At 65.2% G+C, this 88,943-nt stretch carries 79 protein-coding genes (1 of these 79 only partly in view); 47 read left to right on the plus strand and 32 right to left on the minus strand.

Translation table 11 applies throughout. The features are described from left to right. From V8U06_RS18130 to hpaI, 9 genes are all read left to right on the plus strand, one after another. Positions 1-1,214, plus strand: partial view of a 4-hydroxyphenylacetate 3-hydroxylase N-terminal domain-containing protein gene (locus V8U06_RS18130; RefSeq protein WP_427141855.1) — the 3' portion only. The gene continues 346 nt to the left of window position 1, outside the view; 1,214 of the gene's 1,560 nt are visible here — the last part of the coding sequence; the start codon falls outside the window, past its left edge; it ends in the stop codon at positions 1,212-1,214. Between the two features lie 10 nt (positions 1,215-1,224). Then, the gene (locus tag V8U06_RS18135) at positions 1,225-1,737 is read left to right on the plus strand and encodes a flavin reductase (protein WP_427141856.1); all 513 of its coding nucleotides are present in this window, start codon (positions 1,225-1,227) and stop codon (positions 1,735-1,737) included. 74 nt (positions 1,738-1,811) lie between these two features. After that, entirely contained in the window at positions 1,812-2,198 is a 387-nt protein-coding gene (locus V8U06_RS18140; protein ID WP_427141857.1) for a 5-carboxymethyl-2-hydroxymuconate Delta-isomerase, read from the plus strand. Between the two features lie 24 nt (positions 2,199-2,222). Beyond that, positions 2,223-3,740 (plus strand): 5-carboxymethyl-2-hydroxymuconate semialdehyde dehydrogenase, encoded by a 1,518-nt coding sequence (gene hpaE / locus V8U06_RS18145; protein ID WP_427141858.1) that lies wholly within the window; start codon positions 2,223-2,225, stop codon positions 3,738-3,740. 62 nt (positions 3,741-3,802) lie between these two features. Continuing rightward, a complete protein-coding gene (gene hpaD / locus V8U06_RS18150; protein WP_427141859.1) occupies positions 3,803-4,783 on the plus strand; it encodes a 3,4-dihydroxyphenylacetate 2,3-dioxygenase in 981 nt (326 codons plus the stop codon). Positions 4,784-4,843: 60 nt separating this feature from the next. After that, positions 4,844-6,256 (plus strand): pyridoxal phosphate-dependent decarboxylase family protein, encoded by a 1,413-nt coding sequence (locus V8U06_RS18155; RefSeq protein WP_427141860.1) that lies wholly within the window; start codon positions 4,844-4,846, stop codon positions 6,254-6,256. Between the two features lie 5 nt (positions 6,257-6,261). Then, positions 6,262-7,137, plus strand: a complete 876-nt coding sequence (locus V8U06_RS18160; protein ID WP_427141861.1) for a fumarylacetoacetate hydrolase family protein — start codon at positions 6,262-6,264, stop codon at positions 7,135-7,137. A gap of 2 nt (positions 7,138-7,139) precedes the next feature. Next, the gene (hpaH, locus tag V8U06_RS18165; protein ID WP_226917736.1) at positions 7,140-7,943 is read left to right on the plus strand and encodes a 2-oxo-hept-4-ene-1,7-dioate hydratase; all 804 of its coding nucleotides are present in this window, start codon (positions 7,140-7,142) and stop codon (positions 7,941-7,943) included. Positions 7,944-7,951: 8 nt separating this feature from the next. Continuing rightward, positions 7,952-8,758, plus strand: a complete 807-nt coding sequence (hpaI, locus tag V8U06_RS18170; protein ID WP_427141862.1) for a 4-hydroxy-2-oxoheptanedioate aldolase — start codon at positions 7,952-7,954, stop codon at positions 8,756-8,758. Positions 8,759-8,770: 12 nt separating this feature from the next. On the opposite strand, the gene hpaR is transcribed toward hpaI, so the two are convergent. Then, a complete protein-coding gene (gene hpaR, locus V8U06_RS18175; RefSeq protein ID WP_427141863.1) occupies positions 8,771-9,274 on the minus strand; it encodes a homoprotocatechuate degradation operon regulator HpaR in 504 nt (167 codons plus the stop codon). A gap of 133 nt (positions 9,275-9,407) precedes the next feature. Between hpaR and V8U06_RS18180 the strand changes: the two genes are divergently transcribed. The 8 genes from V8U06_RS18180 (at position 9,408) to V8U06_RS18215 (ending at position 18,299) form a co-directional block, all read left to right on the plus strand. After that, positions 9,408-10,121, plus strand: a complete 714-nt coding sequence (locus tag V8U06_RS18180; protein WP_427141864.1) for a fumarylacetoacetate hydrolase family protein — start codon at positions 9,408-9,410, stop codon at positions 10,119-10,121. 135 nt (positions 10,122-10,256) lie between these two features. Then, positions 10,257-11,924, plus strand: coding sequence for an amidohydrolase (locus tag V8U06_RS18185; RefSeq protein ID WP_427141865.1), 1,668 nt, complete (start codon positions 10,257-10,259; stop codon positions 11,922-11,924). A 363-nt stretch (positions 11,925-12,287) separates the two neighbouring features. Beyond that, positions 12,288-13,388 (plus strand): ABC transporter ATP-binding protein, encoded by a 1,101-nt coding sequence (locus V8U06_RS18190; protein WP_427141866.1) that lies wholly within the window; start codon positions 12,288-12,290, stop codon positions 13,386-13,388. Positions 13,389-13,392: 4 nt separating this feature from the next. Next, a complete protein-coding gene (locus tag V8U06_RS18195; RefSeq protein ID WP_427141867.1) occupies positions 13,393-14,340 on the plus strand; it encodes an ABC transporter permease in 948 nt (315 codons plus the stop codon). Further along, positions 14,333-15,142, plus strand: coding sequence for an ABC transporter permease (locus V8U06_RS18200; protein ID WP_427141868.1), 810 nt, complete (start codon positions 14,333-14,335; stop codon positions 15,140-15,142). The genes V8U06_RS18195 and V8U06_RS18200 overlap by 8 nt, the downstream gene beginning before the upstream one ends. A gap of 18 nt (positions 15,143-15,160) precedes the next feature. Continuing rightward, positions 15,161-16,198, plus strand: a complete 1,038-nt coding sequence (locus tag V8U06_RS18205) for an extracellular solute-binding protein (RefSeq protein ID WP_427141869.1) — start codon at positions 15,161-15,163, stop codon at positions 16,196-16,198. A gap of 104 nt (positions 16,199-16,302) precedes the next feature. Beyond that, on the plus strand, positions 16,303-17,733 hold the full coding sequence (locus V8U06_RS18210) for an amidase (protein ID WP_427141870.1): 1,431 nt from the start codon (positions 16,303-16,305) through the stop codon (positions 17,731-17,733). 128 nt (positions 17,734-17,861) lie between these two features. Next, complete coding sequence (locus V8U06_RS18215) at positions 17,862-18,299, plus strand: pseudoazurin (protein ID WP_427141926.1); 438 nt, start codon at positions 17,862-17,864, stop codon at positions 18,297-18,299. Between the two features lie 94 nt (positions 18,300-18,393). Here V8U06_RS18215 and V8U06_RS18220 read toward each other — a convergent pair whose 3' ends face one another. Continuing rightward, on the minus strand, positions 18,394-19,317 hold the full coding sequence (locus tag V8U06_RS18220; protein ID WP_427141871.1) for a cation diffusion facilitator family transporter: 924 nt from the start codon (positions 19,315-19,317) through the stop codon (positions 18,394-18,396). Positions 19,318-19,546: 229 nt separating this feature from the next. Between V8U06_RS18220 and V8U06_RS18225 the strand changes: the two genes are divergently transcribed. Both V8U06_RS18225 and V8U06_RS18230 read left to right on the plus strand, forming a co-directional pair. Continuing rightward, entirely contained in the window at positions 19,547-20,137 is a 591-nt protein-coding gene (locus tag V8U06_RS18225; protein WP_427141927.1) for an ankyrin repeat domain-containing protein, read from the plus strand. Between the two features lie 44 nt (positions 20,138-20,181). After that, complete coding sequence (locus V8U06_RS18230; RefSeq protein WP_427141872.1) at positions 20,182-21,018, plus strand: bifunctional allantoicase/(S)-ureidoglycine aminohydrolase; 837 nt, start codon at positions 20,182-20,184, stop codon at positions 21,016-21,018. A gap of 173 nt (positions 21,019-21,191) precedes the next feature. Here the strand turns inward: V8U06_RS18230 and V8U06_RS18235 are convergent, their stop codons facing one another. Further along, the gene (locus tag V8U06_RS18235) at positions 21,192-22,379 is read right to left on the minus strand and encodes a cyanate transporter (RefSeq protein ID WP_427141873.1); all 1,188 of its coding nucleotides are present in this window, start codon (positions 22,377-22,379) and stop codon (positions 21,192-21,194) included. Positions 22,380-22,516: 137 nt separating this feature from the next. On the opposite strand from V8U06_RS18235, the gene V8U06_RS18240 reads away from it, so the two are divergent. Continuing rightward, the gene (locus V8U06_RS18240) at positions 22,517-23,365 is read left to right on the plus strand and encodes a LysR family transcriptional regulator (protein WP_427141874.1); all 849 of its coding nucleotides are present in this window, start codon (positions 22,517-22,519) and stop codon (positions 23,363-23,365) included. Here V8U06_RS18240 and V8U06_RS18245 read toward each other — a convergent pair. Further along, positions 23,362-24,873, minus strand: a complete 1,512-nt coding sequence (locus V8U06_RS18245; protein WP_427141875.1) for a malonate--CoA ligase — start codon at positions 24,871-24,873, stop codon at positions 23,362-23,364. The two genes, V8U06_RS18240 and V8U06_RS18245, sit on opposite strands and share 4 nt — an antisense overlap. Positions 24,874-24,939: 66 nt before the next feature. Continuing rightward, positions 24,940-25,722: an SDR family oxidoreductase gene (locus tag V8U06_RS18250; protein WP_427141876.1), complete on the minus strand. Its 783-nt coding sequence runs from the start codon at positions 25,720-25,722 to the stop codon at positions 24,940-24,942. A 101-nt stretch (positions 25,723-25,823) separates the two neighbouring features. On the opposite strand from V8U06_RS18250, the gene V8U06_RS18255 reads away from it, so the two are divergent. From V8U06_RS18255 to V8U06_RS18270, 4 genes are read left to right on the plus strand one after another with little or no spacing between them, the layout of a single operon-like run. After that, positions 25,824-26,051, plus strand: coding sequence for a hypothetical protein (locus V8U06_RS18255; RefSeq protein WP_427141877.1), 228 nt, complete (start codon positions 25,824-25,826; stop codon positions 26,049-26,051). Positions 26,052-26,064: 13 nt separating this feature from the next. Further along, complete coding sequence (locus V8U06_RS18260) at positions 26,065-26,457, plus strand: CBS domain-containing protein (protein ID WP_427141878.1); 393 nt, start codon at positions 26,065-26,067, stop codon at positions 26,455-26,457. Between the two features lie 2 nt (positions 26,458-26,459). Then, positions 26,460-26,747, plus strand: coding sequence for a DUF982 domain-containing protein (locus tag V8U06_RS18265; RefSeq protein ID WP_427141928.1), 288 nt, complete (start codon positions 26,460-26,462; stop codon positions 26,745-26,747). Between the two features lie 13 nt (positions 26,748-26,760). Next, positions 26,761-27,021 carry a DUF2934 domain-containing protein gene (locus V8U06_RS18270; protein WP_427141879.1) on the plus strand — a complete coding sequence of 87 codons (261 nt, stop codon included), beginning with the start codon at positions 26,761-26,763 and terminating at the stop codon, positions 27,019-27,021. Here the strand turns inward: V8U06_RS18270 and V8U06_RS18275 are convergent, their stop codons facing one another. Then, complete coding sequence (locus tag V8U06_RS18275) at positions 27,022-28,080, minus strand: DNA topoisomerase IB (RefSeq protein ID WP_427141880.1); 1,059 nt, start codon at positions 28,078-28,080, stop codon at positions 27,022-27,024. A 9-nt stretch (positions 28,081-28,089) separates the two neighbouring features. Further along, positions 28,090-30,174: a glycogen debranching protein GlgX gene (glgX, locus tag V8U06_RS18280; RefSeq protein ID WP_427141881.1), complete on the minus strand. Its 2,085-nt coding sequence runs from the start codon at positions 30,172-30,174 to the stop codon at positions 28,090-28,092. Between the two features lie 182 nt (positions 30,175-30,356). Between glgX and treZ the strand changes: the two genes are divergently transcribed. The 3 genes from treZ to treY all read left to right on the plus strand — a co-directional run bounded on the left by treZ (position 30,357) and on the right by treY (position 35,240). After that, positions 30,357-32,135 (plus strand): malto-oligosyltrehalose trehalohydrolase, encoded by a 1,779-nt coding sequence (gene treZ, locus V8U06_RS18285; protein WP_427141882.1) that lies wholly within the window; start codon positions 30,357-30,359, stop codon positions 32,133-32,135. 58 nt (positions 32,136-32,193) lie between these two features. Next, positions 32,194-32,565, plus strand: a complete 372-nt coding sequence (locus V8U06_RS18290) for a CBS domain-containing protein (protein WP_427141883.1) — start codon at positions 32,194-32,196, stop codon at positions 32,563-32,565. 68 nt (positions 32,566-32,633) lie between these two features. Beyond that, entirely contained in the window at positions 32,634-35,240 is a 2,607-nt protein-coding gene (gene treY, locus V8U06_RS18295) for a malto-oligosyltrehalose synthase (protein ID WP_427141884.1), read from the plus strand. Between the two features lie 70 nt (positions 35,241-35,310). On the opposite strand, the gene V8U06_RS18300 is transcribed toward treY, so the two are convergent. Then, positions 35,311-36,018, minus strand: a complete 708-nt coding sequence (locus V8U06_RS18300) for a GntR family transcriptional regulator (protein WP_427141885.1) — start codon at positions 36,016-36,018, stop codon at positions 35,311-35,313. Between the two features lie 225 nt (positions 36,019-36,243). On the opposite strand from V8U06_RS18300, the gene V8U06_RS18305 reads away from it, so the two are divergent. The 7 genes from V8U06_RS18305 to V8U06_RS18335 all read left to right on the plus strand — a co-directional run bounded on the left by V8U06_RS18305 (position 36,244) and on the right by V8U06_RS18335 (position 42,491). After that, positions 36,244-37,431 carry an ABC transporter substrate-binding protein gene (locus V8U06_RS18305; protein WP_427141886.1) on the plus strand — a complete coding sequence of 396 codons (1,188 nt, stop codon included), beginning with the start codon at positions 36,244-36,246 and terminating at the stop codon, positions 37,429-37,431. 100 nt (positions 37,432-37,531) lie between these two features. After that, on the plus strand, positions 37,532-38,401 hold the full coding sequence (locus tag V8U06_RS18310; protein ID WP_427141887.1) for a branched-chain amino acid ABC transporter permease: 870 nt from the start codon (positions 37,532-37,534) through the stop codon (positions 38,399-38,401). Between the two features lie 4 nt (positions 38,402-38,405). Continuing rightward, the gene (locus tag V8U06_RS18315; protein ID WP_427141888.1) at positions 38,406-39,377 is read left to right on the plus strand and encodes a branched-chain amino acid ABC transporter permease; all 972 of its coding nucleotides are present in this window, start codon (positions 38,406-38,408) and stop codon (positions 39,375-39,377) included. Next, positions 39,374-40,156, plus strand: coding sequence for an ABC transporter ATP-binding protein (locus V8U06_RS18320; protein WP_226917707.1), 783 nt, complete (start codon positions 39,374-39,376; stop codon positions 40,154-40,156). Before V8U06_RS18315 ends, V8U06_RS18320 begins: the two co-directional genes overlap by 4 nt. Before the next feature lie 3 nt (positions 40,157-40,159). Continuing rightward, complete coding sequence (locus tag V8U06_RS18325) at positions 40,160-40,882, plus strand: ABC transporter ATP-binding protein (protein ID WP_427141889.1); 723 nt, start codon at positions 40,160-40,162, stop codon at positions 40,880-40,882. 1 nt (position 40,883) lies between these two features. Next, on the plus strand, positions 40,884-41,609 hold the full coding sequence (locus V8U06_RS18330; protein ID WP_427141890.1) for an aspartate/glutamate racemase family protein: 726 nt from the start codon (positions 40,884-40,886) through the stop codon (positions 41,607-41,609). 177 nt (positions 41,610-41,786) lie between these two features. Next, positions 41,787-42,491 (plus strand): GntR family transcriptional regulator, encoded by a 705-nt coding sequence (locus tag V8U06_RS18335; RefSeq protein ID WP_226917704.1) that lies wholly within the window; start codon positions 41,787-41,789, stop codon positions 42,489-42,491. 56 nt (positions 42,492-42,547) lie between these two features. Here V8U06_RS18335 and V8U06_RS18340 read toward each other — a convergent pair whose 3' ends face one another. From V8U06_RS18340 to V8U06_RS18370, 7 genes are all read right to left on the minus strand, one after another. Beyond that, on the minus strand, positions 42,548-43,591 hold the full coding sequence (locus V8U06_RS18340) for a sulfate/molybdate ABC transporter ATP-binding protein (protein ID WP_427141891.1): 1,044 nt from the start codon (positions 43,589-43,591) through the stop codon (positions 42,548-42,550). A 14-nt stretch (positions 43,592-43,605) separates the two neighbouring features. Continuing rightward, on the minus strand, positions 43,606-44,463 hold the full coding sequence (gene cysW, locus V8U06_RS18345; RefSeq protein WP_427141892.1) for a sulfate ABC transporter permease subunit CysW: 858 nt from the start codon (positions 44,461-44,463) through the stop codon (positions 43,606-43,608). After that, a complete protein-coding gene (gene cysT / locus V8U06_RS18350) occupies positions 44,453-45,316 on the minus strand; it encodes a sulfate ABC transporter permease subunit CysT (RefSeq protein WP_427141893.1) in 864 nt (287 codons plus the stop codon). The genes cysW and cysT overlap by 11 nt, the downstream gene beginning before the upstream one ends. Positions 45,317-45,321: 5 nt before the next feature. Then, on the minus strand, positions 45,322-46,347 hold the full coding sequence (locus V8U06_RS18355; protein WP_427141894.1) for a sulfate ABC transporter substrate-binding protein: 1,026 nt from the start codon (positions 46,345-46,347) through the stop codon (positions 45,322-45,324). Positions 46,348-46,572: 225 nt separating this feature from the next. Further along, positions 46,573-47,919 (minus strand): FAD/NAD(P)-binding protein, encoded by a 1,347-nt coding sequence (locus V8U06_RS18360; RefSeq protein ID WP_427141895.1) that lies wholly within the window; start codon positions 47,917-47,919, stop codon positions 46,573-46,575. 66 nt (positions 47,920-47,985) lie between these two features. Continuing rightward, positions 47,986-48,444 carry an RrF2 family transcriptional regulator gene (locus V8U06_RS18365; protein WP_427141896.1) on the minus strand — a complete coding sequence of 153 codons (459 nt, stop codon included), beginning with the start codon at positions 48,442-48,444 and terminating at the stop codon, positions 47,986-47,988. Continuing rightward, a complete protein-coding gene (locus V8U06_RS18370; RefSeq protein WP_427141897.1) occupies positions 48,441-49,790 on the minus strand; it encodes an FAD/NAD(P)-binding protein in 1,350 nt (449 codons plus the stop codon). Before V8U06_RS18370 ends, V8U06_RS18365 begins: the two co-directional genes overlap by 4 nt. 306 nt (positions 49,791-50,096) lie before the next feature. Here V8U06_RS18370 and V8U06_RS18375 point away from each other — a divergent pair, with 306 nt between their 5' ends. Further along, positions 50,097-51,134, plus strand: coding sequence for a hypothetical protein (locus tag V8U06_RS18375; protein ID WP_427141898.1), 1,038 nt, complete (start codon positions 50,097-50,099; stop codon positions 51,132-51,134). Positions 51,135-51,666: 532 nt separating this feature from the next. Here V8U06_RS18375 and V8U06_RS18380 read toward each other — a convergent pair. From V8U06_RS18380 to V8U06_RS18405, 6 genes are all read right to left on the minus strand, one after another. Continuing rightward, complete coding sequence (locus V8U06_RS18380; RefSeq protein ID WP_427141899.1) at positions 51,667-52,314, minus strand: dihydroxyacetone kinase family protein; 648 nt, start codon at positions 52,312-52,314, stop codon at positions 51,667-51,669. 4 nt (positions 52,315-52,318) lie between these two features. Then, the gene (locus V8U06_RS18385; protein ID WP_427141900.1) at positions 52,319-53,320 is read right to left on the minus strand and encodes a dihydroxyacetone kinase subunit DhaK; all 1,002 of its coding nucleotides are present in this window, start codon (positions 53,318-53,320) and stop codon (positions 52,319-52,321) included. A gap of 24 nt (positions 53,321-53,344) precedes the next feature. Next, the gene (locus V8U06_RS18390) at positions 53,345-54,379 is read right to left on the minus strand and encodes an ABC transporter permease (protein ID WP_226917693.1); all 1,035 of its coding nucleotides are present in this window, start codon (positions 54,377-54,379) and stop codon (positions 53,345-53,347) included. Continuing rightward, on the minus strand, positions 54,376-55,944 hold the full coding sequence (locus tag V8U06_RS18395; protein ID WP_427141901.1) for a sugar ABC transporter ATP-binding protein: 1,569 nt from the start codon (positions 55,942-55,944) through the stop codon (positions 54,376-54,378). Before V8U06_RS18395 ends, V8U06_RS18390 begins: the two co-directional genes overlap by 4 nt. A gap of 75 nt (positions 55,945-56,019) precedes the next feature. Further along, on the minus strand, positions 56,020-57,030 hold the full coding sequence (locus tag V8U06_RS18400; protein ID WP_226917691.1) for a substrate-binding domain-containing protein: 1,011 nt from the start codon (positions 57,028-57,030) through the stop codon (positions 56,020-56,022). Between the two features lie 29 nt (positions 57,031-57,059). Then, entirely contained in the window at positions 57,060-58,079 is a 1,020-nt protein-coding gene (locus V8U06_RS18405) for an ABC transporter permease (protein WP_427141902.1), read from the minus strand. Positions 58,080-58,277: 198 nt separating this feature from the next. Here V8U06_RS18405 and V8U06_RS18410 point away from each other — a divergent pair, with 198 nt between their 5' ends. Both V8U06_RS18410 and V8U06_RS18415 read left to right on the plus strand, forming a co-directional pair. Further along, a complete protein-coding gene (locus V8U06_RS18410) occupies positions 58,278-59,360 on the plus strand; it encodes a LacI family DNA-binding transcriptional regulator (RefSeq protein WP_427141903.1) in 1,083 nt (360 codons plus the stop codon). A gap of 17 nt (positions 59,361-59,377) precedes the next feature. After that, positions 59,378-60,439: an aldo/keto reductase gene (locus tag V8U06_RS18415; protein WP_427141904.1), complete on the plus strand. Its 1,062-nt coding sequence runs from the start codon at positions 59,378-59,380 to the stop codon at positions 60,437-60,439. A 43-nt stretch (positions 60,440-60,482) separates the two neighbouring features. Here V8U06_RS18415 and V8U06_RS18420 read toward each other — a convergent pair whose 3' ends face one another. Continuing rightward, on the minus strand, positions 60,483-61,160 hold the full coding sequence (locus V8U06_RS18420; RefSeq protein WP_427141905.1) for an aspartate/glutamate racemase family protein: 678 nt from the start codon (positions 61,158-61,160) through the stop codon (positions 60,483-60,485). Positions 61,161-61,167: 7 nt separating this feature from the next. Further along, the gene (locus V8U06_RS18425) at positions 61,168-62,625 is read right to left on the minus strand and encodes an MFS transporter (RefSeq protein WP_427141906.1); all 1,458 of its coding nucleotides are present in this window, start codon (positions 62,623-62,625) and stop codon (positions 61,168-61,170) included. 161 nt (positions 62,626-62,786) lie between these two features. On the opposite strand from V8U06_RS18425, the gene V8U06_RS18430 reads away from it, so the two are divergent. Both V8U06_RS18430 and V8U06_RS18435 read left to right on the plus strand, forming a co-directional pair. Beyond that, positions 62,787-63,629, plus strand: a complete 843-nt coding sequence (locus V8U06_RS18430) for a MurR/RpiR family transcriptional regulator (protein ID WP_427141907.1) — start codon at positions 62,787-62,789, stop codon at positions 63,627-63,629. A 259-nt stretch (positions 63,630-63,888) separates the two neighbouring features. Beyond that, entirely contained in the window at positions 63,889-65,178 is a 1,290-nt protein-coding gene (locus tag V8U06_RS18435; protein WP_427141908.1) for a glycosyltransferase, read from the plus strand. Positions 65,179-65,196: 18 nt separating this feature from the next. On the opposite strand, the gene V8U06_RS18440 is transcribed toward V8U06_RS18435, so the two are convergent. The 6 genes from V8U06_RS18440 to V8U06_RS18465 form a co-directional block, all read right to left on the minus strand. Next, a complete protein-coding gene (locus tag V8U06_RS18440; protein WP_427141909.1) occupies positions 65,197-66,675 on the minus strand; it encodes an amidohydrolase family protein in 1,479 nt (492 codons plus the stop codon). A gap of 33 nt (positions 66,676-66,708) precedes the next feature. After that, the gene (locus V8U06_RS18445) at positions 66,709-68,151 is read right to left on the minus strand and encodes an amidohydrolase family protein (protein WP_427141910.1); all 1,443 of its coding nucleotides are present in this window, start codon (positions 68,149-68,151) and stop codon (positions 66,709-66,711) included. A 14-nt stretch (positions 68,152-68,165) separates the two neighbouring features. Continuing rightward, complete coding sequence (locus tag V8U06_RS18450; protein WP_427141911.1) at positions 68,166-69,884, minus strand: dipeptide ABC transporter ATP-binding protein; 1,719 nt, start codon at positions 69,882-69,884, stop codon at positions 68,166-68,168. A 1-nt stretch (position 69,885) separates the two neighbouring features. Continuing rightward, on the minus strand, positions 69,886-70,782 hold the full coding sequence (locus V8U06_RS18455) for an ABC transporter permease (protein ID WP_226917680.1): 897 nt from the start codon (positions 70,780-70,782) through the stop codon (positions 69,886-69,888). Then, positions 70,782-71,747, minus strand: a complete 966-nt coding sequence (locus tag V8U06_RS18460; protein WP_427141912.1) for an ABC transporter permease — start codon at positions 71,745-71,747, stop codon at positions 70,782-70,784. Before V8U06_RS18460 ends, V8U06_RS18455 begins: the two co-directional genes overlap by 1 nt. Positions 71,748-71,901: 154 nt before the next feature. Continuing rightward, entirely contained in the window at positions 71,902-73,476 is a 1,575-nt protein-coding gene (locus V8U06_RS18465; RefSeq protein WP_427141913.1) for an ABC transporter substrate-binding protein, read from the minus strand. Between the two features lie 158 nt (positions 73,477-73,634). Between V8U06_RS18465 and V8U06_RS18470 the strand changes: the two genes are divergently transcribed. The 3 genes from V8U06_RS18470 (at position 73,635) to V8U06_RS18480 (ending at position 76,985) form a co-directional block, all read left to right on the plus strand. Next, a complete protein-coding gene (locus V8U06_RS18470; protein ID WP_427141914.1) occupies positions 73,635-75,002 on the plus strand; it encodes an amidohydrolase family protein in 1,368 nt (455 codons plus the stop codon). Positions 75,003-75,012: 10 nt separating this feature from the next. Then, complete coding sequence (locus V8U06_RS18475) at positions 75,013-76,209, plus strand: amidohydrolase (protein WP_427141915.1); 1,197 nt, start codon at positions 75,013-75,015, stop codon at positions 76,207-76,209. 131 nt (positions 76,210-76,340) lie between these two features. After that, positions 76,341-76,985 (plus strand): flavin reductase family protein, encoded by a 645-nt coding sequence (locus V8U06_RS18480; protein ID WP_427141916.1) that lies wholly within the window; start codon positions 76,341-76,343, stop codon positions 76,983-76,985. 4 nt (positions 76,986-76,989) lie between these two features. On the opposite strand, the gene V8U06_RS18485 is transcribed toward V8U06_RS18480, so the two are convergent. Continuing rightward, the gene (locus V8U06_RS18485; protein ID WP_427141917.1) at positions 76,990-78,417 is read right to left on the minus strand and encodes a helix-turn-helix domain-containing protein; all 1,428 of its coding nucleotides are present in this window, start codon (positions 78,415-78,417) and stop codon (positions 76,990-76,992) included. Between the two features lie 147 nt (positions 78,418-78,564). On the opposite strand from V8U06_RS18485, the gene V8U06_RS18490 reads away from it, so the two are divergent. From V8U06_RS18490 to scpA, 4 genes are read left to right on the plus strand one after another with little or no spacing between them, the layout of a single operon-like run. Further along, positions 78,565-80,097 (plus strand): acyl-CoA carboxylase subunit beta, encoded by a 1,533-nt coding sequence (locus tag V8U06_RS18490; protein WP_427141918.1) that lies wholly within the window; start codon positions 78,565-78,567, stop codon positions 80,095-80,097. Between the two features lie 10 nt (positions 80,098-80,107). Further along, the gene (locus tag V8U06_RS18495; RefSeq protein ID WP_427141919.1) at positions 80,108-80,398 is read left to right on the plus strand and encodes a hypothetical protein; all 291 of its coding nucleotides are present in this window, start codon (positions 80,108-80,110) and stop codon (positions 80,396-80,398) included. A 25-nt stretch (positions 80,399-80,423) separates the two neighbouring features. Then, on the plus strand, positions 80,424-82,427 hold the full coding sequence (locus V8U06_RS18500; protein WP_427141920.1) for an acetyl-CoA carboxylase biotin carboxylase subunit: 2,004 nt from the start codon (positions 80,424-80,426) through the stop codon (positions 82,425-82,427). Next, positions 82,427-84,553 (plus strand): methylmalonyl-CoA mutase, encoded by a 2,127-nt coding sequence (gene scpA, locus V8U06_RS18505; protein ID WP_427141929.1) that lies wholly within the window; start codon positions 82,427-82,429, stop codon positions 84,551-84,553. The genes V8U06_RS18500 and scpA overlap by 1 nt, the downstream gene beginning before the upstream one ends. Positions 84,554-84,589: 36 nt before the next feature. Here the strand turns inward: scpA and V8U06_RS18510 are convergent, their stop codons facing one another. Then, the gene (locus V8U06_RS18510; RefSeq protein ID WP_427141921.1) at positions 84,590-85,678 is read right to left on the minus strand and encodes a GNAT family N-acetyltransferase; all 1,089 of its coding nucleotides are present in this window, start codon (positions 85,676-85,678) and stop codon (positions 84,590-84,592) included. Between the two features lie 96 nt (positions 85,679-85,774). Continuing rightward, a complete protein-coding gene (locus V8U06_RS18515) occupies positions 85,775-87,343 on the minus strand; it encodes a GumC family protein (protein ID WP_427141922.1) in 1,569 nt (522 codons plus the stop codon). A gap of 161 nt (positions 87,344-87,504) precedes the next feature. Here V8U06_RS18515 and V8U06_RS18520 point away from each other — a divergent pair, with 161 nt between their 5' ends. Further along, a complete protein-coding gene (locus V8U06_RS18520; protein WP_427141923.1) occupies positions 87,505-88,797 on the plus strand; it encodes an O-antigen ligase family protein in 1,293 nt (430 codons plus the stop codon). Positions 88,798-88,943 lie beyond the last annotated feature (146 nt).

Genomic DNA, 88,943 nt, shown 5'->3' on the forward strand with positions numbered 1-88,943 from the left:
ATTACAAGGCCGCGCTGATGAACACGCTCGGCGCCAATGCCGACTGGTACGGCCCCTTCAAGGACAATGCCCTTTCCTGGCACAAGCGCGCGCAGGAAAGCGTGCTCTTCATGAACCATGCCATCGTCAATCCGCCGATCGACCGCCACAAGCCGGCCGATGCGGTCAAGGACGTCTTCGTGCACATCACGAAGGAAACGGACGCCGGCATCTACGTTTCCGGCGCCAAGGTCGTCGCTACCTCTTCGGCGCTGACCCATTACAACTTCCTCGCCCAGAGCTCGGCGACCGTCACCGAGGATCCCTCGCTTTCCGTCATGTTCATCGTGCCGATGAACGCCCCGGGCATAAAGATGTTCTGCCGTGTCTCCTACGAGCAGACAGCCAATACCGCGGGCCACCCCTTCGACTATCCGCTCTCCTCGCGCTTCGACGAGAACGACGCCATCCTGGTGCTCGACAACGTCTTCGTGCCCTGGGAAGACGTGCTCGTGCTGCGCGATGCGGCCAAGATCCTCTCCTTCCACCCGGCCTCCGGCTTCATGCACGGCTATTGCTTCCAGGGCTGCACGCGCCTCGCCGTGAAGATGGATTTCCTGGCCGGCCTTTTGGCCAAGGCGCTGCGCGCCACCGGCGGCGACGCCTTCCGCGGCAATCAGGCGATGCTCGGCGAGGTGATCGCCATCCGCCACCAGTTCTGGTCCTTCTCCAACGCCATGGCCTACAACCCCATTCCCTGGGCGGGCGGCGCGGTGTTGCCGAACCTGGAGGCCGCGCTCTGCTACCGCACCTTCATGTCGGAAGCCTATCCGAAGGTCATCGACATCGTGCGCCGCACGGTGGCCTCGGGCCTCATCTACCTGCCGTCCTCGGCGAAGGATTTCGCCAATCCCGAGATCGATCGCTATCTCGCGCAATATGTCCGCGGTTCGGACAATATGGGCCATGTCGAGCGCATCAAGATCATGAAGCTGCTGTGGGATGCGACCGGCACGGAATTCGGCGGCCGCCATGCGCTCTACGAGCTGAACTATGCCGGCGCGCCGGAAGAAGTCCGTCTGCAGGTGCTGAAGGGCGCCGAGCGCGGCGGGCGGCTGAAGGAAATGGAAGCCCTCGTCGACCAGTGCATGGCCGACTACGACGAGACCGGCTGGACCGGCGACACCTGGCTGCCGCCGCTCGGCGGTGCCGCCGTGCGCGACGCCGCCGAGTGAGGACCGGACCATGCACAGCACCATCTCCCGGACGGAATTCCGCAACGCGATGGCGCGGGTCTGCGCGCCCGTCAACGTCATCACCACGAATGGCGCGGCCGGGCGCGGCGGCTTCACCGCCACCGCCATGTGCTCCGTGACGGACGAGCCGCCGACCCTGCTCGTCTGCATGAACAGCCGCTCGGCCCAGACCGCCCTCTTCATCGAGAACGGCCGCTTCTGCGTCAACGTGCTGACGCAGGAGCACAAGACGCTCGCCGCCTCCTTCGCGGGCGGCGAGGCGGACATGGCGGCGCGCTATGCCGCCGCGGAATGGACGAACCTTGCCTCCGGCAACCAGGCGCTGGCCGATGCCATCGTCTCCTTCGACTGCACGCTGACGGAAGCAAGGCTCGTCGGCTCGCACAACATCCTCATCGGTGAGGTCGTCGACATCAGGAGCCGGCGCGACGGGCATGCGCTGCTCTATTTCGACCGCAACTACGTGCATGTGCCGACCCAGGCCGGCAGTTTCGGCGGCTGAAGGCGGTAGAAGCCCCTTGACAAGCGGCCTCATATTTAACATGTTAAATAAAAAGTCGCATGCCGGGAGGAAGAATGCCGCATCTGACAGTGGAATATTCGGCCAATCTGGAAGGCCGCACGGATTTCGATGCCCTTTGCACCGGGCTTCTGGAGACGCTGCTTGAAACCGGCCTCTTCGAGCTCGGCGCCCCGAGGGTCCGGGCGCTCCGCGCCGATCACTATGCCATCGCCGACCGCCTGCCGGAAAACGCTTTCATCGACCTCAATCTGCGCATCGGCAAGGGCCGCAGCGCGGAGGAGAAGAAGCGCACCGGCGACGCGCTCTTCGCGACGGCCGGCCGGCTGCTCGCCCCCCTCTTCGAGACGCCGCATTTCGCGCTGTCGCTCGAAATCCGCGAGATCGACGCGGATCTGAGCTGGAAGAAGAACGCCATCCATCCCCGCCTGCGCGGCAAGTAACCGGACATCCCCCAGGAAAACATCATGTCGAAACTTCAGGAAAACATCGCCAAGGCGGAGGCCTATCTTGCCCGCTTCAAGGAGAAGGGCGTCCTCAACCGCATCGCCGGCGAGGACGTGGCGGCCGCGGACGGCGCAACCTTCGAAACCATCTCCCCCGTCGATCTGAAGCCGCTGGCGACCGTCGCCAAGGGCGCAGCCGCCGATATCGACCGTGCCGCCAAGGCCGCCAAGGCGGCCTTCGCCGACTGGGCCGCCATGCCGGGCGACGCTCGCAGGAAGCTCCTGCACAAGATCGCCGACGCCATCGTCGCCCGCGCCGAAGAGATCGCCTTCGTCGAATGCATGGATACGGGGCAATCGCTGCGCTTCATGGCCAAGGCCGCCCTGCGCGGGGCGGAGAACTTCCGCTTCTTCGCCGACCGCGCGCCGGAGGCCCGCGACGGCAAGACGCTGCGCGCCGAGGGCCAGGTCAACATGACGACCCGCGTGCCAATCGGCCCGGTCGGCATCATCACGCCCTGGAACACGCCCTTCATGCTGTCGACGTGGAAGATCGCCCCGGCGCTGGCCGCCGGTTGCACCATCGTCCACAAGCCGGCCGAATTCTCGCCGCTGACGGCGCGCCTGCTGGTCGAGATCGCGGAAGAAGCCGGTCTGCCGAAGGGCGTCTGGAACCTCGTCAACGGTTTCGGCGAGGACGCCGGCAAGGCGCTGACCGAACACCCGCTGATCAAGGCCATCGGCTTCGTCGGCGAAAGCCGCACCGGCTCGATGATCATGAAGCAGGGCGCCGACACGCTGAAGCGCGTGCATTTCGAACTCGGCGGCAAGAACCCCGTCGTCGTCTTCGCGGATGCGGATCTCGAACGCGCCGCCGATGCCGCCGTCTTCATGATCTATTCGCTCAACGGCGAACGCTGCACCTCCTCCTCGCGCCTGCTGGTGGAAGACGGCATCTATGACCGCTTCACCGCTCTCGTGGCGGAAAAGGCGAAGCGCATCAAGGTCGGCCATCCGCTCGACCCGGAAACTGTCGTCGGTCCGCTGATCCATCCGGTGCATGAGAAGAAGGTGCTGGAATATATCGAGATCGGCCGCAAGGAAGGCGCGACGGTCGCCGCCGGCGGCGAGAAGTTCGCCGGCCCCGGGGGCGGCTGCTACGTTTCGCCGACGCTCTTCACCGGCGCCAGCAACACCATGCGCGTCGCACAGGAAGAGATCTTCGGCCCGGTCCTGACCGCCATCCCCTTCAAGGACGAGGCCGAAGCGCTGACGCTCGCCAACGACGTCCAGTATGGCCTGACCGGCTATCTGTGGACGGCGGACATCACGCGCGCCTTCCGCTTCACCGATCATCTCGACGCGGGCATGATCTGGGTGAACTCGGAGAACGTGCGCCACCTGCCGACGCCCTTCGGCGGCGTCAAGAATTCCGGCATCGGCCGCGATGGCGGCGACTGGTCCTTCGACTTCTACATGGAGACGAAGAACATCGCCTTCGCCACCCGCGCTCACGCCATTCCGAAACTCGGCGGCTGATCCCGCCAAACGTACAGACTGCGCCCGTCCTCGCCTCGCGAGGCGGGCTTGAGGAGGACAACATGCCCGTACCCCAGCCCAATCTCTACCCGGCCTTCAACATCGTGCGCCTCAGCCATGTCGAGTTCGGCGTCACCGACCTTGCCAGATCCCGCGCCTTCTACGTCGATACGCTCGGCCTGCAGGTGACGGACGAGACGGCCGACACGATCTATCTGCGCGCCATGGAAGAGCGCGGCCATCACTGCATCGTGCTGAAGAAATCCGACAAGGCGGAAGCCCGCGACCTCGGCTTCAAGGTCTTCGATGAAGAGCATCTCGACAAGGCCGTGCATTTCTTCAAGGGCAAGGGCCTGCCGGTGGAATGGGTCGAGCGCCCCTATCAGGGCCGCACCTTCCGCACGCGCGATCCGATGGGCATTCCGCTGGAATTCTACACCAGGATGGACCGCCTGCCGCCGATCCACCAGAAATACGCGCTCTATCGCGGCGTGAAGCCGCTGCGCATCGACCACTTCAACTGCTTCTCGCCCGATGTCGACGCTTCCGTCGCCTTCTACAACGAACTCGGCTTCCGCGTGACCGAGTACACGGAGGACGAGGAGACCGGCAAGCTGTGGGCCGCCTGGACGCACCGCAAGGGCGGCGTGCACGACATCGCCTTCACCAACGGCCGCGGTCCGCGCCTGCACCACACGGCCTTCTGGGTGCCGACGCCGCTCAACATCATCGACCTGCTCGACCTGATGGCGACCACCGGCTGGGTCTCCAACATCGAGCGCGGTCCCGGCCGCCACGGCATTTCGAATGCCTTCTTCCTCTATATCCTCGATCCGGACGGCCATCGCATCGAGATCTACTGCTCCGACTACCAGACGGTGGACCCGGACCTCGAACCCATCAAATGGGATCTCAAGGACCCGCAGCGCCAGACCCTGTGGGGCGCGCCGGCACCGAAGTCCTGGTTCGAGCATGGCAGCCTCTTCAGCGGCACCGAGGTCTCGGATTCGCAATTGAAGGCGCAGCCGATCATCGCCCCCTGAGAGGCATTGCAAATCAGCGGCCAAACGCCGAAAACCGCAATGCCATCATGGGAGTGAGACATGGATAGCGAAGAATTCCGCCAGTGGTCGCGCACCGTCGCCGACTGGGGCGCCGACTATCGGGCGGGGCTGCGCGAGCGGCCGGTGCGCGCGCAGACGAAGCCGGGCGACATCATAAGGCAGATCGCCGATGCCGCCCCTGAGGCAGGCGAGACCATGGAGACGATCTTTTCGGATTTCGAACGGATCATCCCCGACGGCCTTACCCATTGGCAGCATCCGCGCTTCTTCGCCTATTTCCCGGCCAATGCCGCGCCCGTCTCCGTCATTGCGGATTATCTCGTCACATCCGTCGCCGCCCAGTGCATGCTCTGGCAGACTTCGCCGGCGGCGACGGAGCTTGAAACGCGGGTTGTCGACTGGCTGCGTCAGGCCATGGGCCTGCCGGACGGCTTTGCCGGCGTCATCCAGGATTCCGCCTCTACCGCGACGCTCGCCGCCGTCCTGGTTATGCGCGAAAAGGCGCTCGGATGGAAAGGCAACAGCGAAGGCCTGGCAGCCCACAAGCCCGTGCGCGTGTACGCCTCGAAGCAGGTGCACACGTCCATCGACCGGGCGATCTGGATCGCCGGCATCGGCGAGGCGAACCTGGTGCGCATCCCCACCAAGGGGCCGCTCAACGGCATGGACCCGGAAGCGCTCGACGCCGCGATCAAGGCGGATCGTGCGGCCGGTCACGTCCCGGCCGGCATCATCGCCTGCACCGGGGGAACGTCCATCGGCGCCTGCGATCCGATCCGCGCTGTCGCGACGGTGGCCAAGGCCCATGGCCTCTATCTCCATGTCGATGCGGCCTGGGCCGGATCAGCGATGATCTGCCCGGAATTCCGCACCCTCTGGGAGGGCGTCGAGGACGCCGATTCCATCGTCTTCAATCCACACAAATGGCTCGGCGCGAATTTCGACTGCTCGGTGCAATTCATCCGCAGCCCCGAAGACCAGGTTCGCACCCTCGCCATCCAGCCGGAATATCTGAAGACCCACGGCCATGACGGCATCATCAACTATTCCGAATGGTCCGTGCCGCTCGGCCGCCGTTTCCGCGCGCTGAAACTGTGGTTCCTGATGCGCTACCACGGCCTCGAAGGCCTGCGCACGATGATCCGCAACCATGTCGCATGGTCGGAGGACCTGGCCGAACGGCTGGCGGGGGAACCGGACTTCGAGATCGTCAGCGCGCCGGTGCTGTCGCTCTTCTCCTTCCGCCACAAGGGCGGCGAGGATGCCGACCGGCACAACATCGCTCTCGTCAATGCCATCAACGACGACGGCCGCATCTATCTCACGCAGACCCGCGTCGAGGGCCGCATCGCCATCCGCTTCCAGGCGGGCCAGTTCGAGATGACCCGCGACGACGCCGACACCGCCTTCAAGGTGATCACCGAGATCGCCCGCGCAATGAAACAGGAGTGACCATCGTGACCGAACGGCCCCGCCTCGCCGGCTTTTCCCATCAGGGCATCCTGAAATACGGTCTCGTCAAGGAAGACGGCATCGTCGACCTCTCGGCCCGCTACGGCGAGCGCTGGCCAAGCCTGCGCGAAGTCATCGAGGCGGGCGCTCTCGCGAGGCTGGCGGACGAAGCGGCGGTGCTTCCCGCCGATTACGCGCTTTCCGACATCGCCTACGAAATCCCGATCCCGGCGCCGGAAAAGCTGATCTGCGTCGGCGTCAACTTCCCGGACCGAAACGAGGAATACAAGGACGGCCAGGCGGCCCCGCCGAACCCCTCGCTGTTCATCCGCTTCCCGCGCTCCTTCACCGGCCACGACCGGCCGCTGATCCGCCCGCCGGAAAGCCCGCAGCTCGACTACGAGGGCGAGATCACCATCGTGATCGGCAAGGGTGGTCGCCGCATCCCGGAGGCCGACGCGCTCGACCACATCGCCGCCCTTACGCTGTGCAACGAGGGCACGATCCGCGACTGGGTACGGCACGCCAAGTTCAACGTCACGCAGGGCAAGAACTTCGACGCGACCGGCTCGATCGGCCCATGGCTGGTGCCCTTCACGGACGAAAGCCAGCTCGCCGACGTGAAGCTGGAGACCCGCGTCAACGGCGAGGTGCGCCAGAGCGACCGCACCAGCCGCATGATCTTCTCCTTCCGCAAGATCATCAACTACATCTCCACCTTCACGACCCTTGTACCGGGCGACATCATCGTCTGCGGCACGCCGACCGGGGCCGGCGCGCGCTTCGACCCGCCGATCTGGCTGAAGCCGGGCGACGTGGTGGAAATCGAGGCCGAAGGCATCGGCCTGCTGCGCAACACCATCGCCGACGAGGTTTTCTGACCATGCTGACGCAAGACGATATCCGCGCCGCCGCCCAAAGCCTCGACGAGGCCGAGCGCAGCCGCGTCCAGACCGGCCTTCTCTCGCTGAAGCATCCCGGCATGACCATGGACGACGCCTATGCGGTCCAGGGCGCCTGGGTGAAGAAGAAGATCGGCGACGGCCGCCGCGTGATCGGCTGGAAGATCGGCCTCACCTCCAAGGCGATGCAATATGCGCTGAACATCGACATCCCCGATTCCGGCGTGCTCTTCGACGACATGCTCTTCGAGGACGGCGCGACCGTGCCGGCCGACCGTTTCATCCAGCCGCGCGTCGAGGCGGAAATCGCCTTCGTCATGAAGGCGCCGCTGAAAGGCCCGGGCATCACCGTCTTCGACGTGCTGAACGCCACCGACTACGTGACGCCCGCCCTTGAAATCCTCGACACGCGCATCCTGCGCGTCGATCCCGAGACGAAGAAGGCCCGCACCATCGTCGACACCATCTCCGACAATGCCGCCAATGCGGGCATCGTCACCGGCGGGCGCGCCGTGCGGCCCGACCAGATCGACATGCGCTGGATGGGCGCCATCGTCAGCCGCAATGCGGAGGTGGAGGAAACCGGCCTCGGCGCCGGCGTGCTCAACCAGCCGGCCCGCGGCGTCGCCTGGCTCGCCAACCGCCTCGCGCAATATGGCGACGGCATCGAGGCAGGCCAGATCGTGCTTGCCGGGTCCTTCATCCGGCCGGTGGAAGCCCGCCATGGCGATACCATCGTCGGCGATTTCGGCCCCTACGGCACCGTCAGCCTGTTCTTCGCATAGGAGTCGCCATGCCCGCCCCGAAAAACCGCTTCAAGCAGGCTCTGAAGGAAGGCCGTGCGCAGATCGGCCTCTGGCAGGCGCTCGCCAATCCCTACACGGTCGAGATCTGCGCCGAGGCGGGCTACGACTGGCTGCTGCTCGATGCCGAGCATGCACCGAACGACGTGCCGCTGCTCGTCTCCCAGCTCCAGGCGATGAAGGGTTCGGCCAGCAACGCCATCATCCGCCCCCCTATCGGCGAGACCTGGATCGTCAAGCAATTGCTCGATATCGGCGCGCAGACGCTGCTCATCCCCATGGTCGACAGCAAGGCGATGGCGGAAGCGATGGTCAAGGCCGTGCGCTATCCGCCCCACGGCGTGCGCGGCGTCGGCGCGGCGCTGGCGCGCGCCTCGGCCTTCAACCGCACGACGGACTATCTCCAGACGGCCAATGACGAAGTCTGCCTTCTGCTGCAGGTGGAAAGCCGCGCCGGCCTTGCGGCGCTGGACGATATCGCCGGAACGGAAGGCGTCGACGGCGTCTTCATCGGCCCGGCCGACCTTGCCGCCGACATGGGCTTTCTCGGCAAGCCGGGCGCACCGGAAGTACAGGCGGAAGTGGAAAAGGCGCTGGCGAGGATCCAGTCGCATGGCAAGGCCGCCGGCATTCTCATCGGCGATCTCGGCCTTGCCAAGCGTTACCTCGAGCTTGGCGCCACCTTCGTCGCCATCGGCAACGACGTGACGCTGCTCGCCAATGCCACGAGCAGGCTGCTGGCGGACTTCAAGGCCGCCGAGCCGGCGAAGGCGCCTGCCTCCGCCAAGGTCTACTGAGGCTCTTGCCGCCTATTCCTCGCCGCCCGGCTTGCCTTCGAGCTTGAGGGTGGCGAGGTCTTCCAGCATGTCGAGAAGCTCTTCCACGCGCCCCGCGCCGAAACGGGCGTCGATCTCCGCATAGACGCGGCGCGAATCCGGCATCACCTCCTCGATGACCGCCTGCCCCGCCGGCGCCAGCCGCAGCAGCACGCGCCGCCCGTCGGCCTTGTCCTTGTGCCGGGAGATGAGACCGCGTTCCTCCAGCGAGCGCAGCATGCGCGTCAGGCTCGGCGCGAGAATGAAGGCCTTTTCCGCGACTTCCGACGCATCCAGCATGCCGGCCTCGGCCAGCACGCGCAACACGCGCCATTGCTGCTCCGTCACGTCGTGATCGGCAAGGATCGGCCGGAAATGGCTCATCACCGCTTCACGCGCCTTGAGCAGGCCGATGGCCAGCGAGCGCCGGCGTTCACGCTGCGGCTTGTCCTTCGTTTCGTCGGAGATCGTCATGTCGGGAGAGGCACCGTTCGTCATCCTGCCTCTATCCGCGATTTTCGGGCCTTGCGCAATCGAAAGACAGTATAGCGCAAGACGAACGGATCGATTGTGGCCCTTCGGCATGCTAGCCTCCACCGGCAAATCACGCCCGTCGAAAGTGCATCCCGCCATGACATCCGAAAACGCCGCTTCCGGCCGAGACTATATCTTCGCCCCCGCCCCGGTTCCCACCCTGCCGATCACGGGGACGACCGCGCTCTTTCCGGTACATCGCATCTATTGCGTCGGTCGCAACTTCGCCGACCATGCCATCGAGATGGGCCATGACCCGGACAAGGAACCGCCCTTCTTCTTCCAGAAGAATCCGGACACACTGGTCCCGCCGGAAGACGGCTTTCCCTATCCCTCGGCCAGCAGCGACGTGCACCACGAGGTCGAACTGGTGGTGGCGCTGAAGAGCGGCGGCAGCGATATTCCCCTCGAAAACGCGCTCGACTGCGTCTACGGCTATGCCATCGGCCTCGACATGACCCGCCGCGACCTGCAGGCGGAAGCCAAGAAACACGGCCGCCCCTGGGAAATCGCCAAGGCGTTCGAACACTCCGCGCCCTGCGGGCCGATCCACCCGGCATCGCAGATCGGCCATCCCCGCGAGGGCGCGATCCGCCTCGCCGTCAACGGAGCGGCCCGCCAGGATGGCGACCTCAACCAGATGATCTGGAAGGTGCCGGAAATGATTTCCTATCTTTCCCGCTTCTTCACGCTGGCCCCGGGCGACGTGATCTTCGCCGGTACGCCCGCCGGCGTCGGCGCGGTGGAAAGGGGCGACGTGATGCGCGCCCGTATCGACGGGCTCGGCGAGATCGCCGTCACGGTCCTCTGACCCTCCGCCGGCCAATCCTTCCGGCCGGCACCTATCCCTTTGGCGTATTCCGTCCCCTCCCGGCCTACGCCAAAGGTCGTGAACGATCGTTCGATGATCGATGGACGTCCGGGGGAGCAAGAGGAGGAGACCTGCATGCCCTTACCCGCTGACCTTATTGTCATCAATGCGCGCATCCTGACCATGGATGATGCCAATCCGCGGGCCGAGGCCATTGCGCTCTCGGGCGGACGGATCGCCGCCGTCGGCGCGCGAGACGATATTCTCGCCCTCAAGGGGGCCGAAACCCGTATCGTCGATGCCGGCGGCGCCTCCGTGCTGCCCGGCTTCATCGAAAGCCATATCCACATGTTCGGCGGCGCCGAAGAGCTGGGCCACCTCCAGCTTGCCGGCATCGAAGGCTTCGAGGCGCTGAAGGCGAGCCTTTCGGCCCATGCCGCCGCCCATCCGGACGAGCCGCTTTTGGTCGGCAACGGCGCCGGCTACACGATCATCTCCGAAGACGAGCCGCTGACGCGTCACCATATCGACCGCATCGTGGCCGACCGCCCGGTCGCGCTTGTCGGTGCAGACCATCATACCTGCTGGGCCAACACCAGGGCGCTGGAAATGGCCGGAATCCTCCACGGCAAGACCGTGAATCCCGGCAACGAGGTGGTGATGGGGACGGACGGTCTGGCGACCGGCGAGCTCCGGGAAACCGAGGCCATGTCGCCGGTGCTTCACCTCGGTGGGCCGAACCGCTCCCATCTTGGCATCGAGACCGGCGGCGAGCCGGACCCCGCGCCGACCGCGGCGGAATGGGAAGCCGACAAGACGATCATGCGCCGCGGCCTCGCCCATGCCGCCAAACACGGCATCACTTCGTTCCACAACATGGACGGCAACCTTTACCAGCTCCAACTGATGAAGGCGCTGGAGGAGGACGGCACGATCACCGTGCGCGGCCAGGTGCCCTATCACTTCAAGAAGCCAATGACGCTCGCCGACCTCGAAAAGGCGAGCGAGATGAACCGCCGCTACAACAGCGAATGGGTCTCCTCCGGCATGGTCAAGGTCTTCATGGACGGCGTGCTGGAATCCGGCACCGCCTTCCTCGTCGAACCCTATGCGGACCGGCCGGACTGGCTCGGCGAACCCTATTTCAGCAATGAGGAATTCGCCGAACTCGCCACCGAGATCGATCGTCGCGGCCTGCAGATCGCCGTGCACGCCATCGGTGACGGCGCCGTTCGGCGCGTGCTGAACGGCTACGAGGCCGCGCAGAAGGCGAACGGCGTGCGCGACAGCCGCCACCGCGTCGAACATGTCGAGCTCATCACCGAAGAGGACATGCCGCGTTTCGCCGAACTCGGCGTCATCGCCTCCATGCAGCCGCCGCATCCGCCGGGCGGCATGTGCTTCCCGCTCGAGCCGACGATCTCGCGAATCGGCGAAAAGCGCCGCTACCTCGCCTATGCCTGGCGGCGGATCAAGGAAACGGGCGCCGCCCTCGCCTTCTCGTCCGACTGGCCGGTCTCGCCGATCGATCCGATCGCCGGCATCCATGCCGCCGTGACGCGCAAGCCCTGGGAAGACGGCGACCCGGATCATTCGGTCAGCCTGCTTGACGCCATCGCCGCCTACACGATCGGCAGCGCCTATGCGGAGTTCGCCGAAGACCGCAAGGGCATGCTGAAACCCGGCTATTTCGGCGACCTCGTCATCCTCGATGACGATATCGAGGCCGTGGAGCCCGAGCGCATCCGTGACATGCGCCCGAGGATGACGGTCTGCGGCGGCCGGGTGACCTACGAGGCCTGAGCCTTTCCAGAGGAAATCAGGGCCTGCCGCGACCGCGGCGGGCACCGAAAGCAACAGACGGCAGGGCCATCGCGACAAAGGCGCGCCGGCTGGGGAAGCCTCCAATTGACAGATTTGCATTGCAGTGATATTTCACTGTGATATCAAATTCCGGTTTGTGATACCTTCCCAAGGAAATGGCCGACGGTGACACGGCGCAGGGAAGCGGCAGCGCCGGAGAGATCCTTCGCGGGGAGCGAAGGAATCCGAGGGCTCATCGGGAAAACAGAAGGAATCGATGCCGGCACCGGCTGCCGTGGGCTCGAACCGAACGCATTTGACAGGAATTGCCGCCAGTGCGGCTCAACGGGAGGATGATCGATCGTGACGGATCGAACGCATAAGAGTGCCATTGAAGTCCGTGATGTGAGCAAGGTGTTCGGAGCGGGAGACAACCCGTTCAGGGCGCTCGACCATGTGAGCGTCGATATCAGGGAGAACGAGTTCTTCACGCTGCTCGGTCCGTCGGGCTGTGGCAAGACGACGTTGCTGCGCATGATCGCCGGCTTCACCTATCCGACGGACGGCCAGATCCGGCTCTACGGCGAGGACATCGCGGCGCTGCCGCCGTATCGGCGTCCCGTCAACACGGTCTTCCAGAGCTATGCCCTCTTTCCGCACATGACGGTCGGCGAGAACATCGCCTTCGGCCTGGAAATGCTCGATCGCCCCAAGACCGAGATCGCCAGGCGCGTCGAGGAGATGCTGGCGCTCGTCAAGATGGGCCACCTGAAGGACCGCAAGACGGCGCAGATCTCCGGCGGCCAGCAGCAGCGCGTGGCGCTTGCCCGCGCGCTTGCCCCGCAGCCGAAGGTGTTGCTGCTCGACGAACCGCTGTCGGCCCTCGACTACAAGCTGCGCAAGGACATGCAGATCGAGCTGAAGCGCCTGCAGACCGAGACCGGCATCACCTTCATCTTCGTTACCCACGACCAGGAAGAAGCCCTCACCATGTCGGACCGCATCGCGGTCATGTCGGCGGGCAAGATCCTTCAGGTCGGTGGCCCGCGCGACATCTACGACCGCCCGGCCGAACGCTTCGTCGCCGAGTTCATCGGCGAGACCAATTTCCTGACGGCCGACGTCACCTCCGTTTCCGCCGACAAGGCGGAGGTCGTGCTGCCCGGCGGCGCCCGCGTCTCGGCCCGCCTGCCCGAGGGCTTTGCACCCGCCGGCAAGGTCACGGTCGTCACGCGGCCGGAACATGCCGCCATCGTCGCCAGTCCCGAGGGCGCACATCTGCGCGGCACACTGGCGAGCATCGTCTATGTCGGCACGGACACCCATTTCCATGTCGCGCTCGATGGCGGCGAGCGCTTCTGCGTGCGCCGTCAGAACAGCCTGGAACAGGGCGCGGCCTTCGCCGAGGGCGATACGGTCGGCGTCGTGCTCGAGACGGGCGCAGCGCAGGTGCTGAGGGACTGAGCCCATGAGCACCGTGACAAGCCCCATCCCAAGCACCGCAAGCGAAGCCGCGCGCCGGGTCGAGGCGCAGGATATCCGCAACCGCTGGCTCCTCTCGGCGCCCGCCCTTCTCATCATCGCGCTGGCGGCCATCGGGCCGCTCGCCATCGTGCTCGTCTATTCCTTCCTGATGCCCGGCAACTATGGCGACGTCGTCTGGACCTTCTCGCCAGACGCCTGGATCTCGGTGCTCTTCGAGAAGGACATCTTCGACGGCACCTGGTCGATCGCCGATGCGCATCTGTCGATCTTCTGGCGCTCCGTCTGGCTGTCGATCCTCACCACCGTCACGACGCTGCTGCTCGGCTTCCCGACCGCCTATTTCATCGCCACGCGTCCCGAGCGCACCCGCGAGATCTGGCTGTTCCTCATCACCATTCCCTTCTGGACGAACCTGCTCATCCGCACCTTCGCCATCCAGGAGCTGATCCGCAACGAGGGCATGGTCAACACGCTGCTGATGAAGCTCGGCCTCATTTCCGCGCCGATCCAGATGATGTACACCGACTTCGCCATTCTCCTGGGCATGACCTATGTCTTCTTCCCGCTGATGGTGCTGCCGCTCTATGCGAGCCTGGAAAAGCTCGACTTCCGTCTCGTCGAGGCCGGCTACGATCTCTATGCCAGCCGCTGGCGCGTGCTGAAGCGCATCATTCTGCCGCTGGTGAAGCCCGGCCTCATCGCCGGCTCCATCCTCGTCTTCATCCCCTCGCTCGGCTCCTACGTCACCCCGCGCATGCTGGGCGGCGGCAGCAAGATGATGCTCGGCAACCTGATCGAGCTGCAGTTCGGCCAGGGCCGCAACTGGCCGCTCGGCGCCTCGCTCTCCATGGCGCTGCTTGCCATCGTCATGGTCGCGCTCATGGTCCAGGTCCGCTTCGCCGGCCGTCAGGGAGGACAAACCCATGGCTAATCCCACCGAAGCCTTCGACGTGCGCCGCCAGGCGGGTTTTCCCACCGTCGCGGTGCTCTGCTTCTTCCTGCTTTACCTGCCGATCGCCGCGCTCGTCGTCTTCGCCTTCAACGCGGGCATGTCGATCGCCACCTGGGAAGGCACGTCGCTGCGCTGGTTCGCGGCGGCCTGGAACAACGACAAGGTGGTGGAAGCCTCGCTTCGCTCCATCCAGATCGCCGCGGCGGCCGCCGTCATCGCGACGGTCGTCGCCACCATGGCCGCCATCGCCACGACCCGCACCCGGCAGTATCGCGGCCTCAATGCGAAATACGCCTTCATCAACATGCCGCTGATGGTGCCGGAAATCGTCGTCGCCGTGGCGCTGCTGATCTTCTTCTCGCGCATCAAGATGGCGACGGGTTATTCCGGCCTCGGTTATCTCATCGCCGCGCACACCGCCTTCTGCATTCCCTTCGCCTATCTGCCGATCCGGGCGCGGCTGGAGACCATGGACCTGTCGCTGGAAACGGCTGCCGCCGACCTCTATGCGACGCCCTTCAAGGCCTTCCGCCGGGTGACGCTGCCGCTGCTGTGGCCCGGCATCCTCGCCGGCCTGATGCTCGGCTTCGTCATCTCGCTGGACGACGTCGTCATCACGGAATTCGTCAAGTCGGGCGGGCAGGACACGCTGCCGACCTATATGCTGGGCCAGCTTCGCCGCACCGTGACGCCGGAAATGAACGCGATCTCGACGGTCTTTCTCGTCCTCTCCGTCGCCATCGTCACCCTCTTCTTCTTCATCAGCCGAAAGAAGGACTAACCCATGGGAGGAAACAACATGAAACGCCTGCTCGCAACAGCCACGGCCACCTTCGGCCTCGCGCTCCTGAGCTCCACCGCCGCCTTCGCCGCCGGCGAGCTCAACATCTTCAACTGGGGCAACTACACCAATCCGGACCTCATCAAGAAGTTCGAGACGGAGTATGACGTCAAGGTCACCGTCACCGACTACGACTCGAACGACACGGCGCTGGCAAAGGTCCGCCAGGGCGGCCACGGCTTCGACATGGTCGTGCCCTCCGCCAACGTGCTGAAGGTCTGGATCGACGAGGGCCTGCTTCTGGAAGCCCGTCCCGACCAGATGGAGAACTTCAAGAACGTCGACGAACGCTGGGTGGACGTGGCCTTCGATCCGGGCCGCCACTACACGGTTCCGTGGCAGTGGGGCACGACGGGCGTCGCCGTCAACACCACCGTCTACAAGGGCGACCCGAACAGCTCGGCCATCTTCCTCGATCCGCCGCCGGAGCTGGTGAACAAGATCAACGTCGTGCCTGAAATGTCCGACGTCATGTTCCTCGCCATCCGCTATGTCGGCGGCGAACCCTGCACGAACGATCTCGCCGTGCTGAAGAAGGCGCGCGACGCTCTCGTGGCCGCCAAGCCGAAGTGGCTGTCGGTCGACTACGGCACGATCGAGGCGCTGGCGAAGGGCGACTTTGCCGCCGGCATCGAATGGAACGGTGCCGCCTTCCGCGCCCGACTGCAGAACCCGAACATCGTCTATGGCTATCCGAAGGAAGGCTATCCGGTCTGGATGGACAACCTCGCCATCATCAAGGACGCAAAGAACGTCGACAATGCGAAGCTCTTCATGAACTTCGTCATGGCCCCGGAAAACGCCGCCCTGATCTCCGCCTTCGCCCGCTACGGCAACGGCATCAAGGGCTCGGAAGCCTTCATGCCCGAAGACATGAAGAACGCGCCGGAGGTCAACATTCCCGAAGCGTCCAAGGCAGCCGGCTCGTTCAACCTCGCCTGCTCGCCGGAAGTCCAGCAGCTCTATACCAAGATCTGGACCGACCTGATGAAGTAAGCGGGCGGAACCGGTCTCGGGGCGCGCCTTTCGACCGGCGCGCCCTTGCCGCCCGCGCTCAAAACCCTTTCAATGCCCTCTCCTTTCTCAAGCAGGTCCGTCCCATGAACCTCGCCGAATATGCCCGTCACGACGCCACCAGCCTTGCCGGGCTCGTCCGGCGCGGCGAGGTGACGCCCGCCGAACTTGCCGCCCTGGCGCGCCAGGCCTTCGAGAAGGTCGATCCGGCGATCAACGCCGTGGTCGAATTCTATGCGGATGCCGAAAGCCTGCCCGGCCCCATGGACGGCGCCTTTGCCGGCGTGCCCTTCCTGCGCAAGGATATCGGCGCGACGGAGGAAGGCCGCCTGCAGGAATGCGGCAGCCGCCTGCTCAAGGGCAATATGGGCACCTGCGACGCCTACTATACGACACGCGCCAAGGCCGCGGGCCTGCGTTTCGTCGGCCGAAGCGCGGTGCCGGAACTGGCCTTCGCCGGCTTCACCGAAACCATCCTCGAAGGCATTACCCGCAATCCCTGGAACCTCGAGGCGTCGGCCGGCGGTTCCTCGGGCGGCGCGGCGGCGGCGGTCGCCGCCGGCATCGTGCCCATCGCACATGCCTCGGACGGCGGCGGTTCGATCCGCATCCCGGCCGGCTGGTGCGGCCTCGTCGGCCTCAATCCTTCGCGCGGCCGCGTGTCCGGCGGTCCGAGCGGACAGGATTCCCTCTTCGGCCTCGCTCGCGAATTCGTCGTCTGCCGCACGGTGCGCGACATGGCCGCCGCGCTCGACGTTTTCTCCGGTCCGGAACCGGGCGATCCCTTCATCATTCGTCAGCCCGAACGCCCCTATCTCGAGGAATTGCAGCGCCCGACCGGCACGCTGCGCGTCGGCCTTGCCCGCGCCGCCTGGGGCAGCGTGCCGATTGCCGCGGACGTGCTGGCCGCGCTCGACGAGACGGCCGCCCTGCTGACGGCCATGGGCCACACGGTCGAGGAAATGACCGCCCCCGCCGATCCGCAGGACATCATGACCGGCGTGATGGGCGGCTTCAATCTCGGCCTTGCCGAACTGCCGGCGCTGGCCGCCGCGCTCGGCCGCCCGCTCGACGAGACGACGCTGGAGCCGGTCATCCTGAAGCTGATGCACCAGACGCTCGCCATGACGCCGGCCGCGATCGTCAATATCTTCGAAACCCTGCGCAAGATCCGCCACGACGTGGCGCTGGCGACCGCCGGCTACGACATCCTGCTGACCCCGACGACGCCGGTGACCGCGCCGGAGCATGGCCGCTTCGCCACGACCCGGCCGGACCTCACCGCCGCGGGCTTCTCGGAGGGCGACACGACGCTCTTCACCTTCCTCGGCACGTTCAACGCCACCGGCCAGCCCTCCATCAGCCTGCCGCTCGGCCTCGATCGCAACCGCATGCCGATCGGCCTGCAGATCGTCGGCCGCTTCGCCGACGAAGCGACGCTGGTGCGCGTGGCGCGCGATCTGGAAGAGGCGCGGCCGTGGAGCGACATGATCCCGCCGGTGCATGTCACGACATAACCTGCGACAGGACGCCACGCGCCATCGCGGTGTTGTTTGATCAATGTCAAAGAAGGACACCCTGTGCGGGCCTACTCCTTGCGCATGAACGATTGACGTTCGTCAGAAGGAGAATTCCAGTGCGTACCATGGCAAAGAGCATCGTCGGCGCGGCAGCGGTCATTCTGGCCCTCGCGCTTCCGGCGGCGGCGGCGGATTTCGAAGTGCACATGCTGAACAAGGGGGCTGAAGGCGCCATGGTGTTCGAGCCGGCCTTCGTGAAGGTCGCCCCCGGCGACACTGTTACCTTCATCCCCACGGACAAGGGCCACAATGTCGAGACGATCAAGGGCATGATCCCGGAAGGCGCCGAAGCCTTCAAGAGCAAGATGAACGAGACCTACAAGGTCACTTTCGACAAGCCGGGCGCCTATGGCGTCAAGTGCACGCCGCATGTCGGCATGGGCATGGTCGGCTTCGTGAGCGTCGGCGACGCGCCGACCAATCTCGATGCGGTCAAGACCGGCAAGCTGCCGAAGAAGGCACGCGAGCGCATGGACGCCGCCATCGCGGCAGCCGGCCTCTGATCGTCCTTACAGGGGCGGGGCAGGAACCCGGAGTGGCTGACGCCGCTCCGGGTTTTCTTTTGCGCCTGTCAGTTGCTCCTGTCAGCTACGCTTGTCAGTCCGCCCAGTCCGGATCGGTGGTGAAGGCGATGGTGAGCCAGCGATCCGGTCCCTCGTCGCCGATGGCGTTGCCGACCTCGTCGCGGATGTCGTCCCATTCCTGCAGCTTCTTCGCCGGGAAATCTTCCGGCACGATGAAGAAGAGCTCGATCTGCCGGCCGCGGCCGACGCGGGCGACATAGGCGCGATAGGACAGGAAACCGTGCCGCTCGACGATGGTTTTCGCGACCGTATCGACGTGGTGCTTCAGGTCCCCCGGCGTGACGAGCAGGATATCGGCCAGCGCCTGGCGGATCGTGCCGGCCGGAATGGGGATGATGACAAGGCAGACCAGCGCCAGCGCGACCGGGTCGATATAGGGCGACAGCCATGCATGGGCGGTGCCCTGGATGAGCGAACCGACGACGAAGGCGACGAGCAGGGCGCTCGTCAGGCCAGCGGACATCATCCATGCCTTGGCGTCGAGCGCCACGAAATCTGACTGGATCGTGCGGTTCGCCCGGGTGCCGATGATCGCCATGGTGACCGTCACCGCGAGCGTCACCACGGCATAGATGATCGCTTGGCCGAAATCGAGCGGCCGGCCGCCCTCCATGATGCTGCCGACAGCGTTGATCAGGGCATAGATCGCGGCGCCCGTCAGGAGGATGCCGTTGAGGCCGAGCACCATCGGCTCCAGATGCCAGAAGCCCATGGTGAAATGCTTGACGAGCCGCCCCTTGCCGCCACCGCTGGCGGAGGAGGCAATGAGGTTCGACACCAGCAGCGCGACCACCGTCATCGCCGCATCCGTCATGGCATAGACGCCATCGAAGACGATGGCGAAGGAGCCCGAGAGAATGCCGAACAGGATGCCGACGCCGGCCAGCAGGATGGTGACGGCGATGGAGACGCGCAGCAGTCCCTGTTCCGTTTTCATGGGCCGGTCCTTTCACCGATCGAGGGTGTCCCAGCTTATAGCCGGGGCGCCGTACGAATTCCATCTTCTGAATGATACGGATTTACACATTTAATTTTCTAATGGCGCGGCCACCTGTTAATTTCACGCCCACAGACCCACAGGATAGCACATGCTGAAATTTGCCCTGCTTTCGACTTGGCTCTTTCTGACAGCCCTCTGCTCTCCCCTTCTTGCCGCCGGTAACGCCATGGACCTTCAACTGCACAAGGCGGCTGCCGCCGGCGACGCCGCGACCGTCAAGACATTGCTTGCCAGGGGCGCCGATATCGACGCGCGCGACGGCAGCGGCGCGACCGCGCTGCTGGTGGCCACGCATGCCAACAAGGTGGAGGCCGCCCGGGTGCTGATCGAGGCCGGGGCGGACGTCAATGCCAAGGACAATATCGAGGACAGCCCCTATCTCTATGCCGGCGCCCGCGGGCATCTGGACATCCTCAGGCTGACGCTCGCCCACGGCGCCGACCTCAAGAGCATCAACCGCTACGGCGGCACGTCCCTCATCCCGGCCTCCGAACGCGGCCATGTCGAGACGGTGGACACGCTGATCAAGGCGGGCGTCGCGGTCGACCACGTCAACCGGCTCGGCTGGACCGCCCTGCTGGAGGCGATCATCCTCGGCAATGGCGGCGCGCGCCACCAGCAGATCGTCGGCCTCCTGATCAAGGCCGGCGCGGACGTGAACCTCGCCGACAATGACGGCGTGACGCCGCTGCAGCATGCCCGCGGCCGCGGCTATGACGAAATCGCAACCCTGCTGGAAAAAGCAGGGGCGAAGTGACGCAAGACAATACCGGAAACACTCAACGCAAAGGGTCTCAGACGATGCAACGCAGCTACTATTCCTCCCTCGGCGGCCATCCGCCGCAGAGCGACCTCCTGACGGGCCGCGCCGTCTTCACCGAGGCCTATGCGGTGATCCCCAAGGGCGTGATGCAGGACATCGTCACCAGCTTCCTGCCCTTCTGGGACAATACGCGCGTCTGGGTCATCGCCCGCCCGCTCTCGGGCTTCTCCGAGACCTTCTCGCAATACATCATGGAAATCGCGCCGGGCGGCGGCAGCGACCGGCCGGAACTGGACCCGGAAGCCGAAGGCGTTCTCTTCGTCGTCGACGGCGAAGTGGAACTGACGCTGCCGACCGGCAAGCACACGCTCACCTCGGGCGGCTACGCCTTCCTGCCGCCGGGCCTGAAGTGGTCGCTGCGCAACCGCTCGGGCGCCCATGCCCGCTTCCACTGGATCCGCAAGGCCTATGAGGCCGTCGACGGCCTGCCGCATCCCGAGCCCCTGATCCTCAACGAGAAGGACATCACCCCGGCCGCCATGCCCGACACGAACGGCGGCTGGGCGACGACCCGCTTCGTCGATCCGAACGACCTGCGCCACGACATGCACGTCACCATCGTCACGCTGATGCCCGGCGCCGTCATCCCCTTCGCCGAAACCCACGTCATGGAACACGGCCTCTACGTGCTGCAGGGCAAGGCCGTCTATCGCCTCAACCAGGACTGGGTCGAAGTGGAAGCCGGCGACTTCATGTGGCTGCGCGCCTTCTGCCCGCAGGCCTGCTATGCCGGCGGCCCCGGCCCGTTCCGCTACCTGCTCTACAAGGACGTCAACCGTCATATGAACCTGAAGCCCTTCGGCGGCCGTCGCTAGGCGATTTCAGTCGTTCCAAAGGAAACCCGCGCTCAAGGCGCGGGTTTTTCGTTTCGGCCGAGGATCCGTGTCCTGGAGCACGTCAGGTTCGGATTGAACCAGACATGCTCTAAATTCTTTTGTTTTCGTTTGTCTTCTCGGGAAAACCGGTTCGCACTTTTCCCCGACGAACTCTAACTAAAGGACGGCATTGCCGCCGGATAGGTGCGCGGATCGAAGCGAAGATAGAGCAGCGCGGTCACGAGAACGCAGACGAAGTGCAGCATCCAGCCGGCGGAGAAACCGCCCGTCCAGTCATGCAGCAGCGCCGTCGCATAGGGGCCAATGGCCGCGATGAGGAAGCCGCCGCCCTGCATCAGCGCGGCAAGCGCGCCAGCCTGCTCCGGCCGCGGCAGGTGGTCGAGCGCGGTGACGATGGCAAGCGCGAAGCTGCCGCCGAGGCCGGCGCCACACAGCCCCGCCCAGACGGCCGGGGCAAGATCGGGAAAACGGGCAAGGCCGAAGAAGCCGATGGCCTGGAAGACGATCGTCAGCCAGAGCCAGCGACGGCGGTCGACATTGCCGCGCGCCAGAAAAGGCAGACCGAGCGCGGCGGAGGCCTGACAGGCGGCCATCACGGCGACGAGGCCGCTGCTGTCGGCGCTCGTCCAGCCATGCGCCTGATAGTAGGGCGCAAGCCAGGCGATCATCGAGCTGTAGCCGGCATTGACCAGGCCGAAGGCCGCCATCAGCACCCAGGTGCGCGGGCGCCGCAGCAACTGGCGGGTCAGCGTGCCGTCCGGCTTGTTCGACTGCACGTCGGAAAGGATGCGCCAGGCGGCGGCAAGTGCCAGCGCCACCGGCAAGGCGAGCCACGCAAGCGCCGCCCGCCAGTTGTAGCCGGCATGCAGAAGCACCGGCATCAACCGCGCCCCGAAAGCCCCGCCGGCCATGATGACGGCCGAGTAGAGGCCCGTGACGACGGGCACGCTGGTCGGGAACCTGGCCTTGATGATGCCGGGAAAGGCGGCCTGGATGAAGGCGACCCCGAGGCCGCAGAGCGCCGCCGTCGCGATCAGCGTCATGCCGTCATAGGCAAAGAGGCGAAGCGCCGAACCGGCAAGCAAGATTGCAAGCGCAATCAGCAGGCCGCGCCGCGCGCCGATCTTCACCTGCAGGCCGGGCGCCACGAAGGCGCCGACCCCCATCAGGAACATCGGCAGGAGCGTGAGCATGGCGATGCCGCCATAGCCGAGGCCGGTATCCGCGCCGATCTCGGCGAGGATGGGCGCTGGGGCGGCGATAAAGGGCCGAAGGTTGAGGCCGACCAGGACGACCAGTGCAAGCATGGCCCAATCGCGGCCGGGACGCGTATCCGTCATCGTCTGTCTTTCGTGCTGAAATGCGCATTCGGGCGGGCAAACCCGCCCGCGATCATGTCCTATCGCTACCACCGGGTTGAATCATGCGCAAATTAGATGTTTAGATAGCCACTATTCCTGATTTCGATGGAGATGCCATGCTCGATCCGCGCCTGCTCCGGGCCTTCGTGGCGATCGCCGACGCCGGCAGCTTCACCGCCGCCGCCGACCGCCTGCACATGACCCAGTCGACCATGAGCCAGCAGATCGCGCGGCTCGAGGAAACCATCGGCCGGGAGCTGGTCGACCGCGCCGCCCGGCCGGTGCGCCTGACGGTGACGGGCGAGCGCCTGCTCGGCCACGCCCGGCGCATCCTCGCCTTGCAGAGCGAGGCGCTGACGCTGGTGGCGGAGACCTCGGGCACCACGTCGGTGCGGATCGGCATGCCGGACGATATCGCGACGCCCGAAATGGCCCGCGCCTTCGCCGCCTTCACCCGGCGCCACAAGGAAGCCCGCCTCGATGTCACGACGGGCCTGCGCTCGGACCTCACGCGACGCTACCGGTCCGGCGAACTCGATATCGTGGTGATGAAGGAGGATGCCCCGAGCGAGGATAGCTGGGCGAGCTTCGAGGAGCCGATCGCCTGGTTCGCCGCGCCGGATACGGCAAAGGACCTGCCCGACCCGGTGCCGCTCGTCACCTTCCCGCCCGGCGGGCTTTACCGGGACGCGATGTTCGAACGGCTGGAGCGCGAGCGGCGGCGCTGGTACATCGCCTTCACCTCGGCGAGCCTGCGCAACGTGCTGATGGCCGTCGAAGCCGGCCTCGGGCTGTCGCTGCTGCCGGTCGACGCCGCCAAGGGCTGGCGGATCGAACCGCTCTCCGATTTCGCCGTCGAGCCGCCCGTCTTCGCCTCGCTCTATTCCTGGGAGCGAGGCGGCATCGTCGGCGAACTCGCCAACGAAGTGCTCGACATCCTCAAGCGGCATTTCGCCCGCATCTAGTCCTTGTAGAGATCCGCATAGGTTTCGCGCAGCACGTTCTTCTGCACCTTGCCCATGGTGTTGCGCGGCAGGTCGTCGACGAAGAGCACGCGCTTGGGCTGCTTGTAACGTGCCAGCCGGTCCTTCAGCGCCGCCAGGACACCGGCCTCATCGAGCGCCGCCCCACTCCTGATGACGACGACCGCGGTCACGCCCTCGCCGAAATCCGGATGAGGCACGCCGATGACGGCACTCTCGACGACACCGGGCATGGCGTCGATCTCGGTTTCGACTTCCTTGGGATAGATGTTGTAGCCGCCCGATATCACGAGGTCCTTGCCACGCCCGACGATATGCACGTAGCCGCGCGCGTCGATCTTTCCGAGATCGCCCGTAATGAAGAAGCCGTCGAGCCGGAACTCCGCGGCGGTCTTGGCCGGCATCTTCCAATAGCCCTTGAAGACGTTCGGGCCCTTCACCTCGATCATGCCCGTCTCGCCGTCCGGAAGCGTCTTGCCGGTCTCCGGATCGGTGACGCGCAGCGAAACGCCGGGCAGCGGGAAGCCTACCGTGCCGGCCACGCGGTCGCCGTCATAGGGATTGGAGGTGTTCATGTTGGTCTCGGTCATGCCGTAGCGCTCGAGAATGGCGTGGCCGGTCTTTTCCGAAAAGGCGCGGTGCGTTTCGGCAAGCAGCGGCGCCGAACCGGACACGAAGAGCCGCATGCCGGCCGTCGCTTCCCGCGTCAGGCCGGCATGCTGCACCAGCCGCACGTAGAAGGTCGGCACGCCCATCATCACGGTGCTGCTCGCCATCAGCCGCAACGCCTCGTCGGCATCGAACTTCGGCAGGAAATACATCGAGGCGCCCGACAGCAGCGTGACGTTCGAGGCGACGAACAGGCCATGCGTGTGGAAGATCGGCAGCGCGTGGATCAGCCGGTCGGCGCTGGTGAAGCGCCAATGGTCGCGCAGCGCCAGTGCGTTGGAGAGGAGGTTGTCATGCGTCAGCATCGCTCCCTTGGAGCGCCCGGTCGTGCCCGACGTATAGAGGATCGCGGCAAGATCGTCCGGTCCGCGCTCGACATCGGCGAAATCGTCCGTTTCCTCGCCGGCCAGCTGGAGAAGACTGCCGCCGCCCGTCGCATCCAGCGTCTCGACCGTGCCGCGGTGATATCTCGTCACGCTCTCGACGCTGTCGCGGGTTTTGGGATCGACGACGACCAAATGGGGCGTGGCGTCGCCGATGAAATATTCCAGTTCGGCCAGCGTATAGGCCGTGTTGAGCGGCAGGTAGACCGCGCCCACCCGAAGGCAGGCCAGATAGAGCATCAGCGCCTCGGGGCTCTTTTCCGCCTGCACGGCCACCCGGTCGCCCGGCGTGACACCAAGCCGCTTGAGCGCGCCCGCCAGCCGGCCGGAAAAGGCGAGCATGTCGCCATAGGTCCAGCGCCGCCCCTCGGCCGTCTCGATGAAGATCGCATCCGGCGACGCTGCGGCGCGGATCGCGTCGAATAGATGGTTGGCCATGGGATCTCCTCTTCCGTCTGACCGCACCTTGTCACACCGCCGGGCCGGGACGCCAGAGGAAAGACATCACCGCAGCAGGCCCTGCCCCCCGTCGATCCACAGGGGAATGCCGGTCACATGCCGGGCCTTGGAAGATGCGAGGAAAAGGATGGCGTCGGCAACGTCGTCGGCCGTCCCCGGCTTGCCGTGCGAGACGGGGATATCGCCCTCGGGCCATGTCACGGGAATGCCGGCCTTTTCCGCGCCGCGCTGTTCGGTGTTGTCGTCGATGTCGGTCGCGATCGCGCCGGGGCAGACGGCGTTGACGCGAATGCCGGCCTTGCCGAGTTCCAGCGCCAGCTGCTGCACCATCGCCACCTGCGCCGCCTTCGTCGCGGCATAGGCCGTTGCTCCGGGCGTGGTGAAGGTGCGCGTCCCGTTGATCGAGGAAACCACGACGACGGCACCACGCTCGACCTTGCGCAGATACGGCACCGTCAGATGGAGGGTGAGATAGGTGCCGCGCAGATTGACGGCAATGGTCTCATCCCATTCGGCGGGCGTCAGATCGTCGATCGGCGCCCAGACGCCGTTGATGCCGGCATTGGCGACGACGACGTCGATACCGCCGAAGGCGTCCGCCAGTGCCTCCACGGCGCCGCGCATCGCCGCCTCGTCCGCGACGTCGGCGATCAGGGCAAGAGCGCTGCCGCCGAGGATGCGGATTTCTGCCGTCACGGCCTCCACCTCCTCACCGGTCCGGCCGAGCACGCCGACGCTCGCGCCGTAACGCGCAAAGGCCAGCGCGGTTGCCCTGCCTATCCCGGATCCCGCACCCGTCACGAGGGCGACCTTCTCTGCAAACAGCATGGGCAACTCCAATCGTTTCGGCTGAAAGGAAATGCTCGGACAGCGTCCGGGTTCCCGGATTTCTTGGGAACCATGCAGAGGGGCTGGCGTTAGACACAAGGATGAAGCCCATTCCCGAGGAGTTCCCCGTGCGCCAGAAGAAGAAGCCGCTTGCCCGCAAACCTGTGTCCACGCCGCAGGGCGATCAGGCCCGCAAGCGCCGCAACGCCTGGGAGCCGCAGGTGATCGTTCCCCATCAGGTCGATCTTCCGCTGATCCAGCCCGAAAAGGACGAAGTCGTCGTGCCGGCCATGCCCAATGGCCGAAGCCTCGTCAACGGGCGTTTTTGAGGAGGCGGCCGCGATGCGCGTGAAGGACGTCATGTCCGCCCAGATCGTCACAGTCTCTCCCAACGACACCGCGCAGTCGGCCGCGCGCTTGATGCTCGAAGCCGAGGTGGGGGCGCTGCCCGTCGAAGTGCCGGGGGTCGGCGCCATCGTCGGCATCATCACGGACCGCGATATCGTGGTGTCAGTCCTGGGGCGCGGACTTTCCACCTCCACGGCCATAGCCGAGTTCATGACCGTGTCACCGGAAGTGTGCCATGAAGAGGACGAGACCACGGATGTCGCGGCCCGCATGCGCAGGCTCGGCGTGCGCCGTCTCGTCGTGGCGGGCAAAAACCGGCGTGTCGTCGGCATCGTCAGCCTCGTCGACCTTCCGGTGGAAAAGCAGGCGGAGGCAGGTCAGCGATGACGATCTTTGCGACCGACCGTCTCTGGGACGAGGCCGTGGTGCTGGAAGGGCCGCGGCAGGTGCTGCGGGTACAGAGCACGCGCGATGCGCTGCTCTGCCTCAAGAACCATTGGCCGCTCACCGACGGCGCCGCGGCGCTGGCGGCAAAGGCCGCCTGCGAACAGGGCCTGACAGGCGACGACGATCCCGGCCTTGCCCGCCGGGCCTTTATCGAAGCGGCGGAGGAAGCCGGCTTCCGGGTGAATTCATGGACGGCGGAAGCAAAAAGAAACGAACCGCCGTCACTCTGAAAGGGACATCATCGTGGACGACGAACGCCAGGAATGGATCAGCAAGCGTGCCTACGGCCTTTGGGAAGCGGCGGGTCGGCCACACGGCCGGGACCACGAACATTGGGAGCAGGCCGCCCGCGAACGCGCGGAACTCGAGCGCGTCGCCCTGCCCGAACACCTGAAGACCAAGCGCAATTCCGGCGAGGCGGACGACGCCACCCGGCGCGCGGTCGCCTCGAACCGCAACACACGATCCGAGAGCAATATCCGGAAATCCTCAGCCGTTCGATGATCACGGCTGAGCTGTGCGTCGCTTCCGGCGTTTTGCGTTTCGCCGGCTTTCGAGGAAGCGCAGCATGCGCTCCTCCTCCGCCCTCATTCCCGCGATGCCCCGCGCAACGTCGAGGGATGGGCGGCGCAAAGCGCGCATCAGGGTTTCGGGCGCTTCGGCAAGCGCGATGATATCAGGATGGATATAGCTCGACCGGGCAATCGAAGGCGTATTGTGCAGGACGTCCGCTGCGGCGGCCGCCATGCCCTTGATCGTCGGTCGCTCTCCCGCCTCGATCGCACGGCGCGCCAGGGAGAAGGCCGCGAGGCTGCCAGCCCAGGTGCGGAAGGTCTTGGCCGAAATGGCGATATCGGAGATGGCCGCGAGATAGGCGTTGAGCCGCCCGGAATCGATCGGCCGCGCGAGGCCGGCTTCGTCCCTCCATACGAAGAGCTGTCGCCCCGGCAGATCGGCGCAGCCTTCGAGCAGGCGCTGCAGGCGGGGATGTTTCAGCGTGCGTCGCACCCGCTTGCCGCCCTTGGCGGTGAAGCGAAGGTCTATACTGCCCTCCTTCAGTGAGACATGGCGCTTGAGCAGCGTTGTTGCACCATAGGTCTTGTTCTCCTCGGCATAGGCACGATTGCCGACGCGCAGATGCGCTTCGTCGAGCAGCACGGTGATCGCCGCCAGCATCGTCTTCATCGTGCCGGGTGCCCCTTCGAGATCGCGCCGCATCGTGCGCCGGATTTTCGGCAGCGCCCGGCCGAAGGCGATCAACTGGTCGAACTTGTCGCCGCTCTTCAGCGCCTGCCAGTCCGGATGGTAGCGGTATTGCTTGCGACCACGCGCGTCAAAGCCGGTCGCCTGCAGATGTCCCCGGCCATCGAGGCAGATCCAGACATTCTCATAGGCCGGTGGCAGGCCGAGGGACGCGATGCGCGCTTTCACCTCAGCATCGCGCACGAGAGCGCCATTCGGCAGGCGGTAGCAGAAGCTGCGTCCGGCTCTCAGGCGCCGGATACCGGGTTCGCTGTCCGAGACATAGACAAGACCGGTTTCTTCAAGATTTTCCGGCGCCATGGACGCGTATTACCCCAAAGGTGCGAAGACCGCGACGCTGCCCGCATAGACCGTGGCAGGCCCCTCCACGGGGTGCTCGGCGAAGGCATCGTCCGCTGCGCCCGTATCGAGCACCCGCTTCCAGGCCAGGACGTCCTTCACGTCGGGCAGTGTCACCTGGCTGTCGGCGCCGGCATTGCAGACGATGAAAAGCCGGTCCTCATCCTCGCCATTCGCCGGCTTCGACAGGAAGAGGCCCAGCACACGCAGGTTCGCGTCCGTCCAGGCGCCGTCGTCCATCGGCGTGCCGTCGGGGCGATACCAGGCGATGTCGATCGTGCCGTCCTCCGCGGGTTCCCCCGTCAGGAATGTTTCCTGCCGGAGTGCCGGATGGGCCTTGCGGAAAGCGATCATGCCCTTGCAGAAGGCAAGGAACGGATCGTCGAGGCCGCTCCAGTCCGTCCAGCCGATCTCGTTGTCCTGACAATAAGCGTTGTTGTTGCCGCCCTGGCTGTTGCCGAGTTCGTCGCCGCCGAGAAGCATCGGCACGCCCTGGCTCAACATCAGCGTCGCGATCATGTTGCGGCGGCGGCGGTCGCGCGCAGCGCGGATGGCCGGATCGTCGCTCCCACCTTCCACCCCCATATTGTGCGAGTGGTTGCCGGAATGGCCATCGCGATTGTCTTCGCCATTCGCTTCGTTGTGCTTGCCGTCATAGGACACCGTGTCCATCAGCGTGAAGCCGTCATGGGCGCTGATGAGATTGACCGAAGAGGTGGCGCCGCGGTCGGAGTGGTTGAACTGCTGCGCGGACCCCGAAAGCCGTGCGGCCAGCCCCGGAACGAGACCGCCGTCCCCCTTCCAGAAGCGGCGTACGTCGTCGCGATACTTGTCGTTCCATTCACGGAAGGGATAGGGAAAGCCGCCGACTTGATAACCGCCGTCGCCGACATCCCAGGGCTCGGCGATCAGCTTGACGCCCGACAGGATCGGATCCTGCCTGATGGCATCGAAGAAGGTGCCCTCGCGGTCGAATTCGATATGCCGCGTGCGCCCGAGCGTGCTGGCAAGGTCGAAGCGGAATCCGTCCACATGCATGGCGGTCACCCAGTAGCGCAGGCTGTCCAGCACCATGCGCAGAACCATGGGATGGGCGATATTGACCGTATTGCCGGTGCCTGTCGTGTCGTAGGTGTGGCGCGGATCGTCGGGCGAAAGGCGATAGTAGCTCAGATTGTCGAGGCCGCGGAAGCTGAGGGTCGGCCCGCGTTCAGACCCTTCGGCGGTGTGGTTGTAGACGACATCCATGATCACCTCGATGCCGGCGGCATGGAAGCGCTTGACCATGGTCTTGAAGGCCGTGATCGCGGCGCCGGCCAGGAAGCGCGGCTGCGGCGCGAAGAAGCCGAGTGTCTGGTAACCCCAATAGTTGCGCAGGCCCTTTTCCAGGAGATAACGATCGTCAGGGAAATACTGGATGGGCAGAAGTTCTATGGCGGAAATGCCGAGATCGACGAGGTGCTCGATGATCGGGTCGCTCGCCATGCCTGCAAAGGTGCCGCGCAGATTTTCCGGCACGCCCGGATGGGACATCGTCATGCCGCGCACATGCGCCTCGCAGATGATGGTGTCCGTCCAGGGACGGCGAATGGCGGCGTCTCCGGCCCAGTCGAATTCCGGATCCTGCACCACGCCCTTGACCATGAAGGGAGCGCTGTCACGCTCGTCGAAGGAAAGATCTTCCGCCGGGTCGCCGATGCGATAGCCATAGAGTGCATCGTCCCAGGCGATCTCGCCGAGCACCTGCTTGGCGTAGGGATCGAGCAGCAGCTTGTTCGGATTGAAGCGGTGGCCGGCGTTCGGCTCGTAGGGGCCGTGCGCCCGGTAGCCGTAGACAGTACCGGGTTTGAGGCCGGCAATGTAGCCGGACCAGACCTCGCCCTCGCGCTTGGGCAGCGGCAGGCGGGCGGTCTCTTCCTTGCCATCCTCGGAAAACAGACAAAGCTCCATCTGTTCGGCATGGGCGGAAAAGACCGCGAAATGCGTGCCCTCGCCGGTGAATTCGGCGCCGAGCTCCGGCTTCATGAAATCGAGTTCGGAAAATGAGTAGCTCATGCAATCTGTCCCCTTCGGTCGGGCAGGCAGCGCCCTGACCAACAGGCGGAGCCGCCGCAAAGGCTTCCACGCCGGACCCGGATGGGGTCGGAGAAGCGATGATGCAACGCAAAAAGAGGGGCATTGTTCCGGAACATTTGCGCCCTCGCCCGGTTCGATCTCCGGCTAACGACGAGGAACCGATGACATTATCGACGCAACGGGCCTGGGGGCCGACCTTCCTGACCGATGGCCGGGTGCGCTTCCGCCTCTGGGCGCCCGCCGAACGCACCGTGAAGCTGCTGCTTGCCGGTGGAGAAGAGATCGAAATGCGGGCTGGTACCGAGGGATGGCACGAGGTCGAAACCGACCGCGCGCAGCCGGGCGAAGCCTATGTTTTCCGGCTCTCCGATGGCGTGGAGATCCCCGATCCCGCCGCGCGCGCCCAGCAGCACGGCGTCGAGGGACCTTCCCTGCTTGTCGATCCGGATGGTTATTCCTGGCAAAATCCCGGCTGGCAGGGCCGCCCCTGGGAAGAGGCGGTGATCTACGAATTGCACATCGGCGCGTTCACGCCGGAAGGCACGTTCCGCGCCGCCATCGACCGCCTGCCCGATCTCGCCCATACCGGTATCACCGCGATCGAGCTCATGCCGGTCGCCCATTTTTCCGGCCGGCGCGGCTGGGGTTACGACGGCGTGCTGCACTTTGCGCCGCACAATGCCTATGGCACGCCGGAGGACCTGAAGGCGCTGATCGATGCAGCCCATGGCCATGGTCTTATGGTGCTGCTCGACGTGGTCTATAACCATTTCGGCCCGGTGGGGAACGTTCTGCCGCGCGTCGCGCCGGAATTCTTCCACCCCGAGCGCCACACACCCTGGGGTGCGGCGCTCGCCTTCGAGCGGCAGCCGGTGCGACGCTACTTCATCGAGAACGCGCTGCAATGGATCCTCGACTATCGCTTCGACGGCCTGCGCCTCGACGCGACGGAAGAGATCGACGACGAAAGCGAGCCACATCTCCTGATCGAACTTGCCGAAACGGTCCGCCAGGCCGCGCCCGACCGGGCGATCCACCTCGTCGTCGAGGATCAGCTGAGCCGCAAGAGCCTTCTGAACCGGGACGGCGGCGCTCCGCGCCATTATACGGCCGGCTGGAACGACGAATTCCACCATGCCTTGCGGGTGCTTGCCGCCGGCGAAACGAAGGGGCACTACGCGCTCTTCACCGAGAACACCGGCGATATCCTGCGCGAGGCCCTCGCCCGCGGCTTCGTCCATACGGATCATGCCCGGGACCGCGTCGGGCCGACCCCGCAGGATCCGCTGCCACCACAGGTCAATGTCAATTTCCTGCAAAATCACGACCAGATCGGCAATCGCGCCTTCGGTGAACGCCTTTCCACCCTTGCCGATCCGACGGTGGTGTCCGTCGCGACCGCCCTCCTGCTGCTGACGCCACCCGTGCCGTTGCTCTTCATGGGCGAGGATTATGGCGAGCGGCGACCCTTCCTGTTCTTCGCCGACTTCGACGGCACCCTTGCGCATGCGACCAAGGCAGGGCGCGCGGACGAAGCGGAAAAATTCGGCGGACTGCCCGACGGCAAGGACGTGAAGGACCTGCCCGATCCGGTGGCCGAAGAAACCTTCCAGCGCTCGAAACTCGACTGGACCCGCGCAGCGTCGCCCGACGGCCGCAAACGGGCGGCGTTCCTGCGGGAGCTGATCGCGCTGCGGCAGAGGCATGTCGTACCGCTGCTAAAAGGCCAGGGACCGGTAGAGCCCCATATCCTTCCAGCTGCGGACGGTATCGTCGCCATCGACTGGCGCTTTCCGGATGCGACGCTGGCCCTGCGCGCCAACCTGACGGGCGAGGCCGCGGAATGGCCCGGGATGACGGGCGAGACGATCTTCCTTCTGGCCGGCGGCGCGGCAGCCGGGCCGGCGATCGCCGTCGCGATAGACCGCGCCCGACCATAGGCGGGAACCAACGTGCCGCTCAACGGTTCTTCCGCAAAACGTTCAGCAAGAGGTCCCCATGCAGATCGGCGACATCATGACACGCAACGTCCACCTCGTCCGGCCGGAGGAAAACCTTCAATATGCCGCTCGCATGATGGCGGAATGGGATATCGCCTTCCTGCCCGTTGCCGATGCCAGCGGTCTCGTCGGTACGCTGACGGACCGTGACATCATCCTGCGCGCCGTGGCGCCGGGACTGGATGGAGAAACGACGAAGGTTGCCGACATCATGACGACCAACATCACCTATTGCTTCGACGATGAAGAGCCCGAAGCTGTGTTGAACAACATGCGTTCCCTGCACCTGCGCCGACTTGCCGTGCTCGATCGTCAGAACCGGCTCTCCGGCGTGGTGTCGCGAACGGATTTCGCTCGCCACGGTGTCTGACGCGGGTCTTTGGAACAAATCGGGAGGATGTGCGTTCTTCGCGCCGACTCTTCACGTTCCAGGATCTCATGACCCGCCCCCGCTCGACCTATCGCCTCCAGTTCCGCAACGGCATGGACTTCGGGAAGGCGCGTCGGCTCGTGCCCTATCTCGAAGCGCTGGGCATCAGCCATCTCTATGCATCGCCCGTGATGACCGCGACCGCTGGCTCGACGCATGGCTACGACGTCACCCATGCCAACGAGATCGACCCGTCCCTCGGAGGGCTTGCGGGCCTTCGCGCCCTTGCCGGCGATCTGCATGCGCGCGGCATGGGCCTTATCCTCGACATCGTGCCGAACCACATGGCGGCGAGCCTTGAAAATCCCTGGTGGCGCAGCGTGGTCGTGTGGGGCGCGCAGAGCCCGTTCGCCGGTCATTTCGATATCCACTGGCGGCAAAGGCTGACGCTGCCCTTCCTCGGCAACGATTTTCGCGAGGAACTTTCGGCGGGCGTTCTCAGCCTTGCGCTGGACCCGGCCTGCGATGCGCTTGCGCTGCGCTACCACGACACCTTCTATCCGCTGCATCCCGGTACCTACCGGCAGATTCTCGAAGAATTGACGGACGTAGCGGCCAGTCCCGAGCGCGATCCGGAAGGCCGAACGGTCCTGTCCGCCGTACTCGCATCGGCGGATGCCCGCGCGGCGCTGGAGCGGACCCTCGAACGGCTTTCCGCCGATCCGGCGCGGATCGCCGCCATTCACGATGCCCAGCCCTGGCAACTGACGGACTGGAAAACGGCGAGCCGGCATCTCAGCTACCGCCGTTTCTTCGAGATCGCCGGCCTTGTCGGGCTTCGCGTCGAAGATCCGCGCATCTTCGACGACAGCCATCGCCTGATCCTCGACCTCGTGCGCGAGGGAACCGTGGATGGCCTTCGCATCGACCACATCGACGGGCTCGCCGATCCCGAGGCCTACTTGCAGCGCCTTCGCGCCGCCGCCGGCCCCGATGTCTATATTGTCGTCGAAAAGATTCTGGAAAAGCAGGAACCGTTTCCAGCCCATTGGCCCGTCGCGGGCACGACGGGCTACGAATTCATCACCGCGCTGGCGGATGCGCTGTCTGACGAGCACGAGGGCGGACGGCTCGCGCAAGCCTACCGGCCGCTCAAGGACGAGGAGCGCCGCGGATCCTACGCGCAGGAGCGGCAGGCCAGCAAAAAACAGATGCTCTCGGACAATTTCGAGGGGGAAGTCCGCCGCCTGACGGCGTTGACCAAGGTCATGGCCGACCGCACCGATGCCGACCTCTCCCGCGGCACAATCGCCGAAGCCCTTTGCGGCATGATCGCCGCCCTGCCCGTCTACCGCACCTATACGACGGTGACATCCGGCGCGGACGAACACGACCGGCAGCTTCTCGCCGCCGCGCGGCAGCAGGCGCAGGACGGCGTGCGCCCGGAGGTCCGCGAGGCCATCGATTTCATCTGGGAACTGCTCGTCGACGACCGGACCTGCAGCACCCTGCCGGAATGCCCCGAATTCCGCACCCGCTTCCAGCAATTGAGCGGCCCTGTCATGGCCAAGGCCCTGGAAGACACGCTGTTCTACCGGGAGAACGCCTTCATCGCGCTCAACGAGGTAGGCGGCGATCCAGGCCAGCCGACAGGCGGTCCGCACGCTTTCCACGCCGCCATGCAGGCGCGGGCGGAAACGCTGCCCCATGCCCTTTCGGCAACCTCGACCCACGACACCAAGCGCGGCGAGGATGCGCGCGCACGGCTTTACACGCTGAGCGAGGCGCCGGACGACTGGATCGCCGCGACCCGGCGCTGGACAGACCTCAATGCCCGCTTCCGCCGCGCGCATGCCGGCCGCGCCGTTCCCGAACCCTATGTGGAATGGCTGATCTATCAGGCGCTCGCCGGCGTCTGGCCGCTCGGCGAGCCGGACGATATGGAAGCGCTGCGCGAACGCCTGCGGTCCTATGTCGAAAAGGCGCTGCGCGAAGCCAAGATCGGCTCGAACTGGCGCCGGCCGGATGCCGACTACGAGCAGAAGGTCATCGGCTTCGTCGAGGATGTGCTTGGACACGAGGCGTTCCTGCGCGACTTTACCGGGACCTTGTCGCCTTTTCTCGATGCGGGGCTCCTCAACAGCCTGTCGCAAACCCTGATCAAGCTGACGGCGCCCGGCGTTCCCGATATCTACCAGGGCAGCGAACGCTGCGACTTCTCGCTGGTCGATCCCGACAACCGCGCGCCGCTGGCTCTGGCCGGCCTCGACGTGCCGCAAAAGCCGGCTGCGCAACGGGCGACCTTTCCGCACTACAAACAATGGCTGGTTGCGACCGTGCTCGCCGCGCGACATCATTGCCCGGCTCCCTTCGCCGGTGCCTATCTTCCCCTTGCTGTAACCGATGACAGTCGGCGGGCGCTGGCATTCCTGCGCGGCACGCCGCAGGCCTTCGTCCTTGTCGCCGTTCCGCGCCTGACATTGGGAAGCAGCGCTTCCGACGGGCTCCCGCTGAAGACGGACGCGAAGGCCGGCATCGCCATCACCATTCCCGAGGCTTTCAGGGGGCGAAAGGCGCGCTCCGCGCTCGACGACCGCGCGCTCGTCCTCGGCCAAACGCTGTCCCTGTCGGAGGCACTGGGAGACGAACCGGTCGGGTTGCTGCTCGGCGTATGACGCCGGCTGGGCGGTTTGTTTCGGCGCATTTCCGAGTGCAAAACCGGTGCCCGCTTTTCCTGGAAAGAGGCTAGTGCCGGCCGAAAAGCTCGATGAGGTCGACGCTGTCGGAGGTCTTGCCACCGAGTTGAAGGTGCTTTTCGATGTGACGAAGGTGGGCCGCCATGGTGCGGGCGGCCTTTTCCGCATCGCGCGTGCGGAAGGCCTCGACGATGGCCTCATGCTCGTCGTCGCGACAATTGCTGAGACCCGGCGCCCCGAAGAGGCCGATGATCAGCGAAGTGCGGGTCACCAGCTCCTTCATGGTGCGCAGGAGGATGGCGTTGCCGGCGATCTGCGCGAGCATGGTGTGGAACTGGCCGGACAGGCGGATCGCCTCGTGGCGGTGCCGCTCGTTATGCGCGGAGTGTTCCATCTCGATATGACGCACGAGCGCGGCCATGTCCTCGTCCGTCGCGCGCTGCACGGCAAGGCGCGCAATGTTCGGCTCCAGAGCCTGGCGGGCCTCGAACACCTCGCGGGCCTGCTCGGCCGTCGGAGAGGCGACGAAGGCGCCGCGATTGGCATGCAGTTCCACCACTTCGCGGCTGGCAAGCAGCAACAGGCTGCGCCGGATGCGCATGCGCCCCACGCCGAATGCCTCGCACAGAGCGGATTCGGAAAGTTTCGTTCCGGGGGGCAATCGCTGCTCGACGACCGCGTCGAAAATGCGCTCGACGATCTCGCTCTCGTCGATTTCGTCCGCCTCCACCGGGTTTGTCCTGTCTACGTCAACCACCGCATTCCTCGTGACATGCGCCTGTTCTGTTTCACCTATTAAATAAAGCCGATTTAGTTGACCAACAAGCACCGATTTCGTCGACATGATTTGCATTGCCTTGTTCACAACCCCTTGACAAGATCGTTAACAATGCGCTCAATACCCAAGCCAAGGCCGATTGTGGCCGCCCGCGCGGCCCACTCGACCATAGAAAATAGATCAATGGCCCAGAGGAAGAACACAATGCAAAAGCGCACATTCCTGAAAATTTCCGCTCTCGCTGCCGCGACCGCTCTCTCGCTGCCGCTCATGGCCTATGCCGAGAACGCCACGCTGAAGGTCGGCTTCGTCGGCGTCACCTCTGGCCCGGCCGCGGCCTGGGGCATTTCGAACCAGCGCTCGATGGAAGCGCGCGCCGCCTGGCTGAACGAACTCGGCGGCGTGAAGATCGGCGACAAGACCTACAATATCGAGATCGTCGCCTTCGACGACCAGAAGGACCCCAAGCGCGCCATCGCCGGCATGGAAAAGATGGCGCAGGACGGCATCCACTATGTCGTCGGCCCGAACGTCGACGACGGCGCGGCGGCGGTGCGCCCGGTCGCCGAGCAGAACGGCATCATGTATTTCCCCTATTCCTTCCCGAAGGCGCTCTTCTCGCCGCCGGCATCCAACGCGATCCTCGGCATGGTGGCCAACTACCAGTCCGGTCCGGCCATCTATAAGTACCTGATGGAAAACAAGGGCGTGAAGAAGGTGGCCTTCGTCGCCGCCAACGAATCCGACCCGCTGAGCCAGCGTGAATCCGGCATCGCGGCTGCCCAGGCCCTCGGCCTGGAAATCGTCTCCGGCAACGTGACCTATCAGGTGGATACGACCGACTTCACGCCGGTTCTGCTGCCGGTCATCCAGGCTTCGCCCGACCTTCTGGTGCTCTCGGGCGTTTCGCCGGCCAACGCTCCGCAGCTCATCCGCTCGGCGCGCGAACTCGGCTTTACCGGCCTCATCTCCACGGAAACGGCGCAGGATGCGGCCGTGCTGCAGGAAGGCGCCGGCGAACTTGCCGAAGGCTTCATCTCGGTCGGCGGCGCGTCCACGCCGGAACTCGCCAGCGACACGATGAAGGAATTCGTCGACCGCTACACCAAGATGTTCGGCGAATACAACGACGAGTCCAACACCAAGGTCTACGCCCTCGAATACATCATCGAGACGCTGAAGGCGAACCCGGCGGCCATCGACAATGTCGATGAATACAAGAAGACCATGGACACGTTCGAGGCGGCGAACCCCTTCATGAAGGGCGACGCCAAGCTGAAATATGTCGGCATGACCTCGTTCGGCCAGAAGCGTCAGGTTTCCGTCCCGCTCGTTGTCAACGAGTACAAGAGCGGCAAGTTCGAGACGCTGTTCGTCGGCCAGGTCGACTGATCAGAGCCCAGGGCACTGACACGATGAGGGGATCCGGGCGGCGCGTGTCGCCCGGCCGGATCTTCCTTTGCCTGAACGCTCTTTCCATTGGAGGCTCACGATGGAACAGATAATTGCCAACGGTCTCTACCTTGGTGCGCAATATGCGTTGATCGCCCTCGGGCTCACGCTGATCTTCTCGCTGATGAACGTGCTGAACTTCGCCCACGGGCAGATGTACGTCTTCGGCGGCTTCGTCACATACACGGTCGTCGTCCAGTTCGGCCTTCCCTTCATCGTCGGCCTCGCCGCATCCGCCGTGATCCTTGCGATCATGGGCGCGGCGATCGAGAAGTTCCTCTTCGCGCCGGTCGTGCGCCGGTCGAAGCGCGATGAATCGACCATGCTGCTCGCCGCCGGCGTCGCCTTCTTTCTCGATGCCGTCATCCTGCTCTTCTTCGGCGAGAAGCAGCGCGGCGTGCCGAAGATCGTCAACGGCGTGTTCAACTGGGACATGCGCATCATCATGCCCTATGACCGCATCCTGATCGGCGTTCTCGCCATTCTGCTGATCGTGGCCTTCATCGGCTTCATGAACTATTCCCGCGCCGGCCGCGCCATGCGGGCGCTCGCGCAGGATCGTATGGCCGCCCAGCTGATGGGCGTCGACGTCTCGCGTTATTCCATGCTGGGCTTTGCGCTCGGCGCCATGCTCGCCGGCCTCGTCGGCGGCCTGCTCGTCACCATCACCGGCGTCAATCTCGGCATGGGCGGCCCGACCTCGGTCAAGGCCTTCCTGATGATCATGATCGGCGGCGCGGGCGTCATTTCGGGCGCGATTGCCGGCGGTTTCATCCTCGGCATGATGGAGAGCGTCGGCCTCACCGTGCTCTCGGCCTATGGCGACATCACCTATCTCGTCATCTTCGCCACGCTGATGGTGTTCCTGGCCGTCCGCCCGCAGGGGCTGATGGGCAAGCCGTGGGGTTGAGATCATGAACGCGAAAAAACTTCTCGGCTTCGCCGCCTTCCTTCTCGCCGTCTTCGTGCTCGTGCCGCTGTTCATCGGCGCCACCGGCCGCGTGGACTTCTTCTACACTCTGACCTCCGTCGCCCTCCTCTCGGTCGGCGCCGCCGGCGTCTGGCTCACCTTCTATATCGGCCGCATCAACATCGGCCAGGGCGCCTATGCGCTGGTCGGCGGCTATGTCTCGGCGATCCTCGTCACGCAGGCCGGCGTCTCCTTCTGGCTGACGCTGCCGCTGGCCGGCCTGTTCTGCGCCCTCATCTCGGCGCTGATCGGCTTCCCGATCCTGCGCCTGCGCGGTGTCTATTTCGCCATGGTCACGCTGGTGCTGACGGAGGTGGCGCGCCTGTCCGCCCTCGCCCTGCCCATCACCAATGGCGCCAAGGGCATCACCTCGATCCCCCTGCCCGGTGAACTTTCGATCTTCGGCCTGACGATCATTCCGGCCTTCGGTTCGCTCGCCAATCCGCGCATCGGCTTCTACATGATGGCCGTCGCGCTGATGGTCGTCACCTACCTGGTTCTCTGGCGCATCGTGAACTCGCGGCTCGGTCATCTGTGCCGCAGCCTGCAGCAGAACGAGGAGCTTTCGGCCTCCATCGGCGTCAACACGGCCTATCTCCGCCTGCTCGCCTATGCGATCTCCTCCTTCTTCGGCGGCATCGCGGGCGCCATGTTCGCCTCCATCGCCCAGTCGATCTATCCGTCGTCCTTCGTCGTCGCCGACAGCGTGAACTTCATGCTGTACTGCTTCCTCGGCGGCCTCGGTTACGTCTTCGGCCCGATGCTCGGCACGTTCCTGCTCTATTTCGGCTGGGACCTGCTCTCCATCGCCAGGGAATACCAGCTCCTCATCTATTCCGGCGTCATGATCCTGCTCATGCTGGTCCTGCCGAACGGTGTCCTCAGCCTTCTCGACAAGAAGGAGGGCGGCAAATGACCCCCATCCTGCAGATCAAGAACATCACCAAGCGTTACGGCGGCCTGACGGCGGTGAACGACGTGTCCTTCGACGTGAAGGCCGGCGAGATCCTCTCGGTGATCGGTCCGAACGGCGCCGGCAAGTCCACGCTGTTCAAGCTGATCTCCTCCTTCGTGCCGGCAACGACGGGTGAAGTGCTCTTCAACGGCACGCGCATCTCCAGCCTCGCCCCGCACAAGGTGGCGCGCATGGGTGTCGTGCGCACCTTCCAGGAAACGACGATCTTCCGCTCCATGACGGTGCGCGAAAACATCATCGTCTCCCATCACCTGCGCTCCCGGGCGAACCTCTTCGGCTTCTTCCTCGGCACCAAGCAGGCGAAGGAAGACGAGGCGGCCTTCGCGGCCTCCGCCGACGACATCGTCGACTTCCTCGGCCTGCAGGCGATCCGCAACGAACTCGCCTCCAACCTGCCGCAGGGTCATCTTCGCGCCCTCGGCATGGCGATCGGCCTTGCCACCGACCCGAAGGTCATCCTGCTGGACGAGCCCTTCGCCGGCATGAACCACGACGAGACCATGAAGATGGTCGGCCTCGTGCGGCGTCTTCGCGACGAGCGCGGCGTCACCGTCCTCCTGGTCGAGCACGACATGCCCGCGGTGATGAAGATCAGCGACCGGATCGTGTGCATCAATTTCGGCGAGAAGATCGCCGAGGGCACGCCCCAGGAAATCCGGGAGAACGAGAAGGTGATCGAAGCCTATCTCGGCTCCGAAGATGCGGCGATCGGGATGTAAGCCATGACCAAGATTTTGAGCGTTGAGAATGTCGAACTCTATTACGACCACATCTATGCGCTGAAGGGCGTCTCGATCGATGTGGACGAAGGCGAAACCGTCGCGCTGATCGGCGCGAACGGTGCGGGCAAATCCTCGATCCTGCGCGCGATCACCGGCCTCCGGCCGATCAAGTCCGGGCAGATCACCTATCAGGGGCAGAAGCTCAACGGCACGCCGGCCGCCGAGATCGTCCGCCGGGGCATCTCGATGGTGCCGGAGGGCCGCCGCGCCTTCCCGCTGATGTCGGTCAAGGACAACCTGCTGATGGGCGCCTTCACCCGCACGGACAAGGCGGAAATCGAGCAGACGCTGGAAAACATCCTGACGCGTTTTCCGCGCCTGCGAGAACGCTACCATCAGCAGGCCAACACCATGTCGGGCGGCGAGCAGCAGATGATGGTGATCGGCCGCGCACTGATGGCGCGTCCCAAACTGCTTCTCCTGGACGAGCCCTCTCTCGGCATCGCGCCGAAGATCGTGCAGGACATCGCCCGCGCCATCGTGGCCATCAGCCGCGACGAGAATGTCTCCATCCTCCTCGTCGAGCAAAACAGCCGTATGGCGCTTTCCATCTCCAACCGCGCTTACGCGCTTTCCACCGGGTCGATCGCCCTGTCAGGCAATTCCAAGGAACTGATGAACGACGACCGCATCAAGGCAGCATATCTCGGAGGCGAACTCTGACATGAAAATACTCGTCATCAACCCCAACACGACTGCGACGATGACGGAGCATATCGGCAAGGCGGCGCGCGCCGCCGCCTCTGCCGGCACGGAAATCACCGCCGTCAACCCGGAGCACGGTCCGGTTTCCATCGAGGGCTATTTCGACGAGGCGATGAGCTTGGCCGGCCTGCTCGACACCATTCGCCGCAACCCGGACTGCGACGCCGTCGTCATCGCCTGTTTCGACGACACCGGCCTCGACGCCGCACGCTGCCTGACCGATCGCCCTGTCATCGGCATCGGCGAGGCCGCCTATCACTTCGCCTCGATGATCTCGAACAAGTTCTCCGTGGTGACCACGCTGGCCCGCTCCGTGCCGGCGCTCGAGCACAACCTTTCCCGCTACGGCCTTGACGCCCGTTGCGCCCGGGTACGCTCCTCCGAAGTGGCGGTGCTGGAACTGGAACAGCCCGGTTCCAATGCCCGCCAGAAGATCAGCGCGGAAATCGGCGTCGCAGTTGCCGAGGATCGTGCCGAGGCCATCGTGCTCGGCTGTGCCGGCATGGCCGGTCTTGCCCATGACCTCGCGGAAGAACACGGTCTGCCCGTGCTCGACGGCGTGTCCTGCGCCGTGAAGCTGGCGGAGGCGATGGCCGGCCTCAACATGCGCACGTCCCGCCTCGGCGGCTATGCGCCGCCGCCGCCGAGCAAGCTGGAATGCATCTTCAAACGGATGGAACGATAACACTCAGTACGCATTCTTCCCGCAAGATCGTATACTTTCTCCCCAAGGCCGGGGCGCCAATGCCGCGAATGGCATGCGCGTTCCGGCCGACGGGGCGTCATTGCCTGCGAAGCAGTGGACAGACTCACCCTTTGCATGCAATTTGCGGGATCATTTTGCGGAACGGGAGAGAACCGGATGACACAGAAAGTAGCCGATTCGGGCCGCGGCCGCTCGCATGCCGTGCATCGCGCACTGAAACGCGCGATCCTTGACCAGGCCCTGTCGCCCGGCGCGAAGCTGCCGGAAGATTCGATCGGCGAACGCCTCGGCGTCAGCCGCACCCTCGTGCGCGAGGCTCTGGTGCGTCTCAGCGAGGAAGGCCTTGTGGACCTGCGCCCCAACAAGGGCGCGACGGTGGCGCGGCCGACGCTCGAGGAGGGGCGCAATCTCTTCCTCACGCGCATGGCGCTGGAACGCCTCGTCGTGGAGACCCTTTCGGGCAAGCTGACGAAGGAACAGATCGACACGCTTTCGGCCCATATCGCCGCCGAAGACGCGGCAAAGCCCGAGCATGCGCTGTCGATCCGCCTCGCCGGCGAGTTCCATACGCTGCTCGCGCAGATGACGAACAATGCCAGCCTTATCCGCTACGTCAACGAGACGGTGGCGCGCAGTTCGCTCATCCTCGCGCTCTACGGCCGTCCGCATTCGTCGGACTGCGCGGTTTCCGAACATCAGGACATTCTCGATCACCTGATCGCCGGCAAGAGCGACGCGGCGACCAAGCTGATGACACATCACCTCGATTCCATCACCACCCGCGCGCTGCTGCCGCGCGAGGACGACCGCAACATCAAGGATGTCCTCTCCGCCTATGCGGTCGCCGAAGGTCTCGCCTGAGGCCCAGTCCCAAGGCTTGATCCTGATGGCTCAGTCCTGAGGCTCAATCATCAGGCTCAGGCGGAAAAGAGTTTCCACCGCGTCGGCCGGAAGCGCAGGCTCGCGCCATTGGCGGCCTGCGCATCGAGCGGGATTTCGATCTCGACATGGTGCGGCTCGCCGGCCTTGCCGATATCGATATCCGCGATGCGCGTGCCGGCGAGGCGCCGGGATGTCGCCACGCGGCCTTCGAGGGCGGGCGCGGCCGGGTCCTCGACCAGCACGACATCCTGCGGGCGGAAGAACAGCGTACCGGCGCTTTCACCCGGACGCGGCGCAATGCCTATCGGCCGGTCCTGGAAGCGGACGGCGTTGTCCGCGACGGTGACGGGCAGGCTGGCGCTGTCGCCGATGAAGGAGAAGACGAAGGGCGAGTTCGGCCGGTCATAGACGTCGTCGGACGAGCCCACCTGTTCGATCTTGCCCTGGCTCATCACCACCACACGGTCGGCAAGCTCGAGCGCCTCTTCCTGGTCATGCGTGACGAAGACGGTGGTGTGCCCCGTGCGGTCGTGGAATTCGCGCAGCCAGCGACGCAGTTCCTTGCGGACCTTCGCGTCGAGCGCGCCGAAGGGTTCGTCGAGCAAGAGCACCTTCGGCTCGATGGCCATGGCGCGGGCGAGCGCCACGCGCTGGCGCTGGCCGCCCGAAAGCTGGTTCGGATAGCGCTTCTCGAGGCCCGAAAGCTGCACCATTTCCAGCAGTTCGCCGACCCGGCGGCGGATTTCCGCCTTCTCCGGCCGCTCGCCGCGCGGACGCACCGTCAGGCCGAAGGCGATGTTGTCGGCGACCGTCATGTGCCGGAAGAGCGCGTAATGCTGGAAGACGAAGCCGACATGACGTTCCTGCACCGTCTTGTGCGACGCATCCTCGGCGCCGAAATAGATGCTGCCGAGCGTCGGCGTTTCGAGGCCGGCGATGAGACGCAGCAGCGTCGTCTTGCCGGAGCCTGACGGGCCGAGCAGGGCGATCAGTTCGCCGGAGCGGATTTCGAGCGAGACATCGTTGAGCGCCGGGTATCGATCGAATTCCTTGCGGATGTTCTGAACACTGACGTCCATGGAGGGCGTGCCTTTCAATGCTTGCGGCCGGCAGCGATTTCCGCGCCGTAGTGAAGTTCGAGGACCGTCTTGACGACGAGCGTGACGAGAGCGAGGGCCGCGAGCAGCGAGGCCACCGCGAAGGCGCCGACGAAATTGTACTCGTTGTAGAGGATCTCGACATGCAGCGGCATGGTGTTGGTGAGGCCGCGAATATGGCCCGAGACCACCGACACCGCGCCGAACTCGCCCATGGCGCGCGCGTTGCAGAGCAGCACGCCGTAGAGCAGGCCCCATTTGATGTTGGGCAGCGTTACATACCAGAAGGTCTGCCAGCCCGACGCGCCGAGCGACAGCGCCGCCTCCTCGTCGCCCGTGCCCTGTTCCTGCATCAGCGGGATCAGTTCGCGCGCGACGAAGGGAAAGGTAACGAAGACCGTGGCGAGCACGATGCCCGGCACGGCGAAGAGGATTTCAACGCCATGGCTCTTCAACCAGGGTCCGAGCGCGCTGCCGGCCCCGAAGAGCAGGACATAGACGAGGCCGGAAATGACCGGCGAGACCGAGAACGGCAGGTCGATCAGCGTCGTCAGGAAGGCCTTGCCCTTGAATTCGAACTTGGCGATGGCCCAGGCCGCCGCCACGCCGAAGACAAGATTGAGCGGCACCGCGATAACCGCGACGAGCAGCGTCAGGCGGATGGCGGCGAGCGTGTCGGGATCGCCGAAGGCGATGAAGAACTCGCCGGCGCCCTTGCGGAAGGCCTCGATGAAGACGGCCGCAAGCGGCAGGAGCAGGAACAGCGCGAGGAAGACGAAGGCGACCGCCATCAGCACAAAGCGCGCCAGCGGTGTTTCCGTCGTCGGCGAGGGGAGACGGCCTTTATGCGCCATGACCGTACCTCCTGCGGCTCCAGGCCTGGATAAGATTGATAACGAGCAGCATGGCGAAGGAAAGCCCCAGCATGATCGTTGCGATGGCCGTCGCCGCGCCGTAGTTGAACTCCTCCAGGCGGATGACGATGAGCAGAGGCGCGATTTCCGAGACGTAGGGAATGTTGCCGGCGATGAAGATGACCGAGCCGTATTCGCCGACGCCGCGGGCGAAGGCGAGCGCAAAGCCCGTCAGGATCGCCGGGGCAAGACCCGGCAGCAGCACGCGGAAGACGGTCTGGAAACGGTTGGCCCCAAGCGTTGCGGCCGCCTCCTCCACCTCCCTGTCGATCTCCTCCATGACAGGCTGCACCGTGCGCACCACGAAGGGCAGTCCGATGAAGACGAGGGCGATGACGATGCCGGTGGGATTGAAGGCCGCCTTGATGCCGACAAGGCCGAGCACCTGGCCGACCCAGCCGTTCGGCGCATAGAGCGCGGCAAGCGCGATGCCCGCGACGGCGGTCGGCAGGGCGAAGGGCAGGTCGACGACCGCATCGACGATGCGGCGGCCGGGAAACTCGTAGCGCACGATGACCCAGGCGACGATGACGCCGAAGACGACATTCACCAGCGCGGCGATGAAGGCCGTGCCGAAGGACACTTTCAGCGCATTCAGCGTGCGCGGATCGGCGAAGATGGCGAAGAATTCCGCGCCCGACAGCGAGGCTGAACGCCAGACGAGGCCGGCGAGCGGAATGAGGATGATGAGCGTGAGGTAGGCGAGCGAAAAGCCGAGCGTCAGTCCGAAACCCGGAATGACGCTCGGCTGTCTCAGTCGCCACCGCACCGAAGCGGCAGCAGAGGTCGTCAAGGTGCTCAGTTCCCCGGCTTGTAGATCTGGTCGAAGACGCCGCCGTCACCGAAATGCTCGGGCTGTGCCTTTGCCCAGCCGCCGAAGATCGGGTCGTCGATCGTCACCAGCTTAATATCGGGAAGCTGTTGCAGCAACTCCGGCTTTACCACCTCGCGCTTGGAGGGACGGTAGAAGTGCTTGGCCGCGATGTTCTGGCCTTCTTCCGAATAGAGGTAGTTAAGATAGGCTTCCGCCTGCTTGCGCGTGCCCTTGGCATCGACATTGCCGTCGACGATCGTGACCGGCGGTTCGGCAAGGATCGAAATCGGCGGAGCCACGATATCGAAGGCGTCGGCACCGAATTCCGCACCGGCGAGATAGGCTTCGTTCTCCCAGGCGAGCAGAACGTCGCCGATCTGGCGCTGGGCGAAGGTGGTCAGCGAGCCGCGTGCGCCCGTATCCAGCACCGGCGCCCGCTTGTAGAGCTCGGCGATGTAGGCCTTGATCTTGCCCTGGTCGCCGCCGAATTCCTGGTTCGCCCAGGCCCAGGCCGCAAGATAGTTCCAGCGCGCACCGCCCGAGGTCTTCGGGTTCGGGGTGACGATCTGCACGTCGCCCTTCACGAGGTCGCCCCAGTTATGGATGCCCTTCGGATTGCCCTTGCGCACCAGGAACACGATGGTCGAGGTATAGGGCGAGGAATTGTTCGGCAGGCGCTGGCGCCAGTCCTTGGCAATCTTGCCGGTCTTGTCGACGATGGCGTTGATGTCGCTTTCCAGCGCCAGCGTCACCACATCGGCTTCCAGGCCGTCGATGACCGCGCGGGCCTGCTTGCCCGAACCGCCGTGCGACTGCTGCACGGTGACGTCCTCGCCGGTCTCCGCCTTCCAGTGCTTGGCGAAGGCCTCGTTGAAATCCTTGTAGAGCTCGCGCGTCGGATCGTAGGAGACGTTGAGCAGCGTCGTCTCCGCCATCGCCCCCGAAATCCCGCTGAACACCAGCCCCAAACCGAGGGCCAAAGCCCCGATGCGTTTTCCTATTGTCGACATCTCCAACCTCCTGGTCACTGCCTCGGTTAAAACCCTAGAGAATTAGTAGACTTAGTCAACAATGGCCAGAAAGTTCGCAAAACCGGTTCCAAACGAGGGATATCGGCGCAATGCGCGCACTGCCCCTCCCGGCAAAAAGCGCACAGTTCATCTCGAAAAGGGACGCGGAAACGCAAAATGCATCCGCGAAAAATCACCTCTTTTCGCCGGCCCGATGAACTTTTTTCAGCCACGCGAGAGCCGCGCCGAACCGGACAGCGGTGCAGAAAGCACGCTGCGATAGGCCTGACGCACCGTCTCGGCGAAGGTGAAGGGGCCGGGCCGGAGGCCCGAGGCGACCGCCCCGACGACGGAAAGGCCATCGACGATCCGGCCATGGCCGAGCAGGCGGCCGCAATCGTCGACGGAAAGCGTGGCGACATCGCAGCCGAGCAGACCGGCAAGCGCACGCGCGGCGGGGGCTTCCCGGCAGTCGATGGTATTTCCATCCGCCATCTTCGGATCGCGGGGCGGCATGAAGCGGGTGCGGCCGGTCTCGAATTCCGCGGCGAGGCGGCGGTGGACGTCGCCGGCGATGCGGATGGAGAAATGGCGGTGCAGGCGCAGGAGATGGCGGCGATACTGGTTGCGCTCGGCCTGGGGCAGATTGCGCCAGACCACGGAAAGCCTTGCGGAGGCGGCATCGACGACGGTTTGCCACTGGCCACCGTCCCGCGCCTCCGCGCTGCTACATTCCTGCCGGACGTAGTGGAAGGCGTCGCGCAGCGACCGGCTCGTCGGCGGTTCGCCGAAGACCATCCCGCCGAAGCCGCGCCCATGCGGTTGCGGCAGTCGGCCAGCCGCCGCCGCAACGTGAATGGCGCCCGCAAAGCCGCGCGCCCTGAGATCGAGCAGGATGGCGGCAAGGCGCGGCCCGTTGCCGACAAGGGTCAGCGGCGGCGGGTTTTCCTGCCGGGACAGCCGGTCCGCCACCGCCGCCGCCTCCTGCCAGGATGCGGCCTCGCGTTGCACGAAGCCGAAGCCGGTGGCGACGAAGACATGGTCGAAATGCGCGCTTTCCCCTGCGCGGAAGGCAAGGCGCACCCCGCCGGCATCGAGGCCTATATGACGGACGGTGGCGCTGACGGTGCGGATGCACACGTCGCGGCGAAGGGCGAGCGCCTCGCCGAAACGGGCCATGCCATAATCGCGAAACAAGGCGCGCGGCGCATGCAGATCCTGCGGGCCGCGCAGGGCCGTCACGGTCCCGCCCGAGAGGAAATTGTCCTTCAGCCAGCGGGTGAAATCGTCGGGCCTGTCGGGCAGGAGGGAAAGGTCGCGGGCGGGTTCGCTTGTCAGCGCCCGGCCGGCAGGACCGTCGCCGAAGGCGCCGGGTGCGTCCTCGGCATCGATCATCCAGGCCTCGAAGGGCCGATGGAACCGCCGCATCAGGGCAATCACGGTGGCAAGGCCGGAAGGACCCGCACCGACGACCGCAATCCTGACAGGCGGGAGCGTGCATCCCGGCGCGGTTGCCGGTCCTCTTGCCGCTTCCCCTTTTGCAGCTTCCCCTTTTGCAGCTTCCAGGTCCATGGCCCATCCTTTCCTGCAAGATGGAGGAAGACACCGGCGGGAGAATAGCGCACCGCCGGATAATTTCTATCTTTTTACTAGAATAATCGACGGACGCGCATCCCCCTGCCCCGACGCTTCCGAAAGCACGTCCGCAAGCGTCGTCCCGTCGAGGATTTTCGCCGACGCGGCGGCAACGCGCGCGAAAACCCGGCTCAATGCATGGGAAGCGGCATTCTCGCCGGCACGGCTGGCGGCTGGCAGCGGTGTCCCGTCCGTCGCGCGCAGCACGTCGCCCAATGAAACCGCCTGCGGGCGCCGCAGCAGCAGATAACCGCCCTTTTGCCCGCGACGGCTGTCCACGATGCCGGCGCGCTTCAGGTCGAGCAGGATCTGTTCGAGGAACTTCTTGGGGATGGCCTCCCCTTCGGCGATGGCCCCGATCCGCAGGGTCTGCCCCGGGCCGGCACGGGCAAGCACCAGAAGGGCCTGCAAGGCATATCTGGATTTCTGCGACAGAATGCCGGCAGACGGCGCGCTTCTCATCCGCAGGCAACCGCGGCGCTGATGGCCCTGGCGACGGAAAGCGCCTGCTGACGGATGTCGGGAACGGCGGTGATCTCGAAATGCCGTCCCGCCGTCAGCGGTCCCAATGCATAGAGCCGGGGCCGATCTGCGCCCGAGGGAACGGCCGATCCCTCGTCCACCAGAATGCCGAGGCCCCGCGGGTCGGCACACAGAACGCCTTGCGCGGCAAGGCTCGACAGCAGCGGCGAGGCCTCCACCGTACATCGGTCGAACCCCGTGCAGTTGACGACCATGGCCGCCGCGACGCTTGTCTTCTCCCGGCCGACGATATCGGCGGCCAGCCCGGCGCCCTCAAGCCTGAGAGCACCGAGACGCCCGCGATGGACGATCAGGCGGCCGCCGTCGCGGAGCGCGGCGATCCGTTTCGCAACCGCGGGCGCCATGCGGTGGCGATGGACATTCCAATAAGCGCTGGCATGGCGGAGGAACCGCGCGCGCCGCTCCGGGCTCCAGGCCTTCCAGAGCACCTGCGTGACGGGCCGGAGCCCGTCCATCACGGCGCGCCAGTCCGGCACGTCCCCGGCGGCGCGGCGCAGCGCGAAAAGCATCTGGCTGACCTCGCCGCCATCCGGCGCCAGCATGGCCGGCACCGGGTCGGCGCGGCGGTCGAGATGCGCCTGCGGCAGGAGGCCGTGGCGCGACACGGCGTGAATCCTTCCCTTGAAGCCCCGCTCCGCCAGAACGAGACACTGGTCGACCATGGTCAGACCGGTGCCGACGAGGAGCACGTCGCCTTCCATCGGCAAACGCTCCCACCAGGCATCCGCCCAGGGGTCATCGACAACGAAGGGGCGGACCGCGTCAGGCACCGTTTCGAGTGGAAGCCGCCGTGTTCCAGCGCCGGTGCACAAGGCCGCGACAGGCGACGACAGGCGCTCGCCATTCGACAGGTGGAAGAGCAAGCCGCCGTCCTGCGCGGCCTCTGCACCGAGGGCGACCGTGTCGACGACGGTCAGCGCCGGGCGGTTGCCCGTTCGCCGGCGCGCAGCCTGAAGGCAATCGGCGATGTAATCGCCATAGACCCGGCGGGGAACGAAGTCATCGGGCCCGGCGCGAAAGTCGTTCTCCTTCAGCCATGCCACGAAATGGTCGGGGCGGTCGGCGAAAAGCCCCATGCGGCCGGCGGGAACGTTGAGGAGCAGCGCCTCGTTTCGGGTCGAATAGGCAATGCCTCTTCCAAGCCCGGCCTCAGGCCCCACAAGGCTCACCTGCGCCGATGCAGGCATGAGGTCGAGGAGGTTAAGCGAAAGCGCGACGGCCGAGAAGCCGGAGCCGATGACGGCCACATCCGCATGCATCGTCATGCCAGTCCCTCCCTGAGAGGATGCGATGGAGCAGCCTAGCCCTAGTTATCCATAAAATCTATAGACTATTTTTAGCCACTCCGCCGCCTCAACGCCGCCAGGCCGACGGCAGTTCCCGCATCCTTCTTTTCACAGGCCGCGCCTTTCTCTAGAATGGCCGACGAGCGCCGGGAATGAACCGGGCTGCACCCACCCGTGCCGCGGCGGGATTTGCCAAGCAATCTATACAATCTCTATAGAATGTGATCTCTCTGGCCCGACAATGCCTATGCGCCCTGGAACCGCATTCCACAAGGAGCAGACGACATGGGTTCTCTTTCTACCGCGCAGAGCCGCGCGACACGAACGGCCGCCCTCATCGCGACCGAGGATGAAGCCGTCACGGTGGCCGGTTCGCTTGCCGGCGTCTTTGCCCTTCCCGCAGCCATGGCGGCAGACGCCATCGAAACACGATTGGACCTTCTCTCCCGCTCCGGCCTTTTCGGCATTTCCGTTCCCACGGAACAGGGCGGGATCGACGTCTCCAACACCGTTCTTGCCGAAGTCTGTGCCATCGCGTCCGGGCAGTCCGAAACGCTCGGGCGCATTCTTGCCGGCCATTTCGTCGGCGTGGAGCATGTCCGCAGCCAGGGCAGCGACAGCCAGCGCAGCACCGTCTTTTCCGCGATCCTTGCCGGCGCCCGACTGGCGCGCGCCTTCGCCGGCGAGACAAACATTCTGGCCTTCCTGCCGAGCGGCCTTGGCTGGCGTCTGTCGGGCACGGCGCTGTCGACGCCCCATGCCCGGCATGCCGACTGGCTGCTCGTGCCCGTTCGGCAGGACATGAAAACGGCCGGCCTGCTGCTGTCCGCCCATGGCGAAGCGTTGCGTTACCCCGGCGAAAACCAGGTGCTGTTCGAGGATGTGCTTGTCGATGGCGATGCCCTGCTGCACCCCATCGGCGAAGCGGGTGCGCATGCCGTGCCGCGCGCGCTGGACCTGTTGCTGCAAGCCGCCTGCCGGCTCGGCGCCGCGCGCCACGCGCTTCACGCCTTTTGGGACGATCCGGCCTGCCATCCCGGTACCGCCGGAGGCCTCTCTGCCCGGCTGGCGGCAGCAGGCGCGATGCTTGCCGAAGCCGGCCGCGCCATCGACGGCGCGCAGATCGGTCTTGCGGACCAGCACCGGACGAACGCCTTCCTCGCGGCCGTCGATGCTCTTGCTGCTGCGGAGGACGCAGAAGTCTCGATCCGGCAGGCCGCCGGCAACGAAAGCCGGTCGGCGCCCCACCTTGCCGGCATTCTCGAGGAAAGCGGCACCTTGCGCCTTGCCGAGCATCGGCGGCAGCCGCACGAGGAAACCTGAAGGCAAAAAAATGGGCCGGCGAAAACCGCGGCCCATAAGGTGTGAAGGTCTAAAACCTCCAGAGGGGAACAGCTGGTGCGGCGGCACTGGGAGGAAAAAACCGCCATGTGCATCAGCTGTGTGCACTATGGTCGTTTTTTGATCAGATGGAAAACATTTATTGTGCAGTGCAGCTATGCAAATGATGCATTGCTTTCAAAGCGAGCAATATCAACAGCTTGGAACGACGCGAAGGTGGATTGCTCAGAACTGTTGTGCGGCGCGCACGCTGGCCTCAGGCTCTTGAAGGCAAGGACGCGTTTTTCCATGCCTTGCGGTCCTGTCACCGCCCGCCGGTTCGTCGATCCTTGAGCATTATCCGACGCCGAAGCGGGATCGCTTCGGCGTCGGATAATGCGGTAGAGCAAAAAGCGAGAGCATTTCCGGTGAACCGGATTTCACCGGAAATGCTCTTGAGATCGCGCTGAGCGCAGCCACCGCGGCCGCGATATCGGCGAAGGCACCGAAGCCGCGCTTCTGGACGGGCGACGGTCTACCGGCTGGCCGCGAAATCCGCCATGCGGCGGATCAGGAAAGCGCCGACCGTCGCGCCGGCATCCTGCAGGCCTATGGTCTTTTCCTGGAAGGCGGCCGCCTTGCCGTGCTGCGCGAGCATGGACTTGGTGGCCTCCAGCGCCGCTTCCGCCGCATCCGCCGTGACGTTCAGTGCATCGGAAAGCGATGCGCCGGCGGAAGCCTCGGCTTCCAGTGTCAGCGCGATGGGATCGAGCACGTCGAGCAGGGTCTTGTCGCCGACCTTCGCCTTGCCGCGCTCGGCGACGCCGTCGCGATAGGCGCGCCAGAAAGCGGCCATGGCGGTGGTGTCGAGCGCGTCCTTGTCTTCGACGGCCTTGCTGGCGCGCAGGAACCCGGTCGCCGTCAACGTGCCCATGGTGGAGGGCGCCGTGCGGGCCATGGTCGCGCCGGCGGTGCGCAGCAGCTTGGCAATGCCCGCCGCCGCGCCTTCGGCCTCCAGCGCCTCTGCGGCAGCGGCGAAGGACTTGCTCATGGTGATGCCGAGGTCGCTGTCACCCACCTTGCCGTCGAGCGCGATGAGAAATTCGCGCTGCTCGGCGAAAAGGTCCTTCCAGCTCTTGAAGAGGTCAATGAGGTCGGCGGCGGTCAGTGTCTGCATGGTCATGGCCTCACCCTGCAATGTGCTGGAAGAAGGGCGTGTTGGCCGGGGCGGCGATCAGGCGGTCCAGTTCCTCGTCGAGATGAAGGATCGAGATGGAGGCGCCGGCCATTTCCATCGATGTCGCGAATTCGCCGACCCAGACATGCCTGGCGGTGACGCCGCGCGCTTCCAGAAGCTGCGAGACGCGGCGGAAGAGGATATAGAGTTCTTCCAGCGGCGTGCCGCCGAGGCCGTTCACCAGCACGGCGACGGTGTCGCCCTGCTTGTAGTCGGTCTCGGCGAAGATGCGCTCCATCATTTCGTCGACGACGGCGTCGGCCGGCGCGAGCTTCTTGCGGCTGATGCCGGGCTCGCCGTGGATGCCCATGCCGATTTCCATCTCGTCCGCGCCGATGGAGAAGGTGGCGTGGCCGATTTCCGGTACGACGCAGCTCGACAGCGCGACGCCCATGGTGCGTGTGCGAAGGCGCGCCTTGTCGGCGAGGCGCGTGACCTCATCGAGCGACAGACCTGCGGCAGCAGCAGCGCCAGCCGCCTTGTAGAGGAAGAAGATGCCGGCGACGCCGCGGCGCTTGTGTTCCTCGCCGACGATGGAGGAGGCGACGTCGTCATTGCCGACGACCTGCTTGACGGCGATGCCGTCGAGATCGGCAAGTTCCGCCGCCATGTCGAAATTGATGATGTCGCCGGTATAGTTGCCGTAGATGTAGAGAACGCCCGCGCCCTGGTCGATGTGCTTGGTCACCTGGTACATCTGCTCGGCGCTGGGCGACTGGAAGACTCCGCCGACCGCCGCACCGTCCAGCATGCCGTCGCCGACGAAGCCGAGGAAGGTCGGCAGATGTCCGGAACCGCCGCCGGTGGCAATACCGACCTTGCCCGGCCTGGTCTTCGCAGTGACTAGGCAGCGCAGGTCATCGGCGGCATAGGTGACGGCCGGATGGGCCTTGTAGATGCCTTCCAGCATCTCGTCGACGAAGTTGACGGGGTCGTTCAGGAACTTCTTCATTTTGGTTTCCTCCGAAAGTGGGGGTTATTTCTTGCGCTGGCGCGTGACGAAGAAGGCGGCGGCGAGCAGGATGAAGCTGCCGACGACGAGCCGCTGCCAGGTGCTGGGAATGCCGACCATGACGAGCACGCTGTTGAGCACGACGATCAGCAGCACGCCGAGGATGGTGCCGAGCACCGTGCCCGTGCCGCCGGTGATGCGCGCGCCGCCGAGCACGACGGCGGCGATGACGTTGATCTCGGTGCCGACGAGGTCGAAGGGATTGGCCTGCCGGTTGGCGCAGACATGGATGATGCCGGCAAGGCCTGCCAGCGCGCCCGCATAGCCGAACAGGAAGACATGCACGGTGCGCAGGCTGTAGCCGAGGCGACTGGCGATATCCGCATTGCCGCCGACGGCGAAGATGGCGCGCCCCATCAGGGTCCGGTTGAGGATCCACCAGGTCACGAAGGCCGCGACCGGCAGGACGAGGAAATAGAACGGCAGCGTGATCAGCGCGCCGTTGGCGGCCTCGAACTGCACGAGCGGCATGCGGCCGAAGGCCCCCATCTGCGGCGGCAGCGACATGATCCACACCGTGCCGATGAAGGAGAGCAGGAAGCCGCGGAAAAGATACTGCGTGCCGATGGTGACGATCAGCGACGGCACCTTCAGGTGATGGACGAGCAGGCCGTTGATGATGCCGAGCGCCGCACCGCCGAACGTCGCCATCAGGATGACGACGACGATGGGCAGGTTCGGCAGGTAGCTCTGCACCAGCACCGTCATCGAATACATGGTGAAGGCCGCGATCGCCGTGAAGGACACGTCGATGCCGCCGGCCGCCAGGATGATGAAGACGCCGAGGGCGAAGAGCCCCATGACCACGCTGGCCCGGCCGATGTCGATCAATGTCGAGGGCTGCAGGAAGGCGGGATTGACGATGGCCACGGCGACGCAGATCGCCACCAGCAGCAGGAAGGTGATGGTCTCCGGGCGGCGGCGAACGAGCGCACCGAAGCTGAAGGAACGCGACGGGCCGGCGGCGCCGTGCAGTTCATCGGTTCGTGAAGCGCTCATTGCACAGTCTCCGTCGTGGTCGCCAGCATCGCCTTGTAGAGCTGGTCTTCGGTTGCCGTTTCCGCATCCATTTCCGCGACCACCCGGCCGCTGTTCATGACGAGGATGCGGTCGGCGTTCTGCAGCAGTTCCGGCAGGTCGTCGCTGACGATGACGAGGCCCATGCCCGCTTCGGCCAGCGCCTGGATGACGCGGTAGATCGTGTCCTTGGAGCCGACGTCGACGCCGACGGTCGGCCCGTGCAGCACGAGAAGCTTCGGCGCGATGCTCAGCCAGCGGCCGATCAGCACGCGCTGCTGGTTGCCGCCCGAAAGCGCGCCGACCGGCAGATCGAGATTCTTCGTGTTGAGGCGCATCTCCTCCGAAAGACGGGCGGCGATCTTGCGCCCCTCCTCCCGGTCGACGACGCCGAGCGAATTGGCGAGCCGCGAGACGATGAGCGCGATCTCGTTCTCGAAGATCGACTTGTCGAGGAAGAGGCCTTCGGCCAGCCGGTCCTCCGGCACGTAGCCAATGCCGCGCTCGATGGCCTCGGCGGGAGACCGCACGGCGACGGCCTTGCCGTCGAGCGTGAGCGTGCCGCCCGAGGCGGGCGAAACGCCCGTCAGGGCCATGGCGAGTTCGTTTCGGCCGGAATCGGCAAGGCCGGTGATGCCGAGAATTTCCCCTTTCCGGAGAGAAAAGCTCATGTCCCGCACGCCATCGGCGACGAGGCGGTCCACCTTGAGGAGCTCGGCGGCGGCCGGCTTGGCCGTGCGGTAGCGCTGCGCGTCGATGGAGCGGCCGGTCATCAGCTCGGCCAGCTCCTTCTTGCTGTAATTCGCGATGGGCCCCTGCGCCACGCATTGGCCGTCGCGGAAGACGACGGCATGGCCGCCGATGCGGTAGCATTCGTCCAGCTTGTGCGTGACGAAGAGCACGGCGACGTTTTCCGAACGCAGGCGCTCGACGACGCGGATGAGATTGTCCACCTCGCGGCGTGTCAGCGAGGTCGTCGGCTCGTCCATGATGACGAGCTTGGCGCGGGTGGCGATGGCGCGCGCGATGGCGACGAGCTGGCGCGAGGCGAGCGGAAGGTCGGAAACGATGGTGTTGAGGAAGGTGCGGTCGGTCGGCAGACCCGCGGCGGCCAGCGCCCGTTCCGCCGTTTCCCGCAGCCGCTTGCGATCGAAGAGGCGCGCAAGCCGGCCGTTGGCTTTGACGAGCTGCTCGTTCAGCGCGACGTTTTCGGCGACCGTGAGATTGGGCAGCAGCGACAGGTCCTGATAGACGGTTTCGATCCCGGCGGCGAGCGACTGGATCGGCGTCAGCGAGGCGAAGGTCTCGCCATCGAGCACGATCTCGCCGGAGGTCGGCGCATGCGCGCCCGACATGATCTTGATGACGGTGCTCTTGCCGCAGCCGTTTTCTCCCAGGAGATGATAGGCCTCACCCGGCTGGAGCGTCAGGTCGATGCCGCGCAGGGCGTGGACGCCGCCGAACCATTTCTGGATGTTCCTGAGTTCAAGGAGCGCTGCCGATTGCTGCGCGGTATGTGCTTGTGCCGCCACGGAAATTGTCCTCATGCTGACCGGCGCGTTTCCACGCCGGACGGTTCCGGCCGGAAGGAAATCCTCCCGGCCGGCTGACGGTTTGCCGGATTAGAACAGGTGTTCCTTGTAGGTCGCCTTGTCGGCCAGCACCATGCCGTTGCCGAGGATCAGCAGGCCCTTGCCGGGACCCTGCTTGACGGAGACCTTGTTGTAGCCCTCGACGCCGAGATCCATGCCGTCGGTGACCTCCTTCTTCTCCAGCAGCAGCTTGGCGACGGCGTTCATCGCCATGCCGGCCTTCTGCGGGTCCCAGAAGCCGATCGCCGTGATGGCGCCGGATTCGAGGAGGTCCGCCGACGGATTCGGCAGGCCGGTGCCGACGAGGCAGATCTTGCCGCTCAGGCCCGCCTCGTCGATGGCGCGGCCGACGCCGAGAACGTCGTTGCCGGCGGACGTCTGGAAGCCCTTGATGTCGGGGTGCTTGCGCAGGATTTCCTTGGCCTTCTCATAGGTGCCGTTGGCGTCGTCGAAGGATTCGTTGTTCGGATCGACGAGTTCCATGCCGGCATATTTCTTGGCGTTCTCCTCGCCCGCGCCGACCCACTGCATGTGCGTGCGGCTGCCGAGCGAACCGACGAAGGTCGTCCACTTGCCTTCCTTGCCCATGCATTCGGCCAGACGCTCGTTCAGCGCCGCGCCGTAATCGGCATTGTCGAAGGCTTCGACGTCGGCATTGGTGTTCATCTGGTTGTCCGCCTCGTGGGTGACGACCACGATGCCGCGCTCCATGGCGCGCTGGAAGGTGCCTTCGAGCACGGCCGGGTCCATCGGCACGACGGCAAGCGCATTGACGCCCTTGGCGACGAGGTCGTTGACGATCTGGAGCTGCTGGGCCGAGTCGGCCGTCGCCGGGCCGCTCTGGCTGGCGACGACGTCGGGATTGGCTTCCTGGTAGGCGACCACGCCGGTGTTCATGCGGTCGAACCACGGAATGCCGCTGATCTTGACCACGGTGGCGATGACAGGCTTTTCCTGGGCGGCGAGCACGCCGATGGAGCCTGCGAGCGCGACGGCTGCAACCGTGGTTCCAGCCAGTACCTTCTTCGAAAACGACTTCATGTTTTCCTCCACGAATTTTCCCTCCTGTTTCACTTCGGCGTTTGAGGGACAGGCACCGAAGGGGTTTGCGAGCGGCGACCCGGCGACAGGAAGCCAGCGATGTCGTAGCGGCCGACGGCCAGGAACGTGAGCAGCAGCAGGCCCCAGGCGAAATCGCGCACGAAATTGGAAAGGCCGCCGAAATTGAGCAGGCTCGACATGAGCTGCAGGGCGATGGCGGAAAGCACGACGCAGACGACGCGCCCGTAGCCGCCCTCCGGCTTCACGCCGGCCATCACGGCGATGAGGATGGCGATCAGCAGGTAGGAGCTGCCGTAGTCGAACTTCACGTTGACATTGCGCGCGGCGATGATGACGCCGACGAGACCCGACAGCGTGCCCGAGATCGCATAGGTGGCGACGATCACGCCATTCTTCGGGAAGCCTGCATAGACGGCCGCCTTGGGATTGGTGCCCATCAGCATCAGCCACAGGCCATAGGGCGTGAACTTCAGCAGCGCGGCGATGAGGCCCGCGACCAGCACGAAGACGAGGAAGCCGATCGGCACGGCGGCGATCATGTCGTTGCCGATGCTGGACAGCAGCGCCGGGCTGCCGACCGTCACGGCCTTGCCGCCCGAGACCACGACCGCGAGCCCCATGAAGGCCATCTGCGTGCCGAGCGTGCAGAGGATCGGCGTGATGTTCAGCCGCGAGATGAGGAGGCCGTTGATGACGCCGCCGGCAAGACCGATGAGGAGCGCGCCCGCGATGAAGGCGAGACTGAAGGCCGTCCCGCTGTCGGCGGCCGACAGGAAGGACGAGACGATGACGGCGGAGAGCACGCCCGAGAGATTGGCGAGCGCGATGCCCGAGAGGTCGATGCCGCCGTTGCCCGCGCACATGGCCAGCATGACCCCGATGGCCAGAAGACCGATTTCCGGCACCTGGCTCGCCATGGACTGGAGATTGAAAACGGAAAGGAACGTGCCGGAGATGAGAGCGCCCGCGACAAGCAAAAGGCCGTTTATGACAAGCAGCATCGCCAGCTGTCCGCCGGTTTTCTGCATGATCTCCTCCCACTTGTTTACTAAACAAATTTCAGCTTCACTAAAACGCTAGCAAAGGAAATTTGCGCTGACAAGCCCCGTTTTGCGCGCCATATCGGTTGCGAAAGGCGTCAAATTGCCCTAGGTCTCACGAAGATTGCCTAAATCGTTTAGTAAACTTGTTCGCAGTTGCAGCATAAAAAGGCCCCTGACCGCCGCATGAAGAAACCGGGAAAACTGACCATCAGGGACATCGCCGAGGCGGCGGGCGTATCGCCCGCCACGGTCTCGCTCGTGCTGAACGGCAAGGGGGAGATTTCCGGCGTGACGCGGGCGCGGGTGCTGGAGGCGGTGGCAAGCCTCAACTACGTGCCGCGGGCGACGCGCAGCACGGAGCCCGGCGAGACGCTGCGCTTCCTGAAGATCGCCAAGCACGGCCATACCGTGAACCGCGACCACAGCGTCTTCATCTCCGACTACATCGACGGCATGTCGGCCGAAGCGACGCGGCGCAACTATACGCTGGAAGTGGTGAGCTTCGAGGGCCAGCCGATCAGCACGGTGGCCGAGTCGCTCGCCGGCGCGCCGATCTCGGGCGTCATCGCGCTCGGCACCGAACTGACTGAGGCCGATATCCGCCTCATCCAGGGCCTCGGCCTGCCCACGGTCTTCATCGACACGTTCTACGACGTGCTCGACGCCAATTTCGTCGACATGAACAACGAGGACGCCGTCTACAAGGTGCTCTCGCGCTTCCGCATGCAGGGCTTCCAGCGCATCGGCTTCGTCGCCTCCCATGTCGACACGACCAATTTCCGCCTGCGCCGCGAAGCCTTCTTCAAGAACATGGCGCGGCTCGGCCTGCCCGTGAACGAGGCCGATATCCTGTCGGTGGAATCGACTTATGACGGCGCCTATCTCGACACGCGCGCGCTGCTTTCGACCGGGCTCGACCTTGCCGAATGCTACTTCTGCACCAACGACATCATCGCCTACGGCTTCATCCGGGCGCTGCGCGAGCATGGCGTGTCCATTCCCGAGGACGTCTCGATCATCGGCTTCGACAACCTGCCGCAGAGCGCGACCATGGAACCGGGCCTGACGACCATCGACGTGTCGAAACGCAAGATCGGATATCTCGCCGTCACCGTGCTCGACGACCTCATCGCCGCCGCCGAACCGCAACCGCCGGTCAAGATCCTCGTCGGCGCGGACCTCGTGCTGCGCGCCAGCCACGAGCACGGCACATCGAAGACCACGCGCGAGCGCCCGTCCCGCACGATGCGGCAACCCGCGCAATAGCTTCAGGGAGAAAGACCATGGAATACAGAACGCTCGGCCGCACGGGCCTGAAAGTTTCGGCCATCGCCATGGGCACCTTCTCCTTCGGCGGCCTCGGCGCCTTTTCGCGCGTCGCGAACCAGGGCGTCGCCGAGGCCCGCCGCCTGATCGACGGATGCATCGACGGCGGCGTCAACCTCTTCGACACGGCCAACATGTATTCGCTCGGCCGCTCGGAGGAGATCCTTGGCGAAGCGCTCGGGGCAAAGCGCGAGAAGGTGCTGATCTCCTCGAAGGCCCGCATGCGTATCGGCGACGGGCCGAACGACGAGGGCGTCTCGCGCCATCACCTCATCCGCGAATGCGAGGCGAGCCTCAAGCGGCTGAAGACCGACCATATCGACATCTACTTCATGCACGAATGGGATGGCGTGACGCCGGTGGAGGAAATGCTCGGCGCGCTCGATACACTGCGCCAGCAGGGCAAGATCCGCTATATCGGCTGCTCGAACTATTCCGGCTGGCACATCATGAAGGCGCTCGGCGTCGCCGAGGCGAAGAACCTGCCGCGTTTCGTGACCCAGCAGATCCATTACACGCTCGAGGCGCGCGAAGCCGAATATGAGCTGCTGCCGATCTCCGTCGACCAGGGGCTTGGCGTCATGGTCTGGAGCCCGCTCGCAGCGGGCCTCCTGTCGGGCGCGTTCGGGCGCGACAGGGCGCCGGCGGAGTCTCGCCAGGCCGCCGGCTGGAGCGAACCGCCGATCCGCGACCAGGAGCGGCTGTGGACCATTGTCGATACGCTTGAGGCCATTGCCCGGGAACGCGGCGTCACGGTGGCGCAGGTCTCGCTGGCCTGGACGCTGTCGCGCCCCGCAATATCGAGCCTCGTGGTCGGCGGTCTCAGCGAAGAGCAGTTTCGCGACAACATCGCGGCGGTCGACCTCAAGCTCACCGGGGACGAACTGGACAGGCTGAACACGGTCAGCCGCCCGCCCTACATCTATCCCTATTGGCACCAGCACAATTTCGCCGGCGACCGTTTCAGCCCCGGCGACCGGGCGCTGCATGACAGCTACGCCGATCTCGGCGCCATATAAAAGCTTGCCGCGCCGAAGCGCGGCAAGCGTTCGGGAAATCACATCACACGGCCTGAGAAACCGTGGTGGCCTGCCCGATAAGCCCGATGATCCGCTCGACCGCGCAGGGAATGGGTCCCAGCACGGGCGTATCGAAGATCAGCCGCAGTTGCTCGGCGGCTTCGCCGAGCGGACCGCCGCCGATGATGACCGCTTCGGCCCCATCCTGCTCGATGCATTGACGCACCGCACCGGCCAGCGCCTCGATGAGAAGCGCCGGATCGGCGGCGAGCGCCACCGGATCGCCTTGCGTACAGCGGATGCCCGCATAGAGATGGGCAAGACCGAGATCGTGCGCCCGCTGGTCGATCGCCTCGACGAGGTCGGGCGTGGACGTCGCGACGGCGAACCGGCGGCCGCCCTGCGAGGCCTCGATCATCGAAGCCTCGCAGATGCCGACGACCGGGATTGCGACCTTGCGCCGGAGTTCGGCAAGGCCGGGATCGCCGAAGGCACTGACGATGATCCCCGCACACGTTCCGCGATGCGCCGCCCCGAGCTCGACCACCTGGGGCGCTGCGGCCACCAGCTGCTCAGGCGTGACGATCATGCCGGGGCTGCGGCTGGCGGTGACGGTTTCCACCGCCAGCCGGCCAGCTGCCGAGCGCACGGCGATGGCGTGCATCATGTCGCTCGTGGCCTGCGAACTGTTGGGATTGATCAACAGGATGTGCGGGGTCATGCCTGGTTCAAGCTCCTGCTTTTGCGGGTTGCAGCACCGGCTCCTCGGAGGTGCCGATGACGTCGGCCGGCTGCGTCAGGTCTTCCATCGACCGGCCATAGGTTTCCGGCCCGAGGCGGATGCAGACGGCGAAGATGGCGTACATGCTGGCCGCGAGGCCGAAGACGCCGGCCATGCCGTAGCTATCGAACAAGGCACCCGAGATGGTCGGAACGAACGAGCCGGCGGCCGAGCCCGTCGCCAGGATGAAGGCGACGCCGAAGGCGCGGATGCGGGTCGGGAAGAGTTCCGGCGCGTAGATCCAGATCGAGGTGTTGAGCAAGAGCACGAAGAACTGGAACAGTGCGCCGAAGAACAGCACCAGATAGATGGTGGTGCCGAACTGCATGATGGAAAGCGCCGCAAGGCATGCGCAGATCGCGCCGACCGTCAGCACCCGCTTGCGGGGGAAGTAGTAACCGAACATCGAGGCCGCGATGGCGCCGAGAACGCTGCCGCTCTGGATGATCATGCTGTAGAGAAGGCTGCCCTGCAGGGTGTGGCCCATGGACACGAAGATGACCGGCATCAGCGTGAGCACGGAGAGCTGGGCGCCGTAGCTCATCAGGATGGCGATCGACACCGGAACGATGCGGCCGAGGAACGGAGCGCGGAAGAGCTCCTTCCAGGCGCCCTTGGCGCGCGGTGCATCCTGCTCCTGATCCTTGGAGAGGTATTCGCGCACCACGAGATTGCGGGGTTTCAGCGAGCCGGATTCCAGCACCGACAGCACCTTGTTCGCCTCGTCGATCCGCCCTTGCGAAGCAAGGAAGCGCGGTGTCTCCGGCACGTAACGGCGATAGAAGACGACGAGAAGGGCGGGAAGCGCGAGGGAGGCAAAGAGCCAGCGCCAGCTATCCTCACCTGGGAACAGGGTGAAGATCATCAGGCCGTAGACGGGGGCAAGGAAGTTGCCGAAGCCGCCCGCGCCCACATTGACGAGACCCGCGGCCGTGCCGCGGAACTTCGGCGAGCAGAACTCCGACAGCATGGTGACGGCCGTCGAGATCTCGCCGCCGACGCCGAAGCCGACGATGGCGCGCGCGATGCACAGGAACATGAAATCCGGTGCAAGCGCGCAGGCTGCCGAACCCAGCGAGAACAGCAAGAGATTGATGGTGAGCATGACGCGGCGGCCATAGCGGTCGCCGAGAATGCCCGACAGCAGACGGCCGATGGCCGCGCTGCCGAAGGTGATCGTGTTCAGGAAGCCGATATCCGTACCGGTCAGGCCCCAGTGCTCCTTCAGGAGCGGGCCGGACACGCCGATCGTGTTCTGCTCGAAACTGTCGAACAGGCAACCGATCAGAACCAGCGCGATGATCTGCTTGTGTGCGCCCGTGACCCCGATGCGGGTCAGCGCGCCCTCCAGTTGGCGAATGACCGGCGATGATTTGCCGGACTGTACCATGCCTTCTGCTGCCATAGTCTCCTCCTCTTTGGCATCAGCGTGAAAATCAATTTTCATATACTACATCTAAGAAATATGTTTTTCAAGAAGCTTGTTGATCGGCCGAAAGCGCGGCGTTCTTGCGAAGTCCGGCAAGTCCGCTACAAGCTGGTTTCGTGATGGGAGAGGTAGCCGAGATGGGTTCCACGGATCGTTCGTTTCTGTTCCGCGTGCGCGATGCGCTCGACGGCCTGCATCCGGCCGAACGGCGGCTCGGCGATTTCGTCTGCGACTTCCCGGGGGAACTTGCCAGCTACTCCGCCTCCGAGCTTGCCAAACTCGCCCAGGTCTCCAACGCCACCGTCACCCGCTTCGTCCGCCGCCTTGGCTATGAAAACTACGAGGAGGCGCGCCGCCATGCGCGCGACGAGCGGCAGACCGGCTCACGCCTCTTTCTCACGACATCGGCGGATGCCGCCGCGGCCCAATCGGTGACGGCGCACATCGCCCAGGGCGTCGCCAATCTCGAAGGGACCTTTTCGACGATTACCGACGCGCAGGTGGACGAGGTGGCCGACGCCATCCTCAACGCGCGCAAGACCTGGGTGATCGGCTTTCGCAGCAGCCACCCCTTTGCCGACTACCTGCAATGGCAGATGACCCAGGTGGTGGAGAACATCGTCGCCATCCCCGGCGCGGGCCAGACGCTCGGCGAACATCTGGTGAGCGTGACGGACAGGGACGTGGCGATCGTCTTCGGCCTGCGCCGGCGCGTCGCGCAGATGGACGCCATTCTCGCCGCCATCGAGAAGAGCGGCGCCAGCCTGCTCTACCTTACGGACGAAGGCGTGACGCACCGGGCCTCTGCAACCTGGCATTTCCGCTGTCACACGCTCGCGCCGGGACCGCTTTTCAATCACGTTTCCGTGATGGCCGTGTGCCACCTGCTGGCGACGCGGGCGATCGAACGGGCCGGCGCGGCCGGCAGGACCCGCCTGCGCGGCATCGAGCGCTTCGGCGATACGCTGGAAGAACTCTAGAGACAAACGGCGCAACGCGCCGTTTGTCCAAAGTTTTTCAGGTGAAAAATAGAGAAATGCAATTCTGTCTCACCGTGATGAGGTGATGTGCGCCGGCGCTTTCATTCCGTAAATGTTCAGTCGCTACGACGAAACGAGCAGGCATGGCACGTGCGACGGACGGACATTATTGACGATATGAAAAAAACCATTGAACAACCAAGGGGCGCTATTGTTGGATATGGCAGGCCATGAACGGCCTTCCCCAGCTGGAGCATTGATGAAAGCCGTGCCGCCGATATCCCGTGTCGTTCTCATCAACGACTTTTCCATCGCACGCGGCGGTGCGACGACCCTTGTCCTGCTGCTGCTGCGGCTGCTGCGCGCCCGCAATATTCCCGTCACGATGATCGTCGGCGACGACAACGACAATTCCATCTTCGATGAACTGGGCGTCGATCTGGTGCGGCTCGGGCAGAAGGCGCTGCTCGGCGGCAATCCGCTGAGGACCGCGATCAACGGCATCGACAATCGCTCTGCCAGCGCCCTGCTTTCCGACTGGATCGCACGCAACGATACGCCCGGCACCGTCTATCACGTGCATGTCTGGTCGCAGATCCTCTCGCCCGCCATCTTTGTGCCGCTGCGCCGGGTGGCCGAGCGTACGGCCATCCATGCGCATGATTTCTTCCACGCCTGTCCCAATGGCGCCTATATGGACTATCGCCGCGAGGCGCGATGCACGCGCGTTCCGCTCGGCGGCAGTTGCCTTGCAACGAATTGCGATCGGCGCGCCTATGCGCACAAGCTCTGGCGGGTCGCCCGTCAGGTGCGGCTCCGGGCCGCGATGGGCCAGGATGTGCCCTGGGGCAGGATCGTCCTCATCCATGAAAAGATGATCGAAGGCTTCGTGCGCGCCGGCTATGACGCAGGGCTCCTGCAGGCCGTTCGCAACCCGGCCCTCCCCTTCATTGCCGAACGCATTCCCGCCGAACGCAACCGGAGCTTCTTCTTCATCGGCCGGCTGGAGCAGGAAAAGGGCGCGCAGGATGCGCTTGCCGCCGCGCGGCTTGCCGGCGTGCCGCTGGAAATCATCGGCGACGGACCGATGCGCGCCGAATTGCAGGCGCAGTATCCGGAAATGTCCTTCCACGGCTGGCGCGAACAGCGCGAGATCGGCGGCCTGATCCGCCATGCCCGCGGGCTGGTCATCCCCTCGCGCCTGCCCGAACCCTTCGGCCTCGTGGCGGCGGAAGCCGCAGCCAGCGGCGTGCCGATCATCCTCACCGAGATGGCCTTCCTGGCGGACGAGATCGTCGCACGCGGCATGGGCCTTGCCTGCAACACCCAGGACAGTGCGGCATTTGCCGCGGCCCTGCGCGCCATGGCCGACATGCCCGTCGAGGACATGCGCCGGATGAGCCAGAAGACCTTCGCCAATGGCATGAAGCTCGCCAATACCCAGTCGGACTGGGTGGACGGCCTGTTGCGCATCTATGGCAGCCTGCTCCACAACACGCCTGCCGCAGGGCAGGCGCAGGGAGCACAACGTCATTTCACGCTGGCCTGACCGTCCGTTCGCAAATCCTCAGTCGGCCGTGAGGTGCGGATAGGTCGGCGGGAACATGGTTTCCATGGAGGGATGTCCCCAGGTCCGCTCGGGATACTTCGCCAGAAGCCCCTCGAACTGCGCCTGCGCCTCTTTCCGCGCCGCCTTGATATCGATGCCGGCGACCTCGCCGTCGCGCATGGAAAGCCGCCCGTCGACGAAGACCGCACGCGTTACCCGGCCGCTGGCGCCGAAGATCAGCGACTGGACCGGATCGACCGTCGGAGCGAAACGCGGGTCGGAGAGGTCGAAGATCGCGATGTCGGCCTTGGAGCCTGCCTGCAGGCGGCCGATATCGGTACGGCCCAGCGCATCGGCGCCGCCGAGCGTCGCCGCGTCGAAGACTTCCGCCGTAGAAAGGCCCGTCTCGCCCGAAGCAATGCGACCCGTCATCAGCGCGACGGCCATGTTCAGCACCATGTCCGGCGGGGTCGTGTCCGTGCCCATGCCGATGCGGATGCCGAGATCGCGGCACCGGCGGAAGGAATCGAGATATTCGCCGCCGCGGGCAAAGACCAGCGGGCAATGAGCGATGGTGACGCCATGCCGGGCGTAGAGATCGAGGTCTTCCGGCTCGGCCAGCACCGCATGCGGCGCGATCAGCCGTTCATTGAGAAGGCCATGGCTGGCCATCCATTGCGGCGCCGTCGTGCCATGCAGGCGCGCGACGGTCTTGCGTTCCATCTGGCCCTGCGCCATGTGCAGACGCACCGGCAGCTTCATTTCGGCGGAGGCGGCCATGGTGCGCTGGAGCAGCGCCAGCGTCGAGGTTTCCACCCGGTCCGGCGCGAGCATGCCCTGGACCAGGCCTTCGTGCCGCCCGGCGATACGGTCGGCAAAGTCGATGGCATCCTCGAGCCCCTTGAGGCCGCGCGCTTCGTCGAAGACCGGCTGAAGCTCGCCCGGCGCTTCACAGACCATGCCGCCCGAACGGTAGGCCGGGCCGAGCCAGACGCGAAGGCCGAGATCGCCCGCGGCATCCGCCGCGCCCTCGAACTCGGCGACGGTCTCCGCCCATTCGCGATAGAACAGCGAGGCGATCGGCAGCGCCGAGGTGATGCCGTTCAGGAGCAATTGCGCGAAGGCGAAGCGCTTCTGGAAGACGAGCTGCTCCGGCGTGTACATCTCGTACGGGCCACGATCGACATAGCTGCGCGGCCAGACACGGCCCGTCGCCCAGCCCGGACCGTAGTCGATGGTGAGCACCGTGGTGTCGAGGTCGGAAAGCGCGTCGAGATCGACGAAGCCGGGCGAGATCAGCATGTCGCCGAGATCGATGCGGCGGGCGACCTCGCCGGGGAAACGCGGACCGACATAGATGACATCCTGCCCCTCGATGACGATCTCGCCATCGGTCAGAAGCCGATGGCGGCCATTTTCATGGGCGACGATCCAGCGGGCGGAAAGAGCGGTGCGGCCTTCCGGGCGGCGGCCGAGGGCAAGGTCGGAAAGGGTCATGATCGTATCCAGTCTTCGCAATGGAATTTCGGTTTATTCGATGACGTCGAGGTCGCGGCTGTGCCGCCAGAACATGCGCGGCGTTTCCAGCGCATACCGAAGGCCGAGCCGGTCGATCATCAGCTCGGCCTCGCGCTGGGCAGCGTCAAGCACGGCATCCTGGTTCACATGCACCGGCTGGCGGTCGCGCAGCAGCACCTTGCCACCGACGAGCACGGTATGCACATCGTTGCCGTTGGCGAAATAGGTGACGCGGAACTCCGGCATATGCGCGGGATAGAGATGCGGGCGGCGCAGGTCGACGAGAATGACATCCGCCTTCTTGCCCGGTTCCAGCGAACCGACCTCGTTTTCGAGGCCGAGCACGCGGGCCGCGTCGATGGTGCACATTTCCAGCGCCTTGCCGGGCGGCAGCCAGCTCGGATCGTGGAAGTGGGTGCGGTGATAGTGCATGCATTGCTGCATGTGGCGGAACATGTCCGCCGAGCGGTCCGGCGCGGTCGCATCCGAGCCGATGGCGACGGTGACACCGGCGTCGATCAGCTCCGGCACCGGGCAGCGCGCGAGAATGGCCGCGACGGCACTCGGATTGTGCACGATGCTGGTGCCCGTCTCGGCGCAGATCGCTATCTCTTCCTCATCGAGCCCCGTCGCATGGGACAGCAGGGTACGCGGGCCGAGAATGCCGACATCCTTCGCGATGCGGACGCTGCCCTTCGTGTGGCCGTCCTGCGTGAAGACGAGGCCACGCTCATCCGCGAACTGCTTGACCGCGCGCGACTGCGCGACGGCCTCCTTGGCGCCGGCGACGTCCTGGTAGCCACGGTGCAGCGTCGGCGTCAGCAACGCGACATGCAGGCGGCCGGCGTGGCTGCCGTGCCACCGGTCGACGAGGGTCTTGCAGGTGGCGAACTGCTGCTCGAAGGAAACGGGATAGTCGGTGCGCATTTCGCCGTTCCAGCGGGCATAGGTCAGCGGGTGTGGCGGGCGCGTCGTGCCGACGGCGACCACCGAGCGTGTGCCGATGCCGAGCACGCCCTCCATATGGGCATCGCCATAGACCGGTTCGTCCGTGCGCATGACGGAATCTCCGCCGCCAAGCAGCGAAACACCGGTGGTGACGCCGAAGCGCAGGCGCTCGAGCGCGGCCAGCTGCGCCTCGGCAAACCAGAATTCCGGCGTGGAGCCGACCGTATAGGCGCCGCGGCAGGCCTGATACCACGGATCGCTCTTGCCCCCGCCGAGCGTCTTGATCAGGCCATGGCCGGCATGGGCATGCGCATCCACGAAGCCGGGCATGATCGCCATGCCGCGCGCATCGATCACCTCGCCGGCCGGATGGGCCGCTTCCACCTCCGCCGTCGGGCCGATGGCGACGATGCGGTCGTCCGTGATGGCGACCGCCCCATCGGCGATGATGCGGCGGTCCGGATCGATGGCGATGACGGTGCCGTTCTTGATGAGGATGTCGGCCATGACGGGTCTCCGGTCTATTGCGCGGCGGTCTGCCGCGACAGGATACGGTCGAGCGAGGGCGCGAGGCGCAGAAGCTCCTTGGTATAGTCGTGCTTCGGCGCGGTGAAGAGCGTTTCGGTGTCCGCGAGCTCGACGATCTCGCCCGACTTCATCACCGCGATCCGGTCGCACATCTGGCGGATCACTGCGAGATCGTGGCTGATGAACAGCATGGAGAGGCCGGCAAGGTCACGCAGGTCCTTCAGCAGGTTGAGAAGCTGCGCCTGCACCGACACGTCGAGCGCCGACGTGGGTTCGTCGCAGATGAGCAGCGACGGGCGCGGTCCGAGCGCGCGGGCAATGGCGATGCGCTGGCGCTGGCCGCCGGAGAAGGCGTGCGAGAAACGCGCGCCCGCATCGGCCGGCAGACCGACGGCTTCGAGCAGCGTCTTCGCATCCTGCCGGGCCTCGTCCGCGTTGGAGGCGAGCCTGTAGAACAGGATCGGCTCGGCAATGGCGGAATTGATGCGCAGGCGCGGGTTGAGCGCGGAGTAAGGATCCTGGAACACCATCTGCAAGGACTGGCGAACGGACTTTTCGCGCCGTGCACCGAGCGCCGTGCCCTGGAAATCGATGCTGCCGGAGCTTTGCGTGACGAGGCCGGCAATGGTGTTGGCGACGGTGGTCTTGCCGCAGCCGGACTCGCCGACGAGACCGAAGATCTCCCCGCGGCGGACATCGAAGGAAACGCCCTTGACCGCCTTGAAGACGGACGCCTTGCGGCCGGGGATCAACGAGCGGCCGCCATATTCCACGGCGAGATCGCGCACGGAAAGCACGACATCGTCCTTGTTGCCCGTCTCGCTTTTCGTGCTCTTGCGGCGCACGGTCGCACGGGCGTCCAGCGTCACCGCAGTTTCCTCGCTCGGCACCGGCAGGCGCTCGAGGCGATGTTCGATCGGCGGCACGGCCGCGATCAGGGTGCGCGCATAGGGAGCCTGCGGATTGGTCAGCACGTCGCGGGCCGAGCCGCTTTCCACCACGGAGCCGTTCTGCATGATGGTGACGCGATCGGCGATCTCGGCGACGACGCCCATATTGTGCGTGACGAGCAGCACGCCGACACCGCGCTGATCGGCAAGGTCGCGGATCAGTTTGAGGATCTGCGCCTGCACCGACACGTCGAGCGCCGTCGTCGGCTCGTCGGCGACGATGAGCTGCGGGCTGCAGGCAAGCGCGGTGGCGATGACGACGCGCTGGCGCTGGCCGCCGGAAAGCTGGTGCGGATAGCTGCCAAGCCGGCGCTCCGGCTCGGGAATGCCGACCGCCTTCATCAGTTCCAGCGCACGGGCCTTCGCATCCGACCGGGACAGCTTGAGATGGGCGAGCATGCCCTCGCAGAGCTGGTTTTCCACGGTGAAGAGCGGGTTGAGGCTCGTCATCGGATCCTGGAAGATCGCGCCGACATCGCGGCCGGGCACGATGCCTTCGGTGCGCCCGGTGCGCAGGTCGATCGGCTTGCCGGCGATCTCGATGGAGCCGGAGACGATCTTGCCGGGGGCTTGCAGCAGACCCATCAGCGCATTGCCGACCGTGGTCTTGCCGGCGCCGGATTCGCCGACCAGCGCATGGATTTCACCGGGACGGATGAGAAGATCGATGTCCTTCACGGCAACGAGCGTATCGCCGCTCGCCAGCGGATATTCGACACGCAGCTTGCGGATGTCGAGAACGGGGGTCGTTGTTTCGGTCATCTCAGCGGGCCATCAGTTTCGGGTTGAAGCGGTCGCGCAAATAGTCGCCGATCACGTTGACGGCGAGCACGAGGATGACGAGCACCGCCGCCGGCATGACGGCGATCCACCAGAGGCCGGAGAACAGGAACTGGTTGCCGATGCGGATGAGCGTGCCGAGCGAGGGATAGGTCGGCGGCATGCCGGCACCGAGGAAGGACAGCGTCGCTTCCGTCAGGATCGCGCCGGCAAGGTTGATCGTGGCGATGACCATGACCGAGCTCATGACGTTCGGCAGGATGTGCCGACCCATGATGCGGCCCGAGGGCAGGCCGATGACCTTGGCGGCGCGCACATAGTCGCGCGCGACCTCCACCATGGTCGAGGCGCGCACCGTGCGGGCATATTGCACCCATTCGTTGACGGCGATCGAGAAGATCAGCACCAGCGGGGCCCAGGTCAGCATCGTATCGGCGCTGAGCTGCGCGCGGGCGATGCCGCTGATGAGGAGCGCCACGAGAATGGTCGGGAAGCTGACCAGAACATCGGCGATGCGCATGACGATGCCATCGACGATGCCGCCGAAGAAGCCGGCGACAAGACCGAGCACGACGCCGAGCGCGGCGGCGAAAAGCACCGCGCCAAGGCCGATGACGACGGAGATGCGCAGCCCGAACAGGATGACCGAGACGAGGTCGCGGCCCTGGTTGTCGGTGCCGAGCAGGAAGCGCGGATCGCCGCCATCCATGAAGGCCGGCGGAATTTCCATGTCGATGAGCGAATAGGACGACACGTCGCGCGGGTCCATCGGCGCGATCAGCGGCGCGAAGACGACGAGGACGAGCATGACGGCGAGCACCAGGCCGGCGATCATGACGGAAACCGGCGGCAGCCGGCGCATCAGGGATTTCGTGGCCATTATCGGGTCCTCAGGCGCGGATCGATGAAGGTGTAGAGAATGTCGACGACCATGTTGATCATGACGAACAGGAAGCCGACGAAGAGCAGGTAAGCGGCCAGCACCGGCACGTCGGGATAGCCGACCGCATTGGTGAAGAGCAGGCCCATGCCCGGCCACTGGAACACCGTTTCGGTGACGATGGCGAAGGCGATGAGCTGGCCGATCTGCAGGCCGGTGACGGTGACGACGGGCATCAGCGCATTGCGCAGCGCGAGCCGGCCGTAGATGTAGGTGCGCGGCAGCCCGCGGGCGAAGGCGAAGCGGATGTAGTCCGACGACAGCACGTCGATCATCTCCGAGCGCACCAGCCGCATGATCAGGGTGAGCTGGAACAGCGCGAGCGTGATCGACGGCAGGATCAGCGACTTGAGGCCCGAAAGCGTCAGGAAGCCCGTCTTCCAGAAGCCGAGATCGACGAGATCGCCGCGGCCCGACGAGGGTAGCCAGCGCAGATTGACGGCGAAGACCAGGATGAGCAGCAGACCCGTGACGAAGGTGGGCATGGAAATGCCGATCAGCGTCGCCGACTGCGTGAGCCGCGACAGCACGGAATTGGGCTTCAGCGCGCAGAGCACGCCGAGCGGAATGCCGATAGCCAGCGCCAGGAAGGTCGCGACGATCACCAGTTCGAGCGTCGCCGGAAGGCGGCTCATGAGCAGGCTGACGACCGGCTGCTGGTAACGGAAGCTCGTGCCGAGATCGCCCGTCAGCACCTGGCCGAGAAAGTCGAAGAATTGAACGAGGATCGGCTTGTCGAGGCCGAGCGCGACACGCAGGGCATCCTTTTCCGCCTGTGTTGCGCCCTCGCGCACCATGGAGGCGACGGGATCGCCGACGAAGCGGAACATGACGAAGGCAATGGCGGTCACGGCGATCATCACGAGGATGGCCTGGAAGAGCCGCACCGAGAAAAGTCTGAGCATCGGAACAATCCTTGCGTGGGAGCGGCGGGCCCCAAAGGGCGGAAACCGGGCCGTTACGCTCCCGCATTCTCCTCCCCATCGAGGAATCGGGCCGGTTTGCAAACGGTCCCGGCCTGCTTTCGCCTGCCGGGACCGCATCTTGGGAAGAAACCCGTTAGTTGTTGACCTTCGCGAACCACGGACGAACGTATTCGTCCGGGAACTGCGGGATGTCGACCTTGTTGCTCATGGCCCAGGCGACCGGCTGCTGGTGCAGCGGAATGAACAGCGCCTCGTCATGGGTGATGCGGAAGGCGTCCTTCAGCATGTCCACGCGCTTCGTCTCGTCCAGTTCCACCGAAGCCGAGCGGGTGAGCGCGTCGATGCGGGGATCGGAAAGGCCGTTCGGGTTGGAGCCGCCATAGGTGCCGTCATTGGTGGCGAGCAGCGCCTGAAGCACGCTGTAGCCGTCCATCGCCGGAAGCGACGCCCAGCCGAGCAGGTAGACGTCGAGTTCGCCATTGTCCATGCGCGGGAAGTAGGTCGTCTTGCTCTCGACGCCGAGATCGACCTGCACGCCGATCTTCGCCCACATGGAGGAGATCGCAAGGCAGATCTGTTCGTCGGCAATGTAGCGGTCGTTCGAGCAGGCAAGCCCGGTCTTGAAGCCATCCGGGTAGCCGGCTTCGGTCAGGAGGGCTTTCGCCTTGTCGACATCGTAGTCCAGCGGCTTGTCGATCGCTTCGTCATAGCCGGTGACGGCCGGAGCGACGAGCATGCCGGCGACGCGCGACTTGCCGCGCATCAGGCGCTTCTGGATCGTGTTGAGGTCGATGGCGTGCCAGAGCGCCTGACGCACCTTCACGTTCAGCATCGGATTGGCGACGCCGGGAGCCGCGTGCAGCTCCTTCTTGAAGTTGAGGGCGAGCGTGATGGTGCGCAGCGACGGGTTCTCGACGACCTTCAGGCCATCGGTGGAGGCGATTCGGTCGACGTCCTGCAGCGGAACGGGCGCGATCATGTCGACTTCGCCGGACAGCAGCGCGGCGACGCGCGTGGCGTCGGAGGCGATCGGGCGGAATTCGACTTCCGTCAGGTTATGCTCCGGCTTGTCCCACCAGTCCTTGTTGACCTCGAAGACCGAGCGGGAATCCGGCTCGTAGCTCTTCAGCTTGAAGGGGCCGGTACCGTTGGCGTGGTTGCTGGCATAGGTGACGACGCCGGTCGCCGTGTTGCCCGGCTTCAGCGCATCGTGCTCGGCCATCCACGGCTTGCTCATGATGTAGATGGCGGCAAGATCGTTGAGGAGCAGCGGATAGGGGCCGCGCAGGATGAGGTCGACCGTATAGTCGTCCACCTTCTCGACGCCGGTGACGGCGGAAAGGTTTTCGCGGTTGCGCGAGCCGGGATCGATCTGGCGCTGGATGGTCGCCACCACGTCGTCGGCATTGAAGGGCTGGCCTTCATGGAACGTCACACCCTGGCGCAGCTTGAAGCGCCAGCGGGTCGGCTCGACGATCTCCCAGGACGTCGCAAGCGCCGGCTCGAGCTTGAGGTCCTTGTTGCGGCGGACCAGCGGGTCGAAGACCATGTGCTGGACGCTCTGCGTGAAGCTGTCGACCTGGGCGTTCGGGTCGTAGGAAATGACGTCGCCGGAGGCGGACCACCGGAGCGTTTCGGCAAGCGCCGGGGCAGAGAGCGGCGCCAGGATGGCAAGCCCCGCCAGAAGGGACTTCATGTAGGTGTTCACAAGGATTCTCCCGAGTTGATGGCGTGTTCCCGAAATTTTGCATACGATTATTTCAATATGACTGTACATAATGTGCGCACAATATCAAGATAGGGTAATTAGATTTCGTGCACATATGGCGCGAAAATTGTATGCAATCATGACGGGAGACGCGATCGATGACGAAAACCTTGCTGATCGAGAATGGCACGATCGTCACCATGGATGCCGATCGGCGCATCCTCGACACGGGCTATGTTCTGGTGGAAAACGGCCGGATAACCGCAATCGGCGACGGTGTTTTCAACGCCCCGGCCGAGGCCGAGCGCATCGACGCGCGCGGCATGGTCGTGATGCCGGGCCTCATCGACACGCATGCCCATGCCGGCCATATGCTGACCAAGGGCCTCGGCGGCGATTCCGAGGACTGGATGACGATCACCGGCCGCATCTATGCCGAGGCCACCGACCCGGAATTCTGGGCGGCCGAGGCCGCGCTTTCGGCGGCCGAGCGGATCAAGTGCGGCACGACAACGGCCGCCCTGCTCTTCGGCGGGGGGCCGGACATCATGCGCACCGAAGCGCCCGAGGCGGCCGAAGCGCATCTTGCCGCCATCGCCGAAATGGGCGTGCGCGAAGTGCTGGCCGTCGGCCCCAACCGCCCCGCGGCCGCGAGCGTCTATCGCACCTACAGGGACGGCTCCCATGAAGAGATCGCCGTCTCGCCGCAAGCGCAGCTCGCCGTCAGCGCTGCACTGATCGACGCCTGGGCCGGCCGGAACGACCGGGTGCAGGTCGCCGTCTCCCTCCCGGTCTTCAACGCCGCGGAGCTGGAGGATGCCGCCGTACTCGATCTGTCGCGCAAGGCACGGCAATTGGCGCGGGAAAGGAACGTTCTGCTGGTTCAGGATGGCCATCGCGAGGGGTCGATTGCCGCCAACGACGAAAAACTCGCACTGTTCGACGGCCGTTCGGTGCTCGCCCATTGCGTCGATCTCACCGAGGCCGACATTGCCGCGCTGAAGCGCACCGGCGCCAAGGTGGCGCACAATCCGAGCGCGCTGATGTCCGTCTTCGCCCGTTGCCCGGCGCCGGAAATGCGCGCCGAAGGCATCATTGTCTCGCTCGGCACCGATGCCGCCGCGCCCGACCGCTCCTTCGACATGTTCCGCAACATGTTCCAGGCGCACCGCTATCATGCCCGTCATTTCCAGGACGACGCCGTGCTGCCGCCGCTCGACCTTCTCGAAATGGCGACGATCGAGGGTGCGCGGGCGCTTTCCATGGAAGACGAGATCGGTTCGCTCGAAACCGGCAAGCGCGCCGATATCCTGCTCGTCAACATGCGCCAGCCGCATCTGTGGCCGCCGGTCGATCCGGTGCAGCGCCTTGCACGCTTTGCCAACGGCGCGGACGTGGACACGACCATCGTCGACGGCCGCATCCTGATGCGCGGGCGCAGGCTCGTCGCCCAGGACGAGAACGCCATCCTCGACCGCGCCGAAAGGGCCTTCCGCCTCGCCATGCAGCGTGCCGGGCTCGCCTGAGGAGACGAAAATGACCGCAGACCTTCTTGTCCGCAACGCCCGTCCCATGGGCGGCGACCCGGTGGACCTCGTCATCCGCAACGGCCGCTTCGACACGCGAGACGGCGTCCTGCCGAAGGAAGAGATCGACGCCACGGAATACATCGCCCTGCCCGGTCTCGTCGAGGCGCATACCCATCTCGACAAGACCTTGATCGGCATGGACTGGTACGAGAACCGCGTCGGCCCGACCCGCAACCACCGCATCCTTGCCGACCGTCAGGCCAAGCGCGCGCTCGGCATCGACGCGCGCCGCCAGTCCGCGCGCCAGATCCTGCAGACGCTGCCCTTCGGCGTGCTCGCCATCCGCAGCCATGTCGACGTGGACACGGAAATCGGCATCGCCAATATCGAGGGTGTGCTCGAAACCCGCGAGGCGCTGCGCGATCTCGTGGACGTGCAGGTCGTTGCCTTTCCGCAAAGCGGCATGCTGCCGCGCGAGGGCACCCTGGAGTTGATGGACGCGGCGATGCGGGCCGGCGCCGACATTGTCGGCGGCATCGATCCCGCCACCATCGACCGCGATCCCGTCCGCCATATCGACGCGATCTTCGCCCTTGCCGACCGCCATTCAAAACCGATCGACATCCATCTGCACGAGCTCGGCGAGCTCGGCGCCTTTTGCCTCGAACTCATCATCGAGCGCACCCGCGCGCTCTCGATGCAGGGCCGCGTGATGGTGAGCCACGCCTATTGCCTGGGCATGCTGGATGCAGCACGGCAACAGGGACTGATCGAGACGCTGGTTGCCGAGCGCATCGCCGTGCTGACGGTCGGAAGCCCGGCAATGCCTGCCCTTCCCCTCCGCCTGATGCGGCAATGCGGCCTGACGGTCGCCTCCGGCTCGGACGGCATCCAGAACACCTGGGAACCCTGGGGCAATGGCGACATGCTGGAGCGGGCGAAATACCTCGCGCAGCGCAACGGCATGACCAACGACGCCGACCTTGCCGAGACCACCCGCATCTGCACCTTCGGTGGCGCGGAAGCCATGGGCCTTGAAGGCTACGGCTTTGGCGAAGGCAATGCCGGCGATCTCGTGCTGGTGCCGGCGCGCGCCCTTGCGGAAGCCGTCGCCCTGACGCCGTCAAAGCGCACCGTCATCCGTCGCGGTCGCGTTCTGGTGCGCGACGGCGCCCTTGCGGAGGACCTGCCGCCCATCGCCTAGCGGACACTAGGAGCGCCTCTTTACCGAATCGAATTGCGTGCTTAATGTATGCAATTATCGCATACAAAATAAGAAGCGCATGCCGGCCCGGAGCACATCCGGGCCGGGCACGCAAAGCCGGAGAGGAACCCATGGACACCCGCAGCACGACGATCGAACAGGGCGCAAGAACCGCCTTCGACTTCACCAAGCTCGATGCACGCGAACGCTACAAGCTGATGATCGGCACGATCATCCCGCGGCCGATCGCGCTCGTGACTACGGTCGATGAAAACGGCAACTTCAACGCGGCACCGTTCAGCTTCTTCAACTGCCTTTCCGCCGACCCGCCGATCCTCGCCATCGGCGTCGAGAACAATCCCGACATGTCCTTCAAGGACACCGGCCACAACATCCGCATGACGGAGGTCTTCACCGTCAACATCGTCTCGCACGCCATTGCCGAGGCGATGCATGTCTGCGGCACGAAATATCCGCGCGGCGTCGACGAATTGAAGCAGGCGGGCCTGACCGCCATGCCCGGCGAAAAGATCGCCGCGCCGTGGATCAAGGAAGCGCCGGCGGCCTTCGAGTGCCGCCGCCATGTCACGCTGGAACTCGGCAAGTCGCGTCAGATCATCATGGGCGAGATCCTTTTCGCCCACTACCAGCCCGGCGCCGTGGACAGCGCGCTGCATGTCGACCCGAACGTCATCGACGCCATCGCCCGCCTTGGCGGCGATACCTGCTCGACGATCCGCGACCGCTTCGAGATGTTTACCCCGAAGCTGCCCTGACGGATCACGTCTCCCCGAGCGCGCGGATCGAATAGGGTATCGTGCGGCGTATATTGTGCTCCACCACCAGCCGGCCCTTCAGCGGAGGGACGGCGCGGCTGGCGCATTGGGTGCGCTCGCAGATGCGGCAGGAGATGCCGATCGGGTCGTAGGCTCCCGCATTGCCGAGATCGAGATCGTCGGCATAGACGAAGCTCTCCGCATGGGAAACCTCGCAGCCGAGCGCCAGCGCATAGTGCTGCTGCGGCTGGCGGAAGCCCCGCCCGCCGCGCGAGACCTGCATGGAAAGACAGAGATAACGCACGCCATCGGGCGTCTCGGCGAGCTGGCGGGAAATCCGGCCCGGATTCTCGAAGGCCTGGTGCGCGTTCCACAAGGGACAGGCCGCACCGAAGCGGGCGAACTGCAGGCGTGTCGCGCTATGGCGCTTGGTGATGTTGCCCGCCCGGTCGATGCGCGCGAAGAAGATGGGCACCCCCTTCTGGCCCGGCCGCTGCAGGGTCGAGAGGCGATGACAGACCTGCTCGAGGCTCGCGCCGAAGCGCGCGGCGAGCAGGTCGAGATCGTGCCGCACCTCCCGCGCCGCCTCCATGAACCGGCGATAGGGCAGGAGCAGCGCGCCGGCAAAATAGTTGTGCAGGCCGATACGGCAGATTTCGTAAGCCTCCGCTGTCCGAAACCCGGCACCGGCGGCAACGCTCTCGACGATGGGCTCGGCATGAAGCTGGGCGATCTGCAGCGCGATCTGGAAGTGCCGGGTCGGAGCGGGCAGATAGGAATTCAGGGTCAGGAGACGCGCTTGGGGATCGTAGGCGCGCACGAGATCGTCGCCATGCGCCGCACGCACGATCCGCACCCCGTACTGCCGTTCCAGATAGCCCGTCAGCAACGGCCCCGGATCGGCCTCGCCGATGCCGATCTCGCCCGCCAGCCGTTCGGCAAGGAGATCGAGATCGCCGATATAGTTGTCGACGAAATGGAAGAAGTCGCGCACCTCCTCGTAAGGCGTCGTCTCGATGGCAGCGAGGCTGCGCCCGAGCGTGTCGTTGATGCTGGCGAGCTGCTCGGAATTGTGCCGGTAGGCCCGGTGCGCCGCGATCAGCGCATGGGCGAAACCCGGCGCGTTCTGCGTGACGAGCTTGAGTTCCTGAAGGCTCGGCGTATAGCCGTCGAAGAGCGAATCCGTCAGCGTTTCCGACAGGGCCGAGACCAGTCGGTCGCCCTCTCCGCCTGAGAGATCGGCGAGATCGATGCGGAATTTCTCCGCCAGCGCCAGGAGCACGCCGGCCGAAACCGGGCGCTGGTTGTTCTCGATCTGGTTGAGATAGGAGACGGAGATGCCGAGACGCTCGGCGAACTGCGCCTGCGTCGCGCGGTTCGCCTGGCGCAGCTCCCGCACCCTCCGGCCGATATAGAGTTTTCCCGCAGCCATGTTTGCAACTTTGCAAATTGAATTTGCAAAAAGTGTAACGCTTGCATGTCCACCCGATCAAGTGTTCATTTCCATGCCTATCGGCACTAAGCAGGATCGATCTCCGGGCGCGAAAGCGGCCCGGCTGGCCAGCAACGGACGGACACCATGCACGCAATTCTCGACCAACTCGAAGCCCGCCGGGAAGCGGCGCGGCTCGGCGGCGGCCAGCACCGCATCGACGCCCAGCACGCCAAGGGCAAGCTGACCGCGCGCGAGCGCCTCGACGTGCTGCTCGACGAGGGCTCCTTCGAGGAATACGACATGTACGTCACCCATCGGGCGACGGAATTCGGCATGGCCGAACAGAAGGTGGCCGGCGACGGCGTCGTCACCGGCTGGGGCACGATCAACGGCCGGCAGGTCTATGTCTTCAGCCAGGACTTCACCGTGCTCGGCGGCTCCCTTTCCGAAACCCATGCACAGAAGATCTGCAAGATCATGGACATGGCGGTGCGCAACGGCGCGCCGGTCATCGGCCTCAACGATTCGGGCGGCGCACGCATCCAGGAAGGCGTGGATTCGCTCGCCGGCTATGCCGAGGTCTTCAAGCGCAATGTCGAAGCCTCCGGCGTCGTGCCGCAGATTTCCGTGATCATGGGTCCCTGCGCAGGCGGCGCGGTCTATTCGCCCGCCATGACCGACTTCATCTTCATGGTGCGTGACAGTTCCTACATGTTCGTCACCGGCCCCGACGTGGTGAAGACCGTCACCAACGAGATCGTCACGGCCGAGGAACTCGGCGGCGCACGCACCCATACCCAGAAATCCTCGGTCGCCGACGGCGCCTACGAGAACGACATCGAGGCGCTGGAACAGGTCCGCGCCCTCTTCGACTTCCTGCCGCTCAACAACCGGCAGAAGCCGCCGCTGCGCCCCTTCCACGACGATCCGGCACGCCTCGAGGAACGGCTCGACACGCTCATCCCCGACAGCTCCAACAAGCCCTATGACATGAAGGAGCTGATCACGGCCCTTGCCGACGAGGGCGATTTCTTCGAGATCCAGGAAGCCTTCGCAAGGAACATCATCACGGGCTTCGTGCGCATCGAAGGCGAGACGGTGGGCGTCGTCGCCAACCAGCCGATGGTGCTGGCCGGCTGCCTCGACATCGACGCCTCGCGCAAGGCCGCCCGCTTCGTGCGCTTCTGCGACGCCTTTTCCATTCCGATCCTGACGCTGGTCGACGTGCCGGGCTTCCTGCCGGGCACGGCGCAGGAATATGGCGGCGTCATCAAGCACGGCGCCAAGCTGCTCTTCGCCTATAGCCAGGCGACCGTGCCGATGGTGACACTGATCACGCGCAAGGCCTATGGCGGAGCCTATGACGTGATGGCCTCCAAACATATCGGCGCAGACATCAACTACGCCTGGCCGACCGCCGAGATCGCGGTGATGGGCGCCAAGGGCGCGACCGAAATCCTCTACCGTTCGGAACTTGGCGACGCCGAGAAGATCGCGGCGCGCACCCGGGAATACGAGGAACGCTTCGCCAATCCCTTCGTCGCCGCCGAGCGCGGCTTCATCGACGAGGTGATCATGCCGCACTCCTCGCGCCGCCGCATTGCCCGTGCCTTCGCCTCGCTGCGCGGCAAGCAGGTGGAGACGCGCTGGCGGAAGCACGACACGATACCGCTCTGAGGGCACGCGCATGGGGAGGCACGAAAAGCCGGCGCTGACGCCGGATGAGGCACGCAAGGATCACTGGCGCATGCTGCGCTACATGATGCTGCATGCGCTGGTCGGCGGGCTGATCGGCTCTGCGACCGCCGCCCTCCTCATCGTGCTCGACACCGGCGGCATCGGCACGCGCATCGCCCGGGCGGAAAACCCCGTCATGCCCGTGCTGCTGCTCGTCGTGCCCTTCGCCGCGCTGTTCGGCGGGGCGGCCACCGCCTCGGCCATCCTGCTGATGCCCTATGAGAAGAAATACAAAGATTGAAGTGACCGGGACTGGAAGACACCTGATGTTCAAGAAGATCCTCATCGCCAATCGCGGCGAAATCGCCTGCCGGGTCATCAAGACCGCCCGCAGGCTCGGCATCCCCACCGTCGCCGTCTACTCCGACGCCGACCGCGGCGCGCTGCATGTGTCGATGGCCGACGAGGCGGTGCATATCGGCCCCGCGCCCTCCGCCCAGTCCTATATCGTCATCGACAGGATCATCGAGGCCATCCGCAAGACGGGGGCGGACGCCGTGCATCCCGGCTACGGCTTCCTCTCGGAAAACGCCGCCTTCGCCGAGGCGCTGGAAAAGGAAGGCGTCGCCTTCATCGGCCCGCCGGTCGGCGCCATCCAGGCGATGGGCGACAAGATCACCTCCAAGAAGCTCGCCGCCGAGGCCGGCGTCAACACGGTGCCCGGCCATATGGGCCTGATCGAGAACGCCGAAGAGGCAGTGAAGATCGCCGCCCAGATCGGCTATCCCGTGATGATCAAGGCCTCTGCCGGCGGCGGCGGCAAGGGCATGCGCATCGCCTGGAACGATGCCGAGGCGCGCGAGGGCTTTCAGGCCTCGAAGAACGAGGCGAAAAGCTCGTTCGGCGACGACCGCATCTTCATCGAAAAGTTCGTCACGCAGCCGCGTCACATCGAGATCCAGGTGCTTGGCGACAGGCACGGCACCACGCTCTATCTCGGCGAGCGGGAATGCTCCATCCAGCGGCGAAACCAGAAGGTCGTCGAGGAAGCACCCTCGCCCTTCCTCGATCCCGAAACCCGCAAGGCGATGGGCGAGCAGGCCGTGGCGCTGGCGAAAGCCGTCGGCTACCACTCCGCCGGCACGGTGGAATTCATCGTCGACGGCGACAGGAATTTCTACTTCCTCGAAATGAACACCCGCCTGCAGGTGGAGCATCCGGTGACGGAACTGATCACCGGCATCGACCTCGTGGAGCAGATGATCCGCGTCGCTGCGGGGGAAAAGCTGACCTTCAGCCAGAATGACGTGAAACTGAACGGCTGGGCCATCGAAAGCCGGCTCTATGCGGAAGATCCCTACCGCAATTTCCTGCCCTCCATCGGCCGTCTCTCGCGCTACCGCCCGCCGGCCGAAGGCCCGCAGGCGGACGGCAGCGTCGTGCGCAACGACACCGGCGTCTTCGAGGGCGGCGAAATCTCCATGTATTACGACCCGATGGTCGCAAAGCTCTGCACCTGGGCGCCGACCCGCCTCGATGCCATCGAAGCCATGGCGACGGCGCTCGACGACTTCGAGGTGGAAGGCATCGGCCACAACCTGCCCTTCCTCTCCGCCGTGATGGGCAACGAACGTTTCCGCGCCGGACGGCTCACCACCGCCTTCATTGCCGAGGAATTCCCGGACGGCTTCCATGGCGTTGCACCCGACGCCGCGGCGACCCGTCAGCTCGCCGCTGTCGCCGCCTTCGTCCAGCAGACGGTGCAGGCGCGCGCCGCGCAGATTTCCGGCACCATCGGCAACCACCGCCGTATCGTCGGCAGCGAATGGATCGCAAGCCTGGCCGGCAACGAGCATGCATTGACGCTCGAAAGCGGCGCGGACGGCCTTGTCGCGCGCTTTGCCGGCGGCGAGACGCTGAGCGTCGCCAGCGACTGGGTGCCCGGCCGCCGTCACGCCGTCTTCGTCGTCGCGGGCAACCGCATGGGCGTGAAGGTCGATCTTGTCGGCCCGGCGATCCGCCTGCGCTGGCGCGGTGTGGATGCGACGACGCATGTGCGCTCGCCGCGCGTCGCCGCGCTCGCCCGCCTGATGCCGAAGAAACTGCCGCCCGACACCTCGAAGCTGCTGCTCTGCCCCATGCCCGGTGTCGTCACCGCGCTTCTCGTTGCCGAAGGTGATACGGTGGAAGCGGGTCAGGCCCTCGCCACCATCGAGGCGATGAAGATGGAAAACATGATGCGGGCGGAGCGCCGTGGCACCGTCAAGCGCGTCGCCGTCAAGGCCGGGCAGAGCCTTGCCGTGGACGAAACGATCCTGGAGTTTGAATGATGGCCGACAAGACGTTTGAGGACTGGGCAGCACTCGCTGAAAAGGAGCTGCGCGCCGCCCCGGAAACGCTGACCTGGAACACGCCCGAAGGCATCGCCGTCAAACCCGTCTATACGGCGGACGACCTCGCGGAGACCAGCCATCTCGGTACGCTGCCGGGCTTCGCGCCCTTCGTGCGCGGCCCGCGCGCCACCATGTATGCCGGCCGCCCGTGGACGATCCGGCAATATGCCGGTTTCTCGACGGCCGAGGCTTCCAATGCCTTCTACCGCAAGGCGCTCGCCGCCGGCCAGCAGGGCGTGTCCGTCGCCTTCGACCTTGCCACCCATCGCGGCTATGACAGCGACCATCCGCGCGTCGTCGGCGATGTCGGCAAGGCGGGCGTCGCCATCGACAGCGTCGAGGACATGAAGATCCTGTTTTCCAGCATTCCGCTGGAAAAGATCTCCGTCTCCATGACCATGAACGGCGCCGTCATCCCGATCCTCGCCAGCTTCATCGTCGCAGGCGAGGAACAGGGCGTGCCGCGCGCGGCGCTTTCGGGGACCATCCAGAACGACATCCTCAAGGAGTTCATGGTCCGCAACACCTATATCTACCCGCCCGAACCCTCGATGCGCATCGTCGCCGACATCATCGACTACACGGCGCGGGACATGCCGAAGTTCAACTCCATCTCGATCTCCGGCTACCATATGCAGGAGGCGGGCGCGACGCTGGTGCAGGAGCTTGCCTTCACCATCGCCGACGGGCGCGAATATGTCCGCGCCGCGATCGCCAAGGGGCTGAATGTCGACGACTTCGCCGGCCGCCTCTCCTTCTTCTTCGCCATCGGCATGAACTTTTTCATGGAGGCGGCCAAGCTGCGCGCCGCACGCCTGCTCTGGGACCGCGTCATGGACGAGTTCCAGCCGAAGAAGGCGTCCTCGCGCATGCTGCGCACCCATTGCCAGACATCGGGCGTCTCCCTTCAGGAACAGGACCCCTACAACAATATCGTGCGCACCGCCTTCGAGGCCATGTCCGCCGTGCTCGGCGGCACGCAGTCGCTCCACACCAACTCCTTCGACGAGGCCATCGCGCTGCCGACGGAGTTTTCCGCCCGCATCGCCCGCAACACCCAGCTCATCCTGCAGCACGAGACGGGCGTGACCAGGGTGGTCGATCCGCTCGCCGGCTCCTACTATGTCGAAAGCCTGACCCATGAGCTGGCCGAAAAGGCCTGGGCGCTCATCGAGGAGGTCGAGGCCATGGGCGGCATGACGAAGGCCGTCATCGAAGGCCTGCCGAAGCGCCTGATCGAAGAGGCTGCCACCCGCCGACAGGCCGCCGTCGACCGCGGCGACGAGGTGATCGTCGGCGTCAACCGCTATCGCCTCGAGGACGAACAGCCGATCGACATTCTCGAAATCGACAACAGCGCGGTCCGTGCCGCGCAGATCAAGCGGCTGGAGGATATCCGCCGCCGGCGCAGCGCAACCGAGGTCGCCGAAACGCTCGGCGCGCTCGAAACGGTCGCCAGAACCGGCGAGGGCAATCTCCTCGAAGCGGCTGTCGCAGCCGCACGGGCCCGCGCCACGGTGGGCGAGATTTCCGACGCCATGCGCCGCGCCTTCGGCGACCATGCCGCAACGCCCGAAGTGGTGGGCGATATCTATGGCCCCGCCTATGGCGACGATCCGGAATACCGGACCCTTGCCGGCCGCATCGCGGCGCGCGACACCCGGCCGAAGATCATGGTGGCGAAACTCGGCCAGGACGGCCATGACCGCGGCGCCAAGGTCATCGCCTCGGCCTTCGGCGATCTCGGTTTCGAGGTGCGGGTCGGCCCGCTCTTCCAGACGCCCGAGGAGGCCGCGGACCTTGCCGTCGCGGAGAAGGTGCAGGTCGTCGGCATGTCCTCCCTGGCCGCCGGGCACAAGACGCTGGCTCCGGCGCTGGTGGCCGCCCTGCGGGAGCGCGGGGCGGAGAATATCGTGGTCGTCGTCGGCGGCGTCATTCCGCGGCAGGACTACGAGTTCCTTCTCGAAAACGGCGTCGCCGCCGTCTTCGGCCCCGGGACGAACGTGCTCGATGCCGCCAACACGGTGCTCGACCTGGTGGAAGGACGTATCCGCAACCAGTGACCTCGGGCCGGCCGAAGCGAAGCGGCCGGCGCCCTCTCACTGTGGCGGCCAGAAGCGCCGCGCCAGCGATTTGACGACGGGAAGCGTCTCCACGGCGAGCTTTGCGGCAAGGCCCAGCGTGTTGCTGGCCTGGGAGAACGACCACATCGGCGACGGCTCCGCCCCGAACATGCGCTTGTAGGGCTCATCGCCGATGGTGAAATCGAGGGATTGCTCGCCGCGCTCGATGCAATCCCGGGCGATCTGCTCGAACATCAGGCTACCCACCGATTGCCGACCATGGCGCGCCGCATCGAAGCCGACGAGGACGACAAGGAAGGAACCGCGATGCGAGAGGCCGAACGCCCCGGCTATCGGCTCGTCGTCCAGCCATAACGTGTAGGTGCGCGCAAACCCGTCCCGCCCTTCCACGGCGACCGACGAATAGAAGGCGAAATAGGATGGCAGTTGAACGAGATCGACGGGGCCGCCCCTTGCCCTGAAACGCCGCCTCCGGAAACGTTTCAGGGCATCGAACGTCGTGCGAATGTCGGCAGGCGACTGCGCGCAGGTGAAGCGCACCTCTCCCTTGCGATGGAGCTGCCGCGTCTTCTTCTGCAGCTTCTTGCGGGAGGTCCTGCTGAGATGCTTGTCTCGCCAGCTTCCAAAGGCCGGCTCCAGCGCGCTCGCATAGGCGTTGATATCCATACGCTTGCGCTTCTCGGCCGGGAACAGCAGCTCGATCGGCAGCGCGGATTCGCTGAGCTTGCTGACACGCAGGAGGTCGTAGGGCATCAGGTGCCGGTTGATGGTGGCGACCGCGGCCTCATCCGTTGCGATCTGCGAGAAGACCGCGCGTGCGGCAACAGGCGAAGCGTAGTCGCAGACATGCAGATCGGCAAACTCAACGACCTGCAGAAGCGCATAGCGCCGCCGCATCAACGGCAGGACCATGGCGAGCCCTCCATCCGCCCGTCGGCGCACGACGAGAACGAGGGGCGCTATGGCGGCATCACCCGTCAAGGTTCCATAGAGATGGGCAAGCCAGACCGGATGCTGAAATGCAGTCGCAGCCGATGCCCTGAAAAGATCGGCATATTCCCTTGAGCGAAAATCGAAACCGTTCTCGACGGCAACGTCAAACATGGATTTGCACCGGGGCCCCTGTCGGATTGCAAGCCTTGTGATCCGCGGCGATTGCCTGCCTCGCAATGCGGAGGGTTTTCCGGCGCGCGGCGGGCGTTACACGTAATCCGTCTTGCGGCGCCGCGGCATGGGGAGATAGTCCTCGTCATCGGCGAATTCGGCATTGAGCAGGGACGTCATCTCATCGCGGAGATGACGGCGGCGCGACGGGCGGGGCCGCTCCTCCTGTGCGGTGCGCGTTACGGCGGGCGCCGGCGCATGATGGATATCGGACACGATGCCATATGCGAGCACGCCGACAATGCCGAGCGCGAGACCGGCGAGCAGGCCGAACATCGACGCCTGCGGCACGCTCGGCGGCCAGCCGCGGGTGCGCGGCACGATGGGGGCGGAGATGACGCGGATATTGGTCGTGTCGAGTTGTTCGCGCTCCGCGGTCAGACGTGCCCGCGCCAGAAAGGCCTCGTAGATGGCGCTCCGTGCTGCCGCCTCGCGTGTCAGCTCCCGCAACTTCACCTCGGCCTCGTTCTCCGAAAACACGTCGCCCGAGACGGAGGAAGCTTCCTTCTGAAGCTCGGCCACGACGGTCTTCGCCTGGGCGTATTCATTTTCAGCAGCGCGCGTCAGGCGCGCCGTCTCGTTCTGGATTTCGCGCTCCAGCGTCTTCACATTGAGCTGCACGCCCCTGTAGCGTGGATGCAGCGTGCCGTAGACGACGGCATATTGCTCGGCCTGCTGCTTGGCGGAGGCGAACTCGGTGCGCAGCGAGGCGAGCGTCGTCGACTGCATGACGGCCGAATCGCTGCTGCCCGCCATCAATTGCCTGTAGCGGGACTCGGCCGCGATCAACCGCTCGCGCGCCGTGCGCAACTGCGTATCGACCTGCGACATCGAGCGGCTGCTCGACAATTCCCCCTGGCTGACGCGCAGGCCATTCTGCCGGCGAAAGGTTTCGACGGCCTCTTCGGCCTCGGTCACGCTGGCTTTCAGTTCCACCAGCCGGCCGACGAGCGAGGAGGTCGCCCGCCCGGCCCCGTCGGAATCGGCGACGCTCAACTCGGTTCGAAACTCGTCGATCAAGGCCTTCGAAATGCGCACGCTTTTTTCCGCCTCATCCGACCAGACGGTGAGAATGATGACGAAGGAGCGCTCGTCGCGGCGGGCGGAAACACGCCGGTCCAGCGCATCCAGCGCAATCACTTCGGGCGGCGTCACAACCTCGGATCCGAGGCCGAAGCTGAAATTGAAGCTGAAGAGGCTGGTCCAGGATTTCGGCACGAATTCCAGGTCGCGGGTGAGCTCGAGCTTTTCGACCACGCGCATGAGCACATTGCGCGACAGCAGCGTCTGAAGCTTGCTGTCGACGTTGAGAAGCTGCGTATCGCGATCCTCGCTGCGCCGATAAAGATCGTCGTCAACCACCTGCAGACCGGCGGGATCGACCAGGATTTCGCTTGTCACGGTATAGCTCCGGGTTGCAAGCAGGCTGTAGCCCGCACCGATCAGCGAACCGACGATTGCAACCATGATGATCCAGCTGTATTTTATGCGCAACCAATAGGCGAGTCGCTTGAGGTCGATCTGCAGATAGTTCGCGAGGCCCTGATCCGCCGGGGTTTCCGCAGGGTAGGTGGCATATTTGCGCATATCGGGTCCGTTCTGCATGGCCAAATCACTCTTGCAATGCGTGCATTATGTGAATCTTTAAACTTAAAGATTAGTTAGGACGGACTTGTCCATCAAATCTTAACGCACATGCTTAAGAGTTTATGTCAGGCGGTTCGCCATCCGTTCCCGCCCGAACAGAAAGCCTCACGGTCGCAACCATGCTTCAAAGGGTGACAAGCCTCGCGCTGTATTTCCTGGGTTTCCTGTCCATGGCGGTGCCGAGCAGCGAACTGGCGGTTCCGGCCTGGGTGGAGCCGGCCCGCTATCTCGCCTTCATCGCACTGGCATTCGCCATCGCTTTCCTTGCCTATATCCGCGCCGGCCTGCGCATCCCCGTCGGCATCGAAACGACGCTGCTTGCGCTGTTCTTCCTGTTCTATGCCGCGTCGGCGCTTTGGGGGTCTCAACTGCCGGGCAGCTATATCAAGAGCCTGCTGGTGCTGACCGCGCTGGCGACCTCGCTCAGCATCGCCAACATGCTGCCGCTGGAACGGTCGCTGGCGATCCTTTTCTACGCGCTCGCCACCTATATCGCGGTTTGTGTCGCGGTGGTGTTTCTCTGGCCCTCGGTCGGCGTCGACCAATCCTGGGAGCACGCCGGCAAGTGGCGCGGTATTGCAGGCCAGAAGAATGGGCTCGCCGCCTATGCGGCCTATGCCAGCGTGCTCGGCATGGGCCTGCCACTCGCCCTGCGCTCGACGCCGCTGCGCCAGACCGCGGCGCTGTGCCTGCGCATCGCCGTCGTCGTCCTCTGCCTTGTCGCGCTGTACAAATCCGGCTCGCGGGGCGGGTTGCTGCTGATCGGCATCGGCCTGGCTTCGCTGATGATTGCCCGCCTGCCGCGCACCGCACAGCGGGCATCGCTTTTGATCGGCATGGCCTTCTGCATTCCCCTCATTTTCCTCGTACTGGCCTCGTTTTCAGCCGACGGGGACAAGCTGAGCGTCTTGGGGCTGACCATCGACACCAACAGCCGCATGAAGCTGTGGCAATTCGGCTTCGAGCATATGCGCGGCCGCTTCCTTGCCGGCTTCGGCATGGACAGTTTCTGGACGCCGGAAAGGCTGACGGCGTTTCAGGACATCTATACCTGGGAACTCGACAACTTCCACAACGGCTATATCACCCTCTTCATCGAAACCGGCGTGATCGGCTTCACGCTCTTCGTTGCCGGATTCCTCGGGCTCTACCTGCTGGTGGTGATTTCCATCGGCAGCATCCGCACGCGTATCACGATGCTCGCCTTCGCGCTGCTCAACATGTTCATGTTCGGAAACCTGGTCGAAAACGAACTGGGACGCTCGACGTCGCTCGGCATCTACACATTCCTGATCATCGCCTTCTCCCTGCGCAGCCATGTTGCCGGCTGGGTTGAGGGGCGCCGCCAACGGCCGGCCTTACCGAAAGCCTTCGCTTACCGAGGGCCAGATCCCCAGAGACTTGTCGAGTGAATTGCGGCCGGAAGGACCCGAACCGCTGAGCACCATCCATCGCGTCGCGCCGCCAATACGTTATGACGCAGCGGCGCGACGAGTGGATGGCAATGCAGGCGCGCTTCAATGCACGCTCAATAGACGACCACGCCGCGGATGGACTT

This window comes from Shinella sp. G-2 (genome assembly GCF_050172695.1).
In the GTDB taxonomy this organism is placed as follows: Bacteria; Pseudomonadota; Alphaproteobacteria; order Rhizobiales; family Rhizobiaceae; genus Shinella.

Bases quoted from the DNA above. Each gene is read 5' to 3' on its own strand.
- V8U06_RS18135 (WP_427141856.1), top strand. From the start codon at position 1,225: ATGCACAGCACCATCTCCCGGACGGAATTCCGCAACGCGATGGCGCGG.
- V8U06_RS18140 (WP_427141857.1), top strand. From the start codon at position 1,812: ATGCCGCATCTGACAGTGGAATATTCGGCCAATCTGGAAGGCCGCACG.
- hpaE (WP_427141858.1), top strand. From the start codon at position 2,223: ATGTCGAAACTTCAGGAAAACATCGCCAAGGCGGAGGCCTATCTTGCC.
- hpaD (WP_427141859.1), top strand. From the start codon at position 3,803: ATGCCCGTACCCCAGCCCAATCTCTACCCGGCCTTCAACATCGTGCGC.
- V8U06_RS18155 (WP_427141860.1), top strand. From the start codon at position 4,844: ATGGATAGCGAAGAATTCCGCCAGTGGTCGCGCACCGTCGCCGACTGG.
- hpaH (WP_226917736.1), top strand. From the start codon at position 7,140: ATGCTGACGCAAGACGATATCCGCGCCGCCGCCCAAAGCCTCGACGAG.
- hpaI (WP_427141862.1), top strand. From the start codon at position 7,952: ATGCCCGCCCCGAAAAACCGCTTCAAGCAGGCTCTGAAGGAAGGCCGT.
- hpaR (WP_427141863.1), bottom strand. From the start codon at position 9,274: ATGACGAACGGTGCCTCTCCCGACATGACGATCTCCGACGAAACGAAG.
- V8U06_RS18180 (WP_427141864.1), top strand. From the start codon at position 9,408: ATGACATCCGAAAACGCCGCTTCCGGCCGAGACTATATCTTCGCCCCC.
- V8U06_RS18185 (WP_427141865.1), top strand. From the start codon at position 10,257: ATGCCCTTACCCGCTGACCTTATTGTCATCAATGCGCGCATCCTGACC.
- V8U06_RS18195 (WP_427141867.1), top strand. From the start codon at position 13,393: ATGAGCACCGTGACAAGCCCCATCCCAAGCACCGCAAGCGAAGCCGCG.
- V8U06_RS18200 (WP_427141868.1), top strand. From the start codon at position 14,333: ATGGCTAATCCCACCGAAGCCTTCGACGTGCGCCGCCAGGCGGGTTTT.
- V8U06_RS18205 (WP_427141869.1), top strand. From the start codon at position 15,161: ATGAAACGCCTGCTCGCAACAGCCACGGCCACCTTCGGCCTCGCGCTC.
- V8U06_RS18210 (WP_427141870.1), top strand. From the start codon at position 16,303: ATGAACCTCGCCGAATATGCCCGTCACGACGCCACCAGCCTTGCCGGG.
- V8U06_RS18215 (WP_427141926.1), top strand. From the start codon at position 17,862: ATGGCAAAGAGCATCGTCGGCGCGGCAGCGGTCATTCTGGCCCTCGCG.
- V8U06_RS18220 (WP_427141871.1), bottom strand. From the start codon at position 19,317: ATGAAAACGGAACAGGGACTGCTGCGCGTCTCCATCGCCGTCACCATC.
- V8U06_RS18225 (WP_427141927.1), top strand. From the start codon at position 19,547: ATGGACCTTCAACTGCACAAGGCGGCTGCCGCCGGCGACGCCGCGACC.
- V8U06_RS18230 (WP_427141872.1), top strand. From the start codon at position 20,182: ATGCAACGCAGCTACTATTCCTCCCTCGGCGGCCATCCGCCGCAGAGC.
- V8U06_RS18235 (WP_427141873.1), bottom strand. From the start codon at position 22,379: ATGACGGATACGCGTCCCGGCCGCGATTGGGCCATGCTTGCACTGGTC.
- V8U06_RS18240 (WP_427141874.1), top strand. From the start codon at position 22,517: ATGCTCGATCCGCGCCTGCTCCGGGCCTTCGTGGCGATCGCCGACGCC.
- V8U06_RS18245 (WP_427141875.1), bottom strand. From the start codon at position 24,873: ATGGCCAACCATCTATTCGACGCGATCCGCGCCGCAGCGTCGCCGGAT.
- V8U06_RS18250 (WP_427141876.1), bottom strand. From the start codon at position 25,722: ATGCTGTTTGCAGAGAAGGTCGCCCTCGTGACGGGTGCGGGATCCGGG.
- V8U06_RS18255 (WP_427141877.1), top strand. From the start codon at position 25,824: ATGAAGCCCATTCCCGAGGAGTTCCCCGTGCGCCAGAAGAAGAAGCCG.
- V8U06_RS18260 (WP_427141878.1), top strand. From the start codon at position 26,065: ATGCGCGTGAAGGACGTCATGTCCGCCCAGATCGTCACAGTCTCTCCC.
- V8U06_RS18275 (WP_427141880.1), bottom strand. From the start codon at position 28,080: ATGGCGCCGGAAAATCTTGAAGAAACCGGTCTTGTCTATGTCTCGGAC.
- glgX (WP_427141881.1), bottom strand. From the start codon at position 30,174: ATGAGCTACTCATTTTCCGAACTCGATTTCATGAAGCCGGAGCTCGGC.
- treZ (WP_427141882.1), top strand. From the start codon at position 30,357: ATGACATTATCGACGCAACGGGCCTGGGGGCCGACCTTCCTGACCGAT.
- V8U06_RS18290 (WP_427141883.1), top strand. From the start codon at position 32,194: ATGCAGATCGGCGACATCATGACACGCAACGTCCACCTCGTCCGGCCG.
- treY (WP_427141884.1), top strand. From the start codon at position 32,634: ATGACCCGCCCCCGCTCGACCTATCGCCTCCAGTTCCGCAACGGCATG.
- V8U06_RS18305 (WP_427141886.1), top strand. From the start codon at position 36,244: ATGCAAAAGCGCACATTCCTGAAAATTTCCGCTCTCGCTGCCGCGACC.
- V8U06_RS18310 (WP_427141887.1), top strand. From the start codon at position 37,532: ATGGAACAGATAATTGCCAACGGTCTCTACCTTGGTGCGCAATATGCG.
- V8U06_RS18315 (WP_427141888.1), top strand. From the start codon at position 38,406: ATGAACGCGAAAAAACTTCTCGGCTTCGCCGCCTTCCTTCTCGCCGTC.
- V8U06_RS18320 (WP_226917707.1), top strand. From the start codon at position 39,374: ATGACCCCCATCCTGCAGATCAAGAACATCACCAAGCGTTACGGCGGC.
- V8U06_RS18325 (WP_427141889.1), top strand. From the start codon at position 40,160: ATGACCAAGATTTTGAGCGTTGAGAATGTCGAACTCTATTACGACCAC.
- V8U06_RS18330 (WP_427141890.1), top strand. From the start codon at position 40,884: ATGAAAATACTCGTCATCAACCCCAACACGACTGCGACGATGACGGAG.
- V8U06_RS18335 (WP_226917704.1), top strand. From the start codon at position 41,787: ATGACACAGAAAGTAGCCGATTCGGGCCGCGGCCGCTCGCATGCCGTG.
- V8U06_RS18340 (WP_427141891.1), bottom strand. From the start codon at position 43,591: ATGGACGTCAGTGTTCAGAACATCCGCAAGGAATTCGATCGATACCCG.
- cysW (WP_427141892.1), bottom strand. From the start codon at position 44,463: ATGGCGCATAAAGGCCGTCTCCCCTCGCCGACGACGGAAACACCGCTG.
- V8U06_RS18355 (WP_427141894.1), bottom strand. From the start codon at position 46,347: ATGTCGACAATAGGAAAACGCATCGGGGCTTTGGCCCTCGGTTTGGGG.
- V8U06_RS18360 (WP_427141895.1), bottom strand. From the start codon at position 47,919: ATGGACCTGGAAGCTGCAAAAGGGGAAGCTGCAAAAGGGGAAGCGGCA.
- V8U06_RS18365 (WP_427141896.1), bottom strand. From the start codon at position 48,444: ATGAGAAGCGCGCCGTCTGCCGGCATTCTGTCGCAGAAATCCAGATAT.
- V8U06_RS18370 (WP_427141897.1), bottom strand. From the start codon at position 49,790: ATGACGATGCATGCGGATGTGGCCGTCATCGGCTCCGGCTTCTCGGCC.
- V8U06_RS18375 (WP_427141898.1), top strand. From the start codon at position 50,097: ATGGGTTCTCTTTCTACCGCGCAGAGCCGCGCGACACGAACGGCCGCC.
- V8U06_RS18380 (WP_427141899.1), bottom strand. From the start codon at position 52,314: ATGACCATGCAGACACTGACCGCCGCCGACCTCATTGACCTCTTCAAG.
- V8U06_RS18385 (WP_427141900.1), bottom strand. From the start codon at position 53,320: ATGAAGAAGTTCCTGAACGACCCCGTCAACTTCGTCGACGAGATGCTG.
- V8U06_RS18390 (WP_226917693.1), bottom strand. From the start codon at position 54,379: ATGAGCGCTTCACGAACCGATGAACTGCACGGCGCCGCCGGCCCGTCG.
- V8U06_RS18395 (WP_427141901.1), bottom strand. From the start codon at position 55,944: ATGAGGACAATTTCCGTGGCGGCACAAGCACATACCGCGCAGCAATCG.
- V8U06_RS18400 (WP_226917691.1), bottom strand. From the start codon at position 57,030: ATGAAGTCGTTTTCGAAGAAGGTACTGGCTGGAACCACGGTTGCAGCC.
- V8U06_RS18405 (WP_427141902.1), bottom strand. From the start codon at position 58,079: ATGCAGAAAACCGGCGGACAGCTGGCGATGCTGCTTGTCATAAACGGC.
- V8U06_RS18410 (WP_427141903.1), top strand. From the start codon at position 58,278: ATGAAGAAACCGGGAAAACTGACCATCAGGGACATCGCCGAGGCGGCG.
- V8U06_RS18415 (WP_427141904.1), top strand. From the start codon at position 59,378: ATGGAATACAGAACGCTCGGCCGCACGGGCCTGAAAGTTTCGGCCATC.
- V8U06_RS18420 (WP_427141905.1), bottom strand. From the start codon at position 61,160: ATGACCCCGCACATCCTGTTGATCAATCCCAACAGTTCGCAGGCCACG.
- V8U06_RS18425 (WP_427141906.1), bottom strand. From the start codon at position 62,625: ATGGCAGCAGAAGGCATGGTACAGTCCGGCAAATCATCGCCGGTCATT.
- V8U06_RS18430 (WP_427141907.1), top strand. From the start codon at position 62,787: ATGGGTTCCACGGATCGTTCGTTTCTGTTCCGCGTGCGCGATGCGCTC.
- V8U06_RS18435 (WP_427141908.1), top strand. From the start codon at position 63,889: ATGAAAGCCGTGCCGCCGATATCCCGTGTCGTTCTCATCAACGACTTT.
- V8U06_RS18440 (WP_427141909.1), bottom strand. From the start codon at position 66,675: ATGACCCTTTCCGACCTTGCCCTCGGCCGCCGCCCGGAAGGCCGCACC.
- V8U06_RS18445 (WP_427141910.1), bottom strand. From the start codon at position 68,151: ATGGCCGACATCCTCATCAAGAACGGCACCGTCATCGCCATCGATCCG.
- V8U06_RS18450 (WP_427141911.1), bottom strand. From the start codon at position 69,884: ATGACCGAAACAACGACCCCCGTTCTCGACATCCGCAAGCTGCGTGTC.
- V8U06_RS18455 (WP_226917680.1), bottom strand. From the start codon at position 70,782: ATGGCCACGAAATCCCTGATGCGCCGGCTGCCGCCGGTTTCCGTCATG.
- V8U06_RS18460 (WP_427141912.1), bottom strand. From the start codon at position 71,747: ATGCTCAGACTTTTCTCGGTGCGGCTCTTCCAGGCCATCCTCGTGATG.
- V8U06_RS18470 (WP_427141914.1), top strand. From the start codon at position 73,635: ATGACGAAAACCTTGCTGATCGAGAATGGCACGATCGTCACCATGGAT.
- V8U06_RS18475 (WP_427141915.1), top strand. From the start codon at position 75,013: ATGACCGCAGACCTTCTTGTCCGCAACGCCCGTCCCATGGGCGGCGAC.
- V8U06_RS18480 (WP_427141916.1), top strand. From the start codon at position 76,341: ATGGACACCCGCAGCACGACGATCGAACAGGGCGCAAGAACCGCCTTC.
- V8U06_RS18485 (WP_427141917.1), bottom strand. From the start codon at position 78,417: ATGGCTGCGGGAAAACTCTATATCGGCCGGAGGGTGCGGGAGCTGCGC.
- V8U06_RS18490 (WP_427141918.1), top strand. From the start codon at position 78,565: ATGCACGCAATTCTCGACCAACTCGAAGCCCGCCGGGAAGCGGCGCGG.
- V8U06_RS18495 (WP_427141919.1), top strand. From the start codon at position 80,108: ATGGGGAGGCACGAAAAGCCGGCGCTGACGCCGGATGAGGCACGCAAG.
- V8U06_RS18500 (WP_427141920.1), top strand. From the start codon at position 80,424: ATGTTCAAGAAGATCCTCATCGCCAATCGCGGCGAAATCGCCTGCCGG.
- scpA (WP_427141929.1), top strand. From the start codon at position 82,427: ATGGCCGACAAGACGTTTGAGGACTGGGCAGCACTCGCTGAAAAGGAG.
- V8U06_RS18510 (WP_427141921.1), bottom strand. From the start codon at position 85,678: ATGTTTGACGTTGCCGTCGAGAACGGTTTCGATTTTCGCTCAAGGGAA.
- V8U06_RS18515 (WP_427141922.1), bottom strand. From the start codon at position 87,343: ATGCAGAACGGACCCGATATGCGCAAATATGCCACCTACCCTGCGGAA.
- V8U06_RS18520 (WP_427141923.1), top strand. From the start codon at position 87,505: ATGCTTCAAAGGGTGACAAGCCTCGCGCTGTATTTCCTGGGTTTCCTG.